We start from the raw sequence: 115,343 nt of genomic DNA on the forward strand, positions 1-115,343 counted from the left end.
CGAGGGCCTGAGCACCGGCGACACCGCCCATGGCGTCATCACCGCCGGCCTCGTCATGGGCATCATCCACGACATCCCAACTTGCGAGCAGCTCATCCTGCGGATCGTCAGCGAGGCGGAGGAGGTGATTACGCAGCGGTTGATGAAATTTGCATCGCCGGGATGAAACGCCCCATTGACCTTCTGATAAAAATGCACAATGGTGCAGAAAATATCAGGAGAGAATGCCATGAAACCGACGGGGCGACCGATGGGTTTGAAGCGCTCAGCTGCGTTGATGCTGGGCGCGGCCTGCGCGATCTCGACGCTGCAAGGGGTTGGCTGGGCTGGAAAAACCGCCCCTGCAGTTCGCACCGACTGGCACAGTTTCGGCGGCGACAGTGACGAACAGCACTACAGCCCGCTGGACCAGATCAATCAGGGCAATGTCAAGCAACTGGGCCTTGCCTGGTCTTATGACGTGGACACATTCGACAGCTATACCCAGCCGATTGAAGTGGGCGGGGTGGTCTATTTTGCGGCGGGCCTGAGCGTTATTCATGCGCTGGATGCGCGCACGGGGCGGTTGCTTTGGAAATATGATCCCGATGTGGCCGGGCAGCCCGAGGCCAAGACCCGGATGCGCGCAGGCTGGGGCACGCGCGGCATTGCGTACAAGGATGGCATGGTGTTCACCGCCACGCGTGAAGGGCGACTGGTGGCGGTCGATGCCAAGACGGGCAAGCTGCGCTGGCAGGTCAAGACGCTGGACGAGGCGGAGAACGGTTATATCACCGGGCCGCCATGGGTGGCGGGCGATGTGGTGGTCACCGGCTTTGGCGGGGCCGATTACAGCCCGACGCGCGGCTATGTCACGGCCTATGACATCAAGACCGGCAAGAAGCGCTGGCGGTTTTACACCGTGCCGGGCGACCCGGCCAAGGGTTTTGAAAACAAGGCCATGGAGATGGCCGCCAAGACCTGGACCGGCGAATGGTGGAAATTCGGCGGCGGCGGCACCGTGTGGCACGCGATGGCCTACGACGCCAAATATGATCGCATTTACCTCGGCACCGGCAATGGCTGGCCGTGGAATGAAAAGATCCGCAGCCCCGGCGGCGGCGACAATCTGTATCTCGGCTCCATCGTGGCGCTTGACGCGAAAACCGGCGAATATGTCTGGCATTACCAGACCAACCCGGAAAACAGCTATGATTTCAACAATGCGATGGACATTGAGCTCGCCGATGTGACCATCAACGGCAAATTGCGCCATGTGTTGATCCATGCGCCCAAGAATGGCTTTTTCTACGCGCTGGACCGGGAAACCGGCAAATTCATCTCGGCGGGCGAATTTGCCAAGCAGAACTGGGCCAAAAGCATCGACCCGGTGACGGGCAAGCCGGAGATCAACCCGGATTCGCTCTATCAGGATGGCAAGGCCTTCGTCATTTTCCCCTTCCCCAATGGCGCGCATGGCGTTCAGGCCATGTCTTACAGCCCCAAGACGGGCCTCAGCTATATTCCGGTGATGGATGGCGGGCGCGTGGTGGTCGATCCGCCCAATGTGAAGGACTGGACCTATCGTTCGGGTATGTTCGTCAACACTGGATTGGGCGCGCCGCCGCCCGGCGTGACGGCGCCTGCGGCAGTGTCGAAACTGGTGGCGTGGGATGTGGCGAAGAACCGCGCGGCGTGGTCGATCCCGCAGCCGGGCGTGTTCAATGGCGGCACGATGGCCACGGGCGGCAATCTGGTGTTTCAGGGGCTTAATGATGGCACGTTCAACGCCTATTCGGCGCAGGATGGGCGCAATCTGTGGTCCTATCCGATGCAGAACGGGATGCTGGCTGCGCCCATCTCCTATTCGATCGGCGGGCGGCAATATGTCACGATCATCACCGGTTTCCGCTCCAGCTATGCCAATACGCCCAACTGGGATTATCGCCAGCAACAGCGCCGGGTGCTGACCTTTGCGCTGGGGGGCACGCGCAAATTGTCCAAATTTACGCCGGTGGATGCGCCGATTATGGATGATCCGGCTTTCACGGTGGATGTGGCCAAGGCCAAGGTGGGGTCAGGCATCTACAACACGTCCTGCGTGATCTGTCACGGCGTGGGCATGGCGGCGGGCGGGGCGGCGCCCGATCTGCGCAAGGCGCCGATCCCGATGGATGCCAATGCTTTCAACGCGGTGGTGCATGACGGGGCGCTGATGGCGCGCGGCATGCCCGGTTTCGGAAACCTCAGCGCGGATGAGATCGAGGGCCTGCGTCACTATATCCGCCAGCGTGCGCGAGAGACGATGGCTGCAAAATGAACGGTTCTGTCGGCGGCCCATCCGGGGCAATGGGCCGCCGATGGTTGACCGTTTCTGATCTCATGTGCATGAAAGCCAGATGACAGGTGATCGTGACATGAACGCAACGAATGAGGGTAATGAGCGCCCCCAGACCTATGCCAGCCCCGCGATCATTGAGCGGCGGCGGCGAATTCTGGAGGAAACGCGGCAGGTGATTGCCGAGCAGGGCATCACCGCGCTCAACATGAACGACATCGGGCGGCGCGCGGGCGTGGCCAAGCGCACGCTGTACAATGCGTTTCAGACGCGCGAGCGGATGATTGCGGCCGCCATTCAGGAATATTTCGAGGAATACGTCAGCCGCATCACCTTTACCCAGCCTTCGGGCACGCTGCAGCACAATCTGGAGCGCATGATCTCGGTGGTGCAGCGCAACCGGCGCATCCCCAATTACATCCGCGCGATCATGGCGCTCTATTTCAGCCCCGAGGTGGACGAGGACATCTGGCTGGCCATGCATTCGATCGCCACGCGGCAAAACCGGGCGTGGATCGAAAATCTGGCCGCGGGCAAGCAGTTGCAGGCATGGGTCGAGGTCGATACGCTGGTCGACGATCTGGTGCGGCTGGAATATGCGATGATCAACGATTGGGCGCGCGGGCGGATTCCCGATGATGCGATCATCGTGCGGCTGATCACCTCCTATCTGACGCTGATCCTTGGCGCGGTGCGCGGGGCGGCGCGCAAGGAGGTCGAGGCGATGCTGAAGGATATTGCCGAGCGCGGATCCGAGGCATTGCCGATGCGCAAGCGGGCCAAGGCGGAGGCGGCGGAGTAATTCCGGTTAAAAATACACCATGATGCAAAATTCCTTGCCACCCCGGCACGACCTGTCATAAGGTGCCGGGAACAGGCCGCCCGGACAGAGGCGCGCAAGAGGCAAGGAGATGTGAGCCATGAGCGAGGCGCAAGCCCCTGAAATCCTGTGCGAGAAGCGTGAGGACGGGGTGGTTCTGCTCACGCTCAACCGGCCTCATGCGCGCAACACCGTGTCCTTTGCCATGTGGGAGCAATTTTCCGCCGCGCTCGACGGGCTGGAGAATGGCACGCCCGCGCGCGCCTTGGTGCTGTGCGGGGCGGGCGACTATTTTTCCAGCGGCGGTGACGTAAAGATCGGCCCCGCGCGCGGCGATGGCGCGATCCGTCTGGCCGCGCGGCTGGAGATGGGGCAGCGGATCATCAACCGCCTGCGCGCCTTGCCGATCCCCACCATCGCGGCGGTGGAGGGCGGGGCCTATGGCATTGCCTGGAGCATCGCCATGGCTTGCGACATGCTGTTTGCCGCCGACAATGCCAAATTCGGCGCACCTTTCCTTGATTACGGGCTGGTGCCCGATGGCGGCGCGGCTTGGTTTTTGACTCAGCGGCTGGGCCGGGCGCGGGCGGCCGAGATCCTATTTTCGGGCCGCACGCTGGCGGTGGAGGAGGCACGCGATCTGGGGCTGGTCAGCCGGGTTCTGCCTGCGGGCGCGGTGGTGGCGGGGGCGCTGGAGTTTGGCGCGGCGATTGGGGCGGGCAATCCCCATGCGGTCGAATTGACCAAGCGCCTGCTGCATATGGGTGAAACGGGCGATCTGGCGGCCACGCAGGCGCTTGAACTGATCTATTGCCACACCTGTCAGGCGGGCGAGGAAGTGCCCCGCGCCCGCGAAGCATTCAAGGCCCGCGCCGCCGCGCGCAAGGCCCAGAAGGAGGCCTGATCCGATGCAATTCGATATGCGCGAACTGCCGATGGTCACGCGGTACAAGATCATCAATTCGACGATCACCCCGCGCCCCATCGCGTGGATCACCACGCTTTCGCCCGATGGCGTGGTCAATGCCGCGCCCTACAGCTTCTTTAACGCGGTGGGGACGGAACCGCCGCTGGTGGTGCTGGGCCTGCTGAAGGAACCGCGCAGCCGGACCTTGAAGCACACCGCCACCAACATCATCGCCAATGGCGAATTTGTGGTGAACCTTGTGTGCGAGGCCGACGCGCAGAAGATGAACGAATGCTCGGTCGATGCCCCGGTCGAGGTGTCGGAAATTGACTACGCCGGGATCGAAACCACCCCCAGCGTGCTCGTCGCCCCGCCGCGCATCGCCACCAGCCCGGTCAGCTTTGAATGCCGCAAGGTGGCTGCTCTCGACATCGGCACGCAGCAGACCGTGGTGATCGGGGAAGTGTTGATGGCGCATATCCGCGATGAATTCATCACCGACCGCGCAAGGGTCTATTTCGACACGCCCGCGATGAAGCTGATCGGGCGCACCCATGGCAGCGGCTGGTATGTGCGCAATGGCGATGCGTTTCAGATGGACCGCCCGGCCTTTGACCCCACGCGGCTGAACCCGACAGATTAAATTGAACCCCAAGTGCAATATTGCTTGCGTTGGCGCGCGAAGTGGTGTCACTCTGCACGCCAACGGACAGAGCGGGCGGCGGCGATGATTCCCTAGCCTTGTCAGCCTGAAAACACGCCCAAAAGAATAAGCGGGGCGCAAGACCGCGAGAGGAGATTGCGATGCCAGGGCCACTGGATCATCTTGTTGTTGTCGAACTGGCGCAGTCGATGCCCGCCGCGATTGCCGCTATGCTGCTGTGCGATCATGGCGCCGATGTGGTCAAGGTCGAGCCGCGCGGCGGCAATTTCTTCGCCCATGACCTGACCCGCAAGAGCTGGGACCGGTCCAAGCGCAGCGTGGAACTGGACATCGAACTGGCGGCGGATCGCAAGACTTTGCGCGGGCTGCTGGCGAGCGCGGACATTCTGATCCATGCGATGGAGGAGGATGAGACGGTCAAGCTGGGGCTGGATGAGGCCAGCCTCAAGCGCGATTTTCCCGCGCTGGTCTCGGTGGCGATGACGGCTTACGGCGCCGAAACGCCCTTTGCCGGACGCCCCCATGGCGAGGCGCTGGCCGCCGCGCTGCTGGGCACGATGGTGGATCGCTCCAGCCCGTTTCGCCCCGGCCCGGTCTATCTCGGCCATCCCGCGCTGCATTATGGTCAGGCGTTTCTGGCCTCGATTGGCGCGCTGGCGGCGGTGCGGGCGCGGCGCGAAATCGGCCATGGGCAAAGGGTTGAGGCATCGCTGCTCGACGCGATGATCGCCCAATCGCCGATGAATGACTGGTGGCAGGAAGATGGCATCAGCTATATCAAGAAGGGCGATGCCGGAGCGATGGACCGCTTTGGCAAGACGCGCCTCATCACCGGCATGTTTGAGTGCGGCGATGGGCAATTTCTGCAATTCCACACCGGCGGGCCGGGCGGTTTCAAGGCGGCGATGGATGTGCTGGGCTTTGGCGACCGGGTGCAGACCATTGGCGGGGCGGAAATGCGCGTGCCTCTGACCGATGACGAATATCATATCGCCCGCGTCGAGGTGTTTGACGCCTTCAAGCTGAAACCGCGCGACGAATGGATCCGCCTGCTGCATGCCGCCGATGTGGCCGCCCTGCCGGTGCTGCATCCGGCCGAGGTGCTGCTGGACGATCAGGTCGAATTCGTGGGCCAACGCATCAGCCTGCCCGACCCGGATTTCGGCACGATCTATCAATCGGCCCCGGCGGTGATCTTTAAGGGCACCCCTTGCGCCGCACCGACCCCCGCGCCCGCCATCGGCGCGGATAATGGCGATCTGGCGGCATTGACTGCGCGGCCTGCGCCGAAAATCGCGGCCAGCGGGCGCGCGATCAAGCGCCCGCTCGAAGGCATCCGCGTGGTCGATTTCTCCTCCTTCTTTGCCGTTGGTTTTGGCGGGCGGCTGCTCTCGGATCTGGGCGCCGATGTCATCAAGGTGGAAACGCCGGGCGGCGATCAGATGCGTCCCTTGCCCGACTGTTTCGACGCGGCCCAGCGCGGCAAGCGGGCGATGGTGCTCGACCTGAAAACGCCCGAGGCTTTGGAGGCGGCATATAAATTGGTCGCCACCGCCGATGTCGTCACGCACAATCTGCGCCCCGGCAAGGCGGACAAGTTGGGCATTGGCTTTGAAAAACTGCTCAGTATCAATCCGCGCCTGATCTATGCCTATATGCCCGGCTATGGCTCGCGCGGGCCCAAATCGCTGCTGAAAAGCTTCGCGCCGCTGGTGTCGGGCTGGACCGGCCTGCTGCGCGAAGGTGGGGGCGAGGGCAATCCGCCGACCCGCTCGGTCTTCGGCAATGAGGATTACAACAACGGTTTCCTTGCCGCCGCCGGTATCCTGATGGCGCTGGAGCGGCGGGCGGTATCAGGCGTGGGCGATTATATGGAATGCCCGCAATTGCATTCCAGCCTGTGGACGACCTCGGAACATTTCCTCAATGCCGACAAGCAGGTGGTCTATGGCTTCCGGCTGGACAAGGATCAGGCGGGCTTCAACGCGCTCGACCGGATCTATCGCACGACGGATGGCTGGCTGTGCATTTCCTGCCGTCAGGATGAGCGCTTTGCTGCGCTGGCCTTTGCGGTGGGGATGCCGGAACTGGTGGATGATCCGCGTTTTGCGAACCCGCGCGCGCGCAGCGCTCATGATGGCGCGCTGCAGGCGCTGCTCACTCCGTTCTTTGCCGCGCGGTCCGGCGCTGATGCCTATGCCGTGCTGGATGCGGCGGGCGCGCCCTGCGAAATCGTGCGCGAAACAAGCTGGGTACGCGAGGCGCTGATGGAGGATTGGGCGCAGGCGAGCAACCGCGTGGTCGAGGATCTGGACTCGATGTATGGCCATGTCCGCACCTTCGGCAGCTTCATCCATTTGAGCGAAACGCCCGGTTTTGCCGTGGGCACCGCGCCGCGCCTTGGCCATCATACGCGCCAGATTCTGGGCGAGGTAGGCTATTCCGAGGCGGAAATCGACGCCTTGATCGCCGGCGGCAAGGCGATGCAGGCCGAGCGCATCACGGGCCGGATTGGCGGACCGCGCGTGTCCGCCGCGTAAGAACAAAATCAACAGGAGAGAAGAGCCGTGCAGCTCAACCTACGCTATGACATGAACCGGCCGGAATTCGGCGCTTCGCATCCTGCGCTCTATCGCGCCGCCATCGAACAGGCGGTCTGGGCCGATGGGCTTGGCTTCACGCAGGTGTTTCTGGCCGAACATCACGGAGCCGAAGGCGGCTATTGCCCCTCGTCCATGGTGCAGGCGGCCTCGATCCTGGGCGCGACGAAGAACATCGCCACCCATCTTTCGGCGTTGGTGGTGACGATGCATGATCCACTGCGTCTGGCCGAGGATCTGGCGGTGCTGGACAATATCGGGCCGGGGCGGGTCTGGCTGACGGCGGGCATGGGCTATCGCCCGCATGAATTCGAGATGTTCGGCAAGGATATCACCAAGCGCCTTGCCATCATGAACGAGGCGATGGCGACGCTGAAGGCGGCATGGACGGGTGAGCCTTTCACCTTTCGCGACCGCACCGTGCGCGTCACGCCCACGCCCGCCACGCCGGGCGGTCCCAAGATCTATATGGGCGGGTCGACCGACAAATCCGCCATCCGCGCGGCCAAGGCGGGCTATCAATATTTTCCCGGCCACCCGGACCTGTTCGTTCTGTACAAGGAAGAGCGCGCCAAGGCCGGTTTCCCCGCGCCCGAGGAATATCGCCAGCCCGCCGCCAGCTTCCTCTATGTGAGCGAAGACCCCGAGCGCGACTGGCCGATTGTTGCGCCCCATGTCGCCTATGCCACCAATGCCTATGCCGAATGGGCCAAGGAGCGCGGCGAAGGCCAGACCCGTTACAGTCCGGCCCAGACGGTCGAGGGCCTCAAAGCCATGCCCAACATCAAAGTGGTCACGCCCGATGAGTGCTTCGACTATCTGGTCGGGCTTGGTCGCGGCACGGCGGTGACGTTCCATGCGCTGCTGGGCGGGCTCGATCCCGAGGTTTCGTGGCGCAGCCTGCGCCTGTTTGAAAGCGCGGTGCTGCCCCGGTTGAAGGCGGTGCCCGGCTTGCTCGAAATGTGCGATTAAGGGGAGGCGGCGATGGAAGAACAGAACCGGCGGCGGATGCTCGGCACTTTGCTGGGCACGCCCTTTGCGATGGCGGCGGCGGGCAATGCCATGGCCGCGCCCGGTGCGAAACCCGCAGCCAAATTGAGCCTTGCCGAACGCCTCGACGTGCTTGAATCGAAAGAGGCGATTGCCTCGCTGCTCAACGCCTATGCCCGCGCCAATGACCGCGCGGACGAGGCGCTGCTGCGCAGCCTGTTCTGGCCCGAATCGACGCATAAGCATGGGCGTTTCGAAGGCAAATCGAGCGATTTCGTCGGCTTTGCCTTCAAGATCGTCTCGGCCCTCAAATATGCCTGCCACCACATCAGCAATATCAGCGTCGAGGTGAAGGGCGACCGGGCTTTCTCCGAATGCTACTACTTCGCCCAGCATCGCCGCGACCGCAAGGACGGCACCGGCGAGGAGGACGTGTTCTTCCAAGGCCGCTACTTGGACGATCTGGAGCGGCGCCATGGCGAGTGGAAGATCATCCGCCGCCGGGGCCTGTCGGATTACACTTCGCCCGCCTTCCCGTCCGAAACGCTGCAATCCTCTTGGCCCGCCGGACAACATAGCGAGAAGGCGCCCAGCGACGATTATTACAAGATGCTGGCCGAGTTCCGGGCGCGCTGACCATGCGTTTCTGGCCCCTGATCGCCGCGGCGCCGCTGATTTTGGGCAATGGCGATCCGGTGGTGCGGACCGACCATGGCGCGGTGCGTGGGCAGGCCATTGAACAGGGCGCGGCGTTTCGGGGCATTCCCTTTGCCGCGCCCCCGGTCGGGTCTTTGCGCTGGCGTGAGGCGCGGCCTGCGCGGCCATGGCGCGGCATCCGCGATGCGCGTTCCTTTGGCGCGGCCTGCATCCAGCCCACGCGGGGCGAGGCTTTGCCTCAAAGCGAAGATTGCCTGACGCTCAATGTCGTCACGCCGGACCGCCGTGCAAAGGGCCTGCCGGTGCTGGTGTCGATCCATGGTGGGGCCTTTGCCTTTGGTTCGGGGCGCTATATTGCCGATCATGACCTTTCGCCCATCGTGCGGCGCGGGGTGGTGCTGGTTTCGCCCAATTACCGGGTGGGCCGCATGGGCTTCTTTGCCCATGCGGCTTTGCGTGCGGAAAACGGCCGCGCCACTGGCAATTTCTGGCTTTCCGATCAGATCGCGGCGCTGCGCTGGGTGCGGGATAATATCGCCCGCTTTGGCGGCGATCCGGCGCGGGTGACGGTGCTGGGTTGCTCGGCGGGCGGGTCGTTGGTCAATGCGTTGATGGCGGCGCCTGTGGCAAGGGGCTTGTTCGCACGCGCCTCGGTCCATTCGGGCGGGGGCTTTTTCAACGCCAGTCGGCCCATGGCTCTGGCCGAGGCGCAGGGATTGGCCTTCGCGCAAAGGGCAGGGGCCAAGACGCTGGCGCAATTGCGCGCGCTTTCCCCGGCGCAGGTGTTGGCCGCCGATCCCGGCCCGCCCGATTATGGTGCGATGGAGGATGGGCGGCTGGTGCCGATGGGCGTCTCGCGGATCTTTGCGGCGGGGCGTCAGGCGCCTGTGCCGCTGATCGTGGGGTCGACCAGCAATGAGGCCAGCGTGTTCGGCCTGATGGGCTTTGACGCGAAGGTCTTGCGTGAACGTTTCGGGATTGATGTAGCCGCGCTGCGCCCGATGTACGAACGCAATGGACCTTTGAGCGATGCCGAATTGCTGCGCCGGGTCCAGACCGACTTCATTTTCACCAGCGCCTCGCAGGGCATGGCCGGACTGGCCGCGCGCACCGCCCCGACATGGTCCTATCACTTCGCCTTCGTGCCGCAGGCCGAGCGCGCCACCAGCCCCGGCGCACCGCATTGCGCGGATATGCCCTATCTTTTCGGCCTGAAAACCGCCCTTGATCCCGAGGAAGCCAGACTGGCTCAGGCGATGCAGGATTACTGGTACAATTTCATCGCCACCGGCAATCCCGGCGCTTCGTGGCCCGCGATCCGCCCCGGCCATCCCGCGCCGATGGTTTTCAACGCCGCCTCGCGGATCGAGCCTGACTTTCAGCGCGAAAGGCTGGATTACTGGTGGAGCCGCTGGATGCGTGAGAGCGGCTCCAGCACAGCGCCCTAGGCCGGAGCGAAACCGGCGATCTTGTGGTCGCCCACCTCGACCGGGCGGAATTTCAACCGCATCCCGCAGGCTGGCGCCACGCCATCATCATCGACCAGCACGCCCGCGATCCGCACGCCCGGCGCATCGTCCGGCTCGAACAGGATGACGGTATAGGGCACCTCATCATTGTGATCGCCGGGCAGCAGGCTGCGCACTACGGTGGTGAACGTGTAGGCATGGCCCAGCGGCGAAACCGCCCGCCATTCCAGCCGCGCATCGGGCCGCCCCGGCACGACCTCTGGCGGATACCATTGGAACTCGCCGGTTTCCGCGTCCACCGTCACGCGCAATTCGCCCGCGTCCAGCCCATCGTAAAAGCCCTGAAACAAGGGATCTTCCAGATGGACGGGATAGTTTGGAATACCCATGTCTTACATCCTTGCTAGAATGGTGGTGGAATGGTTGTTGCCGCCAAGGCCCGCAATCGCGCAGAGCCGCGCGTCCGGCACCTGCCGCGCGCCTTCGCCCCCGCGCAATTGCCGCACCGCCTCGATCAGCAGGTTGATGCCCGGCACATAGCCGCCCGACATATGCCCGCCGCTGGTGTTGATCGGCATCTTGCCCCCGGGCATGGCATGGCCCGCGGCATAGAAACGCGGCGCCTCGCCCACATCGCACAGGCCCAGCATCTCGGTCTGGACCAGAGCGGAGATGGTGAAGCCATCATAGACCTGCGCCAGATCGAGATCGGCAGGGCTGATCCCCGCCATCGCATAGGCCATGGCCGCCGATTCCCGCACCGGAAATTCAAACGTGCAGGGCTTCTGGCTGAAGAGCACGCCATGGGGATAATTGTTATAGCCCAGCCCCAGCCCCTGCACCGCCACAACGGGGTGGGGCAGGTGGCGGGCATAGTCCACAGAGGACACCACATAGGCCCCGCCGCCATCGGTGGTCAGGCAGCAATCGGCCACGCGCAGGGGCGTCGAGATCATCGGGCTGGCGCGATAGGCGGCAAGGTCCATCGGGTCGCGCCGCTGGGCCGAAGGGGTGATCGCCGCCCATGCGCGATAGGTCATGGGCAGGGCGGCCTGTTCTTCCTCGGTCATGCCATATTCGTGGGCATAGCGGTTGGCCATGCTGGCGAAATAGGTCGGCTGGCCAAAGAAACCGGCGGGCATTTCCAGCCCCGCCTTTTGCGGTTCGCGCGCGTGGAAAGCGTAAACGCCCCCCGGCTTGGTCGAACGGATGGCGTAGGGCACCAGCACATGCTTGCACAGGCCCGCCTCGATGGCCAATTGGGCTAGGCGCAGCGCATCGCCCGTGGTCGCCGTGCCGCCCGCGCTGTCGGCAACGGCCGAGAAGCGCTTTTGCCCTGCGCCGATGGCATGGGCGATTTCCTCGGAAGGATGGCCCGCATATTTGTTGATGATATAGCCGTCGATGTCGGTGGGCTTCAGCCCTGCGTCCGCGATGGCGGCAAGGCTGGCGCGGGTCATCATCTGCATGACATGTTCCTCGCCCTTGCGCAGGAACGGGGTTTCGCCAACGCCGGTGATGGCGATTTTGCCGGGTTTCATCATGCGTTGAACCCCTTTCCTGCGGCCACCAGCCGTTCGATCAAGGGCGAGGGGGCAAAGCCTGCCCCATGCGCGGCCTCCAGCGCGCGCAGCTTTTCCAGCACCACCGGCAGCCCTTGCAGATCGGCCCAGAACATCGGCCCGCCACGATATTTGGGCCAGCCATAGCCGGTGATCCACACGATATCGATGTCGCTGGCTCGCGCGGCGATGCCTTCGTCCAGGATCCTGGCGCCTTCATTGACCATGGCGAACAGGATACGGTCGTGGATTTCCTCTTCGGAAATCTCGCGCCTTGTGATGCCCTGCTTGGCCGCAAAGCCCTCGATCACCTTCATGGCGATGGGCGAAGGCGTGGCATTGCGCTTTTCGTCATAATCGTAATAGCCGCCGCGCGTTTTCTGCCCATGGCGGCCCATTTCGTTCAGGATCTCGCGCACATTGGCCGAGGCGGTCGTCGCCCGGTTCCAACCCACGTCGAGCCCGACCAGATCGCGCATCTGGAAATGGCCCATGGCAAAGCCGAAATCATACAGCACCTTGTCGATGGCCCAAGGCGTCGCGCCCTCCAGCGCCAGCGCATCGGCCTGCGCATTGCGCGCGGCCAGAATGCGATTGCCGACAAAGCCGAAGCCATTGCCGCAAAGCACGCCGATCTTGCCGATGGTCTTGGCCAGCTTCATGGCTGTCGCATAGACAGCGGGCAGCGTATCCTTGGTGCGCACCACCTCCAGCAATTTCATGACATTGGCGGGCGAGAAGAAATGCAGGCCCAGCACATATTCGGGCCGCTTGGTGACAGCGGCAATGTCGTCAATATCCAGATAGGACGTGTTGGTGGCCAGCATCGCGCCCGGCTTGGCAATCGCGTCCAGTCGGCGGAAAATCTCCTGCTTCACATCAAGCTGTTCAAACACCGCCTCGATCACCAGATCGACCTCCGCGAGATCCTCCAGCGCCAGAGTGCCGTGGATCAGGCCCATGCGCGTCTCGACATCCTCCGCCTTCATCTTGCCCTTGGCGGCGGTGGTCTCGTAATTCTTGCGGATGATGCCCAGGCCCCGGTCCAGCGCCTCCTGCGTGGTTTCGACCAAAGTGACGGGGATGCCGACATTAGCGAAATTCATCGCAATGCCGCCGCCCATCGTGCCCGCCCCGATCACGCCCACGCGGGCCACCGGCAGGATCGCCGTATCGGCGGGCACATCGACCTTGGCGGCCTGACGCTCGGCAAAGAAAACGTGGCGCTGGGCGGCGGACTGGCTGTCGGCCATCAACTGGTCAAACAGCGAGCGTTCGTATTTCAGCGCCTCGTCAAAGGGCAGGTCCGACAGGGTTGCCTCGATGCAGCGAATGTTATACTCGGGCGCCAGAAAACCGCGGAACTTCTTGGCATTGGCGCGGCGGAAATCGTCAAAGATCGCCGGATTGGCACGGGCCTCCTCCAGCTTGTCCGCCTTGTCGCGCACCTTCACCAAGGGGCGATTTTCATCCAGCACGCGGGTGGCAAAGGCCAGCGCATCGGCGCGCAGATTGCCTTCGCTGGCCAGCTCATCAACCAGCCCCATCGCCAACGCGGCCTTGGCCGAAACCGGCTCGCCGTTCGTCACCATCTCCAGCGCCTTGGCCACGCCCACCACGCGCGGCAGGCGCTGTGTACCGCCGGCACCCGGCAGCAGGCCCAGCTTAACCTCCGGCAGCCCGCATTTGGCCGAGGGCACCGCGATCCGGTAATGCGCCACCAGCGCCAGTTCCAGCCCGCCGCCCAGCGCCGTGCCATGGATCGCGGCGATTACCGGCTTGGGGCTGTTCTCCAGCAGCTTTTGCAGATCGCGCAGCGAGGGTTCCCACTGCGGTTTGCCGAATTCGGAAATGTCGGCCCCGGCAAAGAAGGTGCGCCCTTCGCAGATCACCAGCACCGCGCCCACGGCATCATCGGCAATCGCGGCCTCAAACGCATGGGCCACGCCCTGACGCACCGCATTGGACAGCGCATTGACCGGCGGCGAGTTGACCGTGATGACCCCAATCCGCCCTTCGACCGTCAAAGTCGTGACATCATTGACCTTCATGCAAACCTCTGTTCACTTGCTGGCCCGGCTTGGCGGAAAGTCGCTCGCGGGCGCGTTGACGGATGTAGTGGCGCAGATCCTCGATCTCGCCATCGCTCAATTCTTCAAATTGCGGCATGCCCCGTTCGCGCAGCAGCCCGTCATGCAGCACCGCGCGGAAGGATGCCAAGTCCATGGCAATCGGTGATTGGGCCAGATCGGGGGCTGTGCCGCCCGAAACCGTGGCTGCGCCGTGACAGATCGAGCAGCGCTGGGCAAAGGCACCATTGCCCGCCGCAACGCGCGCCGCCACGGGCGCAAAACCCGGATCGTCCAGCACCGGCGTTTCCACCTGCGCCGCGCGGGGCAGGCGTGCCTTGCCGCCCAGCGCAAAGGTCAGCAGCCGCCATTGCTGCGTCCGGTAATTCCATTCGCGGGGCAGGCCGGTGGCGCTGGCAAAACGCGCGCCTGCGATCACGCTGACATATTGGCGACCATGGGCGCGATAGGTGATCGGCTGGGCCATCACCGCCGTTTGCGCGTTGAAGGACCATAATTTGCGGCCCGTCGCTGCGGCATAGGCATCGAAGGTACCCCCCGCATTGCCCGCAAACAGCAATCCGCCCGCCGTGCTGGCCGTGCCGCCCCCGCCGCGAATGCCGGGCATGGGGATGCGCCAGGCCTCGCTCTGCGTTGCCGGGTTCCATGCCAGCAGGAAGCTGGTGGCCGCGCGATCAGGCGCCACGCCGGGCGGCGGCGCGCCCGTGCCGGTGGACAGGCGCTGTCCATCGAGATGCCGCCAGCCCGCCAGCCCGCTTTCAGGATCGACGTAAACCCGCCCCTGATCCATCGTCGGGATATAGAGCAGCCCGGTCGCCGGGTTATAGCTCATCGCCTCGATATTATGCGCGCCAAAGGGGGAGGGATAGACCACAGCAGGCCGTCCATCGGGATAGCGCGCCTCGGGGTTTTCGATGGGGCGGCCGGTGGCGATGTCGATGCCCTTGGCCCAATTGACGGGCACGATATTCTTGGCCGAGATCAGCTTGCCGCTTTCCCGGTCGATCACATAGACAAAGCCGTTCTTGGGCGCGTGCATCAGCACCGGGCGCTTCTGCCCGTTCACCACCATGTCGGTGAGTTCGATGTCCATCGCGGAATTGAAATCCCACGTCTCGCCCGGATTGGTCTGATAGTGCCAGACATATTCGCCCGTATCAGCGTCCAGCGCGACGATGGAGCACAGGAACAGATTGTCGCCCCCGCCGGGCGAGCGGATCTTGCGGTTCCATGGGGAACCATTGCCGATGCCGATATAGATCCGGTTGAAACGCGGATCATAGGCCATCGCGTTCCACACCGTGCCGCCGCCGCCATAGCGCCACCATTCGCCGTTCCACGTCTTGGCCGCCATTTCCATGGCCTTGTTTTCAAAGCCCTTCGCCGGATCGCCGGGGACGGTATGGAAACGCCAGAGCTGTTTGCCGGTTTTCTGATCATAGGCCGTCACATAGCCGCGGATGGGGGCGAAATCGGCCCCACCATGGCCGATGATGACCTTGCCCCGGAACACCCATGGCGGGCCGGAGATATAGCGTTCATCGTCGGGCTGGATGGTCATGCTCTGCCATGCCGGACGCCCGGTCTTGGCGTTCAGCGCGATCAGGCGGCCATCCATCGTGCCGAAGAAGATCTGGCCCTTATCATAGGCCAACCCGCGAATGCCCCATGCCCCGCGCATCTTGTGGCCGGCCACTTTCCACGTCTGCGCATCGTAATGCCACAATTCGCGCCCGGTTGCGGCATCCACCGCGCGGATATGGCTGAGGCCCGAGGCGTAATAGACCACGCCATCGACGGCGATGGGGGCCGACAGCGCGCTGCCCCCGTCATTGATGTCCTTGTACCATGCCAGGCCAAGCTGTTTGACATTGCCCGCATTGATCTGGGCCAGCGGGCTGTAGTGGTTTTCATCCGGCCCGCCATAAGATGCCCAGTTCACATCGGGCGCAGGGGGCGCGGCGGCCAGCAGGGCGAGCGGCGCAAGAGCGGCGAAACGACGCATGGGGATCAGCCTCCGATGGTGCGGTCTGTGGGCCAGAAGCGGGCGCGCAGGGCTTTCTTGTTGACCTTGCCCATGGCGGTGCGGCCGATGTCATCGACCATCTCGTATCCTCGCGGGCATTTGTATCCGGCCAAGGAGGCGCGGCAGAAGGTGTTGAGTTCCTCGGCCGTCGGCGGATCGGCGGGATCGGCGGGGATGACCAGCGCGCGCGCCTCCTCGCCCATTTCCGCATTGGGGGCCGCGACGACCGCAACATCGCCCACCTTGGGGTGGGTAAGGAGGACATGCTCGGCCTCGGCGGGGTAGATGTTGACGCCGCCCGAGACGATCATGTCGGACACCCGGTCGGTGATGAAAAGATAGCCTTCCTCATCGACATAGCCCATCTCGCCCAGTGTAAAGACGCCCGGCGCGATATGGGCGGCGGCGGTCTTTTCCGGGTCGCCGCGATAGATGATGCCATGGCCCGATGTGTCGCGGAAATAGACCTGCCCGACCTGATGCGGGGGGAGAGGCGCGCCATCATCGCCTACGATCACCGTTTCAAACGGAGCCAGCGCACGGCCCACCGATCCGGGGCGCGCCAGCCATTCGGGCGAGGTGATGAAGGTGGTCGATCCCGCCTCTGTCCCGCCATAGGCCTCGACCAGCACGGGGCCGAACCAGTCGATCATCGCCTTCTTCACATCGCGCGGACAGGCAGCACCCGTGTGGGCCAGACGCTTCATGCTCGACACATCATAGCGCGCGCGGACCTCTGCGGGCAGGGCCAGCATCCGCTGGAAATGGGTGGGCACCATCACCGATCCGGCGATGCGGTGCTGTTCGATCAGGGCCAAGGCGCGCTCGGCGTCGAAATGGCCCATGACGATCACACTGCCCCCGGCAAAGACATTGCGCGCCATGCCCAGAGGCCCGGTGTGATAAAGCGGCCCCACCACCAGTCCCGGCGAGAGCGTGACGCGCGCGCGCAAAGTTTCGGCCAGCGCTTGAATGGTGGGCATACGGGGGAAGTATTGCGGCGGTGTCTCGGTGGCCTTGGGGCGGCCCGTGGTGCCCGATGTGTAATGCAGGTGGGGCAGGGGCGCGCGGCTGGCGTCCGGCTCGGTGCCGGGGGCGGCGGCGATCCAGTCCACCCATGCGATCAAACCGGGGCGCGGGGCGCAGCGCCATCCGATCACCGTGTCGATCCCGGCCTCGGCGGCCGCCGCCATCCCCGCCTCCACCGTTTCGGGGCCGACCAGCACGGCAATCGCGCCGGAATCCTTGAAAATATAGGCCGCCTCTGATGCGGTCAGGTGAAAGCTGGTGGGGACGCTGGAAATGCCCGCCTCGATACAGGCGACATAGGCGATCACCACTTCGGCGGCGTTCTGGGCAAAGACCGCCACGCGGCGTTCGCCTGCAAACGGCAGCGCGCCCAGCGCATTGGCCGCATGGTTCAAAACCGGATCAAGCGCATTCCAGCTATAGGCTACGCGTTCATCGGCCAGCGCGAGTGCCTCGCGTTTGTCCGCCGCAATGGCGGCAAGGGTCAGCGACATGGAGCGTCCTTTCGGAAAAGATGAGTGGCGCGCGCGTCAGCCATGGGGCCCCTCACGCGCGGCAATGGCACCCGCGAGATAGCGCAGCGCCCGTCGGAAAGCGGCCCATGCCAGCACCGTGCCGCCAATCACGACCACCGCCAGCGAGGAACCAAGGGCTGCTTCGGAGTGGAACACATATTGCGTGAGCGCGGCGACAATCGCCGGACCTGCGCCCAGCCCGAGCAGGGTGAAAACAAAGAGAAAGAAAGCCAGCAGCCGTGCGCGCACCTGCGCCGGGGCGATCATCGCCATCACCGAGGAGACATAGACCATGAAAGGCACGGTGATGAATTGCGCCACGCAGTAGCAGGCGAGGAACACCCAGACATTGGCGGCAAAAAACATATAGGCGATCACCGGAAACAGACCCAGGATCAGCCAGCCATAGAAGCGCAGATGCGCATCCTTCATGCCGCGTGCGAACAATTTGTCCACGATCCAGCCGTTCAGCACGAGGCTGACCGCCGAGATGATGTTCATGATCGAGAGGGCGGGGCCATATTGCACCGGCTTCCACCCGAAATGGCGCTCGATATAGGTGGGCACCCAATTGGTCATCGAATAGCCGCAGATCGCCAGCGCCGAGGTGCCGATCAGCATCAGCCCCAGCAGACGCCAGTTGCCGCGCACGAAGTCCATGGTGACGGCGCGGGCATTGGCCTGGTCGTTTTCCCCGGCCAGACGGCGGCGCGGCGGATCGGGAAAGGTGAAGACCAGCAGGCCCAGCAAGAGTCCGGGCAGGCCCACCATCATCATCACCAATTGCCACGGCTGGCTGGCCGCGTGAAAGGGCAGGGTCATGCCCTTATGCGCGGTGGCCCATGCAATCGCGATGCCGCCAAGGCCAAAGGCCGTGGCCGAGCCGACCTTGCCCGCCATCTGAAAGGTGGAGGTGGCCCGCGTCAGCAGATGGGGCGGGAAAGCGTCCGCAATCAGCGAATAGGCGGCGGGCAGCAAAGCCGCCTCGCCCGCGCCCACCAGAATGCGCGCGGCCAGCAGGCCCTCGTAACTTTGCGCATAGCCGCAGGCGATGGTGGCGCAGGCCCAGACCATCACCCCGCCGCAAATGATCCACCGCCGCGAATAACGGTCCGAGGCCCAGCCCAAGGGCAGGCCAAACACCGCATAGAAAATCGCAAAGGAGGTCGATGTCACCATGCTGACCTGAACATCGGTGAGCAGCAGGTGCTTTTTGATCGGGCTGACCAGCATGGAGAGGATCAGCCGGTCCACCCAGCTTTGCACATAGAGCAGGAACAGCACCGCGACCATCCACCAGCTGCGGCTCAGGTTTTGAGGTTGGTTTTCCATCGCGGCGCTCTCTGGTTCAGCGGACAGGCAGGGCGGACAGTTGGGCGATCTTCAATTTGCCCAATTGGGCCAGATGCACCTCGTCCGGGCCATCGGTCAGGCGGACATAGCGCGCGTTGATAAAGGCGCTGGCCACCGGAAAGTCCTTGGACAGGCCGATGCCGCCATGGACCTGTATCGCGCGGTCGGTCACGGTTTGCGCCATGCGCGGGGCAACGATCTTGATCGCGGCGATCAGATCCTTGGCCGCCTTGTTGCCATAGCGGTCCATCGCATCGGCGGCCTTGAGCGTAAGCAGCCGCGCCTGTTCGACCTCGCAGAAGGAGAGGGCGACTTCCTGACGGATGCTGCCCTGATCGGCCAGCTTGCGGCCAAAGGCGACGCGTTCATTCACGCGGCGCGCCATATATTCCAGCGCGCGCTGGGCCTGCCCGATCACGCGCATGCAATGGTGGATGCGGCCGGGCCCGAGGCGGCCCTGCGCGATTTCAAACCCGCGCCCCTCGCCCAGCACCATATTGGCGGCCGGAACGCGCACATTGGTAAAGCTGACCTCGGCATGGCCGGTGGGCGAATGATAGGTGCCCAGCACGTCGAGCGGGCGGACAATCTCGATGCCCGGCGTATCGCGCGGCACAAGGATCATCGAATGCTGCTGATGCTTGCTGCGGCTTTCATCGGGCGTGCGGCCCAGCACGATGAACAGCTTGGTGTTGGGATCGCAGGCGCTGGAGATCCACCACTTGCGACCATTGATGACATATTCATCGCCATCGCGGACAATCGAGGTTTCGATATTGGTGGCGTCCGAGGATGCCACCGCCGGTTCGGTCATCACATAGGAAGAGCGGATCTCGCCCGCCATCAGGGGCGTCAGCCATTGTTCCTGCTGCTCCGGCGTGCCGTAACGGGCGAGCACTTCCATATTGCCCGAATCCGGCGCGGCGCAGTTGAAATATTCCGAAGCGCCGATCACGCGCCCCATGATCTCGGCCAGCGGGGCATATTCCAGATTGGTCAGGCCCGGGCTGAAGGCGCCATATTCATGGGGCAGGAACAGGTTCCACAAGCCCGCATCCCTGGCCTTGGCCTTGATGGCTTCGGTGCCGTGCCAGCGTTTCCACGCATTGGCCGGATCGGCGTGAAAGCGGTCGCGCTCCTTTTCGATGGGGTAGACATAGGCGTCCATGAAGGTGGTCAATTGCGCGGAAAGCGCCTTCACCTTGTCGGAATATTCAAAATCCATCGGGGTGAACCCTTTGCGAAGTGAGGATTTTTAGAGGGTGAGGCCGCCATCGACGATGATGGTCTGGCCGCAGATGTAGCCGGCCAGCGGCGAGGCGAGGAACAGGGCGACACCCGCCATTTCCTCGACCGTGCCAAACCGGCGCAGGGGGATCTTGGCCAGCGCGCGCTCGCGGCGCTCGTCATTGTCCATCGTCACCTTGGTCATCTTGGTGTCGACCAGACTGGGCGCGATGCCGTTGACGCGGATGCCGTCGCCCGCCCATGCCTGCGCCAGCGTGCGCACTAGATTGACCGCGCCCGCCTTGGATGCGGCATAGGCCGGATTGCCCATCGTGGCGCGAAAGGCGCCGATGGAGCTGACGACGATGACGGCGCCCTTGGCGGCGGAGAGTTCGGCGTGGAAGCGCTGCGAAATATGCATCACGCTGCCCAGATTGACCGCCATCACCTTGTCCCAGCCTTCGGGGGTGAATTCCTGACGGCGGTAAAGCACCGCGCCCTGCGAATGGATCAGGATATCGATGGTATCAAAGGGCGCGGGGGCGGCGGCAATCGCGGCCGGATCGCTGACATCGACCTGCGTATAGGACAGGCCCGAGAGGTCGGACCCTTCTTCGCCCGCATAATCGGTCGCGGCGGCGCGCGTGCCCCAGACATGGACATGGGCGCCCGCGTCAAACAGCGCGCGGGCAATGCCATTGCCGATCCCGCTGGATCCGCCAATGACCAGCGCGTTTTTGCCGGTGAAATCGAGTGGGTTCATCGGGCGGAAAACTCCCTTTAGCGGATGAGGCGCGCGGCGCGCTCGAACAGGTGGATGGCGCGGCCATGCAGGCGGTCGCCGACATCGCGCGGCGCCTTTCCGGCGCAGGCGCGGGCAAAGGTGCCTTCAAGCAGGATGCCCAGCTTGTAACAGGCCAGAACGTGATACCAGTCGACGGCCGACAGATTGCGGGCCGACCCTTCGACATAGCGCGCGATCAGTTCGGCGGGCGTGGGGAAGCCGTCCCATGGCGTGACCGACACCGTGCTGGCGCCGTCATTGTCCGGCCATGTGGCCAGAACCCAGCCCAGATCGAGCAGGGGATCGCCAATCGTGGCCAGTTCCCAATCGACAATCGCGGCCAGATCGGCGCTGTCGCGGCGATACATGACATTGGCCAGATGATAGTCGCCATGCATGATGCCGGGGATGAACGCGCCGGGGCGATGCGCATCGAGCCAGGCGCCCACCGCCCCCACATCGGGCAGCGCATCCGCGCCGGGCCATGCGGCAAGATCGGCATAGGAGGCCAGTTGATCGCGCCAGCGCGACACTTGCCGGTCAAGGAAACCTTCGGGTCGCCCGAAACCTTCAAGGCCCACGGCGCGGTAATTGACCCGTCCCAGCGCGGCAATGCCATCGACCAGCGCTAGCCCCATCGCATGGCGCATGGCGGGCGAGGAAGCATGAGGTTCCGGCAATTGTCCGATGGGGTTGAAGCCATCGACCGGCTCCATCAGATAGAAGGCGCAGCCCAGCACTTCCTCATCATCACAGGCCGCGATCAACGCCGGATGGGGCACCTCGCTGCCTGCCAATGCGCGCAGCACGCGGGCCTCGCGGCGCATCGTCTCGTTCGAATTGGCGCGCGGGTGCAAAGGGGGGCGGCGAAACACGAAGGTCCGCCCGTCCATGGCAAAGCGCAACAGGATATTCTGCGTGCCCCCCGCCAGCGTGGTGACGTCCTCGATCACGCCGCCGCCCAGTCCTTGAGCACGCATCCAAGCGCCCAGCGAATCGGTGTTTACGCCCAAATTCACAAGAGACATCCTCAACTTATGCGATGTGCAACCATCGTCTAATGCAAATGGATAATGCACTTGACGAAGGCGCTTGGCAATGAGATTTTGCACTCATGGTCAGACTTCAGAAACCACGGGCAGAGGAAAACGGGACGGGCGGCGCTGAGCAGATCAAGCGCATCGCGCTGCGTCTGTTTGCCGAACGCGGGGTCGATGGCGTGACGGTGCGCGAGATTGCGGCTGCGGCCGGACAGAAAAATCACGGCGCGGTGGGCTATCATTTCGGGTCCAAGGAAACGCTGGTGCGCGCGATCATCAAGGATGGCGCGGTGGAGCTGGACCGGCTGCGCAACAGCGCGCTTGATGCGATGGAGGCGGACGGCGGCCCGCGCCATCTGCGCGATGTGGTCGATGTGCTGATCGGTTCGGTCACGGCGCTGTCGGATGATGATTATGTGCGCTTCATCACGCTGTTCGGCATGACGCATCGCGATCTGATGATCGAGGCGATCGAGCCGGAATGGAACCATGCCTATGGCCGGTGTCTGGCGCATCTGCGCCGCCTGATGCCGGTGATGAGCGCGCAGATGCGCAACCAGCGTTTCGTTTTCATGGGCGCGCTGCTCAGTGCGGTGCTCTCGGCGCGGGCGCGGGCCTTGGCCGATCCCACGCGGACCCATGCGATGTGGACCGATGGCATGGGCCTTGAACATTTCGCGCAGGTGATGACCGCGATGCTGGCGGCCCCGGTCGATTTGCCGGATAGTGACGTTCAAATGGCTGATTCGAAAAGGCTTGCCGATCATGGGCCGCTTGGCCCGGTCGGATAGAATACGGGAGAGAGACAGTGGAAAGCGCGACCAAAACTGGCGCCTTTAATGCGGATATGCCGCTTGATGCCATGATGGCGGCGGCCTGCGCCCTGCGCGATGCGGGGCATGGGCGGGTGCAGACATGGTCGCGCAAGGTGTTCATCCCGCTCACGCAATTGTGCCGCGACCGGTGCCATTACTGCACCTTTGCCCAGCCGCCCCAGCCGGGCGAATCGCCCTATATGAGCCGCGAGGATGTGCTGGCCGTGGCGCGGGCCGGGGCGGCGGCGGGTTGCACCGAGGCCCTGTTCACCTTGGGCGACAAGCCGGAGTTGCGTTACAGCGCGGCGCGTGAGGCGCTGGCCAGGATGGGCTATGCCACCACGATTGATTACCTGATCGCGATGTGCGCGGCGGTGCGTGATGAAACGGGCCTGCTGCCCCATGTGAATGCGGGCGTGATGAGCCGCGAGGATATGGCGGCCCTGCGCGAGGTGTCCGTTTCGCAGGGGCTGATGCTCGAATCGCTCAGCCTGCGCCTGTGCGCCAAGGGCGGCCCGCATTACCGATCCCCGGACAAGGAGCCCGAGGCGCGGCTGGCCATGCTGCGTCAGGCGGGCGAATTGCGCGTGCCTTTCACCACCGGCATCCTGATCGGCATTGGCGAAACGCGCGAGGAACGGATTGAGGCGCTGGAGGCCATTGCCGCCGAGCACCGCCGTTACGGCCATGTGCAGGAAGTCATCGTCCAGAATTTCCGCGCCAAAGCCCGCACCCCCATGGCCGATGCGCCCGAGCCGGATCTCGACGATCTGCTCTGGACCATCGCGGCGGCGCGGCTGATTCTGGGGCCGGATATGAACATTCAGGCCCCGCCTAACCTCTCGGCGGATGATTTTCCGCGCCTGATCGCGGCGGGGATCAATGATTGGGGCGGGGTTTCGCCCGTCACCATCGACCATGTGAACCCCGAAGCGCCATGGCCCGAAGTCACCCGCCTGCGCGCCGGGACCGAGCATGCCGGGCGCAGCCTTGTCGCGCGCCTGCCCGCCTATCCGGCATGGCTGGGCGCCGATTGGCAGGCGCCCGCGATGCGCCGCGCGATTATGGCGGCGGGCGATGCGCAAGGATACGCGCGCGATGATATGTGGTCGCCCGGCGTGGCGCTGCCCAAGCGGGACGCGGTGGCCTCCGTCCTATCGGTTTCCTCCGAAATTGCCGATGCGGTGCAATCGGCGCTGGCGGGCGATGCGCTGGATGAGGATGCCATCGTCACGCTCTTTTCCGCGCGCGACGCTGATCTGGAGCATGTCTGCGCGGCGGCCGACAATCTGCGGCGACAGAAGAAGGGGGACGCCATCACCTATGTCGTCAACCGCAACATCAATTACACCAATATCTGCACCTTCAAATGCGGCTTCTGCGCCTTTTCCAAGGGCGATATGGCCGAGGCTTTGCGCGGTCGCCCCTATGACCTGTCGATGGACGAGGTGATCCGCCGCACCGCCGAGGCATGGGTGCGCGGGGCCACTGAAGTCTGTCTGCAAGGCGGTATCCATCCGCATTACACCGGCGAGACCTATATCAACCTGGCCAAGGCGGTGCGCGCGGCGGTGCCGGAAATGCATATCCACGCCTTCTCGCCGCTGGAGGTGTCGCAGGGGGCCAAGGCGTCGAACCTGTCGCTCGAAGGCTATCTGCGCGCGCTGAAAGAGGCGGGGCTGGATACCCTGCCGGGCACGGCGGCGGAGATCCTCGACGATGAGGTGCGCGATGTTATCTGCCCCGACAAGCTGACCACCGACGAATGGCTGGAGGTGATCGAGACGGCGCATCGCGTGGGGTTCAAGACCACCGCGACGATCATGTTCGGCCATGTCGAAACCCCGCATCACTGGGCGCGCCACCTGATCCGCATCCGCGATCTTCAGGAGCGTACCGGGGGCTTTACTGAATTCGTTCCTCTGCCCTTCATCCATATGGAGGCGCCGATGGCGATCAAGGGACAGGCCCGCCATGGCCCCACCTTCCGCGAGGTGCGGCTGATGCATGCCGTGGCGCGGTTGGTCTTCAACGGTCGCATCGATTCGATTCAGACCAGTTGGGTGAAACTAGGCGAGGAGGGGGTGAAGGCCTGCCTCAATTCGGGCGCCAATGATCTGGGCGGCACGTTGATGAATGAAAGCATCAGCCGCGCGGCGGGCGCCGCCCATGGGCAGGAAATGCCGCCCGAGGCGATGGAAGTCTTGATCCGCAGTATCGGGCGCGTGCCGGTGCAGCGCAGCACCGCCTATGGCGCGGTGGCGCAGGAAACTCACCAGCGCGGGCTGAATGCCGCCGCGCTGACCCCGATGATCCAGACCCCGCCGCGCAAGAAGCGCGAAGGGGCCAATGATAAAACAGAGAGGTTTGAACATGCAGGATAAGGCAACCATCGCCGTTCTGGGCGGCACGGGTAAGGAAGGCGGCGGGCTGGCGCTGCGCTGGGCGCACAAGGGCCACCGCGTCATCATCGGCGGGCGCAGCGCCGAGCGTGCGGGCGAGAGCGCGGCGGCGATGAATGCCACGCTGGGCGGTGAGAATGTGTCGGGCATGGCCAATGTCGATGCCGCCGCTGCGGCCGATATTGTCGTGCTGGCGGTGCCCTATGCCGCGCAGCAGGCCACGGTGCAGGAGGTTGCCGCTGGCCTTGCGGGCAAGATCCTGATCGACGTGACCGTGCCGCTGGTCCCGCCCAAGGTCAGTCGGGTGCATATTCCCGAGGGCGGATCGGCGGTTGAGGCGGTGCAGAAGATGCTGGGCGAGGGCGTCCGGGTGGTTTCGGCTTTCCAGAACATTTCGGCCCATCACCTGACCAAGCTGGACGAAGAGATCGAATGCGACGTTCTGGTCTGCGCCGATGATGGCGCGGCGGGCGATGAGGTGGTGGCGCTGGCGCAGGAAATCGGCCTGCGCGCATGGTATGCCGGCCCCCTGTGCAATTCGATTGTTGCCGAGGGGCTGACCTCTGTGCTGATCGCGCTCAACCGGCGGTATAAGGTGCCGGGCGCGGGCATCCGGATTACGGGCGTATAAGATCCCATGGGCGCACCTACTCTCTCGATCCATGCCTTGCCCGGCGTGCCGCTGATCGCGCCGGGCGATGATCTGGGGCGGGTGATCCTTGATGCGCTGGGCGCGGGCGGGCTGGCCTTGCGCGATGGCGACATCATCGTGCTGGCGCAAAAGATCGTGTCCAAGGCGGAGGGGCGCGCCGTGCCGCTTTCGGGGGTGCGCCCTTCATTTGCGGCGCAGGATCTGGCCACGCGCTGCGACAAGGATGCGCGGTTGGTCGAGCTGATCCTGTCGGAAACAGACCGGGTGATGCGGGTGCGGCGCGGGGTGCTGATCGTGCGGCATCGGCTGGGTTTTGTGCTGGCCAATGCCGGGATCGATCAATCCAATGTCGATCAGGGCGAGGAGCCTGTGGCGCTGCTGCTCCCGCTGGACCCCGACGCGAGCGCGGCGGCGATCCGTGGCGCATTGCGGCATGCGACCGGCGCCGATGTGGCGGTGGTCATCATCGACAGTTTCGGCCGGGCGTGGCGCAATGGCACATGCGGCGTGGCCATCGGCTGCGCTGGCATGGCGGGCCTGCTCGATCTGCGCGGCACGCCCGATCTCTATGGCCGCGAACTGGCGACCAGCGAGTTGGGCCTTGCCGATGAGGTGGCGGCGGCGGCTTCGCTGGCCATGGGGCAGGCGGCGGAAGGATCGCCCATCGTGCTGCTGCGCGGAGTGGCCTACGGTCGGCGTGAAGGCAAGGCGGCGGAATTGATCCGCGCGCCGGAAATGGATCTGTTCCCATGAGCATATTGGCAATTGCGGGCGGGGTCGGCGGGGCCAAACTGGCGGCGGGGCTGGCGGCGGTCTTGCCTGCGGGCGAATTGACCATCGCGGTCAACACCGGCGATGATTTTGAACATATGGGCCTGACCATCTGTCCCGACATTGATTCTGTCACCTATGCCTTGGCGGGGATGAACAACCGCGAAAAGGGCTGGGGCGTGGCGGGCGAGACATGGGCTTTTATGGACATGGTGGGCAAGCTGGGCGGAGAGACATGGTTTGCGCTGGGCGATCGCGATCTGGCCACGCATATTTTGCGCACGCAGGCTTTGCGCGGGGGGCAAAGCCTCTCGGCGGTGGTGGCGCGGATGACGGCGGCGCTGGGCATTGGCCAAAGGCTCGTGCCGATGAGCGATGATCCGGTGCGCACGATTGTCTCGACCGACGAGGGTGATCTGGCCTTTCAGGATTATTTTGTACGGCGGCAATGCGCGCCTGTGTTCCGGGCGATCCGGTTCGACGGGGCGGAGCGGGCGCATATGGCGCAGGATTTCGCGGCGGCTCTGGCCGATCCGGGGCTGGAGGCGATTGTCTTTTGCCCGTCCAATCCGATCCTTTCGATTGCGCCGATCCTGTCGGTGCCGGGGGTGCGCGATGCGTTGATGGGGCGGCGGGTGCCTGCCGTGGCGCTCTCGCCCTTTATTGCGGGGCAAGCGATCAAGGGGCCGGCGGCCAAGATCATGGGCGAACTGGGCCTTGGCACGACGCCGGGCGCGGTGGCGGACCAATATGCCGGGCTGATCGACGGGTTGATGGTGGACAGCGCGGATGCCGGGGCGCTTGATGGCGTGGTGGTCTGCGCGACCGACACGTTGATGCGCGACCCGGCGGATCAGGCAAGGCTGGCGCGTGAAGTGCTGGGCTTTGCCCGCAAGCTGGTGGATTGAGGCGATGGCGCGGCCGGTCATCCTGATCCCGGTCAAACCCTTTGCGCAGGGTAAGTCGCGGCTGGCGGGCGTGATGGATGAGGCCGCGCGCGAGGCTTTAGCGCGGCGGCTGTTTGCCCATGTTCTGGAGCAGGCGAAGCAAGTTGCCGATGTGCTGGTGGTCAGCCGCGACGAGGATGCGTTGGCGCAGGCGCGCGGCGCGGGCGCGATGGCGCTGCGCGAGACATGGGCGGGGCATAATCCCGCACTGGCGCAGGCTTTGCTGAAACTGGACCAGATGGCGCGCGCGCCGGTGCTGATCGTCAGTTCGGATCTGCCCTTGCTGGGCGTGCAGGATCTGCGGGCGATGCTGGCGCCGCCGATGGGTGTCTCGGTGATGATCGCTACGGACACGGCGGGGCAGGGGACCAATGCGCTCTATCTGGCCCATCCCGCGATCCTTGCCCTGCGCTTTGGACCGGGCAGCCGCGCCGCGCATGAGCGCGAGGCGCGGCGCGCGGGGCTGGGCTGCCGGGTGATCCGGCGCGAGGGGCTGGCGCGCGATCTGGATGTGCCGGAGGATCTGCCTATTTTGCTCTCAAGGGCATAATTGGCTTGTGTGATCCGGGCTGGAATGCCTATAATTCTGCATCACAGTATAGATTCATAAAGAGAGGATGAGGCATGGCGGAAGCCTATATCGTGGCCGTGGCGCGTTCGGCCGGGGGCAAGCGCGGCGGGCGGCTGGCCGGGGTGCATCCGGCGGATCTGGCCGGGCGGGTGCTGGCCGGTTTGATCGACCGGGCGGGGGCTGATCCCCATGCGGTTGAGGATGTCATCATGGGCTGTGCCTGCCCTGGCGGTGAGCAGGGCGCCAATATCGCCCGCAACGCGGTGCTGGCGGGCGGATTACCCGAATCGGTGCCCGGCACCCATGTCGACCGCCAATGCGGATCGAGCCAACAGGCCGTCCACTTTGCCGCCGCCACGGTCATGGCGGGGGTGATGGACGTGGTGATCGCGGCGGGCGTCGAGAGCATGACCCGCGTGCCGATGGGCCTGCCCTGGACGCTGGCGGCCAAGCATGGTTTCGGCACATACCGCAGCCCCGGCATCGAGGCGCGCTATCCCGACACGCCCTTCAGCCAGTTTGGCGGGGCCGAAATGCTGGCCAAGAAATATGGCCTGACGCGCGATGTGCTGGATGCCTATGCGCTGGAAAGTCATCGCCGCGCCGCCGCCGCGACAGCAGAGGGCAAGTTTGACGCCGAAATCATCCCGCTGGAAGTGGTCACGCCCGAAGGTGAGACGGTGATCCACAAGACCGACGAAGGCATCCGCGCCGATGCCAGCCTCGAAAAGATCAGCAGCGTCAAATTGCTGACCGAGGGCGGCGTCATCAGCGCGGCCAATGCCAGCCAGATCTGCGACGGCGCTGCGGCGGTGCTGGTGGTCAACGAGCGCGGGCTGAAGGCGTTGGGGTTGAAGCCCTTGGCCCGCATCCATCAGATGACCGTCCTTGGCCACGATCCCGTCATCATGCTCGAAGCGCCGATCCCGGCCACCCAGCGCGCTCTGGCCAAGGCGGGTATGGGGATCGGAGACATCGACCTCTATGAAGTCAACGAGGCCTTTGCCCCGGTGCCTTTGGCTTGGGCGCAGGCGCTGAATGCCGATGCGGCGCGGATGAATGTGCATGGCGGGGCGATTGCGCTGGGCCATCCCCTTGGCGGGTCGGGGGCGAAGTTGATGTCGACCCTGGTCAGTGCGCTGCATTCGACCGGTGGGCGTTATGGCTTGCAGACCATGTGTGAGGCGGGCGGGATGGCCAATGTGACGATTGTGGAGAGGTTGTAAGAAAGGGAGAGTTTGCCTCCGGCGGGCAAAGGGCGAAAGCCCTTTGCAATCCCGTTAATGGGGTGGTGGCAAGATTGCCATGTTGGGGGGGTGATTATTAAAGCCTGCGGCGCGGAAAGGTCAGTCCTATCCGCGCCGCAGGCTTTATCATTTCGACATTGCGTCCGACACCCATTGGCCGAACCCAACACGCAACGCAGACAGTAACGGGAGCGCGAGGGTCTAGACCCTCGCACCTAAAACCCTTTCTTCAATTCCCGCCATCCAGCAACCGCCGCGCAATCACCTGCGCCTGAATCTCGCCCGCGCCTTCGAAGATATTCAAAATCCGCGCATCGGCCAGCAGGCGGCTGACGACATATTCCATGGCGAAACCGTTGCCGCCGTGGATCTGCAAGGCATTATCCGCCGCCGCCCATGCCACGCGCGCACCGATCAGCTTGGCCATGCCGGCTTCAAGGTCGCATCGCTTGCTCTCGTCCTTGCGGCGGGCGGCGAAATAGGTGAGCTGGCGCGCGCCCATGATTTCCGCCGCCATCATCGCCAGCTTGTTGGCCACGCGGGGAAATTCAATGATCGGGCGTCCGAATTGCTTGCGGTCCATTGCATAGGCAAGGCCGACGTCCAGCGAAGCCTGCGCCACGCCGATGGCGCGCGCAGCGGTCTGGATGCGCGCGCTTTCAAATGTGGCCATCAATTGCTTGAAGCCCTGCCCCTCGACCCCGCCCAGCAGGTTGGCGGAGCGAACGCGAAAATCGTCAAAGCCGATTTCGTATTCCTTCATGCCGCGATAGCCGATCACGCCGATCTCGCCCCCGCTCATGCCGGGGCTGGGGAAGGGGTTGGCCTCATCGCCGCGCATTTTAGGCGCGATCAGCATCGACAGACCGCTGTGGTTGCGCGTTTCCGGATTGGTGCGCACCAGCAGCGTCATCACATCGGCGCGGGCGGCATGGGTGATCCATGTCTTGTTGCCGCTGATGCTGTATTCCTCGCCGTTCAGCGTGGCGCGGGTGCGCAAAGAGCCAAGGTCGGACCCGGTATCAGGCTCGGTAAACACGGCGGTGGGCAGGATCGCGGCGCTGGCGATCTGGGGCAACCAGTGCTGCTTTTGCTCCAGCGTGCCGCCGGTCAGGATCAGTTCGGCGGCGATTTCGGACCGCGTGGCCAGCGAGCCGACCCCGATCCACCCGCGCGACAATTCTTCGGACACCACGCACATCGCGGTCTTGCCCATGCCCAGCCCGCCGAATTCCTCAGGGATGGTCATGGCGAACACGCCCATCTCGCCCAGTTCGTCGACCAGTTCGATGGGGATCAATTCGTCCTTCAAATGCCATTCGTGAGCATGGGGCGCGACCTTGTCATTCGACAGGGCAAAGAATTGATCGCGGATCAGGGTGAGCGTTTCATCCAGCCCGCAATTTTCCAGCGTCACCCGCCCGCGCGCATCCATCAGGTGGCGCGCGATGGCGGTTTTGACCTCTTGCGTCCCGCCCTCGCGGATCAGGCGGGTCAGGGCGGGGGCGTCGAGCGCATCGGCATTATCGCAGAGGTCAGCGGGGCGGATCACCTCGCCCTGATTCATCGCGATGCCGCCGCGCATCTGCGCGCCATATTCGGCAAACAGCAATTGGGCGAGCAGGGCCTCGACCTCGGTAAATTCCCCGGCCTGCTCCAGCGCGGCGGCCCATGTGGAAACCTCGCGCAGCAATTCGGCATAGGAGGCATACCAGCCAAAGCCATGGACGATATGCTGCTGCTCGTCGGCGGCCACGCGGTCCACCTTGCCCTCGGGCGTGGCGATGCGGGCCTTCACCTGCGGCTGGGCATGGGCGACAAAAGCCGCTGCCGCATCCGCCGCCTGGGAAAGCAGGGCGGTCAGCCCCGGCAGAACCATATCCGGCCATTTGGGCGTCATTCCTTATCCCCCGCTTGGCGTTTGTTCGCCGCCGCCATTGCCTTGGAGTCCAGCCCGCCGACAAGGTGGCCGGTCATCAACTGGTTATGCGCATGGGCCAGATGGTGCATGTGGAACACGCCATCCATCGCCTGACGCTTGCCGCGCAGATCCTCTACGAAATTGAACGCCTGCTTGGTCAGCGCCATGCCGAAACGGTCGCGTTCGACCAGTTCGGCGGCGATCTTGGCGACTTCCTCGCGCAGGGTTTCGCGCGGGAAGATCTCATTGACCATACCGAACTGATGGGCGCGGGCGGCCGGCATCCGGCGGCCCAGCAGGAGCAATTCACGCGCCACGCGGGGCGGCAATTCAAACGCATGGGCGAAATATTCCACGCCCGGCTGGGCCATGCGCAACACCGGGTCCTGAAAGAACGCATCCTCGGACGCGATAATCAGGTCGCACACCCACGCCAGCATCAGCCCGCCCGCGATGCACGCGCCCTGCACCATGGCGATCATCGGTTTGGGGATCTCCTGCCAGCGGCGGCACAGGCCCAGATAGCCGTCCTGTTCCAGCACATATTGCCGCTCGGCCCCTCCCTTGTTGGTGTGGTCCCACCACATCGTCGTGCGGTGGCGCGGCATGTGGCTGTCCTTTTCGGGAGTGCCGATGTCGTGGCCTGCGGAAAAATGCTTCCCCTCGCCGCCCAGCACGATGACCTTGACCTCATCATCCTCGACCGCGCGTTTGAACGCATCGTCCAATTGGCCCAGCAGGCGATAGTTCTGCGCATTGGAATATTGCGGGCGGTTCAGCATCACCCATGCCACGCCATCGGTGACGTTATAGGTGACGAATTCGGGTTCCTCGCTCATCGGCTCTATCCCCCTCAACGCGGCGCCATGCGGATGCCGCCGTCCAGCCGGACATCCTCGCCGTTCCAATAATCGTTCTCGATCATGGCCAGCGCCATGGCGGCAAATTCGGGCGGGCGGCCAAAACGCTTGGGAAAGGGCACGCTGGCGGCCAGCGATTGCTTTACCGCATCGGCCGCGCGCGCCATCAGCGGCGTGTCGAAAATGCCGGGCAGGATGCAGTTCACCCGGATGCCATCGTTCATCAGATCGCGCGCCATGGGCAGGGTCAGGCTGACGATCCCGCCCTTGGACGCGGCATAGGCTGCCTGACCGATCTGGCCATCCTCGGCGGCCACGCTGCCGGTGTTGATGATGACGCCGCGCGCGCCATCCTCCAGCGGCGAGAGATCCAGCATCCCCCGCGCCGATTTGGCGCAGCAGCGGAACGTGCCGATCAGGTTGATCTGGATGATCCGCTCGAATTGGTCGGTGGGGAAGGCTTTGGTTTCGCCGGTCGCCTTGTCACGCGAGGCGGTTTTGATGACATTGCCGGTGCCTGCGCAGTTCACCAAAATGCGCTCCTGCCCGTGGGCCGCGCGCGCCTTGGCGAAACCTGCATCCACGCTGGCCTCGTCGGTCACATCCACCTTGCAGAACAGGCCGCCGATGTCGGCCGCGACTTTTTCGCCGGTTTCCTCGTTGAAATCGAACAGGGCGACCTTGACCCCCTTGGCCGCCAAGGCGCGCGCCGTGGCCTCGCCAAGGCCCGAGGCACCGCCGGTGACAATGGCCGAAACGCTGGTGTCGAGTTGCATCAATTCTCTCCTCAAGCCTTGCGCTGGGCAATGACGCCATCGGCGGACAGCGCATCAAGCGCTTCGTCCGTCATGGGCAGCCAGTCCCGCAGGATCTCGTTGGTGTGCTCGCCCACGCGGGGGGGCTGGCGGCGGTAATCGGCGGGCGTGGCCGACAGCTTGCCCGGATAGGCGACTGTGGGGATCTCCACCCCATCCTCGCGCGTGAAACGGTGGACGGTGCCGCGCGCCTCGACAAAGGGGTCTTCGAACACGTCCTTGATGGTGTTGACCGGGCCGGAGGGCACGCCACAGGCCTCGAAACGGTCGATCAGGCTGTTGCGCGTGTGGGGACGGACCAGATCCTGCACGATGGCCTCAATCGCATCGCGGTTGATCAGGCGCGCGCGGCTGGTGGCGAAACGCGGATCATCGGCCAGATGGGCGGCATCCATTTCGATGCATAGCGCGCGGAACTGTCGGTCATTACCCACCGCGATAATCATCACGCCATCGGCCACTTCAAAGGTCTTGTACGGCACCACCGTGGGATGGCGATTGCCCAGCCGCCCCGGAACGACCCCGCCCACCAGCCAGTTCGAACCCTGATTGGCCAGCATGGCGATTTGCGTGTCGAGCAGGGAAATGTCGATCTGCTGCCCTTCGCCGGTGCGCTCGGCATGGCGCAGCGCGGCCAGGATCGAGACCGTGGCATACATGCCGGTGGACAGGTCCGCCATGGCCACGCCCGCGCGCAGCGGTCCGCCATCCTCTTCGCCGGTGATCGACATGAAGCCGCCCATGCCCTGCGCGACGAAATCATAGCCACCGCGTTTGGTATAGGGCCCGGTCTGGCCAAAGCCGGTGATCGAGCAATAGACAGCGCGCGGGTTGATCGCCTTCAGGCTTTCATAATCCAGCCCGTATTTCTTCAGCCCGCCGACCTTGAAATTTTCCACGATAATGTCAGCCCGCGCCGCCAGATCGCGGATCAGCGCCGCGCCATCGGGATGGGCCAGATTGATTGCGGCCGACCTCTTGTTGCGATTGGCGCAGAGGTAATAGGCGCTCTCGCCCAGTTCAGGCGCGCCATCGGGGCCGATCAGATTGGGCGGGCCCCAAGCGCGCGTATCGTCGCCCGCGCCGGGCAATTCGATCTTGATCACATCGGCGCCGAAATCGGCCAGAATCTGCGTTGACCACGGCCCGGCCAGCACGCGCGACAGGTCCAGCACCCGCACGCCATCAAGCGCGCGCGCGCTCATGCCGGTTTCTCGCAAGACTTGGTTGTGGTGGGCACGCGCCTGTCTCTCCCGTCCTGATTCTGATCTGTGGACTTGTTGCTCCTGCGATAGACTCTGGCGCGGGTGAGGGCAAGATATTTTGCACTAAGGGTTACTTTTGATTTTGCGCGATGGGCGTTGGCGCAACAGGATTTGCGACGAAAATGCTGGAATTCCGGCTTACTTATGGGCAAGATTCCTGTACTCTTGTGCAAATATCATAAGGGGATGGGATCATGGAGCAGCAGCACCCGCATATGGGCGCATCGGGATTGGCGGTGGCGCTGCTGGTCAATGTCCTGTTTGCGGCCAATGTCATCGCGATGAAGGTGGTGGTCGATGCCACCTCGCCGCTGTGGTCGATTGCGGCGCGCATGGGGGTGGTGGCGCTGGTCTGTGCGCCGTGGTTTCGTCTGCCGCGCGGGCGGGTGAAGGTGATCGCGGCCTATGGCGTGCTTAACGGCGGGCTGTTCTTGCTGCTGATGAACCTTGCGCTGCATCTGGCCACCAATGTCGGGGCGCTGGCGATTGTGGGGCAGCTCAGCGTGCCTTTCTCGCTTTTGCTGGGAGCGGTGGTGTTGAAAGAGCGCCTTTCGCCCGCGCGCGGGGTTGGGGTGGCGCTGGCGATTATCGGCGTGCTGGTGCTGGGCTTTGATCCGCGCATTGCCGGGGAATTGCCCGCCGTGCTGGTGATGGCGGGGGCGGCGATGGTGTGGGGCGGGGCGGCGCTGATCCAGCGGCGGCTGGGCGGGATCGGGGTGATGACCATTCAGGCGTGGAACGGGCTGATGGGGCTGGTGATGCTGGCGCCCTTTGCCGCGATGTTCGAGGCGGATAAATTCGGCCGCCTGTTCGCCATGCCCATGCCTGCTATGGGCTGGTTCGCCTTTACCAGCCTCGGTTCGACCGTGCTGGGGCAGGGGGCGCTGGCATGGCTGCTGCAACGCCATCCGATCAATGCGGTGATGCCGTTGATGCTGGCGGCGCCGGTGCTGGCGACCTGCTTTTCCGCGCTCTATTTCCATTCGCCCATCACGGCGATGATGGCGCTGGGCGGGGGGATCACGCTGGTGGGTGTGGCGATCATCGCCAAGGTAAAGTGAAATGGGGCAAAATGAAACCGGCCATCACGGGGAGAGCGTGATGGCCGGTTCGCTAAAGCGCGTTGTTCAGGCGCGCTCGAAAATGGCGGCAAGACCCTGACCGCCGCCGATGCACATGGTTTCGATGCCATAGCGGCCATTGCGCCGGTGCAGTTCGCGCATCAGATTGGCCAAAATGCGGCCCCCCGTGGCGCCGATCGGATGGCCCAGCGAAATGCCCGAACCATTGACGTTGAGCATCTCGTTGCGGCTGTCATCCGCGCTCCAGCCCCAGCCTTTGAGGCAGGCCAGAACCTGCGGGGCAAAGGCTTCGTTCAGCTCGACCAGATCGATATCGTTCCAGCCCATGCCGTTGCGGGCAAACAGCTTTTCCACTGCCGGTACCGGCCCGATGCCCATGCGCGAAGGATCGCAGCCCGCTGCCGCCCAGCTATGGAACCAGCCGATAGGCTCCAGCCCCAGCTCGGCCAGCTTGTCCTCGGCCACGACCAGACAGGCCGCGCCCGCATCGTTCTGCTGGCTGGCATTGCCCGCCGTGACCACGCCGTCCTTTTCGATCAGCGGCAGCTTGGCGAGCGATTCCGCCGTGGCGTCCTCGCGAATGCCCTCGTCGCGGGCAAATATGACGGGATCGCCCCGGCGCTGCGGCACGGCGACGGGCACCAGCTCATCGTCGAACTTGCCCGCCGCCCATGCGGCCGTGGCGCGCTGATGGCTGAGCGCGGCATAGGCGTCGCATTCCTGACGAGTGATGCCGTAATCGCGGGCCAGATTGTTGGCCGTCTCGATCATGCCGGAAATCACGCCATAGCGGGCAATCGGCTGCGACATCACGCGCCCGCGCGTCAGACGGTCATGCATGGTGGTCGAGCCCGAACGCGCGCCCCAGCGGTGGTCCATCGAGTAATATTCGACGTTGGACATGCTTTCCACGCCGCCCGCGATCACCACATCGGCCGCGCCCGTCTGGATACGCATGGCCGCATCGATCACGGCCTGAAGCCCAGAACCACATCGGCGGTCAAGCTGAACGCCCGGAATGCTTTCCGGCAATCCGGCGGCCAGCGCCGACCAGCGCCCGATGCAGGGCGCCTCGCCATTGCCATAGCCTTGGGAAAAGACCACATCGTCGATGCGTTCAGGATCGAGTTTGGTACGCTCCATCAACGCCTTGATGACAATGGCGCCCAGATCGCCCGCTGAGATGGATTTCAACGACCCGCCATATTTGCCGACAGCGGTGCGGATGGGGGCGACAATCGCGGCTCTGCGCATGATAAACTCTCCCTACCTCAGGCTTGTTCGGCCTGACGGATCATCGCCTTGGCGATGATGGTTTGCTGGATCTGGCTGGTGCCTTCGTAAATGCGCAGCAGGCGCACATCGCGATAGAAGCGTTCGACCTTGTACTCGGCCATATAGCCCGCGCCGCCAAAGATCTGCACTGCGCGGTCGGCCACCCGGCCCACCGCTTCGCTGGCGTGATACTTGAGAGCGGAGCATTCAAGGCTGACCTTCTCGCCCGCATCGAACCGCGCCGCGACCGAATTCATCAGCGCCTCGGTGGTCAGCATATCGACCTTCATATCGGCCAGCAGCGCCTGCATGAGCTGGAAATTGGCGATGCGCTGGCCAAATTGCTTGCGCTCCATCGCATATTGCAAGGCCATACCGATCAACCGGTCGCACATGCCCAGCGCCACCGCGGCAATATGGATGCGGCCCCGGTCCAGCACCTTCATCGCGGTTTTGAACCCCATGCCGGGCACGCCGCCGATGATGGCGCTGGCGGGCACGATCACATCCTCAAGGATGACATCGGTGGTGACGGCGCCCTTCTGGCCCATCTTCTTGTCCGGCTTGCCCAGCGAAATGCCCGGCGTATTGGCGGGCAGGATGAAGGCGGAAATGCCGCCTGCGCCCTTATTGTCCGGATCGGTGCGCGCCATCAGGGTAAAGACCGAGGCGCGCGGGGCGTTGGTGATATAGCGCTTGGTGCCGTTGATGCGGTAATGGTCGCCCTCGCGGATGGCGATGGTGCGCAAGGATGCCGCATCCGATCCGGCATCCGGCTCGGTCAGGCCAAAGCTGGCGATGGCCTCGCCGGTGGCGAATTTGGGCAGCCATTCGGCTTTTTGCTCGCTCGTGCCGTCCATCACGATGCCCTGGCTGCCGATGCCCACGGTCGTGCCGATCACGCTACGGAACACGATCGAGGCGCGGGTCAGCTCGCGGATCAGGCCCGCTTCCTCGGCCATGGTGCAGCCAAGACCGCCAAATTCCTCGGGCACGGAAATGCCGAAAAGACCCATTTCGCGCATCTGGTCGATAATCTCGGCGGGAACGGCATCGGCCTCTTCCACCGCGTCTTCGGCCGGGATCAGCCGTTCGTCGACAAAGCGGCGAACGGTGTCGCGCAGCATTTCAAAGGTTTCTGCGTCCACGGGTGAAACTCCTCATGGGTTGAAAGGGAAGCTCAATATTCGACGCCGGCCAGCATCGCGTCGGCCCCGTCCGCGCGGATCGCGGCCAATTGACCCGGTGAGACCTCACGCAGGATGATGGGCGCGCCGCAGAACATCGGCGCCACCGCGCGAAATGCATAGGCGTGCGGGCGCGGGCCATGGCGACAGGCATGGGCAAACAGGCGCGTGGCGGTAAACGGCCCATGCACGACAAGGCCCGGATAACCTTCCTCGCCCTGCGCATAGGGCAGGTCGTAATGGATGCGGTGGCTGTTGAAGGTGACGGCGGAAAAGCGGAAGAGATCGACGCTGTTGGGGTTCCAGATAGCGTCCTCGGCGGCGGGGGCCACATCGACCGGGATTACCGCAGGCGTGGTCGCGCCTGCATCGCGATAGACGATGGTTTGGCGTTCGGTGACGCGGATCTCGCCCGCCTGTTCGATGATGTGCTCGACCTCCAGCAGGATCAGATCGCCGCTGCGTCCGGATTTGTATTGCAGATCGCGGATGGTCGAGCGGCGGGTGGCGGGTTGACCCAATGTCAGGGCAGCGCCAAATTCCATGCGCCCCGCCGCGAACATGCGCCGGGGCAGGGAAATCGGCGGCATAAAGCCCCCGCGTTTGGGGTGGCCATCCGGGCCGATCTGATCTGCCGGTGCGATGGGCAGGAAGAAGGCCCAATGGGCCAGCGATGGCTGATGGGCCTCGACATCAAGGCTCTCGCCAATCGCGGCGGCAAAGCGGCGCAGCGCTTGCGGGTCCAGCACTTCGTTGCGGACTTCCTCGCGCCCGATCCATGTGCGCCAATGGGCCAGATCGCTTGTCGAAATGCTCATGCCACCAGTCCTTCGTCATGCAGCCGCCCGATGGCGCCGCCATCCAGCCCCAGAACCTGCGCCAAAACCTCATCGGTATGCTGGCCAAGTCGGGGGGCAGGGGCGAGGGGGCCGCGCGCTTCATCCGCCAATGTCGCGGCGGGGCCGGAGGCGAGATAGGTCAGGCCGCTGGGGTGGGTTAGCGATTGAAACAGCGGATTGGCGGTGAACAGGCGCGGGTCATGGGTCACGGCCTGATGCAGGCTTTGATATTGCCCCCATGTCACGCCGCCTGCGTCAAAGGCGGGTTTCAAGGCTTGCGTCTCGCGCTTGGCGAACGCCGCCTCGAACAGGGGAAAGAGCGCGGCGCGATGGGTGAAACGCGCGCCCTCGTCGCGGGCAAAGCTGACGCCCAGCGCGGCCTCAATGGCGCCCACCGCCTCGGACAGGTCCAGCACTTTGATAAGGCCGGTCCATTGGCGCGGGGTAATGGCCACCACGATCAGGCGCTGTCCATCGGCGGTGACGAAATCGCGGCCAAAGGCGCCGAACAGGTCATTGCCCATCCGGGGCCGGTCGCCGCCGGTCAGCACCTCGGCCACCTGGCCCAGATGCGAGAGGCTGCTGGCGGCAAGGTCGGACAAAGGCACACGAATTTCCGCGCCCACGCCCGACATACGCCGCCGCAACAGGGCCGAGGACGCCGCAAAGGCCGCATAGGCCCCGCCCAGCAGATCCCATGCGGGCAGGACATGATTGACCGGGCGGTCATCGTCCGCTGGCCCGGTCATCTGCGGCACGCCCACGGCGGCGTTGATCGTGTAATCCACCGCAGGCGAGCCATCGGCCCAGCCCATCACGCGCACGGTGATGATATCCTCGCGCCGGGCCTTCAGCGCCTCGTGGCTCAGGAAACCCTTCACCGGATAATTGGTCAGGAACACGCCGCCCTGATCCCCCGGCGCCGTGGCCAGCGCCACAGCCAGTTCGCGCCCCTCCGGGCGGCCGAGGTCGATGGCGATGCTCTTCTTGCCCTTGTTCAGCCCTTCCCAATAGAGGCTGGAGCCATCGGGCGCGAGCGGCCAGCGGCGATAGTCCGGCCCGCCGCCAATGGCGTCGAAACGGATCACTTCCGCGCCCATCTGCGCCATATGCAGCCCGGCGGAGGGGCCGGCGATAAAGGCCGCGCCCTCTACCACGCGCAGGCCATTGAGGAGGTCATACATGGGCCGGTTCCCCCAGCTTGACCAAGGTACGACCCAGATTGTCGCCGCTGAACAATCCGTTGAAGGCGGCCAGCGCGTTTTCGATGCCTTCATGCACCGTCTCGGCCTGACGGATCAGGCCTGCCTCGTGCCAGGCGATCATGTCGGCCATGAATTGCGGCTCCAGATCCTTGTGATCCAGCACGATGAAGCCTTCCATGCGGATGCTCTTGGTCATCAGCATGGTCAGGTTTTTGGGCACCGTGGGCGCATCGGTGACGTTATATTGCGAGATCATGCCGCAGATGGCGAAGCGCGCGAATTTGTTGGCAAGAGCCAGCGCAGCCTGCAGGTGATCGCCGCCGACATTCTCGAAATTGACGTCGATGCCCTTGACCCCCAAGGCTTTCACCTCGCGGGCGAGAGCCTTGGTCAGATTGGGTTCGGCCTTGTAATCAATCGCCGCATCGACGCCCACCGTGTCGAGCAGGAAGGCTTTCTTGCGCGCCCCGCCCGCTGCGCCAATGACCTTGCAGCCCTTGATCCGCGCGATCTGGCAGGCGATCGAACCCACCGCGCCCGATGCCGCCGAAACAAACACCACATCGCCTTCGCGCAAGGCGGCAATGCGGATCAGCCCGGCATAGGCGGTCAGGCCCGTCGATCCGGCAAAGCCCAGATAGGCGGAAGGGGGCAGGGCATCACGATCACGCTGCTCCAGCGCGGCGGCGGGGGCGTTGAACACCTCGCGCCAGCCAAGGCGGGAAAAGACCAGATCGCCGGGTTTGAAATCGGGATGCTGGGACGCAATAACCTCGCCAATCGCTGGCCCCTCCATCGGCGCGTCCAGCGCGAAGGGCGGGACGTAACTGGGCGCATCGCTCATCCGCCCGCGCATGGCCGGATCGACCGCCATGAACAGGTTGCGCACCTGCACCTCGCCCGCAGCTGGGGGCGGCACGTCGCGCGCGACAAGCGCAAAATCCTGAGCCACCGGCGCTCCAACGGGTCGGCGGATGAGGTGAATCTCTCGCGATTGCATCGTTCAATATCCGTTGAGGCGCGCCCAGCGTTCGCGGTGGAAAGAGGAGGAACCATAGGCCTGTTCGGCCACGCGGGACCGTTTGAGATAGAGGCCCGCGTCATGCTCATGCGTCATGCCGATGCCGCCGTGCAACTGCACCATTTCGCATGTGATGCGATGGGCGGTTCCATTGGCCATCGCCTTGGCCAGCGAGGCGAGCGAGGGCAATTGCGGATCATCGGCATCAATGGCGGCCAGCGCGGCCTCGACCGCCGAACGGGTGAGCTGCAATTCCCCGAACATCTCCGAGGCGCGATGCTGCAGCGCCTGAAACGATCCGATCAATTGGCCGAACTGGACCCGGGTTTTGAGATAATCCAGCGTGGTTTCAAACGCCTGCGTGGCAAGGCCGAGCAATTCGGCAGCCTGTCCCACATAGGCGCGGTCGAGGATGGCGGACAGGAGGGCATCGCCATGGCCCAGAACCGCATCATCGCCCAGCAGCACCCCGTCAAAGCGCAGCAGGGCCGGGCGGCGGGCGTCGATCTGATCCAGCGGTTCGCGGGTCAAACCGGCGGTATCGGCGGGTACGAGGAACAGCATGGTGGCATCCTCCCCGCGCGCGGCCACGATGAACAGGTCCGCGCCCATGCCATCGGCCACCGGGCGTTTGATACCATCCAGCCGCCAGCCATTGGCAACCCGCGTGGCGGTCAGTGCGAGTGTATCGGGCGCATGATGCGCGCCTTCATCCACCGCCAGCGTGCCGATAATCGAACCATCGGCCAGACCCGGCAGCCATGCGCTTTGCTGCGCAGCATTTCCGCCAAGGCGCAGGGCGCTGACCGCAATCATCGCACTGCTCAGCAAGGGCAGGGGCGAGAGCGTGCGCGCCAATTCCTCCAGCACGAAGCCGAGGCTGAAAGCGCCGAAATCGCTGCCGCCATGCGCCTCGGGGACGAGGATGCCGCTCCAGCCCATCGCTGCCACTTCACCATAGGCGTCGCGGTCAAAGCCGGTGGTGGCGTCCTTGCGTCCTCCGCCGCTGTGGTCATACAATCCGCGCGCCACGCTCACCGGCATCCGGTCGCGAACCCATTGCGACACCATGTCTTTGAGCATGGTCTGTTCTTCGTTCAACACGGCCATCGCGCGCGTCCCCCTCAGCGATCCGGCAGGCCGAGCGAGCGCTTGGCCGTGATGTTGTTCTGGATTTCGTAGCTGCCGCCATAGATCGAGAAGGCCTTGGAGTGCAGCAGCGCGCGGGTGGCCTCGCGCGCATCGGCCGGATAGGCATCGCCCGACCAGCCAAGGCCATCGGCCCCCAGCACCTCGACCAGCAATTCGGCGCGGCGCTGGACAATGCCCGACCACAGGTTCTTCAGCGTGGACACGCCATTGCCGGGGCCGCCGTTGCGCGCCTCCTCGTTAAACCTGCGCACGGTTTGCAGATAGGCCGCATGGCGCATGGCATTATGCACGATGCGCGCGCGCGCATCCGCATCCGCAATCCGCCCCTCCTCATCCGTACCCAGCATCGCATGGGCGATGGGGGCCAGCGGGGTCACATCGGTCTTGACCTCGGACAGGCTGGAGCGTTCAAATTGCAGCAGGCGCTTGGCGATGTTCCAGCCCTGATTGACCGCGCCGACCAGATTGCCCTTGGGCACTTTCACATCGTTGAAGAAGACTTCGCAGAAATGGGTCGATCCGCTGATCAGGACGATCGGGCGCGCCTCGACGCCGGGCGATTTCATGTCGATCAACAGGAAGCTGATGCCGCCATGTTTGACGCTGGTGTCGGTGCGCACAAGGGCAAAGCACCAGTCGGCCTGATCGGCGCCCGAGGTCCAAATCTTCTGGCCCGATACCACCCAATGGTCGCCCGCATCGACGCATTTCATTTGCAGCGAGGCAAGGTCGGATCCCGCGCCCGGCTCGGAAAAACCCTGACACCAGCGCAGTTCATGGGTGGAAATGCGGGGCAGATGTTGCAGCCGCTGCTCTTCCGTGCCGAATTCCAGCAGCGTCGGGCCCAGCATCATCGTGCCATAGGAACGGATCGGGTTGAATGCGCCGATGGCGGACAGTTCCTGCGCGATGATCTTGGCCTGTGCGGGCGAAAGTCCGGCCCCGCCATAGGCCTTGTCCCATGTCGGCGTGCCCCAGCCTTTGTCGGCCATCGCTTTGCGCCAGGCCTGAAAATCCTTGCTGGCGGCGGCGGCATGGGCATCCCCCTGAAAGATCAGCCCGTTCACGCCTGTCAGCGCCGGCGGGAAGTTGGCGGATAGCCAATCGCGGACCTCCTGTCTGAATTGCTGGTCTTCCATCATCCCGCCCGGTTTTTGTTGTGAATCTGTTTCGGGGCCGGTCGCGGCCGGCTCTGCTTCGATGTTGATCTGTAAGCGATGCGGAGACGCTAGGCTAGTGATATTTTGCATTGCAGGGCAGAATTGAGATAAAATTTTCATTCATCGCCGGGGCGAAATCTGCGCCTATGGTAAGGTTTTAGGGCGGTAGTTTTTGGATTCTAGTTCCATAAAATAATGAAATATAGTCATATAATTGATATGCGAATGCCGCCGATTGACAGCTTCATGGAATAACGTAACTGTACCGTAGTGCAATTTTGATGGGGCGCACACAAAGTGGCGCGCCCGATTCCAAAGAGGCTGCCTTTCATGAGCGATTCCCAAACCTGCGTCCTCTTTGCCCTGGAGGATGGCATCGCACGCATCGTCCTCAACCGCCCGGATCAGTTGAATGCGATTACGGTGGGGATGCATCAGAGGCTGGCCGAAATTCTCGACGAGATCGAGGCCTGCGCGGATCTCCGGGTGGTTCTGCTGACCGGGGCAGGGCGTGGCTTTTGCGCGGGGCAGGATCTGGGCGAAAGGCCGGTCGAACAGGAAGGGCCGCTCGATCTGGGGGAGAGTATTGAGCTGCGCTATAATCCGCTGATCCGGCGTCTGGCGCGTTTGCCGGTGCCGCTCGTCTGTGCGGTCAATGGTGTGGCGGCGGGGGCGGGGGCGGCGCTGGCGTTGATGGGCGATATGGTGATTGCGGCGCAATCGGCCAGCTTTATCCTTTCCTTCGCCAGGATTGGCCTGATGCCTGATTGCGGAATGAGCTGGCTGCTGCCCCGCCTGATCGGCCAGCCTCGCGCGCTGGGCATGGCGATGACGGGTGAACGCATCAGCGCCGCCCGCGCGCAGGAATGGGGCATGATCTGGCAATGCGCGCCCGACGAGGATTTTATCGAGCATGTCGACGCGCTGGTCTCCTCGCTGGCCGCCGCGCCGACGCGGGGGATCATGGCCGCGCGTGATGCGATTCGGCAAAGCTGGGCCCGTGATTTCGACGCCCAGCTCGACATTGAGCGCGATGGCCAGCGCCGCCTTGGCCATACCCAGGACTACCGCGAGGGCGTCAGCGCCTTTCGCCAAAAACGCCGCCCACAGTTTCGCGGCTGTTGATCTGCGTTAAACGTTGACCTGATTTAAAAATTGCACGAAGGTGCATTTATTGTGCCGTCCATAAGGCCTCATGGGAGAGTTTTCGTGTCTGACGCAAATGTGGCCGAAGGCCCGATCTATCCGCGCGCGCCCATGGCATGGCTGACGGTGGCGATCCTTTTTGTGCTGTATATCCGCTCGCTGGCGGACCGTTATCTGATGGCGCTGATGGTCGAACCGATCAAGCAGGGTCTCCACCTTTCCGACACGCAATTCAGCCTGCTGCAGGGTCCGGCCTTTGCAGTTTTCTACTGCCTCTGCGCCATTCCGGTGGGGCTGATGCTGGATCGTTACAGCCGCCGCTGGGTGCTGTTCTTCTGCATCCTGCTGTGGAGCGCGGGGGCGGGGGCCTGCGGTTTTGCCGGGGGCTTTGCCATGTTGATGGCCGCGCGCGCGCTCGTCGGCGCCGGCGAGGCGGGCTATACGACCGGTGCCTATTCGATCATCGGCGACAGTTTTCCGCCCTCACGGCTTTCGCTGGCCATGGCGGTGTTTGTCATGGGCGGGGTGATGGGGGCGGGCATCGTCTTCTTGCTGGGCGGGCCGCTGGTCGGCTTTGTGCTGGAAGGCGGCATCTCGCACTGGCCGATGATGGGCCATTTCGCTCCTTGGCAGCAAGCCTTTGTCATCACCGGCATTCCGGGCATGGCCTTTGCTTTCCTCGTCTTCCTTTTCCCCGAACCGCGCCGCCGCCAGCAGGCCGCCGTCTCCGCGCTCGAAGGCTATCGTGAGGCGTGGCGCTTCATCATGACCTATCCGCGCTGTTTCAGCGGGATCATCTTCGGCATCGGCTTCGTCTATACCGTCACCATCGCGCTGCAGATCTGGAGCCCGACCTTCCTCACCCGCGTCCATGGCTGGAAACCGGGGCAGATCGGTCTGGCGATGGGCGTGGCGCAATTGCTCGCCGCGCTCAGCCTGCCGGTGCATGGTTGGGTGGTGGATCGGTTGTATAATGCCGGCTATCGCGATGCGCATCTGCGCTGGTGCCTGATCACGCTGGTGCTGGCTGGGCCGCTGGCAGTGGCGGCCTATCTGGTCAGCAACCCCTATGCCACGGTTGTGCTGTTCGGCCTTTATATGACCTGCATCCATTCGACCTCTTCGATGGGCCCCGCCTCGGTGCAACTTGTCACGCCTACTGCCTTGCGCGGCCGGGTGACGGCGATTTTCGTGCTGATGACCGGGTTGATCGGCATGGCGCTGGGCACATTCCTTGTCGGCTTTGTTACCGACAAAGTGTTGGGCGACCCGGCCAAAGTCGGGCTTTCGATGGTGGCTCTGGTGGTGTCCGGCCTGATTCTCGCGGCGGGATTTTTTGCCCATGGCTGTGCAGGCGTGCGCCGTTTGCTGGCCGCGCGGGCGGAGTAAACCGGGGGACTGTGTAAATATCTCCCGATTTCATGGGGCTGGCGCGCATTGTGATATTTATCCGTCAGCCCTGATGATTGTGCATAGGGATGCAAATTTGCATTGACTGGCAAAATTCTCCGGCCTACAAATTCTGCAACATAGGGCAAAAAGCGAGGCGTTGGACTTCGCGGGCTTTTATGGGAGGTTGGGATGCGAATTCATACCATGTCCGTATTGTTGGCCGGGACGGCGCTGGCCGCCGCGTTTCCGGGGGCCGCCAGCGCCGCCGATGAACCCAAAGCCGCCGACATCATCGTCACCGCCACGCGCATCGTGCGCGACGGCTATACCGCGCCCACGCCGGTGACGGTCGCCTCGGCCGAAGAACTGGCCAAGGCCACGCCGACCAATATTCCCGATGCGCTCAACAAACTGCCCAATTTCCAGAACTCGCTGGGGCCGGGCAAGTCGGCGAACAATTTCTCGGCCATTCCGATCCATGGCAATATCCTCAACCTGCGCGGTCTGGGCACGCCCACGGCCAACCCCAAGGGGCCGCTGCGTACCCTTATCATGGTCGATGGCGTGCGCGTGGCGCCCACCGAATATATCGGCACCATCGACACCAACGTCATCCCCAACCTGCTGGTTCAGCGCGTGGACGTGGTGACGGGCGGCGCTTCGGCGGCGTGGGGTTCGGACGCGGTGGCGGGCGTCGTCAACTTCGTGCTCGACAAGAAGTTCGTGGGCCTGAAGGGAAATCTTCAGGCGGGCACATCGCAGCGCGGCGACAATAACAACCAGCGCATCGGTCTGGCCTTTGGCACCAAATTCGCGGGCGACCGCGGCCATCTGCTGCTCTCGGCTGAATATTACAACAATGACGGCATGCTGCGCGATGCGCGCAAGGCGGGCCAGAACGGCTATGCCTGGGTCGGATCGACGCCGGGCTGCGTCAACACCACGTCTGATGCCACCGCCTGTTCGCCGGGCGGCTCGCTCAACCCGTATAAGCAGGCCGGCAATGTGCTGATTTCCTCGGCCTCGACCTATGGCAAGCTCTATAATGGCGCTACGCCGCTGGGCACCAAGCTGAATGCCGACGGCACGGTCTCACCCTTCAACACCGGCACGGCCACGGGCAGCGCGGGCATCCAGATCGGCGGGGATGGCTATACGATCCCGGCGCATACCACCGCGATCGCGCCCTCCAAGACCTATCAGAACTTTGGCCGCCTCAGCTTCGATTTCAGCGACAATTTCAGCGCCTTCACGCAGATGATCTATTCGCGCACCGAAATTGCCTATGACGCAATGGCCAACACGCTGGTTCAGGGCAGCCCGACCGCGACGATCTATGCGGGCAATCCCTATATTCCTGCCTCGCTGGCCTCGACGGTGGCGACCAACGGTTCGGTGGGCATTGCGGCCTATTATTCGGACAATCAGACCAGGGTGCGCGAAACCACCGATTTCATCCAGTCGACCTCGGGTATCGAGGGCAAGTTTGGCGGGTGGAAGGTCAGGGCCGATTACACCCATTCGGAATCGACCCATAACATGACCCAGTCGGGCCTGTGGGACTGGAAGAAGTTCTTTGCTGGAGTCGATGTCGTCTCGGTGGGCGGTACGCCCACTTGCCGCGTGCTGACCGATCCGACGGTCGCCGCGCAATATGCCGGGTGTCAACCGATCAACCTGTTTGCAGGCAATCCGGCCGTGTCCAGCCCGGCGGGCTATGCCTATGCCACGGGCACCTCGCAATATCGCGCGCGCTTCAAGCATGACTCGATCACCGCCAGCATCAGCGGCAGCCCCTTCAGCCTGCCCGCAGGCCCGGTCGACATCGTGGTGGGCGGCGAATATCGCAAACAGAGCATGACGCTGACCAGCAATGCCGACCCGGCCAATCTGGACACGGCGGCCAAGAAGGCGGCCTATTTCGCGGGGCTGCGCGGGGTGCAATCGGCCTCGCTCTATTACTGGCTGACCAATGTGGGCACGGCCAATGGCTCGATGGATGTCAAGGAAGCCTTTGGCGAAATCGCGGTGCCGCTGCTGAAAGACGCCCCGCTGGCCCAGCAGCTCAGCCTGAACGGCGCGGTGCGTGTGACCGATTATTCGACCTCGGGCACGGTGACGACATGGAAGGCGGGCGGCACCTGGAAGCCGGTCAGCGACTTCCTGCTGCGCGCCACCTATTCGCGCGATATCCGCGCGCCCAACCTTTATGAACTCTATCGCGGCGACACCAGCGGCATCGGCATCGTGCTCGACCCGGTCACGGGGCTGAACCAGAACGCATCGACCGTATCGGGCGGCAACCCCAAGCTGAAGCCCGAAGTGGCCAAGACGCTGACCATCGGCGGCGTGTTCACCCCCAGCTTCCTGCCGGGCTTCAGCATGTCGGTCGACTTTTACAAGATCGACATGACCGGCGCCATCGACGCGCTGACCGCGCAGCAGATCCTCAATATCTGCGGCACGGCGGGCACGGCGCCGGAATGTTCGCTGATCTCGCGGCCCAATTCGACCTCGTTCCCCTCGATGGTGCGGATCACGGAATCGAACATCTCGTTCCTGAAGACGCAGGGCGTGGATATTGACGCCAGCTATCGCCGTCAGGTCGGAAAGGGCGCGCTGGGTATCCGCCTCTATGCCAACTATCTGGGCCAGTTCGACACCCAGCTCTATGCCGGACAGCCGGTGGTGCATTATGCCGGGGCCAATGTGGTGGGTTCTAACCCCGTGTCCTATCCGCGCTGGCGCGGGTCGCTCTCGGTCGATTACACGGTCGGGCCGATCGGCATCAACATTGCCGAACAGTATATCGGTTCGATGAACCGCTTCCTCAATGCGTCAGCGCCCAATCTGTCGAACTTTGTCGGTGGTTCGGTGCCCGCCTATATGTACACCGACCTTTCGGTGCGGGCGCGCATTCCCCATGGTGCGGGCGGCTATTTCGAAGTGTTCGGTACGGTCAACAACCTGTTCGACACGGATCCGCCGATCATTCCGGGCATCACGCCGGGCGTCAATCTGGCCACCAATATCTCGACCTATGACATGATCGGCCGCGCCTTTACGGCGGGGGTCCGCTTCAAGTTCTAAGGTCTGCCTGAAGGAAACTGTCCGGCCGCGTTCATCATCGGATGGCGCGGCCGGATCTGTATGAGGGACATGTCCATGCTGCGCTGGCGTTCGATGCTGTTTGCCCCTGCCGACCATGCGGAACGCTGCGCCAAGGCGGCGCGGGCGGGGGCCGATGCGGTGATCCTCGATCTGGAGGATGCGGTGGCGCCCGGCGCCAAGCCCGCGGCGCGCGCGGCATTGGCCGGGGCGGTGGCGGATGTGCGGGCGCAGGGCGTGGCGGCCACGGTGCGGATCAACGCGCCATGGATGATGGCGGTGGAGGACATTCGCGCGGCGGCGGCCGCCGGGGGTGATGCGATCGTGGTGCCCAAGGCGGAATGTCCGCATGACCTTGGTGTGATCGCCGCGATGGTGGCCGAATTGCGGGGTGAGGCTCTGCCCATCATCGCGCTGATTGAAAGCCCGCTGGGCGTGGCGCGGGCGCAGGCGATGGCCGATGTGCCCTGCGTGGCCGGTCTGGCGCTGGGGACCGAGGATTTCTCTCTGGCGATGGGGGTGGAGCCGACTACCGCCGTGCTCGACCTGCCCGCGCGGCAATTGGCTATGGCGGCGGCGGGGCGGGAGCTGATGGCGCTGGCGGTGCCTTTCTCCATCGCGCGTTTCCGCGAGGAGGAAGCCTATCGCGCCATCGCGGGCGAGGCGGCGGCTTACGGCGTCAATGGCGCGATCTGTATCCATCCCAAGCAGGTGGCGGTGGCCAATGCGGTCTTTGGCCTTTCCCCCGCCGCACGCGAGGAGGCAGAGCGCATCTGGGCGGCTTGGGACGAGGCGCGGGCGCAGGGCCTCTCGGTGGTCACGCTCGACGGGCGGATGATCGACCTGCCCGTGGCGGAACGGGCCAGAAAGGCTCTGGCCCGCCCTTGATGGATCAGTTCGTTTTGATCCACACGCCCTTGGTCTGCAGATAGGCGTCAATATGCTCATGGCCGCCCTCGCGGCCAAATCCGCTCATCTTGTATCCGCCGAAGGGCACCGCCGGGTCCATCGCGAAATAGTGGTTGACCCAGACCGACCCGGCCCGGATGCGCCTGACCGCCGACATGGCCTTGTCGATGTCCTTGGTCCACACCCCGCCCGCCAGGCCGAAACGCGTGGCATTGGCCCGCGCGATCACCTCGTCAAACGTGTCGAAAGGCATGATCGAGGCGACGGGGCCGAAGATTTCCTCACACGCAATGCGCATATCGTCGCGCACATCGGCAAAGACCGTGGGGGCCACCCAATAGCCCTTGTCCAGCCCACCCGCCGTCACGCGCCCGCCGCCGGTAATCAGCCTTGCGCCCTGCTGCGCGCCCAACGCAAGGTAATCGGAAACGCGGTCGAATTGCTTCCCCGACACGATGGGGCCGATCTGCGTGGCCGGATCGAGGCTGAGGCCGACCTTCAGCCCATCGGCGAAAGCGGCAAAGCGCCCGACGAATTCCTCATAGGCCGGGCGCTCGACATAGATGCGCGTGCCCGCCGCGCAGACCTGCCCGCTATTGTTGAACACGCCCATGGCCGAGGCGGGGATCGCCGCATCGAGATTGGCGTCGGCAAAGATGATATTGGGCGATTTGCCGCCCAGTTCCATCGTCACCTTTTTGAACGTCCGCGCCGAAGCCTCGACAATCCGCGCGCCCGTAGGGCCTGATCCGGTAAAGGCCACCTTGTCCACATCGGGATGGGCCGAGAGCGCGGCGCCGGTTGCCCCCGCGCCCGTCACCACATTGACGACGCCCGGCGGCACGCCCGCCTCATGGCAAAGTTCGGCAAAGCGCAGGGCGGACAGGCCCGCATCCTCGGCGGGTTTCAGCACGATGGTGCAGCCCGTGGCCAGCACCGGCCCGATCTTCCACGCCGCGCTGAACAAAGGCCCGTTCCACGGGATGATCGCGCCGACCACGCCGATGGGTTCGCGCAGAGTATAGGACAGCAGGTCGACCGGGAAGGAATTGCCCAGTGTCTGGCCATAAATTGCCGTGGCCGCCCCTGCGAAATGGTGGAGAGAACGCTTCAACATGCCGCGAAGCCCGCGCGAGGCGGTGATCGGGCGGCCCATTTCCAGCGTGTCGAGCATGGCCAGATCATCGCATTCGGCATCGACCAGTTCGGCCAGCTTGAGGATCACCGCCTGCCGCTCGGCCGGTTTAAAGCGGCTCCACGGGCCTTCAAAGGCGGCGCGGGCGGCGCGCACCGCGCGGTCCACATCGTCCTCTCCGGCCAGCGCCAGTTGCGCCACCAGCTCGCCGGTCGAGGCGCTGATGCTGTTGAACGTCTCGCCCGAAAGCGCGTCCACCGCTTCGCCATTGATCAGCAGTTTTTTGCGCCCATCGCCCAGCCACGCGGGGCGGAAAGCGCTGATGCTGCTATAATCGGTCATGTCTGGCATCCTCTTGGATCTTTGGCGGATCATAGGCACATTTCTGCACATGAGGTCAATAATAAAACGTGGCAGGCGGTTTGCGCCCCGCCGCGCCCTATGGCATGGCGGGATCGGAAAAGAGAGGAACCATGGCCGACCCAGCGCCCCTGTTCAATGCGGCCAAACGCCACCTGCTGTTGACAGCCGAGCGGCTGTTTGCCCAGCGCGGATGCGAGGGCGTGTCGCTGCGCGAGATTGCGCAGGCGGCAGGATCGCGCAACAACAATGCCGTGCAATATCACTTCGGATCGCGTGAGGGGCTGATGGCCGCGATCCATGTCTGCCGCGTGGGCGATATGGAGGCAATGCGCGAGGCGATGCTGGCGCGGGCCGGGGCGGAAGGGCTGCTGGGCGACTCGCTGACCTTGCTGCAAATCCTGTGCCTGCCGCATCTGGCGCTTAAAGATGAGGATGGCAGCCATCCCTATGCCGGGTTTCTGGTGCATTATGTGATGCGCCACTGGCGCGCGCCCGATGCCGATGCTGCGGTGGGGGCGGGCGGGGTCGCCCCGGCGCAAAGGCGGGTGGTCGAGCTGATCGCGGCGACTTTGGGCGATCTGTCCCCCGCCTTCATCCGTTCGCGCAGTATGTTGGCGCTGATGCTTTTCCTTAACGCGCTGCTGCGCCACGATCATGTCGATCGGCAATTGGGCGTCCCGGCCCTGCTGGAGGACGCGCTGCGCAGCGCCCATGCGGCCCTGCGCCAGAGCGATGCAGGGCGCGCGCCTTTGCTCTTTGCCGATATGTTGGCGCTCTAACCCCCGATCTTCACCGTCACCGCGCGCAGGGTTCCGGTAAAGCGGCTGCTGGCCACACTATAGGACGGATCGACCGGCGAGATCGTGTCCTGCCCAATGTCGAAACCCTCGGTGTGCGAGATGACCTGCGCAAAGGTGCGGGGGATGCGCCCGCCACCCACCGGCGCGCCATCGAGGAGCAGCGTGACATTGCCGCCACTGGTCGCCGCCTCCTTGTCGAGGGCAAAACGCATCTCCAGCCGGTGCGCGCCTGCGCCAATGGCCTTGGTTGCGGCGATGCGGGTCATATTGGCCGGGGTGAGGTTATAGGTGAAAACCGGGCAGCCATGGTCGAGATAGAGGCTGTATCCGCCAAAGCGCCCGCCTTGGGCCGCGATCACGCCCCCAAGGACGCCATCGCCGGTGGTCAGGTCTGCGCTGATGGTGAAGGAGTGGCCGACCGTGGGCGGCGCGGCGCTTTCGGCAATATCGGTGATCGGCATCGTATAGGTGAAACTGGTGCGGCCAGTACTGGGGTCGGGGCGGCCCTTTTGTCCGCCATCGGGGCTGTGGATGGGCAGGATCTTGGCCTTTGCCGCCTCGGCCCAGAATGTCGCCTTCATCCGCTCCAGCCGCGCCGGTTCGGCCGCGGCAAGATCATGGGCCTCGCTGAAATCCTTGTCGATATTGTAGAGTTCCCATTGCCGGTTTTCGACCGCGACGCGGGGCGGGGGCGTGCGCTCCCAAGGCGTCACCATGGGCTTGGTCGCAGCGACCCAGCCGTCCTTATAGAGGCTGAGGTTTTCCGCCATGGCAAAGACCTGCATGGTGCGGCGTGATGGGGCGGCGGGCTGGTCCAGCGTATAGCGCGCGCTGATGCCGGTGATCGGTTGCTGGGGCACGCCGTTGAACACATCGGGGGGGGCGATCCCGGCCACGTCCAGCAAGGTCGGCATGATGTCGCTGACATGCAGAAACTGGGACCGGATCGCGCCCGCATCGGCAATATGATGCGGCCATGAAACGACCATCCCGTTGCGCAGACCGCCGAAATGCGAGCCATAGCGCTTTGACCACTGAAACGGCGCATTGAGCGCCCAGCCCCAGCCGCCGGGATAGAGATTATAGGCATTGCGCCCGCCGATATCGCCCATATGCGCGATGGAGCGGGCCAGATCCTCCTTCACGCCCGAGAGCGGCGATTGTTCGTAAAGCTTGCCGTCGAAACTGCCCTCGGCGCTGGCGCCATTGTCGCCCTGGATATAGATGATCAGCGTGTTGTCATAGGTGCCGCTGTCCTTCAGGCTCTGGATCACGCGGCCCACCTGATCGTCGGCATAGGCGAGCGATGCGGCATAGGCCTCCATATAGCGGGCGTAGAGGCGCTGCTGGTCGGGCTTCAGGCTGTCCCAAGCGGGCAAGGTGGCTGGGCGAGGCGGGGCCTGCGTATCGGCGGGGATCGTGCCCAGCGCCTTTTCGCGGGCGAAGATTTCATCGCGCAGCGCGTCCCAGCCCTTGTCGAACCGGCCCTTGAATTTGGCCAGCCATGCCGTAGGTGCATGGTTGGGCGCATGGGCCGCGCCGGTGGCGTAATAGGCGAAGAAGGGGCGGTCGGGCGTGTTGGCCTTTTGCTCGGCAATCCAACGGATCGCGTGATCGGCCAGATCGCTTTCCAGATGGTATCCGGGGCGATTGACATCGGGATGGGCGGGGCGGGTGTTTTCCACCAGCGAGGGTTCGAACCCCGAGGAATCCGCGCCGAGGAAGCCGTAGAAATAGTCAAACCCCAGCCCGGTCGGCCAGCGGTCGAAGGGGCCCGAGGCGCTCATTTCCCATTCGGGCGTGATATGCGATTTGCCGAACATCGCCGTCGAATAGCCCCCTGCGCGCAGCAGGGCGGGCAGGGCGGCGGCGCTTTTGGGAATGACGCTGTTATAGCCTTCATAGCCGGTCGCCCAATTGGCGACATAGCCCATGCCGACCGCCTGCGGATTGCGCCCGGTCAGCAGCGCGGCGCGGGTGGGCGAGCAGATGGCGGTGGTGTGAAAGCGGTTATAGCGCAGCCCTTCGCGCGCCAGAGCGTCGAAAGTGGCGGTCGGGATCGGGCCGCCAAAGGCGCTGGAGGCGCCAAAGCCGACGTCATCGGTCATGATGAGCAGGATGTTGGGCGCCGTTTTCGCCGCGCGCACCGGCTGCGGCCAGACGGGGGCCGAGGATTCCGCCGCCGAGATGCCATAGGTGGGCGCTTGCGCGAGAGCGTAGGCGGGCGTCAGAAGCGATGCGGTCAGCAGGGCGGATTGGAGGCGGAGGCCGCGCATGATCTTCTCCCGAACCGGGGTCCGATGCGCCGGTTTCGGGGGGAGATTATGCCTGTCAATTTTGCACGTCAATATAAATTAAGTCGTATGACTTAATTCTCGCGCCGCCGCTCGCGCCGTTGCTTCAGATCAGTTGGGTCTTGGGCAGTTGCACGACCATCCCATCCATCGCGTCGGTCACGGGGATCTGGCACGAGAGGCGGCTGCCGGATTGCGGTTCGGCGGCAAATTCCATCATCGCCTCTTCTTCCTCGCTGGCCGGGGACAGGCGGGCGAGCCAATCATCGGGGATCACCACCTGACAGGTGGCGCAACTGCAAGCCCCGCCGCAATCGGCCAGAATGCCGCGTAGGCCATTCTTGACCGCGCCCTCCATCAGGCTCCAGCCCTGTGGCACATCGACCACCTGATCGGTGCCATCGGCAAGGCGATAGTTGATCTTCGCCATCAATCCTCTCCGATGCTCAGCGCTCGTTCGGGGCAGGCGCGGGTGGCGCGGCCTGCCAGCGCTTCCTGCCCTGGCGGCACAAGGATGTCGCCGGGCAGGACATAGCCTTCGTCATCCAGTTCGAACAAGTCCGGCGCTAGCGCCCAGCAGCGCGCATGGCCGGCGCATTTCTCGCGGTCTACCTTGATAATCATCGCCATCAACTCCAGTCGAGCACCAGATTTTCCACGCCAAAGACAAAGCCGCCGAAGGTGACGGGGGCGGTGCCTTCCTTGATGCGGAAGGGCGGGATGCGGGCGAACCATTCATTGAGCGCGATGATGATCTCGCGCCGCGCCAGATGCGAGCCGAGGCAGCGGTGGGGGCCATAGGAGAAGGCGGTGTGACGATTGTCCTCGCGATTGAAATCGATCGTGTTGGGATCGGGAAATTCGGCCGGATCGCGGCTGGAGGCCATCGAGGGGCAGGAGACCAGATCGCCCTTTTTGATCGGGCATCCGCCCAGATCCATGTCGCGCGTGGCGGTGCGGATCGGGGTGACGCTGGGGAAGGCGCGCAGCATTTCCTCGACGGCGCTGGGCATGATCGCGGGATCGTCGCGCAATTCCTGTTGCCGGTCGGGGTTGCGGGCGAGGAAATAGAGGTCGAGGCCAATGGCGGTGGCCACCGTATCCAGACCGCCGATGAAGAGCAGCACGGCAATCGAGCGGATTTCCTGATCGGTCAGGGGGCGGCCTTCGACCTGCGCCTGCACCAGAAAGGTCATGAAATCATCGGCCGGTTCTTCCTTGCGCTGGGCGATCATGCCTTCAAGGAAATTCAGTATCTTATGTGCGGCGGCTGTGCGTTCGGCGGGTCCCATATGCAGCAATTCATTGGCCCAGCCGACAAATTCCATCAGCCGGTCATCGGGAATGCCAAGGAAGGCGAGGAACACGCTGACCGCCAGCGGGAAGGCGAATTCGGTCATCACCTCGGCCGATGTGCCGCGCGCCTTGAGGCCCTCGATCAGTTCAACCGCCTTGGCCGTGACGAAGGGTTCGAGCGCCGCCACCCGCTTTGGCGAGAGCAGCGGGTTGAGCATCGAGCGATATTTGCCATGTTCGGGCGGGTCGAGTTCGAGCGGGATCACCGGCCAGTCCTCGCCGATGGCCGAGGAGAAGATGCGGCGATAGGAGGAATAGCTTGCGCCGTCCTGAAGCACATTGCGCTGTTCCTCCGCCGTGGTGACGATCCATGCGCCCTGCCCGTCGCGGGTGGTTTCGGGGGCATAGAACACCGATGGCCCATCGAGCAATTTGGCCACCGCGGCAAAGGGGTCGCCAAAGGGAGTGGGGCGCATTTCGGGCGATTTGTACAGGTTGAAGGCCCCCACGCAGTGTGCGGGGACGTGATCGGGCACCTTAGGCTGACTCGCCATGGCAATCCTCCAATGTTCTGTTCTTTGGACAGGCTATAGAATCCTGCACCTGAGTGCTAGATACAACAGATGTTTTATCTGTACAACGCCTGTTTTATCGCGCAGTCCTGTCGCACCATGAACGACCTTGCTCCACCTCCCACCGCCGCCGATCTGCGCCGCGCCGAAGTGATTGCCTGTGCGGCCCAATTGCTGGTCGAAGGGGGGCTGGGGGAAATCACCTTTCGCAATCTGGCGCGGCGGATGAATTGTTCGACCACCGTCATCAGCCATCATTTCCGCAACAAGGAAGAGGTGGTGCTGGAAACCTATCGCCATGTGAACGCGCGGGCGGCGGCGATGCGTGATGCGGCCCTGTCGGATCGGGCGCATGGGGCGGTGCGCGCCATCGAGGAACTCTTGCCCATCAGCCCGGCCCAGCGCGAAAATTGGGCGGCATGGCTGCATTTCTGGAGCGCGGCTTTGCATGACCCGGTGCTGGCCGCCGAACACGCGGTGGGCCTGTATCAGACGGTGGAGCGGGTGACGGCCTATCTGCGTTCAACCGGCATGGCGGATGATGCGGCGCAGGGCGCGGCGCAGGCGATCAGCAATGCGCTCTATGGCATCGCGATACAGGCGCTGTTCGACCGCGAGCATTGGGACGAGGCAAGGCTGCGACAGGAATTTCGCCGCACCACCGCCTATGCGCTGGGGCCGGACATGGCCGCCAGACAGGTTTAACTTTCCGCCAGAAAGGCCCGAATATCCTCCAGCACCGTGGGAAAGCGGTCATGGTGGAGCCAGTGGCTGGCATTCTCATATTCGATCAGGCGCGCATTGCGAAAATGGTTGATCCGCCCGTCCCGCCCCGGATTGGGCATAAAGGTGTTGCTGCCATGCAGGAACAGCATCGGGCAGGTCACGGCCTGCCACATGGCGATCACCTCCTCCTCCGGGAAATCCAGCACCGGCCAGATGTTGAGCCGGGGATCGAATTTCCAGCTGTAGGTGCCGTCATCATTGCTGCGCAGTGCGTGATGGGTCAGATGGCGGACCTGATCGTCGGAGAGATAGGGGTTCTTTTCCCGCATCCGGGCAAAGGCGTCCTCCTCGGATGCATAGCGCTTGTGATGGCGTTTGGCGGCTTCCTGATGCAGGCGGATCCAATTGGCGACGCGCGCGGCAAAGGGCTGGATCATCCGCTGTGAATTGCGCCCGCTCGACAGGGCCAGTCCCTCGATATTGACGAAGCGCGCGACCCGATCCGGGAAGATCCCGGCATAGCGCGTCGTCACCATCGCGCCCAGCGAATGGGCGCAGATGGTCAGCTTTTCCTGCCCAAGCGCATCGGCCAGATTGGCGAAATCCATCAGGAACGCGGCCATCGTGTAATCGGCGTCCGGCGACCATGCGCTGTTGCCATGTCCGCGCAGGTCGGGCGCGATCACCCGCCATTCCCCGGCCAATTCGCGCGCCAGCCAATCCATCGAACGCGCATGGTCAAATCCGCCATGTTGCAGCACCAGCACCGGGGCATTGGGATCGCCCCATTCCAGATAATGCAGGCGCAGGGTCTGGCTGATGAAATAGTTCGACCGGGGCCGGATGGAATCGGAGGACGACAGCTTGACCATGCATGCAGGTTTGGATCGCCCCGCACACATGGTCAATGGGCTTATGCTGTCGTCAGGCCAGGGCGCCGGCGGGCAGGACGATCGTGTTGAGCGAGTCCGCGGCCAGTTCCAGCGTCAGCGCCTTGCCGCCCAGCGCATAACGCACCTTCTGCTTTTGCCCCAGCGCGTTATTGGCGATCAGCACCACGCTGCCGTCGGGATTGCGGAAGGCGATATTGTCGTCAAAGCCAAGGAAGCTGTCGACCGAAAGCGCCCGCGCGCCCGGCTTCACATAGGAGGAGAGGTGGCGCATCAGCCAGTAATCGGGCGTCAGACGCCATGATTTCGCAACCGGATCGACCACGATCAGGCTGTTCTGAGGCCAGCCCCAAGGTGAGAGCCCGCCCGTGGGCAGCGCGGCGTTCCAGTAATCCCACGCGCTCGCGCCAAATTCGATATAGCGGCGCAGATTGGCCCAGCCATAGCGCGCATAGTGCCAGTCATTGGCCGAGGTGCCGCATTCCCATTCGGTGGCCCAGATTTCCATCTGCGGATATTGCCGCGCGATCTGGGGCAGGGCGCGCTTGCCGTCCCATTGCACGCCCACGCCCTTGATGACCGAGGCCGCCTTGGGGTCGGCCAGCACCGCGTCGAGCATCTCGACCTTGCCGCGCTCCAGCGTGCCGAAGAACACGCGCGCGCCCACCTTGTCCATCTCGCGGCCAAGGAAGGGCAGGAAACGCGCCAGCCCCTGCGGCGTCCACGTGCAGGAGGCATAGGGCTGGGCCGAGTTGAATTCATTCTGCGGCATCACCGTGCCGATGGTGATGCCCGCCTTGGCGTAATCCTCGACATAGCGGCGGAAATAGCGCGCATAGGCGTCGAAATAGCGGTCTTCCTGGATGAAGGAATCCTCGCCTTCCTTGCCGGTCTGATCGTCGCGGATGCCGGTTTCGGGCGTGCCGGGCCATGGTTTGGCCATGGCGTAAAACCCGTTCTTCTTCATCCAGCTTGGCGGGCTCCACGGGCTGGCCCAGATTTTGAGGTCGGGGTTAAAGCCCTGCGCCGCCTTGATATAGGGGATCAGCGTCTGCTGGTCATTGGCGGTGGAGAAGCTCTTGAGATCGAAATCCCCCGGCGTTTCGTCATAGGAATACCATTTGCGCGCAAAGTCATTGGCCCCCACCGGCGTGCGGCACAGGGTAAAGGCGGCCTGATCGGGCGCGAACAGCGTGGCCATCGCGGCATGGCGGTCGGCGGGCGAGAGATGCGAAAGCGCGACCCAGCCAAGCTCGTTAAAGCAGGCGCCAAAGCCCGCCATCGTCTGGCGCGGATTGGCCAGATTGATCGTCGCATCGGTGCCGAACAGGCTGGCCCGGCTGACTTCGGCCAGCGCGGGCACGCTCTGCTTTTGCCATGGCGCATCGGCCTGCGTGGAAAACCAGAGCGCGCCGGGCAGGGCGGGCGTTTCCACCGCGCGGGCGGCGACAGGGGCAACAGCCGTGGCCCCGATCAGGCCAAGCGCTGCGCGGCGGGAAACGGAAAGATCAGTCATGGTCGGGCACCTCGATCAGAATGCGGCGATAGCGGGTAAGGGCGGGCGTACCATTGTCGGTGACGGCAAGGATGACATGGGCCGTACGCACCGGCGGACATTTCATTTGCGGGAAATCCAGCCAACTCTTGGCGCAGCGCGCGGCGACCTTCACCGTGGCGCGTGCGGTGTTGCCATTGGCGATCTCCAGTGCGGGATTGGGCGATGCGCCGTCAAATCCGGCCTCGTCATAGGTGAACCAGCGATAGGTCAGCTTGTTGCCATCAGGATCGCGGCTGGCGGCGGCGTCCAGCGTGATGGACTGGCCGACTTTGGCCTTCAGCGCGATGGGCGCAAGGCCCGCGCTGCCGTTGACCACCGGCTGGGGCGCGTGGTTGGCCTTGGCGGGGGATTGGATGGTCCAGTCCATCCGCGCGGCGAAATCATTCTGAAACGCCTCGCGCCAGCGCCAGATCGTGGCCTGATCGCTGGTATGGTCGCCCACCGTGTCGGCGCTGGTCACGCGCATGAAGGCGTCGCCCCCCTGCGTCCAGATCTTGTGGCTCTCGCCCGCAGGCTGGCGCAGCACATAGCGTCCGCCCCAGCCGCCCCAATTGGGCTTGTCCTGCGCGTTCAGCCCATTGGTGATGAGGCCGAGGAAGGAGGACGTGTCGCCTTCCATGATGAACATATGGCGCGGATAGGCGGCGCCCAGCGGGCCTTTGGACCGGATGTTCTGATCCAGCCATTCGTTGGAGACGGGCGTGAAATCGGCCCCCGCGCCATTGCGGTAATATTTGTCGCCCGAAATGCCGGTCCATGTCGCGGCGGCATAATCGCCGCTGTCGGGGGAGGAGGGTGTGCCGATCCAGAACAGGCCGGGATAGGTGCGACGAAGCTGCGCGCCCGCATCGTCCTGATCGCTGATGGCGTAAACGCGCAGGCGGGCGACCAGCGCGTCGAATTCCCCTGCGGGCAGGGTCTTTTGCGCATGGCCCAGCGCTTCCGCCAGCGTATTGCCGCCGCCCCACAGGCCCACCCAGAGCGGGCGCGGATCGGGCCGCCGTGCCGCCTCGATCAGCGCCAGTGCGGCCGCCGAGGGATGGTCCATATCCACCGCCGCCATGCCATAGCCCTCGCGGCCCGCGTAAACGCGCTGGGCCATCGCCTCGCCGGTGGGATAGGCCGGATCGTGCAGGCGCAGATTGCCCGTCACCTTGCCATAGGCGTCGATCACCTTGTGCATGATCTCGGGGCTGACCTTTTCGCGCTGCCACACCGAAGTGGTGGCGCCAAGGCCCTCGATGTCGATCTCGTTTGAATAGAGCAGCAGGCGCACCAGCGACATCTGGTCGTCCGGCTCATTGCCGATGTCGGACAGGACGAAGAGGCGAGGATGAGGTTCTGCCGGGGCGGCGGCCTGAACCGCAGGCGCGGCGACCAGCAAAAGGGCAGCCGAGAGCATGGGCAAACGGGGCATCGCTTTCTCCTGTTTATGGCTGGCCCCGCCGGGATGAAGGGCGGGGCCAAGGCTCTTTCGGCCTTTGGGCTTATTACGGTTTCTTACGATTAGCCTTCGATTTTTACGACGACAACCGATTTTGCCGGAATATCGAGCAGCAATTTGCCGCCCGCGATCCGCCCGCCATTAAAAGGCGCGGGCGCGATCTCTTCCTTCTGCCCCGGCGTATTATGCGCGTCCAGCTTGGCCGCCGTCAGCACCTGCCCGGAAACCTTGGTTCCCTTCAGCCCGCCAAGGTCGAGCGAGAGCTTATAGCCCTTGTCCTTGTCGGCATTGGCCACCGCCACATAGGTCTTGCCGTCCTTGGCCTTGGCCGCGCTGACGGTAAAGGCGGGGAAAGATCCGCTCTCGGCCTTAAGCATGGGCGCGGGCGCATTCACCGGAATGAAGGTGGCATCCTGAAACGGCGTGTACATGGCAAAGGTGTAATAGGTTGGCGTCTTGGCCAATTTATCACCATCTGTCAGCAGCATGGCCTGAAGCACGTTCACCGCCTGGGCAATATTCGCCATCCGCACTCGGTCGGCATGGGCATGGAAGATATTCAGCGTGATCCCCGCCACCAGCGCGTCGCGCAACGTGTTCTGCTGATAGAGATGGCCCGGTTCCGTGCCGGGTTCGGTGCGATACCATGTGCCCCATTCATCGACGAACAGGCCGATCCGCTTTTTCGGGTCCACCTTGTCCATCACCGCCTCATGCCCGCGCAGGATCTCTTCCATGCGCGAGGCCTGATAGAGGATCTCGTTCCAGTGCGAGGCGGGAAAACCGGTGGCCATGGCGCTGTCGCGTTGCGCCCAGTCGCCATGCCACACGGTGTAGTAGTGCAGCGAGATGGCATCCATTTGCTCGCCTGCATTTTTCAGGACGACTTCCATCCATTTGGTGTCGTCATTGTTCGGACCCGATGCGACCCGGAGAGCCGAATTGTCATTATGCATATGGAAGGTTGCGCCGTTCTTGTGAAAGAAGGTTGCAAATTTCCGATATTCATTTGCGAAGTATTCCGGAGTCTGCGCGCCGCCGCATCCCCATGCCTCGTTGCCGATGCCCACGAAATCGACCTTGAAGGGCGCGGCATGGCCATTGGCGCGGCGCTCCTGCGCCAGCGTGTCCTCGCCCCTGGACGTCAGATAATCCATCCATTCGCGCATGACGGCGGGCGTGGCCGTGGCCATGTTGATGGCGACATAGGTGTCGGTGTTGATCTGCTCGGCAAAGTCGAAGAACTCGTGGGTGCCAAAGGCGTTGGTTTCCAATCCGCCCCACCAGTCATTCTTGCGCACCGGACGCTTGGCCGAAGGGCCGATGCCGTCGCGCCAGTTATAGATGTCGGCAAAGCACCCGCCCGGCCAGCGCACCACCGGCACCTTGATGGCTTTGAGCGCCTCGACCACGTCGCTGCGCATGCCGCGCGTGTTCGGGATCGCGCTGTCCGGCCCGACCCAGATGCCATCATAAATATCGCGGCCCAGATGTTCGGCAAATTGCCCCTGAATATGGCGCGCAATGACCGGGCCGGGCTGGTCGGCCCGGATCGCCCCGTTGATGACGTCCTGCGCGGCGGCAGGGGTTGCAAAGGCCACCGCGGCGGTGGCCATCAGCGAGGCGATCCGGCGCATCGGCCTTATTCCTTCCAGCTCTTGGCGGGCAGGGTGATGCTCACCTTCTCGCCCAGATGTTCCGCATCCCGGCCCAGCGCAAAGCCATAGGCGCCCTTGGGCGTGACCCACTGCCCATCCTTCCAGTCGGCCAGCAGGCGCGGGTCGATGGTCAGCGTGACGGGCTTGCTCTCGCCTGCCTTGAGCGAGACGCGGGCAAAGCCGACAAGGCGCTGCTTCACTTCGCCATTGCGGATGGCCAGATAAAGCTGCGCCACTTCATCGCCATCGCGGGCGCCGGTGTTCTTGACCGCGAACGTGGCGGTCAGGCCCTTGAGGGCAAGGCCGCCGGTCTGGAACGTGGTGTAGCTCAGGCCGTAGCCGAAGGGGAACAGCGCCTTCTGACCCTTGCGCGCGAACCAGCGATAGCCGACGTCCGAGCCTTCGATGTCATAATCGGCATGAAGCTGATCGCTGCCCGAGGTGGGGTCGCCGGCAAAGTTGGGTTCAACCCAGTCGCTGCCGTCCAGCTTGGGACGGGGCAACTGGTCGGTGCTGGCCGGGAAGGTGATGGGCAGGCGGCCGCCGGGGTTGGTGTCGCCAAACAGCACGCTGGCGATAGCCTCGCCGCCGCGCGCGCCCGGATACCATGCCTCGACCACGGCCTTGACCTTGCCCAGCCACGGCATCGCCACCGGCCCGCCATTTTCCAGCACGACCACGGTGTTCGGATTGGCCGCCGCCACCGCCGCGATCAATTCATCCTGACCGTTCGGCAGATGCAGGTCGGGCACGTCCAGACCTTCGGTGGTATATTGCGTGGCAAAGATCACTGCGATTTCGGACTGCCTGGCCTTTTCCACCGCATCGGTGATGTAGCGGCCATCGCGGAAGGTCACCTTAGCCTGAGGGGCCTGCTCCTTGATCGCCTTCAACGGGCTGGAGCGGTGATAGTTCTGGCCGATGAGGCCCGCCCAGACGCCATCGCCCATGATGGGGATCGTCACGGCCGGGCCGCCTTCGCCCTGAACCTGCGACGAACCGCCGCCCGACAGCACGCCGCCATCGGCAAAGCCGCCAATCACGGCAATCGACTTGGCGGTCTTCATCAAAGGCAGCAGCCCGCCTTCATTCTTGAGCAGGACGATGCCCTGCTTGGCGGTGTCCTCGGCCACTTTGGCATTGGCGGCGAAATCGATCTTGCCGCCCTTTTGCGCGGGGAACTTGTCGATGCCCGCCGCATAAATCGCGGTCAGCACGCGGCGGTTCATGTCATTGAGGCGCGCCGCCCATTTCGGGTCGGCCTTGGCCTTGGCGGCCAGTTGGTCGGTGAAGAACACGCCCTTGTCGAGCTGTTCGCCCGATTGCTGGTCAAGCCCGTTGATCGCGGCCTCAACGCCCGGCACCGCGCCCCAGTCGGACATGACAAAGCCCTTCCAGCCCCAGTCCTTCTTGAGCACCTTGTTGAGCAGGAAATCATTCGAACAGGCATTGGCGCCGTTCACGCGGTTATAGGCGCACATCACCGAGAGGGGCTGGCCCTGTTCGATGCCGATCTTGAAGGCCAGCAGGTCGGATTCCTTGGCCGCCGCCTCACCGATCTTGATATCGACATATTTGCGGCCGGTTTCCTGACCGTTCAGCGCGAAATGCTTGATCGTGGAGATGATGTGGTTCGACTGGATGCCGCGGATCGCCGCGCCCACCAACATGCCCGACAGCAGCGGGTCTTCGGACAGATATTCAAACGTGCGGCCATTGCGCGGATCGCGCATCAGATTGACGCCGCCCGCCAGCAGGACGTTGAAGCCCTTGGCGCGGGCCTCGCCGCCGATCATCGCGCCGCCGCGATAGAGCACATCCGGGTTCCACGTGGCCGCCTGAAGCACGCCGGAGGGAAGGGCGGTGGCCCCATCCTTGCGCAGACCCATCACATAGGACACGCCCAGCGAAGCATCCGATTCTTTGAGAGCAGGCACGCCAAGGCGATCAATCCCGGCCACATAGCCAGCCCCCGGCACCGCATCGGCGGGGATCTTCGTCGTGCCGATGCCCAGATCCATCGGCATGATGCCATGGGTCAGGATGGTCTTTTCTTGCGGAAGCATCGCCTTGACGGCGGCGGCGGCGCGGGCGTCGGCCTTGGCCACATCCTGCGCATTGGGGGCCTGCGCGGCGGCGGGCTGGGCAGCAAGAGCCAGCGCCACCGCGCTGATCGAAGTCCAGACCTTGGGGGTGCTCATCACTGTCATCCTCGTATGTTCAGATAGGCAATAGTGCGAAGGGGCACACATAAAAAAAGCGGGTGCGGCCAAAGACCGCACCCGCCCTCCCTCATGGCTCGTTTGTGTTCACTTAGAACTTCACACCGGCGCGGACGCCATAGGTGCGCGGTTCTTCCATGGTCACGGCGGGCGTATTGCCGGCCACGGCGTTGGCCACGGTGATCACGTTTTCCAGATTCTTGGCATAGCCCTGAATGTACCAGCGGTCGTGGGGCGCCTTGTAGGTCAGCGTCACGTCGGTCTTGGTATAGCTGGGCATACGGAACTGATAGAGCATGTTCAGGTCAGAGATGTAATATTCGGACGAGAGCTGGGTGCGTGCTCCGGCTTCAACATGGCCGCCATTGGCCAGGTCAAAGTTGCGGGTATAGCCAAAGGTCGCGGTCCACTTGGGCGCGTGATCCAGTTGCTTGCCGCTGAAATTCACCGTCTGGCCCGAGGAGTTGGTGGGCGAGAAGCTCGAGAAGCGAGCGTTGGTGTAGTTCAGCGCAATGTTGAACGTGTCATCCGAAGTCGGCTTCAGGATGGTTTCGGTTTCCACGCCGTCGATCTTGGCCGTGCCCGCGTTCTGGATCAGCGTCTGCAACACCTTGGCGCCGGTGGTGGCGTCGGTCAGCGTGGCAGCCTGCGAAAGCTGGAGGTTGCTGTAATCATAGTGGAAGGCCGAAGCGTTGAAACGCACCTTGCCGTCAGCGAACTTGAACTTCACGCCGCCTTCATAGGCGGTGAGCTGTTCGGGGTGATAGTAGAGCTGACCGGCGCTGAGCGCGCAGCCCAGACCCGAACCGCTGACGCAGCCGTCGTTGAAGCCGCCCGCCTTATAGCCGGTCGAGACGTTGAAATAGGCAAGGCCCAGGCCCGGCACGTCATAGTCGACGCCGACCTTCCACGTCACCTTTTCGAACGTGGCCGAGGCGATGTTCAGGTTGAGCGTGCAGGTGGTGCCCACGCACTGCGAACCGAATGCCGAGGGGACCGAGGCCTGATTGGGGAAATACAGCACCGTGGCGCCGTTGCGCGACTTGAAGTCGTTGGTGTAGCGCACGCCGCCCGTGATGTGCAGGCCGGGCTGAACGTCATAGGTGATTTGGGCAAAGCCAGCCTTCGAGCGCGACACGGTCGGGCCCTGCGGGAAGGCGTAACCCGAAGCGCCGCTGTAGACCATCGAGGAGAGCGGGTTGCCCAGCGTATAGTTCAGATACGACTTTTCCTCGAAGAAATAGCCGCCTGCCTGACCATGCAGCTTGTTGCCCTTGCCGAAGGCCAGACGCAGTTCCTGCGAATTCTGGTGATAGCGGCCCCAGAAAGTCGCCGGGTTTTCCAGCACGCCAAGGAACAGCAGGTCCTGTGTGAAGTCCTGCTTAGATTCGCGATACGAACCCAGATAGGTCAGATCGATCGTGTCGGTCAGGTTGTAGGTGAACTCACCCATCACACCCTTGGTCGTGTTCCACTTATAGCTGGAATACTGCTGACCATAGCCCAGACCGCGATAGGCGTTCGCGCTCTTGCCCGAGATGAAGGTCGGGTTCACGCCCACGGTGCCGGTGTTGGTGTAGAAGTTGCTGAGCGGCACAACGTTGGTCATCGAACCGCGCTGGCTCGAATAATCGCCGCGCACGACGAACTTCAGGCGGCCGATGTCGCCGCCGAACGACAGGCGGGTCGAGAAGATCTTGCGATAGGGGTTGAGCGGATAGGCCGGGTTGGTGGCCGTTTCCAGAACGTTGCCGTCCTGACGGTCAAAGTTGGCGGCCAGACGGATGCCCAGCGAATTGCCGATCGGCGCGTTGATCATGCCGGTGTAGTTCTGGCTGTTCAGATTGCCGACCTTGGCGTCGAACGAACCTTCCCACTTGGCCTTGGGGCGGGCCGACTGAACGTTGACGACGCCTGCGGTGGTGTTGCGGCCATAGAGCGTGCCCTGGGGGCCGCGCAGCACTTCAACCTGCGCCACGTCGAAGAAGGCGCCCTTCTGGTCCTGCGGGCGGGCGATATAGATGCCGTCGAGCAGGAAGGCGGCCGAGGGGTCGCCCTTTTCGGTGCCGTCGGTGCTGGTCACGCCGCGGATGGCGATGCGTACGCCGTCGCCGCTTTCGGTGATGGCAAGGTTGGGGGCAACCTGGGCCAGCGAGCGCGGATCGGTGATGCCGGCGCTGCGCAGGCTGTCGCCGGTCACGGCGGTCATGGCGACCGGGGTCTTGGACAGCAGGGTGCTCTGGCGGGTCGCGGTCACCACGATGTCGCCCGAATTGGCGGCGGGTGCCGGAGCGTCGGCGCTCTGGGCAAAGGCGGGGGTCGCGACGGACAGGGCAAGGGCAACGGCAGCGCCGCCCAGCAGATGCGTCTTCATGAAATTCCTCTCTATCAAACCGGCTAAAGATTTGGGGGCAGCGCGCTTTGGGCTGCTCGGTCTTCGGCTGGCGCGGAGTTGGCGGGGCCTGTCAGCGCTGTCAAGGCGGCTTGGTAAAAGTCCTACCAATTGATGGGTGATTCTTGCGTATTTACTTCTCGTTGTTGCGAAAATGGCACAGGCAATCCTGTCATTCCGTTCGGAAATGGCAGATTTTGGCCATTCTTTGATCTGGCGCAAACATCCCATATCGGCGCTGGTCAAGGCGGCGATGGGGCGCTAGGCTTGTATTAGTTTATCAAAATATCTGGGGAAGCTGAGATGGCGCCGCTCAAGAAATCCGCTCTGGCATCACTGTGTTTCGGTGCGATTTCAATGATATTGCCGGGAAATGCATGGGCCCAGGCGGCGGCCAAACCCAAGGACCGCGCGACCTTGCCGCAAAGCGTGCTGTTCGGCGCGGCCTATTACGACGAATATGCTCCGACCGACCGGCTGGACGAGGATGTCGCGCTGATGAAGGCGGCGCATATCAGCGTGGTGCGCATCGCCGAATCGACATGGGGCACGATGGAAACCGCGCCCGGCGTGTTTGATTTCCACCATATCGACCGCACTCTGGCCGCGATGCAGAAGGCCGGGATCAAGGTTATCATCGGCACGCCGACCTATGCCGTGCCGACATGGCTGGCGCGCCAGCATCCCGATGTGCTGGCCATCACGCCGCAGGGGCCCTACACCTATGGCCGCCGTCAGAATATGGACATCACCAGCCCGGAGTTCCGAAAGGCGGCCGAGCGCGCGATTGTCGCCCTGATCGACCATGTGAAGGACAATCCGGCGGTCATCGGCTATCAGCTCGACAATGAAACCAAGGCCTATGGCACCAGCGGCCCCAATGTTCAGGCCGCTTTCGTCGAGCATATGAAGCAGAAGTTTGGCGGCGATCTGGATGCACTGAACAAGGCTTACGGCCTTAACTACTGGTCCAACCGCATCAACCGCTGGGAGGATTTCCCTTCCGTCAACGGCTCGATCAACGCCAGCCTGAGTGCCGCCTTTGCCGAGTTTCAACGCGGGCTGGTCACCGAATATCTGGGCTGGCAGGCGGGGCTTGTCCGCGCCCATGCCCGCAAGGACCAGTTCCTGACCCAGAATTTCGACTTTGAATGGCGCGGCTATTCCTATGGCGTCCAGCCCGATGTGAACCACTGGCAGGCCGCGCGCAGCCTCGATGTGGCGGGCGTGGACATCTATCACCCCGGACAGGACAAGCTGACCGGCACGGAAATCGCGCTGGGCGGCGATCTGGCGCGCTCGATCAAGAATGGGCAGAATTACCTCGTGCTGGAAACCACCGCGCAAGGCTTCCCCGAATGGACGCCCTATCCGGGGCAATTGCGTTTGCAGGCTTTCAGCCACCTGGCCTCGGGCGCCAATATGCTGGAATATTGGCATTGGGGCACCACGGCCAATGCGATCGAAACCTATTGGCGTGGGCTGTTGTCTCAGGATTTCAAGCCCAACGCCACCTATCGCGAGGCCGCCACGATCGGCGCGGATCTGGCGCGGCTCGGGCCGAAACTGGTCAACATGACCAAGACGAACAAGGTGGCGATCTATGTCAGCAACCGTGCCCTGACCGGCTTTGACAGTTTCAAGCCGCAGGGCGAGGGCCGCGCCATCGGCTATAATGACGTGCTGCGCGGCTATTACGATGCGCTCTATCGCATGAATGTCGAGGTGGACTTCATCACGCCTGATTCCACCACGCCGCTGTCTAATTACAAATTCGTCGTGGTTCCCGCGCTTTATGCCGCCAGCGATGCCGAGATCGATAGGCTCAACGATTACGCCAAGGCGGGCGGGCATCTGCTCTATACGTTCAAGAGCGGTTTTTCCGACGAGAACGTCAAGGTCCGCTATGCCGATCAGCCGGGCCGCATCGCGCAGGCCGCCGGCATCCGCTATCAGCAATTTGCTGCACCCGTCGGCGTTTCCCTCGATGGCGACCCGTTCCATGTGGGCGATGCGGCCAACAAGGTGCGTTGGTGGATGGAATTTGTCGAACCAACCACAGCCAAGGTTGTGGCCCGTTACAAACATCCTTCATGGCCCTCCTATGCCGCGATCACGCGCAATGCATGGGGCAAAGGGCAGGTGACCTATGTCGGCTTTATGCCGGGCGATGAAACCATTGCCGCGCTGCTCAAGGATGAGGTGGCGCAGGCTGGGGTCGGGGCCGAGCAGGTGCAGTTCCCGCTGATCCTGCGTCAGGGCGTGCTGAGCAATGGCCACAAGGTGCGTTATGTGTTGAACTATTCGCCCACCCCGACAACCTATGCTATCCCGGCCGCATCCGCCGAGTTGCTGAGCCAGCGCAAATATGGCGCGGGGCAAAAGCTGGAACTTGGCGCATGGGGCGTGGGGATTCTGGAAGAGGATCGCTGAAACAGTGAACGGGGCGAAGGTTATGAATCTGGGGGCAGTAATTTGACCGAGCCGGAAGAAGGCGCCGAGAAAAAGGCCAAGCGCGGCACGGGGCGCCGGTTGCAGGGAGCCATCGCGCATCGGCTGGGCACGGATATCGTTTCGGGCGTCTATGCCCCCGGCACGGTGCTCTCCAGCGAGGTCGAATTTGCCGAGGCGCTGGACGTCTCGCGCGGGGCGCTGCGCGAGGCGATGCAGGTGCTGACGGCCAAGGGGCTGGTGGAAAGCCGCCCCAAGGCGGGGACGCGGGTGCTGCCCCGCACGCGCTGGAATTTGCTCGATCCCGATGTGCTGGGCTGGGCCTTTTCGGGCGAGCCGGACCCGGCGCTGGTGCGCGGCATCTTTGAACTGCGCGCGGTGGTCGAACCGGCGGCGGCGCGTTTCGCCGCGCAAAGGCGCGACCGTGAGGATCTGCGCGCGATGAAGGATGCGCTGGCCGCGATGCGCCGCCACACGCTGGCCACCGATGCGGGCAAGGCGGGCGACCGCGATTTTCACGATGCGATCCTGCGCGCCACGCGCAATCCCGCGCTGGTTGTTCTGTCGGCCAGCATCGGTGCGGCGGTGCATTGGACGACGCAGTACAAGCAGCGCTCGCGCGCCCTGCCGCGCAACCCGATCCCCGATCACGCCAAGGTCTATGAGGCGATTGCCGCAGGCGATGGCGATGCCGCCGCCGAGGCGATGCGCGTGCTGGTCGACCTGGCGATGAAGGACACCGCCGAGGAAATGGGGCTCAGCGCGCTGCCCCAGCCGGGGATGGACCCGGCATAAGGAAAGGCCGGGTTGCGATGCCGCCCGGCCTTTCCTGCCATTACCGCACCGCCGAGCGTTGAGGCCGAGCAGTGCGGTTCTTGATCAGTGATTGTCGCGTTAGTGATTATCTCTGGGCAGGCCCATGGTCTGGGCGATGCGCTGATACTTTTCCGCGCCTTCCAGAATGGCGCCGCTGTTCATCTGGCCCACCAGCGCGCGCTGGATTTCCTGCCAGGGCGTCTGGCTGGCCGGATAGGCATAGCCGCCCGCCTCGATCAGGGCCTTGCGGCGCGCATCGAGCTCCTCATCGGAAATCAGCACATTGACCGTGCCTTTGCGCAGGTCGATCCTCACCCGGTCGCCGGTTTTCAGCAGGGCAAGGCCGCCATTGGCCGCCGCTTCGGGCGAAGCGTTGAGGATGGAAGGGCTGCCGCTGGTGCCCGACTGACGTCCATCGCCAATGCAGGGCAGGGCCGAGACGCCCTCGGTGATGAGATAGGCGGGCGGGCGCATGTTGACGACTTCGGCCGCGCCGGGATAGCCGATGGGCCCGGCCCCGCGCATGAACATCAGCGTTTCGGGCGTGATGCCGACGGCGGGATCGTCGATGCGGTGGTGGTAATCCTCCGGCCCGTCAAACACGACCGCCGGGCCTTCAAAGGCCTCCGGGTCATTGGGGTTGGACAGATAGCGGGCGCGGAATTCCTCCGAAATCACGCTGGTCTTCATGATCGCCGCATCGAACAGATTGCCCGACAGCACGAGGAAACCGGCCTCTTCCTTGATCGGCTGGTTGAACGGGCGGATGACCTTTTCATCCTCGATCGTGGCGGCCCGGCAATTCTCGCCCATGGTCTTGCCATTGACGGTCATGGCGCCTTCGCGGATCAGGCCCTGACCCATCAATTGCGCGACCACGGCGGGCACGCCGCCCGCGCGATAGTAATCCTCGCCCAGATATTCGCCCGCCGGTTGCAGGTTCACCAGCAGCGGGATCTTGTGGCCAATATCCTGCCAGTCGGACAGCGGCAGTTCGACGCCGACATGGCGGGCAATCGCGGCCAGATGGATCGGCGCATTGGTCGATCCGCCGATGGCCGAATTGACCGCAATGGCATTGTGGAACGCATCCAGCGTGAGGATGTCGGAGGGTTTCAGATCCTCATGCACCATCTGCACAATGCGCTTGCCGGTGTGATAGGCGCATTCCTGACGGTCGCGATAGGGGGCCGGGATCGCCGCGCTGCCGGGCAGCATCATGCCCAAAGCCTCGGCAAGGCTGTTCATCGTTGTGGCCGTGCCCATCGTGTTGCAATAGCCGGTGCTGGGCGCGCTGGAGGCGACGAGCTTGATAAAGCCTTCGTCGTCAATCTCGCCCGCAGCCAGCATCTGGCGGCCCTTCCACACGATGGTGCCGCTGCCGGTGCGCTCGCCCTTGTGCCAGCCATTGAGCATCGGCCCGACCGAGAGTGCAATCGCGGGCAGGTTGACCGTGGCCGCCGCCATCAACAGCGCGGGCGTGGTCTTGTCGCAGCCCGTGGTCAACACCACGCCATCGAGCGGATAGCCATAGATCGCCTCGACCAGACCCAGATAGGCCAGATTGCGGTCGAGCCCGGCGGTGGGGCGCTTGCCGGTTTCCTGAATCGGGTGGACCGGGAATTCCAGCGCGATGCCGCCCATTTCGCGGATGCCCTCGCGGATGCGCTCGGCCAGCACGAGATGGTGGCGGTTGCAGGGCGAAAGGTCGCTGCCGGTCTGGGCGATGCCGATGATCGGCTTGCCGCTGCGCAATTCCTCAAGGCTGATCCCGAAGTTCAGATAGCGCTCAAGATAGAGCGAGGTCATGTCGATATTGTCGGGATTGTCGAACCATGCGCGGCTGCGCAGCTTTGTCTTCTCGGTCATCGAAACTTCCAATCAATGCGAAACGGAGAGGCGGTAGATCATGGCATGGCGATAAGGCTTGCCCGGATCGACGCGCGCGGAAATGAAATTCTGGTGATTGGGCGCATCGGGAAACTTCTGCGGCTCCAGCGCGATGCCGTCGCCCATGCGATAGAGATGGCCATGCTTGCCGATCAGCGTGCCATCCAGGAAATTGCCCGAATAGAATTGCAGGCCCGGCTCGGTGGTCAGCACCTCCAGCATACGGCCCGAGGCCGGATCAACCAGCCGCGCGGCCAGTTGCGGGGTGGCGGTCAGACCCTTGTCCAGCGCGAAATTATGGTCATAGCCGCGCCCGGCAACGATCTGGTCGTCATGGCCGTCGCGCAGGGCATCGTTCAACCGGCGCGCTTTGCGGAAATCGAACGCGCCGCCCGCCACCTTGCGCAATTCGCCGGTGGGGATCAGCGTGGGCGAAACCGGCGTATAGGCGCCGGCCGGAATGGTCAGGCGATTGTCCATCGCGCCGCCGGGGCTGCCTTCGCCCGCCATGTTGAACAGCGCGTGATTGGTCATGTTGACGATGGTGGGCTTGTCCGTCTCAGCTTCGAACAGGATGCCCAGATTGCCCTTTTCATCAAGGCTGTAGGTGACGCGGGCCTTGAGCGTGCCGGGATAGCCGGAATCGCCATCGGGGCTGGTGTGGGTCAGAACCAGCCGCGCCACCGGGCCGGAGGAGATCGATTCCACCTTCCACAGCACCTTGTCAAAGCCGCGCCCGCCGCCATGCAGCGTCTGCCCATGATCGTTTTGCGGCAATTGATAGGTCTTGCCGTCCAGCGCAAAGCGCCCATCGGCGATGCGATTGGCAAAGCGGCCGATGGTGGCCCCGAAATAGTTGGGGTGATTCACATAGGAATCGAGATCGTCATAGCCCAGTGCAACATCGGCCTTGCGCCCTTTGGCATCGGGCGCGATGAGCGATTGCAGCGTGGCGCCATAGGCCAATATCCGCGCCGAAACCCCATTGCCCGCGCTCAGCGTCACCGCCTCGACCACCGCCCCATCGGGCAGTTTTCCTGCATTTTCGCGCTGTGCCGTGACGGCCATGGCATCATTCGCCATCGTTGCCGCACAAAGGGCGGCGATCGATGCGAGGGCGTAAAATTTCATGCCTCGTCTCTCCCGGCAATCGTGAGCCATTGACGCGGCCCTGCGCTCTCTATAGTCCGACAAATATGATGAGCGCAAGTCGCTATGCCAGAGCAATGGCAAGCGCCCGGCTTTTGAGAGGATCGAGATGGCCCCCCCTGTAGGTACGAGTGCGAATGTCGCCGCGATGGATGCGTCCCACACCGATGGCCATGGCCATTATGGTCGCGCGCTGTCGCTGCTGGCCACGCTGTTTTTCATGTGGGGCTTTATCACGGTCATCAACGGCACGCTGCTGCCCCATCTGCGCTCCGTCTTCGAACTGAGCTATTTTCAGGCGGCGCTGATCGAATCGGTGTGGTTCATCGCCTATTTCTTCGCCTCGATTCCTGCCGCCATGCTGATCGAGCGGATCGGTTATCAGAAATCGCTGGTCACGGGTCTGCTGATCATGGCGGGCGGGGCGGTCGGCATGATGGTGGCGGCCTCGATCCCCTCCTATGGCATCACGTTGGTCATGCTCTTTGTGATCGCCAGCGGGATCACCCTGCTGCAGGTCGCGGCCAATCCCTATGTGGCGGTGATCGGCCCGGCTGAAACCGCCTCCTCGCGCCTCAATCTGGTGCAGGCGATGAATTCGGCAGGCACGATGCTGGCGCCGATGTTTGGCGCATGGCTGATCCTTGGCCGGTCCAAGGGCGGTACGGCGGCGGCGGGCACGGTGCTGACCCCTGCAGAACGTTTGGCCGATGCGCATTCGGTGATCCTGCCCTATGGCATTGTCGCAGTGGTGCTGACGGTGCTGGCCATCGTGATCGCGCGTTTCCCCTTGCCCGCCATTGGCGCCGCCAATCGCCGGGTCCGCGAAGCCACGGCCGAAGGTTCGCTCTGGAGCCGTTTCTGGAACCATCCCCTGTGGCAGCATCGCAATCTGGTGCTGGGGGTTCCCGCGATCTTCATCTATCTGATCGCGGAAATCGGGGTCGGCAATCTCTTCATCAACTTCATCAGCCGCCCCGACATCGGCGGCATGACCGCCGAACAGGCCGGGCGCTATCTCACGCTGCTGTGGGGCGGGATGATGGTGGGCCGGTTCATCGGTTCGGCCATTATGCAGAAGGTCGATGCCGGGATCGTGCTGGCGGTGTTTTCGATCGGCGCCTTTGTGGTGATGAGCATCACGGTGGTATCCTCCGGCCCGGTGGCGATGTGGGCGCTGATCCTGGTCGGCCTGTTCCATTCGATCATGTTCCCCACGATCTTTACCCTTGGCATCCGCGGCCTTGGCCCGCTGACCGAGGAAGGCTCGGGCCTGCTGATCATGGCGATTGCGGGCGGCGCGCTGGTGGCGGTGCAGGGCTGGCTGGCCGACCGTTACGGGTTGCAGACCTCCTTTATCCTGACCGCCGTGTGTGAGCTTTACACCCTGTTCTATGCGCTGTGGGGTTCGCGCCCCACCCATGCCCTGCCTGATCTTGAGGTGGAATGATTTTACTCTGACTAAACGCATCCGCGATGGTCGGTAGTGTTCAATGGAGTTTTCGATGACCGAATTTCGTTCAATTGATGCCGCCACCGGCGAAGCATCGGGCCGCGCCTATGCGGTCGATGGTCTGGCGCAGGTCGAGGCCGCCTGCGCCGCCGCTGATGCCGCGTTTGATGCTTATCGCGCCACCGACCGCGAGACCCGCGCCGCCTTCCTCGAAACCATCGCCGATGAAATCCTTGCCCTTGGCGACGATCTGATCGTGGCGGCGATGCGCGAGAGCGGCCTGCCCCGCGCCCGCCTTGAAGGCGAACGCGGTCGCACCATGGGCCAGCTTCGCCTGTTCGCTCAGGTGGTGCGCGCCGGTGCATGGCAGCAATTGCGCATCGACCCGGCTCTGCCCGACCGCGCGCCCCTGCCGCGCCCCGATCTGCGCCTGCGCATGATCCCGGTGGGGCCGGTGGCGGTATTTGGCGCCTCCAACTTCCCGCTGGCTTTCTCGACCGCTGGTGGCGACACCGCCTCGGCGCTGGCCGCCGGTTGCCCGGTGGTGGTCAAGGGCCATCCGGCGCATCCCGAAACGGGCGCGCTGGTGGCCTCGGCCATTGCCAAGGCGGTGGCGGCCTGCGGTTTGCCGGGCGGCGTGTTCGGCCATCTGGTCGGCCCATCGAACGAGTTGGGCGCGGCGCTGGTGAAGGACCCGCGCATTGCGGCGGTGGGCTTTACCGGTTCGCGTGCGGGCGGTCTGGCGCTGGTCAATCTGGCCGCCGCGCGCCCGGTGCCGATCCCGGTCTATGCCGAAATGAGCAGCATCAACCCCGTCCTGCTGATGCCCGAAGCGCTCAAGGCGCGCGGCGCGGCGCTGGGCACCGCTTTCGTCGGTTCGCTGACCATGGGCGCGGGGCAGTTCTGCACCAACCCCGGCCTGCTGCTGGCCATTGAGGGCGAGGGGCTGGAAGCCTTCATCGCCACCGCTACCGGCGCTGTGGCGCAGGCCCCCGCGCAGACCATGCTGACCAAGGGCATCGGCCAGGCCTATCGCAGCGGCACCGCTGCTCTGGCGGGCGCGGATGGCGTCGAGCAACTGGCGGCGGGCGAACCGGGCGAGGGCACCGCTTGCGGCGCGATCCTGTTCCAGACCACGGCTTCGGCCTTTCTCGCCAATCCGGCGCTGGCGCATGAAGTGTTTGGCGCCAGCTCGATCCTCGTGCGCTGCGCCGATGCGGCGGAACTGACGGCTGTGCTCAAGGGGCTGGAAGGGCAACTGACCGCCACGCTGCATATGGACGATGCCGACGCCGATCTGGCCGCCGCCATCCTGCCGGTGCTGGAGCGCAAGGTGGGCCGTATCCTCGCCAATGGTTGGCCCACGGGCGTCGAGGTGTGCCATGCGATGGTTCATGGCGGGCCTTTCCCGGCCACCAGCGATCCGCGCACGACCTCGGTGGGCACTCTTGCCATCGACCGTTTCCTGCGCCCGGTCAGCTATCAGAACATCGTGCCTGCGCTGCTGCCCGCCGAATTGCGCGATGATGCGCGCGGCGATGGCGCGCCGCGTCTGATCGATGGTGTGCTGACGCTCTGATTTTTGCATTCACCCCGCCGGGGCGTTCCGGCGGGGCAAGGAGTTTTGACGATGGCCCAGCGCCTTTTGCAACATCGCGCCGAAGATGGCGCGCGTTCCGTTATTCTGGCCGATGGGGATCAGGCCTGGTTCCTCAATGGGGTTTCCTCGACCCGCGAACTGGCTTTGCGCGCGATTGCCGCTGGGCGTTCGCTCTCGGCGGAAGCCGAAGCTGCCGGTAAGGGCGCGGCGGTGGATATTGCCGCCGAACTGGCCGCCGGTCGCTTGCTGGCCCCGATCGACCATGAAGACCCGGCCCATCTGTGGATGACCGGAACCGGCCTCACGCATCTGGGTTCGGCGGAAGGCCGCAACAAGATGCATGCAGCCGCCGCTGCTGGCGAAAAGCTGACCGATTCGATGCGCATGTTCCTTGAAGGCGTCGAGGGCGGCAAGCCTGAAGCGGGCCAGACCGGCCAGCAGCCCGAATGGTTCTACAAGGGCGATGGTTCGCAGCTTGTCGGCCCCGGCGACGATCTGCTCAGCCCGGCCTTTGCGCAGGATGGCGGCGAGGAGCCCGAACTGGCGGGTGTCTATATCGTCGGCCCGGACGGCACGCCCTTCCGCCTTGGCCTCGCGCTGGCCAATGAATTTTCCGACCATGTGACCGAGCGGCACAATTACCTGTGGCTGGCCCATTCCAAGCTGCGCGTGGCCGCGCTGGGCGCTGAACTGCTGATCGGCGAAGTACCCGAGGACATTCGCGGGACCAGCCGCATTCTGCGTGATGGTGCAACGCTGTGGGAAAAGCCCTTCCTGTCGGGCGAGGCGAATATGTCGCACAGCATCGGCAATCTGGAACAGCACCATTTCAAATATGGTCTGTTCCGCCGCGCGGGCGATGTGCATGTGCATTTCTTCGGCACGGCCACGCTGTCCTTCTCTGACGAAGTGCGTACCGCGCCCGGCGATGAGTTTGAAATCAGCGCGGCGCCTTTCGCGCTGCCTCTGCGCAACCGTCTGACCATCGCACAGGCGGAAACTGTCTCGGTAAAGGTGCTCTGAGCCATGGCCATCCGCATCGCAATTGTCGGCGTGGGCAAGATCGCACGCGACCAGCATTTGCCCGCCATCGCCGCCAATCCGGCCTATGAATTGGTGGCCACGGTCAGCCGTCATGATCCGCAGCTGTCCGTGCCGTGGTTTGCCGATCTGGATGGTCTGCTGGCTTCAGGGCTGGCGGTTGATGCGGTGGCCCTCTGCACCCCGCCGCAGGTGCGCTACGCTCTGGCGGTCAAGGCGTTGCAGCACAAGCTGCATGTCTTCCTGGAAAAGCCGCCCGGTGCGACTTTGGCCGAGGTGGAATCGCTGCGCGCGATGGCTGATGAGGCAGGCGTTACGTTGTTTGCCTCGTGGCATTCGCGCTATGCGGCGGGGGTGGAGCCGGCGAAGGCATGGCTGGCCAACCGCGAGATCCGCGATGTGCGGATCATCTGGCGCGAGGACGTGCGTGTCTGGCATCCGGGGCAGGCGTGGATCTGGCAGGCGGGCGGATTGGGCGTGTTCGATCCGGGCATCAATGCGCTCTCCATCGCCACGCATATCCTGCCGCGTCCGTTCTTCCTGACCGATGCCACACTGGAGGTACCCTCGAACTGTCAGGCGCCGATCGCGGCGGACCTGCGCTTTACCGACAGCGCGGGGACGCCGATCCACATGGATCTGGATTTCCGCCAGACCGGCCCGCAAAGCTGGGACATCATTGTGGAAACCGACGGCGGTACGCTCAAGCTGGCCAAGGGCGGCTCGGTGCTGACCCTGCCCGAGGGCGTGCGCGAGGATGAGGATCGGGAATATCCCGAACTCTATGCCCGTTTCGCAGCCCTGGTGGCCGGGAGGCAGAGCGATGTCGATATCGCCCCGCTGCGCCACGTGGCGGATGCTTTCCTGCGCGGCCATATGCGCGCGGTGGAGCCGTTTATCGAATAAGCTGTTTGGTCCTCGCCGTCACACTGGGGTGGGGCGGGGGCCATTCACCCAAAGGGGCGCTTTTCCGAGCCGGGAAGGCGCCTTTTTCCATGCCCGCAAGGCGGGAGGGAGTTCTTGAAGATATGGGGAAAAGTGGTGGGCGATGACGGGCTCGAACCGCCGACCCTCTCGGTGTAAACGAGATGCTCTACCAACTGAGCTAATCGCCCCGATCACGGGAAGGGCGCGATTAGGCGGTTTTTTTCGGGGCGTCAACAGGGCTTTGGCGGCGCAGTTCGGGAAAATCGGCGGCGGGCAGCGCGCGGGAGAAGAGATAGCCCTGCGCCTGATCGCAGCCTTCGGCCAGCAGCACGCGCATCTGATGCTCGTTTTCCACCCCTTCGGCGGTGGTGGTCATGCCCATCGCATGGGCCAGCGCGATCACGGCGCGCACGATGGGCAAGGTCTCGTCGCTTTCGCCCAGACCCTTGAGAAAGCAGCGGTCGATCTTGATCTTGTCAAAGGGAAAGGCGCGCAGATAGTTGAGCGAGGAATAGCCGGTGCCGAAATCATCCAGCGCCACCCGCACCCCCAGCCCGCGCAATTTATGCAGCAGCGCGCCATGGACGGCATTGTCCTTGAGCAGCACGTTTTCGGTGATTTCCAGTTCGAGCCGGTCGGGCGCGATGCCGTTTTCGGCAACCGCCTGCATCACGGTGGAGATCAGCCCGGCGCTGCGCAATTGCGCGGGGCTCAGGTTGACCGCCACGCGCAGATGGGCGGGCCACTGCGCCAGCTCCTGACACGCCCGGCGGATCACCCAATCGCCCAGCGGCACCACCAGCCCGGTCTCTTCGGCCAGCGGGATGAACAGATCGGGCATGACCATGCCGCGCGCGGGGTGCCGCCAGCGCACCAGCGCCTCATAGCCCACGGTCCGGCGCGTGATGACATCGATCAGCGGTTGGTAATGCAGCTCGAACTGGCCCTCGCTCAGGCCGGTGCGCATGTCCATTTCCAGCTCGCGCCGGGCCGCGGCGGCCTCGTCCATGCCGGGTTCGAAATGCGAAAACACGCCGCGCCCGCGCCCCTTGGCGACATAAAGCGCAAGGTCGGCCTGTTTCATCAGCGTGGCGGCGTCGGTCTGGCTGTCATGGCTGACCGCGATGCCGATGCTGGTCGAGGTGAGGACCTGGCCGTCCTCGATCAGGCAGGGCTGGCGGACTGCCTCGATGATGCGGTTGGCGGTCTTTTCGGCGATATGGTCGATGCGGCGGCCATGCATCAGAATGGCAAATTCATCGCCCCCCCAGCCGAGCCACCAGGTCGCTCTTGCGCACCGCATCCTCGATTCGCCGCGCCACTTCGCACAGCAGCTTGTCGCCCACCGGATGGCCCAGCGTGTCATTGACCGATTTGAACCGGTCGAGATCGAGGTAAAGCACCGCGACCCCGTCATCCTGCGCCCGCCGCCGCAGCAGCGCCCCCGCCAGCGTTTCGTTGAACAGAAAGCGATTGGCCAGATTGGTGAGGCCATCATAATGGGCCATGTGGCTGACGCGGGCCTCGGCGCGCTTTTGCGCGGTGACATCGCGGGCCACGCCGCGCATCCCGTCCTGCCACGGCTGGGCCGAAAGGGTCCACCAATGGGGCGATCCGTCCAGTGTGAGCGGCAGGGTGATATCGCGAAAGGGCGTGCGCCGGGCCAGATGCGCGGCCAGCCGCTCGGTTTCGGGGCAGGGGGCGAAGAGATCCGGCAAAGGCATCCCGTCCAGCAATTGCCATGCCCGCCGCGCGGCATCGCCAAAGCGTGGGCTGGGCTCCTGAATGCGGCCCAGACTGTCGACTTTCCAGAGCCAGTCGGCCGATTGCGCCTCGAAATCGTTGAGCAGCAATTGCACCGTGGCCCCGGTCTCGCGCAATTGTTCGCGCGCGTGAAAGGCTTTGGTGAATTCGCGCTGGTTCTGAAACGCCCCGCGCGACAGGATCAGCAGATAGGAGGCGCAGAACAAGGTCCCGACCCATACCTGCGCGCCCGGAAACAGCGCCCACGCGATGATCGTGCCGACACAGATCGGCACCATGAACAGGACCGCTGCCAGCGCCATGGTCGAATAGGTCAGCACCGAAGCGCCCAGCATCCCGCCCGACAGGATGGCGATAACGATGAACTGGCGGGTGTTGGCTATGCTAGCCCCGGCGGCGATGCCCGCGCCCCACAGCAGCCCGTTGGCCAGCGCCGTGGCGTGGATATGCCAAAGGTCGCGCCGCCCGTCGATGGTGGCCCATCCCGCCCGCCTGCGCCGCAGCGCCAGTTCCAGCCGGGCGCCGGACACCGCAAAGATGCCCGCCAGCCAGACCAGCACCATGCCGGGATAGGGCGAGGAAAGCATGGTCAAGGCCACAGCCACGGCATTGGCCGTCCCGCCGATGGCCCCCGTCACGGCGCGGCGCAGATTGTCCGCTATACGCTCGGTCAGCAATTGGCGGGCGGAATCCCCCGTTTGTGGAGACAAAGGATGGATCATTTGCGCCGTGCCGGGAACGTCCTGAAGTTGCATGGGAGTATAGACCCGAGAGCCAATCTTGGCCAGCAAGTCGAAAACCCAATATCTGCGGGTGTTTATCGCCGTTTGATAAATTTTGGACCCGCCGCCATATCGGAATTATCCCTAGGGGCGCGTCCCGAGGTGTTCAGGCCGCGCGGTCGGTTGGGGCCATGCGGTCGCCGCGCCTGCCATCGGCAGAAGTCCCATCGCGCAAAGTGTGGCGGCGTTCGAAGCTGAACTGGCCCACGATACCGGCCATGCTGGCAGCCTGATCGGACAGGCCGCGCGCGGCCGCATTCGATTCCTCGACCATGGCCGCGTTCTGTTGGGTGTTGAGGTCGATCTGCTGCAATTGCGCGTTGAGCGCGACCATGCTTTCGGACTGCTGTTCGGAAAAGCTGGCGATGTCGCCCGCCTTGCTGCTGGTATCGTCCAGCCGCCCGATGATCTGGTTGAGCGCATCGCGCATCTGTTCGACCAGATCGGCGCCATGCTGCACATCCTCATTCGAGGTGACGATCAGGCTCTTGATGTTCTTGGCCGATTCGGTGGTGCGATGGGCCAGCGCGCGCACCTCGCTGGCCACTACGGCAAAGCCCTTGCCCGCCTCACCCGCCCGCGCGGCCTCGACCCCGGCGTTGAGCGCCAGCAGGTTGGTCTGAAACGCGATGCCGTCGATCACATCGACGATCTGGGCGATCTGGGTGGCCGAATCCTTGATCTTTTCCATCGCGACAACGGTGGAATCCATGATCCGCCCGCCCTTGCTGGCATGGCCCGAAACCTCGGCCACCGATCCGTCGACATCGCGCGCATTGCCCGCCGTGGTGGCGATGGCCGTGGTCACATCGCGCATCACTTCGGAAATATGCGCGACCGATGCGGCCTGCTGCTCTGTGCGGTTGGCCAGATCATTGGCCGCGCAACTGATCTCATGCGCGCCCGATTTCACCCCATGGGCGGCATCGGTCATCTGGATCACCAGATTGCTGATCTGGTGGCGCATATTGTGGAAATCGGCGGCCAGTTGTTTGTACGCCGGCGGCACGTCGCCCAGTTGCGCGCGCAGATTGCCGCCTGCCACTTCGCCCATCGCCTTGCTCATGGCCGCGATGATATCGTTGCGCTGGGTCGCCTCGGCCTCGAAATAGGCGCCCAATGCGGCCTCCATGTCGAACAGCGCGGTCTTGACCAGCGTGGCCACGGCCCTGGCCTGACCGCGCCTTTGCCATGGCAGGGCAAAGCCCTTGAGCGTGTCCTCGATGATGCTTTCCAGCACCAGCGCATAGCCGCTGATATAAAGGTCCGCCTCCAGCCCGACGCGGGCGTGGATATGGCCGATCTTGGTGGCGCGGGCCACGGCGGCATCGTCAAAGGAGGATTCAAAAAGCGAGAGCCAGTGCTGCAATTGCGCGCTGGAGGCTCTCTCGCGCTGTTCCTGGGTGGGAATGATTTTGGAGGCGGCCGGATGGGCCGCGATGGCGGCATAGAGCCTTTCGAGCGCGCGCGGGGCGTATCGCGCCACCATCGCCCGGATCGCGGGAAACACGCGCAGGTTGGAGGAATCGATCGAGGTTACCGTTTCGCGGCGCGCGCGCTTTGTCGTTGGAATGCCCTGCATCGATCCGATTTCCTCTGCCCTGAGGTCATATGTGTAAAATCGGATCCTGTTCTAGTCGGGCTTGGTTAAATCGGGGGCAAGCAGCAGGGAGGGGAAATACCGGATGCCCCCCTTGTGCCTATTGCTCGGCCAGCAGGGCGGCCGCCTCGGCCCCGGCCCAGTCCTTGCCGCCATTGATGCGCCAGACCTCGCGCCCCTGCGCATCATAATAGATCGAGGCGGGCAGGGTGCCGACCTGCCACTGGGTCGCCGCCGTGCCTTCGGGGTCCAGCCATGGTTCCAGCGCATCGCCCCCCCGCGCCTTGAGGAAGGCGGCGACCTTGGCCTTGGCGCTTTCGCTGTCCTGCGACACGGTCAGCACGCGGATCCTGCCGCCTGCGGCCAGCTTGTTCAGCGCGGGCAGTTCGGCGATGCACGGCCCGCACCATGTCGCCCACAGGTTGATGAGCAGAGGTTTGCCCTTGAGGCTTGCGGTGTTGATCTCCTTGCCCTGCGCATCCCTGAAGGTCAGCGCGGGCAGTCGCGAACCCTTGTGGCTGCGGTCGAGCGCGGCGCCTTCGGCATTGGGCGCCGAGGATGGGGCTGATGCGCCTGCTTCTGGCGGTTGCTTATCGCCGCCGCTTTGCCTATCGCAACCCGCGATTCCGGCCGCGATGGTGGCCACCATCAGGCCCCTACCGGCAAGTTTGAGGATTTTGCGCGTGAGCGAAGGTGACAACAAGGCAGGCTCCAATCAGATGTGGGGCGGGCGCTTTGCCGAAGGGCCCAGCGCCATCATGCGTGAGATTAACGCCTCGATCCCCTTCGACAAGGCCCTTTGGCGCCAGGATATCCGCGCCTCCAAGGCCCATGTCGCGATGCTGGGCGCGCAGGGAATCGTGAGCGCCGATGACGCCGCCACGATCAGCGCCGGTCTGGACACGGTCGCGGGCGAATATGAAGTGAGCGGCGTCCCTGAGAACTGGGATCTCGAAGACATCCACATGACCACCGAGAGCCGCCTTGCCGAACTGGTCGGTCCGGCGGCGGGGCGTCTGCACACCGCGCGCAGCCGCAACGATCAGGTCGCCACCGATTTCCGCCTCTGGGTCCGCGATGCGGTGGACGAGGCGCTGGCCGGTCTCAATGCGCTGCAAAAGGCGCTGGTGGCCCGCGCGGGCGAGCATGTGAACTCGATCATGCCCGGCTTTACCCATCTTCAGACCGCGCAGCCGGTGACGCTTGGCCATCACCTGATGGCCTATTACGAAATGGCCGCGCGCGATGTCTCGCGCTTTGCCGATGCCCGTGCGCGCATGAACCAGTCGCCGCTGGGCGCCGCCGCGCTGGCCGGGACCGGGTTCCCCATCGACCGTTTCGCCACGGCGCGGGCGTTGGATTTCGACCGTCCCACCGACAACAGCCTCGATTCGGTTTCGGACCGCGACTTCGCGCTCGATTACCTGATGGCGGCGGCGCAATGCTCGCTCCATCTTTCGCGTCTTGCCGAAGAGTTCATCATCTGGGCGTCGCAGCCCTTCGGCTTCGTCCGCCTGCCCGACAGTCTGTCGACCGGCAGCAGCATCATGCCGCAAAAGAAGAACCCCGATGCCGCCGAACTGGTGCGTGGCCATGCCGGGCGCATCATCGGCTCGCTCACCAGCCTGATGATCACGATGAAGGGCCTGCCGCTGGCCTATTCCAAGGATATGCAGGACGACAAGCCGCCGGTGTTTGAAGCGGCCGGTCTGCTGACCCTGTGCCTTGCCGCGATGACGGGCATGGTGGAAAGCACCACCTTCCGCACCGACCGCATGCGTCAGGCCGCCGAACTGGGCTATGCCACGGCGACCGATCTGGCCGACTGGCTGGTTCGTCAGGCCAATATCCCCTTCCGCGAGGCGCATCACATCACCGGCGCGGCGGTCAAGCTGGCCGAAAGCAAGGGGATCGCGCTGGATCAGCTCAGCCTCGATGAACTGCAGGCGATCGACCCGCGCATTACCGATGCGGTCTATCCCGCGCTTTCGGTCGAGGCATCGGTGGCATCGCGCGCCAGCCATGGCGGCACCGCCCCATCTCAGGTAGAACAACGTGTGGCGCAGGCTCGCGCCGCGCTTGGTATGGAGTAACGCCCTTATGCGTGCCGTATTTTTCCCGATGGTTGCGCTCCTGGCGCTGGCGGGCTGCGGCACGCAGGGCGAACTTAAACCCGCGCCGGGGCATCAGTTGCCCCCTTCGCCCATTGGCCGCAAGGACCGGCCGAGTGCGACGGAATTGCTCAGCCAATCGTCTCAGGCCCGTCCCAGCCGCAATGTCGAGCTGCACACGCGCTCTGAACCGCGCACGGACGATGCCTTCGATCTGCCTCCTTCAGAATGAGCCGGGGGGCCTTATGCCCCCACGCAGGATTTAAAGACACATGGATCATTTTCATTACGTTGACGGCGTTCTTCATGCCGAAGACACCGCCATTCCCGCCATTGCCCGCGCCGTGGGCACGCCGGTTTACATCTATTCGGCCGCCACGCTGACCCGCCACGCGCGCGTGTTCCGCGAGGCTCTGTCGATCCTGCCCTCGACGCATATCGCCTTTGCGGTCAAGTCGAACCCCAATCTGGCGGTCTTGAAGCTGCTGGCGCGCGAAGGTTACGGCGCGGACGTGGTCTCTGCGGGCGAGATGGACCGCGCGCTGGCCGCCGGTATCCCGGCGCAGGGCGTGGTCTTTTCCGGCGTCGGCAAGACGGCGGACGAGCTGACCCGCGCGCTTAAGGCGGGCATCGGCCAGTTCAACATCGAGAGCGAAGAGGAAGGCGTCGAGCTGGCCGCGATTGCCGCTTCGCTCGGACTGGTGGCCCATGCCGCGCTCCGCGTGAACCCGGATGTGGACGCGGGCACCCATGCCAAGATTTCCACCGGCATGGCGGAAAACAAGTTCGGCGTGGCCTATGACCGCGCCGCCGGGATCTATGCGCGCCTGTCCGCGCTGCCGGGTATCGAGATGCGCGGGCTTGCCGTCCATATCGGCAGCCAGTTGTCCAGGCTCGACCCGCTGGAGGCCGCGTTTAGCAAGATGGGCGAGCTGATGCGCTCGATCCGCGGGCAGGGCCTGAGCATCACCCATATGGATCTGGGCGGCGGCATCGGCGTGCCTTACAAGGCGGATGAGGTGTTTCCCTCTCCGGCCGAATATGCCGCCATGGTGGCGCGCGTCACGGCCGATTGGGGCGTCACACTGATGTTCGAACCGGGCCGCGTGATCGCGGGCAATTCGGGCGTGCTGGTCACCGAGGTTGTGCGCGTCAAGGAAGGCGTGACCACGCCCTTCGTCATCGTCGATGCGGCCATGAACGACCTTGCCCGCCCGGCGCTCTATGGCTCGTGGCACGATTTTCTGGCCGTCGAGCCCAATGGCGAAAAGTTCACCGCCAATATCGTCGGCCCGATCTGCGAATCCTCCGACACCTTTGCCATGGGCCGCGAGATCGACGTGGTGAAGGCGGGCGATCTTGCCGTGTTCCGCACCGCCGGGGCCTATGGCGCCACCATGGCCAACACCTATAACAGCCGCGCGCTGGTGCCCGAGGTGATGGTCAATGGCGATCAGTGGGCGGTTGTCGCCAATCGGATTGATCCTGCGGCCATTTTGGCGGCGGAGCAGGTGCCGAATTGGTTGATGGATTAAAGGGGGTTTTGCCTCCGGCGGGCAAAGGGCGGGGGCCCTTTGCAATCCCGTTAATGGGGATAGTTTGGGGGATTGGAATTTTAAAAGCCTGCGGCGCTTACGAAAGAGCGCCGCAGGCTCTATAATTTCTGACATTGCGTCCGACACAAAACGCCGAACTCTTCGCGCAACGAGGACAGTAAAGGGAGCGCGAGGGTCTAGACCCTCGCATCTTGCCCTATTCCCTCTATAACCCCCACCATGATCGACACACTCCCCCTCTTTCACCGCATCAAGGGCCAACCCGTCATCGTTCTGGGCACAGGCGATGCGGCGGACGCTAAACGCCGCCTTGTCGAACGCGCGGGCGGACAGGTGTTCGACGATATGCAGGAAGGGATCGACCGCTGTGCGCGTCTCGCCTTCGTCGCCTATGAGGACCGTGAAGCTGCCGCCGCCGATGCCCTGCGGCTGCGCGGGGCGGGCCTGCTGGTCAATGTCGTCGACCAGCCCGACCTTTGCGATTTCACCACGCCCTCGATCCTGGACCGTTCGCCCGTGCTGATCGCGGTGGGGACGGGGGGCGTCTCGGCGGGGCTGGCCAAGCAATTGCGGCTGCGGCTGGAGGCGCTTTTGCCCGAGAGGCTGGGCGCGCTGGCGCAGGCGCTGGGTGCGGCGCGGACCGTGCTGCGGCGGCGGTTTCCCGATGCGGCCGACCGCCGTCGCGCGCTCGATGTGGCGCTGGGGCAGGGGGGGATGCTCGACCCGCTCGACGATGGCAGCGCGGGGCGGGTGGATGCCTTCCTTGCGGGCGCCAGGCTGCCTGACGAGACGCTGGCCGAAATCGTACTGACCTCGCCCGATCCCGATGATCTCACGCTGCGTCAGGCCCGCTGGCTGGGCGGGGCCGATGGGATCGCGGTTGAGGAAGGTGTGCCCGACGTCGTGCTGGCGCGGGCGCGGGCCGATGCGATCCGGTTGAAAATCGCGCGAGGGCAGGGGTTTGAGGCACCCGGTGGGGTTTGGGTTATTGTGAGAAATGGGGGGTAGGAAGCAGGTTTGCCTCCGGCGGGCAAAGGGCGGGGGCCCTTTGCAATCCCGTTAATGGGGATGGTTTGCGGCGGGGTGTTTTGGGCGATATTTATAAAGCTTGCGGCGCTACTTAAAACGCGCCGCAGGCTTTATAATTTCTAACGGCGCGTCCGGCACTCGACGGCGAATCCATAGCGCAACGCAGACAGTAAAGGGAGCGCGAGGGTCTAGACCCTCGCATATTCATCTTCACCTTAATGCCAGAATCCAAACAAGCAACCCGGTGATCATTAAGCCAATAACGAACCAGCAACCAATGCGCAGGGGCCGTGGCAGCTTATTAAATAGCCAACTTATTACTTCTGAAATGCAATCGCCGATTATGTCGCCGATGAAGTCTACCACCGCATCCCGCCCGCCATCGCATCGCACGCCGCCTGCAGGATCACCGCCGCGGCTGCGCTGTCGATGCGGGTCTTGCGCTTGGCGCGGCTCATGTCCTGCTCGATCAGCCCGCGCTCAGCGCTGGTGGTGGACCATCGCTCGTCCCACAGCAGGATGGGCAGGCCCAGCACGGCAAGGTTTTTGGCATAGGCGCGGGCCGATTGGGCGCGTGGACCCGATGTGCCGTCCATGTTCAGCGGCAGACCGATGACGATGCCCTTGATGCCGCGTTCCTCGATCAGCGCGGCGATGGCCAATTTGTCCACGCTGAATTTGCCGCGCGCGATGGTCTTGCCGGGCGAGGCAATGCGCCATTCGGGGTCGGCAAAGGCGGTGCCTATGGTCTGCGTGCCAAGGTCGAGGCCGATCAGGCCCCCGCCATCGGGCAACGCATCGCGCATATCCAGCGCGGAAAGGGTAATCAGCTCAGCCATTGGCGCCACCAGCCTGCGGTTTTTTCGGTTTGCATATCGGGCGCCTTGCGGGCGCTCCTTGCGGGAGGCGCGCCATGCCATGCTTTGACCCGCCGCGCCACATCCGCGCGCAGGGCGCTCCAGAACAGGGGGATGTCATAGACGTGGAAATTGTTGCCCGGCGCGACGAAGGGGCCAAGCTGGGGCGCGGGGCCGATCATCAAAAACCCGTCCGGCGCGCAGCGCGCAGGCACGAGGCCGGGGACAAGGCTGGCCCCGGTCAGCGCCGTATCAGGCACCAGCGTGCCGGGATTGGCCTGCGCCGGGACGGCGTCACCGGGGCGGCCGGTGAGTGGGTTGACGCAGAGGAACGGGCTGTTGCCGCGGGCCGCGCCATCAAGGCCGGGAAAGCGGGCATAGGCCTCGCGCACCATGTCGGTTTCGGCAGGTTCCGCAAAGCTCTGCCATGAGATGACACAGCCCGCCTGATCGGGGCCTTCGCAGGCGGGCAGGCCCATCGCGGGCAGGTCATGGTCCAGGCTGACCGGCCAGCCCACCGCATAGGCCGCCGCCACCCGCGCGGCCAGCGGCTTGCCCGCCACTCGGTCCTGCATCAGATGCATCAGGTGAAACGCGCCCTGGCTGTGCCCGGCGATCACGATGGGCAGGCGCGGGTCGACCGTTGCGATAAATTCATCAAACGCGGCCAGCACATCGCCATAGGCCACATCGAGCGCCTTTCTCCCTGATGGCCGGTCGGTCAGGAAAGCGCCCAAGGTGGCCTGTCGATAGCGCGGCGCCCAGACTTCGGCCGCCGCGCTGAAGGGTGTGGCCAGACCGCGCAGCAGGATTTCCGTCCGCCCCGAAATCAGCGTTTCGTCAACGGCCGAATTCCAGTGCAGCCGGTCGAAATGGCTGGTGGGATGGATGAAAAACACCGCAACGGGCAGGGTCGCCTCGCCCACCGGCGCGCCGGTGGGGCGCCAGCGCGAAGGATCATTCGGCCCGCCCGCCCCGCGCGAATACCACATGGCCGGATCGGCATAGGCATTGGCGGCCAGAGGCGGCGCGGCGGAAAACGGCACGACCGGCACAAAGGTGAATTGTGTCAATTCCTTGGCCCAATAGCGCAAAGCACCCAGCGCACCGATCACAAGCACCACCAGAATTGCAACGCCATAGAGAAACTTTCGCGCCAAGGGGGATTTACACCTGCTCTGTCACTTCGGCGCCATCATGCGCCATCGCGCCGCGCGCCGCCAGCCTTTCCAGCAAGACCTTGAGCATGGCCAGCATCGGATCCGCCAGCGCCAGCCCCAGAATGCCGAACAGCGCCCCCATCATCAGCTGCATCGCCAGGACCAGCGCGGGGGCCAGATCGGCGGTCTTCTTGGCCACCATGGGCACGACAATATTGCCGTCGATCCCCTGAACCACGATATAGACGCCGATACAGTAAAGCCCCATGGATGTGCCGCCCGAAAAGCCGACCATGACCATCAGCAGGCCCGAGACCGGCGCGCCAATATTGGGCAGAAACGCCAAAACGCCGGTGATCAGCCCCAGCAGCGTTGCCATGGGCACGCCATAGGCCGAGAGCGCAAGGCCGATCGTCAACCCTTCGATCACCATGCCCACCAGTCGCCCGAACAGCAGGCGGCGCATCGTATGGCCCATCTGGGTAAACATCTGTTCGAAAAACGGGCGGCTTTCGCGCGGCAGCATCCATGCCAGACCGCGCTGATAGGGCTGGGGATCGATGGCGAAATAGACGCCCAGCACGAGGATCAGAAACAGCGTGGCCATGCCGCCGAACAGCCCTCCCAGCACGCTGGGCAATTGCGCCGCGCCCGCGATGGCCTGTTCGGTAAAGGTCTGGATCGTGCTGCGGTTCAGTGTAATCAGCCGGTGGCGTTCGGCCCAGTGCAGGCCCTTTTGCGCCTGCGCCATCAGGATTTCGGGCAAGGCGGCGGCCTGAAGCGCGAGTTGCGACCCGGCATAGGTGGCAAACCAGATGGCAAAGCCGGCCGCCGCCGCCAGCACGATGGCCACCCGCCACAGGCGCGGGATCGGCAGCACCCGCCCCAGCAGCCGCGCCCCGCCATCCAGCAGCGCGCCAAACACCATCCCGCCGAACACCACCATCAATGGTTGCGCCAGCACCACCAGCAGCACCATCAATCCGGCAATGCCCAGCCAGATCAGCGCCTTCTTCGCCTCATTGCGCACCATCGGGTCGCGAATGTCGGTTGGGCCGGCGCGGCGCTGGCGAGGCGTGGAGGGCTTGCGGGGTGTTTGGGCCATATTATTTGGGTTTGCTCACCAAGGGCGGGCGCAGCGAGGTGCCCGCGCGGCCCGAACGCAGGCCGGTGAACCAGCTCAGCGGGTTCCAGCCCGCCGTGCCGTTGAAGGAATGGGTGATGAATTCGGCGCGTCCGCCCACATCCGACAAAGGCACCGGCCCGCCAAGCCCGCGTTCCTCCAGCGGCACGCGGCTGTCGGCGGAGTGGTCGCGGTTGTCGCCCATCACAAAGACATGGCCTTCGGGCACACGGATTTCGGCCATGTCGTCAAAGGGCTGTTCCATATGATCGAGGATCGTATAGGTCGCGCCATTGGGCAAGGTTTCACGCCATGCCGGGATCGAGCAGACCTCCTGACCCGAGGGCTTGCGTTCCTTGAGGCCGATAAAACCGGCGCCTTCGCAGGGGTAGGGGTCTTCATCGCCCCGGATCGCGTCGAGCGGGATTTCGGCGGGCGATTCGACCGCCTGCGGCACGGGGCGGCCATTGAGGATGATCTGGCCATGGCGCAGGGCGATACGGTCGCCGGGGCGGGCCACCACGCGCTTGATATAATCATCGCCCGGCCGGTCACGCGGGACCACGATCACCACATCGCCATAATCGGGCGTGCCGGGCCAGATGCGCCAGGAGCCGCGCGGCAGGACGTGAAAGCTGGGCGAGGCCCAATTCCAGCCATAGGGATATTTCGAGACCACCAGATGATCGCCCACCCACAATCCCGGCAGCATCGAGGCCGAGGGAATGTAAAACGGCTTGGCGATAAATGAATGAAACGCCAGCACCGCCAGCAGCATGCCGCCCAGCCCGCGCACCTCGGCCCACCAGTTGATGGGCTGCTTGGCGGTGTCGGTGGTCTTGGTATCGCTGGAGGCGGACATTGGGGAATCGTCTTTCAAAGAGGCAGGGTTTCGATGATGACCGTGGCGGAGGCCCATGGCAAATCGTCGGTGAGCGAAAGGTGGAGTTGGGCTGTCTGGCCCGGTGGGGTGATCGCGGCCAGACGATCGGCGGCCCCGGCGTGCAGCAGGAGCGAGGGCGCGCCCAGATCATTGCGCACCACCTCGATATCGGTCAGGCCAAAGCCGCGCCCGATGCCGGTGCCCAATGCCTTGGCGCATGCTTCCTTGGCGGCCCAGCGCTTGGCCAGCGTGGCCGCGCGCATCGCCGGGCGCGAATCGGCCAGAGCGATCTCTGCGGGCGTAAAGCTGCGCGCCAGAAACCGCGCTTCATGCCGTTCCAGCGCCGCCTCGATACGGTCGATATTCACCAGATCTGTGCCGAGGCCCAGGATCATCGTGTTGTCACCCCCAAGATCAACCGCGCGCCGCGTCCATCAGTTCGCGCATCCGGCGCACCGCGTTTTCAAGGCCGACGAACACCGCCTCGCCGATCAGATAATGGCCGATGTTGAGTTCGGCGATCTGGGGAATGGCGGCGACCGGCTGAACATTGTCATAGGTCAGGCCGTGGCCCGCATGAGGCTCGATCCCGTTGCGCGCGGCAAGCGCGACCATATCGGCAAGGCGCTTCAATTCGACCGCACAGGCCTCGCCCTCGGCATGGGCATATTCGCCGGTGTGAAATTCCACCACCGGCGCGCCAAGGCGGATCGCGGCGTCAAGCTGGCGCATTTCGGGCGCGATGAAGAGCGAGACGCGGATGCCCGCATCACTCAGACGCTGAACGATGGGGGCAAGGCGGTTGTGCTGCCCGGCCGCATCGAGCCCGCCCTCGGTCGTGCGCTCCTCGCGCCGCTCGGGCACGATGCAGGCGGCGTGCGGTTTGTGGCGCAGCGCGATGTCCAGCATCTCGTCCGTGGCGGCCATTTCCAGATTGAGCGGCAGCGAGGTCGAGGCCTGAATGCGCGCCAGATCCTCGTCGCGGATATGGCGGCGATCCTCGCGCAGATGCGCGGTGATGCCGTCGCCGCCCACCGCCGCAACGATCTGGGCCGCGCGCACGGGATCGGGATGAGCGCCGCCCCGCGCGTTGCGGATCGTGGCCACATGGTCGATGTTGACGCCAAGGCGCAGGCGAGCGGGGCTGAGCGCGTTCATTACGGCTTGGCCCGGCTGCCGGGCTTGACCGCAGGCGTGGCGGCCAGAGCAGCGGGCACTTCATCGGGCGCATAGGTGGGGAAGTTGAGCGCGATCAGCGGATAGAAGGGCACGCCCAGATCCACCTTGCCTGCGCTGCGGTCGATCAGGGCCGCCGCCGCGATCACCTTGCCGCCCGCATCCTCGATGGCCTTGATCGCCTCGCGGCTCGACAGGCCGGTCGTCACCACATCCTCGACCATTAGCACCTTGTCGCCCGGTTCGATGGAAAAGCCGCGGCGCAGTTCGAACGTGCCGGTGGGCCGTTCGACAAACATCGCGTCCACGCCCAGCGCGCGGCCCACTTCATGGCCGATGATCAATCCGCCCATCGCCGGGCTGATGACCTTTTGGATTTCCTTGCGCAGGTCGCGCGGCAATTTCTGGGCAATGCCAATCGCCAGACGGCTGGCCCGTTCCGGGTTCATCAGCACGCGGGCGCATTGCAGATAATGCGCGCTGTGGCGCCCAGAGGAGAGCAGGAAATGCCCTTCGAGCAGGGCATGGCTGGCGCGGAATTCGGCCAGCACCTCTTCTTCGGTCATGCTTTGTCTTGCCTTCGTCCAAAAAACTTGTGCGATTCCCGCAGGAGCGGCGCGCGCCCTGCTTCAAATTTACCCCTAGAGGCGCTTGTGGGCTGGGGCAAGCGCTGGTACACCCTGTTCCTAAGGGACAAAAGTCCCGGAGCCTGTGGGACGCCGGACGAGGAGGGGGCTTTTCTTCCGAGCGGCGAAGAAGAAAGAACGTAGGCCATGATTTTGGGAGAAGTATCCGGGGCCTTCGGGCGCCGAATGTTGCGTATTGCCTTGATGGCGCGAAATGTCCTGAAAGTGGCGCCGGGTCTGGCGCTGATCGCTGCGGGCGCGGCCCATGCGGCTGCCGATCGTCTTGCTGTTGCGCCGGGCGGCTATACCCCGATGAAGCCCACGCCCGGCAAGGGCATGCCGGTTGACGGCGGGCTGACCTTTCAGACCCAATATTCCCCCACCGGGCTTGAGGCCCTGTGGATGCACGATCACATCGTGATGACCGTCCTGATCGCGACCACGCTTTTCGTGCTGGCGCTGCTGGTCTGGGTGATGGTGCGTTATAATTCGCGCGCCAATCCGGTGCCCAGCAAGACCAGCCACAACACGCTGCTCGAAGTGATCTGGACCGGCATTCCCGTGCTGATCCTGCTGGTGGTCTTCGTCCCCTCGATGAAGCTGCTGGCCCATCAGTTCAAGACCCCGCCCAAGGAAGCGCTGACCATCAAGGCGATCGGCAACCAGTGGTACTGGACCTATGCCTATCCCGACAATGGCGAGTTCGAAGTGACCAGCAACATGCTGAGCCACGAGGAGGCGGTGAAGCGCGGCGAGCCGCCGCAGCTGGCCGCCGACAACCGCATGGTGGTGCCGGTGGGCGAACCGATTCGCCTGCAGACCACGGGCGCGGATGTGATCCACTCGTTTGCGGTCCCCTCGCTGTGGTTCAAGCTGGACGCGGTGCCGGGGCGGATCAACGAGAAGGTGTTGTTCGTCAAGGAGCCGGGCGTCTATTATGGCCAGTGCAGCGAGCTTTGCGGCGCGCGCCATGGCTATATGCCGATCGTGGTCGAGGCGCTGCCCCGTCCCCAGTATAACGCCTGGGTGATGACGCATGCCGGCGCCAAGATCGACGGCGCGCCCGAGGCGCCCGCTGCGGCCCCTGCCGCTGCCGCCGCCTCGCCTGCCGCCGAAGCCGCTTCGGGGACCGAGGTGGCCGCCGCCGCCTCGTCCGGCGAATAACTTTTACGCGAGGGTTTGAAGAACAATGGCTACCATCGCAGACGAATTTCACGCCCATTCCGACGGGCATGTGCATGACCATCACGACCATGACCACAAGCCGGGCTTTTTCGCCCGCTGGTTCATGTCCACCAACCACAAGGATATCGGCACGCTCTATCTGATCTTTGCCATCACGGCGGGGATCATCGGGGGCGCGATTTCCGGCATCATGCGTGCCGAACTGGCGCAGCCGGGCATCCAGTATCTGGGTTATTTTGCGCAGTTGCTGGGCACGAAAGATCCCAGCTTTGACCAGCAGCTCCACCTGTGGAACGTGCTGATTACCGCGCATGGCCTGATCATGGTGTTCTTCATGGTCATGCCTGCCATCATCGGCGGGTTTGGCAACTGGTTTGTGCCGATCATGATCGGTGCGCCCGACATGGCCTTCCCGCGCATGAACAACATCTCGTTCTGGTTGACGGTGGCGGGTTTCTGCTCGCTGATGTGTTCGGCCTTTGTGCCGGGCGGCACCGGTCAGGGCGCGGGCATCGGCTGGACAGCCTATGCGCCGCTCTCGACCTCGGGTTCGCAGGGGCCTGCGGTCGATTTCGCGATCTTCTCGCTGCACCTTGCCGGTGCAGGCTCGATCATGGGCGCGATCAATTTCATCACCACCATCTTCAACATGCGCGCGCCGGGCATGACCCTGCATAAGATGCCGCTGTTTGTCTGGTCGGTGCTGGTGACGGCGTTCCTGCTGCTGCTGGCGCTGCCGGTGTTGGCGGCCGCCATCACGATGCTGCTGACCGACCGCAATTTCCACACCACCTTCTTTGATGCGGCGGGCGGCGGTGATCCGGTCCTGTATCAGCATCTGTTCTGGTTCTTCGGCCACCCCGAAGTCTACATCATGATCCTGCCCGGTTTCGGCATCATCAGCCAGATCGTCTCGACCTTCAGCCGCAAGCCCGTGTTCGGTTATCTGGGCATGGCCTATGCGATGGTGGCGATCGGCGTGGTGGGCTTTGTCGTGTGGGCGCACCACATGTACACCACCGGCCTGTCCGAAGATGTGAAGATGTATTTCACCACTGCCACGATGGTGATCGCGGTGCCCACCGGCATCAAGATCTTCTCGTGGATCGCGACGATGTGGGGCGGTTCGATCCGCTTCGCCTCGCCCATGGTCTGGGCCATCGGCTTCATCTTCCTGTTCACCGTGGGCGGCGTCACGGGCGTTGAGCTGGCCAATGGCGGTTTGGACGACAACCTTCAGGACACCTATTATGTGGTGGGTCACTTCCACTATGTGCTCTCGCTGGGCGCGGTGACCTCGCTGTTTGCCGGTTTCTACTACTGGTTCCCCAAGATGAGTGGACGCTGGCACTCCGAACTGCTGTCCTATCTGCATTTCGCGGTGTTCTTTGTCGGCGTGAACATGATCTTCTTCCCCATGCACTTCCTGGGGATGCAGGGCATGCCGCGCCGTTACCCTGACTTCACGCCTGCCTATGCCTATTGGAACCATATCGCCACGATCGGCTATATGGTGATGGCGGTCTCGATCGGCATCTGGATCATCAACATCATCTATGCCTTCACCATGGGCAAAAAGGCCGAAGGCAATTACTGGGGCGAGGGCGCGACGACGCTGGAATGGACGCTGTCCAGCCCGCCGCCGTTCCACCAGTTCGAAACCCTGCCGGTGATCAAGGACGATGGTCACCATTAAGGATGGTTGCGGCGCCCGGACCCGCTCCGGGCGCCCGTAATCCGGCCGCATCTGTTACTCGAAGGGACAGCTATGTCTCGCGTGCTCCCTTTACATCGCGGCGCAATGGCGCAAGGGGGAATGCCCATGAGCATCCCCCCTGTCAAAACCGGCGCCAAACCCGCCGCTCGTCAGCCTGCCGACTGGCGCGATTTCTTCGCCCTGACCAAGCCGCGCGTGATGACGCTGGTGATCTTCACCGGCCTTTGCGGATTGCTGGCGGCGCCGGGCCATATCCACCCGGTGATCGGATTCGCCACGATTCTATGCATTGCGGTGGGTGCCGGCGGGGCCGCCGCGCTCAACCAGTGGTGGGAAGCCGACATTGACGCGGGCATGAAGCGCACCGCCAAGCGGCCTTTGCCTGCCGGGCGGATGGACCGCGAATCAGCCCGCGATTTCGGCATGGCGCTCTCAGGGCTGTCGGTGTTGACCATGGGGTTGGCGGCAGGGTGGATCTGCGCGGTCATTCTGGCGGTGTCGATTGTTTATTACGCGCTGGTCTATACGGTCTGGCTGAAACCGCGCACGCCGCAGAATATCGTGATCGGCGGCGGGGCCGGGGCTTTTCCGCCGATGATCGGCTGGGTGGCGGTGACGGGCCATATCACATGGATGCCGGTGCTGCTGTTCCTCATCATCTTTATGTGGACGCCGCCGCATTTCTGGGCGCTGGCGCTGTTTGTGAAGACCGATTACGCCAAGGTGGGCATTCCGATGATGCCGGTGGTGGCGGGGGAAAAATCCACCCGGCGCCAGATCTTCGCCTATTCGGTGCTGCTGCTGCCGCTCACGCTGCTGCCGGTGTTTCTGCCCAAGGATGATGGCGGGCCGGGATGGATTTACGGCGTGTCGGCGGGCGTGCTGTCGACGCTGTTCCTGTTGCTGGCGATCCGGGTGGGTTTCCGCAACCGGCGCGATGAGGACGATTCCATGAAGCCGGAAAAGCAGCTTTTCGCTTTTTCGGTGCTTTATCTGTTCGCCCTGTTCGCCGCGCTGGTGGCGGATCGCTGGGTGCCGATCATCGGAGGATATTTGTGAGCGAACCGATCGACATGGACGCAAGCAAGATGGAGGAGCGCAAGCGCATCATCGCCGGGCGCAACAAGGCGCTGGGGCTGGTGCTGCTGGGTCTGGTGGTGCTGTTCTTTGCCATCACCATTGCCAAGATGGGGCATTGATCCATGGCCGGCCTGAACCCGCCCGTGCCGCAAAACCGCAACCGCCGCGTGGCGATGATTGCGGCGGGCGTGGCGCTGGGGATGGCGGGTCTGGGCTATGCCTCGGTGCCGCTTTATCGGATTTTCTGTCAGGCCACCGGCTATGGCGGCACGCCCCGCCGCGCCAGCGAGGCCCAGGCCGAAGGCGTCAAGGTGGCCGCCGGGCGCACGATGTCGGTGCGTTTCGACGCCAATGTCGATCCGGGCATGCCATGGCAATTCCGCCCGCGCCAGACCACGCAGACCGTGGCCATCGGCGCGCGCACGCTGGCCATTTTCGAGGCGCATAACACGTCGGACAAGCCGATCACCGGGGCGGCCAGTTTCAACGTCTCGCCCGACGAGGCGGCGCGTTATTTCACCAAGGTGGCCTGTTTCTGTTTCACGCAACAGACGCTGCAACCGGGGCAGAGCGTGGCCATGCCGGTCAGTTATTACGTCGATCCCAAGATCCTTGAGGACAAGGACCTCAAAGGTCTGGAACAGATCACCTTGAGTTATACGTTCCACCCCGTGCCGGGAGCCTGAGGCAGGCGGGCGGAACGAGCAGGAAATCCACGCTTTTCGGTCTGCAAATCGTGCTGGACCGGGGGCTTCAGGAAAGATAGGTTTGAACACAACAAATGCCGGGGGAAAGAGGCCGCAACAGGCCCGCACCCATGGCAAAAAGGGGATGAATGCGATGGCCTCTGGCAAGACACATGACTACCATATCCTGCCGCCCGATCTGGTGCCTTTGGCCACCACGCTCGGGGCTTTCACCTTTACCACCGGCATGGTGTTCATGATGCACCCCGAGACGTTCGGGGCGCTGGGTCATATTGTGCCATGGGCGGGGCTGGCGCTGTTGCTGGCGGCCATGTTCACCTGGTTCAACAAGATCGTGAACGAGGCCCATGCGGGCGATCATACGCCGGTGGTGCAACTGCATCAGCGCTATGGCATGATCCTGTTCATCGCCTCGGAAGTCATGTTCTTTGTCGGCTGGTTCTGGGCCTTCTTTGATTTCTCGCTGTTTCCCTCGACCATTTCGAAGGCGATCGGCGGGCAATGGCCGCCCAAGGAATTGGAAGCTGTCCTTGACGCTTTCGACCTGCCGCTGCTCAACACGATGATCCTGCTGCTTTCGGGCACGACCGTGACCTGGGCGCATCACAGCCTGATCCATGGCGACCGTTCGGGGCTGAAAAAGGGGCTCTGGCTGACCATCATTCTGGGCATTCTGTTCAGCAGCCTTCAGGCGTTTGAATATGCCCATGCGCCCTTCGCCTTTGGCAAGAACACCTATGGCTCGGCCTTTTACATGGCGACCGGTTTCCATGGTTTCCATGTGATCGTGGGCACGATCTTCCTCGCGGTCTGTCTGGCCCGCTCCTATCGCGGCGATTTTACCCCGCGCCAGCATTTCGGTTTTGAGGCCGCCGCATGGTATTGGCACTTCGTCGACGTGGTGTGGCTGTTCCTCTTCGTGTGCATCTATATCTGGGGCAACTGGGGCTTTGCGGTTGACTGATCCGGCAAAGCCATCCTCATCCGCAGGGCAGCCGGGAATCGTCTCGGCTGCCCTGTTCGGTTTGTGCCCGCGCTGCGGGGCCAAGGGCCTGTTTGCGGGCATTGCCCATTTTGCGCCGCGCTGCGAAAAATGCGGGCTGGATTTCGGTGCGTTCAATGTCGGCGATGGACCGGCGGCCTTTCTGACCTTTGGGGTTGGCGCTTTGGCGGCGGTGGTGGCGGCATGGCTGGCGCTGGATGTCGATCCGCCGGTGTGGGTCTATGTCGCGGTGCTGGTGCCGCTGGTGGTTTTGCCCACGCTTTATGGGCTGCGCGTGTCGAAGGCCGCGCTGCTGACGGCGGAATATCAGCGGCGGGCGAGTGAAGCAGGCGCAAAGGATGTCGATTCGCGATGAACTGGCGCAAATTGCCCGTGATCCCCACGCTGCTGGTGCTGGCGGCGGCGGGTTATATGGTCCACCTCGGCTTCTGGCAGCTCGACCGACTGGCCCAGAAAGAGTCCAAGATCGCGCGTTTCACCGCCGCGCAGGGCGACCGCAGCCCGGTTTCGATTGGCGAGGTATGGCGCTATCGCCAATCGGATGCGCGCGATTTCCACCGCACGCAGTTCTGGTGCCAGCAGGTGCTGCAGATCTCGGCCCAGTCCGGGCGCAATGCGGCGGGGCAGGCGGGCTGGGCGCATATCGCGCGATGCCTGACCGCGCCTGTCGATACGCAGGGGTTCCATCCCACCGAGGCGCCCAAGGGTGTGCTGGCCGATGTGGTGCTGGGGTGGAGCAACAAGCCCGCGCCCGTGGCATGGAGCGGCGGGCAGGTGGAGGGGCTGGTCGTGCCGGGGGGCGAATTTGCCCATCATGTCGTGGCCGATCCGGCGCTGGCGGGGCTGGCGAGCAATGCGACGCCCGATCCGCGCGATTTGCCCAATAATCACCTGTCCTATGCGGTGCAGTGGTTCCTTTTCGCGCTGACCGCTTTGGTGATTTATGCGGTGGCGGTGAGGAAGAGGGTGTCGGGGGAAGAAGAAGGGGAGTGATGCGAGGGTCTGGACCCTCGCGCTCCCATTATCGTCTGCGTTGCGCTTTGGGTTCGGCGTTGTGTTTCGGACGCGCGGTTGGAATTTGAAAGCCTGCGGCGCGTTTCAGCGCGAGTTCGCCGCGCCGCAGGCCTTGCCAACCATCCCAATCGCACCCCGTCACCGACCAAACGCATCCCCCATAATGGGATTGCAAAGGGTCGAGACCCTTTGCCCGCCGGAGGCATAAAAACCCCTGAATCCCGCAAAACCCTTGCCCCTGCGCCCCTCTGCGGCTAACGGGGCGGGCCAAACGGACAGGGAATCCCATGGAATATATCTCCACGCGCGGCAACGCACCGGTTCTTGATTTTGAAGGCGCGACTCTGGCTGGTCTGGCCAGCGACGGCGGGCTTTATGTGCCCCGCGAATGGCCGCGTTTTTCCAAGGACGAGATCGCCGCGCTGGCGGGCCTGCCCTATGCGGAGCTGGCGGCCAAGGTGATGGCGCCTTTCGTGGGCGAGAGCCTGAGCTATGAGCGCCTGCTGGAGCTGACCACGGCGGCCTATGGCCGGTTTTCGCACGCTGCCGTGACGCCCTTGAAGCAGTTGGACGAGCAGCAGTGGCTGCTGGAGCTGTTCCACGGCCCGACGCTGGCGTTCAAGGACGTGGCGCTGCAATTGCTGGGCCTCTTGTTCGAAGAATTCCTGGGCCGCAGCCCGCAGAACCTGACCATCGTGGGCGCCACCAGCGGCGACACCGGCAGCGCGGCAATTGACGCCGTGGCAGGCCGCGCCAAGGTCGACATTTTCATGCTGCATCCCAAGGGCCGCGTCAGCGACGTTCAGCGCCGCCAGATGACGACCGTGCTGGCCCCCAATGTCTATAACATCGCCATCGAGGGCAGCTTCGACGATGCGCAGGCGATGGTGAAGCGCATTTTCAACGACAAGGCCGTGACCGATCAGTTCAACATCGGCGCGGTGAATTCGATCAACTGGGCGCGTCTGATGGCGCAGGTGGTCTATTATTTCGCCGCCGCGCTGCAACTGGGCGCGCCGGAACGCGAAGTGGCCTTCTCGGTGCCCACCGGCAATTTCGGTGACGTGTTCGCCGGCTATGTCGCCGCGCAGATGGGCCTGCCGATTGCCAAGCTGATCGTCGCCACCAATGTGAATGACATCCTGCACCGCGCGCTGTCGAGCGGCGATTATTCGGCCGGGACGGTGACGCCGACGGCTGCGCCCAGCATGGACATTCAGGTCTCGTCGAATTTTGAACGCCTGCTGTTCGATGTGGGCGGCCGTGATGGCGCGGCTCTGGCCGAGCAGATGGCCGGGTTCGAGGCCACCAAGGCGATGACGCTGACCAATGCGCAGCGCGAAGGCGCCGCAGCGCTCTTCGTCTCGGCCCGCGCCGATGCTGATGAAATGGCGCAGGCCATCCGCTGGGGCTGGGAAGCGGCGGGCGAATTGCTCGACCCGCACACCGCCATCGGCATCCATGCCGCACGCAATGCGGGAATCGCCAAGGGCACCCCGGTGGTCACGCTGGCCACGGCCCATCCGGCCAAGTTCCCCGATGCGGTCGAGCGCAGCACCGGTCACCGCCCCGGCCTGCCCGAGCGCGTGGGCGATCTGTTCGAGCGCGAAGAGCGCTATGCCGAACTGCCCGGTGATTATGACGCGGTCTGCGCCTATGTCGCCGAGCGGGCGACCGCGAAGGCATAATGGCAGAGCTGATCCACCAGCCCGTCCTGCTGACCGGCGATGGCTGGGCCGATTACGGGCTGGTCGATTCGGGCGCGGGGCGCAAGCTGGAGCGCTATGGCGACTATCGCTTCATTCGCCCCGAACCGCAGGCTTTGTGGCAGCCGCGCATGGCCGATTGGGATGCGCCCCATATTGCCTCTCATGGCGAATTCGTGCCGGGCGCGGATGAGGATGGCGGCGGGCGCTGGAATTATACCAAGCCGGTGCCGCGTGATGGCTGGCCGCTGAGCTGGGGTGATGTGAAATTCACCGCGCAATGCACGCCCTTCCGCCATTTGGGCTTCTTTCCCGATATGGCGCCGGTCTGGGGCTGGATGGGGCAGCAATTGGGCGAGCGCAGCGATGCCTCCACGCTCAATCTGTTCGGCTATACCGGCGTCGGCACGCTGGCGCTGAGCCAGTACGGTCCTGTCACCCATGTGGATGCCAGCAAGAAATCGGTGGCGCAGGCGCGGGTCAACGCGGCCCTGTCGGGCATGGAAAGCCGCCCGGTGCGCTGGATCGTTGATGATGCGGCCAAGTTCACCGCGCGCGAGGTACGCCGGGGCAAGCGCTATGACGGCATCATCATGGACCCGCCCAAATTCGGACGCGGGCCGGATGGCGAGGTCTGGCGTCTGGAAGAACACCTGCCCGGCCTGATCCATGATGCCCGGCAATTGCTGGATGAAAACAGCCGGTTCCTGTTCCTGACGGTCTATGCGGTGCGCATGTCCTCGCTGGCCATTGCCGGGCTGCTGGACGAGGCTTTCGCCGGGCTGCCGGGCTATGTCGAGCATGGGGATCTGGCGGTGCGCGAGGATGGCGCGGGGCGGATGTTGCCCACGGCGATCTTTGCGCGGTGGCGTCGGGATTAAAGGAGTTTGCCTCCGGCGGGCAAAGGGACTTGGTCCCTTTGCAATCCCGGTACTGTCTTTATTGTGTTCTACATCAACCAGGGTTGATCGACGCAGCGCTTGGATTTTGAAAGCCTGCGGCACCGATCAGCACTACCTCGCCGCGCCGCAGGCTTTATTCAACCATGCCGTATAAGCCCACGAGCGGGCAAAGCGCGACCCCATAATGGGATTGCAAAGGGCCCCCGCCCTTTGCCCGCCGGAGGCTCTCCCTTGCCCGCCGGGGGCATTGCCCCTTAAAACCCCTAGACTCCCCCCGCGCAACCTGCCATCGGCCCGCGCGCAAACACCCCCTATCATCGTGAAAGCATCCAACGTGGCGGACAGCCTGATTCTTGAAGTGGCCGATTTTGAAGTGGACGTTCTGACGGGCGTTTATTCGGAAGAGACGGGCCAGAAGCAGCCCTTGCGCATCAGCGTGAGTGTGAAGCTCAAGCCCTATGACCGCTATTTGCCCGACACGCCGCTGGGGGCGAGCAAGAATTACATGGACCTGAAGTTTGCCGCCAGCGATGCGCTGCCCGAGGGCGTGCATTTCACGCTGATCGAGGCGGTGGCCGATCATATTGCCGACACCCTGTTCCTTCAGGACGAGCGGGTGGAGGGTGTGACGGTCAAGATCGTCAAGCTGGCCATCAGCGAGGCGGGGGAAAAGATCGGCATGACCCTGACGCGCGAGCGGCGGTAAATGCCCACGTCCGATCAACAGGTTCTGGCGATAGAGGATTTGCCGGGCGGGCCTTTGGCCGCTGCCGTGGCGTTTCATGCGCAATGGCTGGCGCAGGCCGAGGCAATGCTGGCCGATGGCGATCTGGTGCTGGTGATGCCTCTGGCGGGGCATGAGCATCGCGCCTGGCGTCTGGCGGCGGTGCAGGGGCTGGCGCGGGCCTATGCTCCGGCGCGGGCCAATCTGGTGGAATGCGACGAACCGGCGGGCATTGCGGCGGCCTGTGCCTTTCTGGCCGCTTCACCCGGGATTACCGGGCAAATCCTGCGACTGGATAGCCAAGCGCCCGGAGCGGTGATAGATTGACTCCATGAGCCAGCCGTCGCGTCAACCTTTGGTCGATCAGTTCCAACGCCGGATTTCCTATCTGCGGCTTTCGGTGATCGACCGATGCGACCTGCGCTGTACCTATTGCATGCCCGAGCGGCAGACCTTTCTGCCCAAATCCGAAGTGCTCAGCCTTGAGGAATTGCACAGGCTGGCGCTGGGTTTCATCGGGCGCGGCGTGCGCAAGATCCGCCTGACCGGCGGCGAGCCTTTGGTGCGGCGCGATATGATCGAGCTGGTGCGGGCGATCGGGCGCAAGATCGGTGATGGGCTGGACGAGCTGACCATCACGACCAATGGCACGCGATTGGCCGAATTTGCCGATGATCTGCGCGAGGCGGGCATCCGCCGCGTCAATGTCAGCCTCGACACGCTGGACCGGGCCAAATTCGCCCGCATCGCCCGGCGCGATCAGTTGCCGCAGGTGCTGGAGGGCATTGCCGCCGCGCGCGCGGCCGGGTTGGCGGTCAAGATCAACACTGTCGCGCTCAAAGGCGAGAATGAGGGCGAGATCGGCGATCTTGTCGCATGGGCGCATGGCGCGGGCCACGAGATCACACTGATCGAGGTCATGCCGCTGGGCGAGGTGGAGGGGGATCGTTACGATCACTATCTGCCGCTGACGCAGGTGCGCACAGGGCTGGAGCAGCGCTTTACCCTGACCGAGGATGCGCATCGCAGCGGCGGCCCGGCGCGTTACTGGCATGTGGAGGAAACCGGCGGTCGGCTGGGGCTGATCACGCCGCTGACCAGCAATTTCTGCGATGGGTGCAACCGGGTGCGCGTGACGGCTACCGGGCAATTGTTCGCCTGCCTTGGCGGGCGTGAACAGGTGGACCTGCGGGCCGCCTTGCGCAGCGAGGAGCCGGAAAGCGCGCTCGAAGCCGCGTTGGACGAGGCGATGCGGATCAAGCCCGCGCGCCACCATTTCGAGATCAACCGCCCCGGCGCCGAGCCTGCCTTGCCGCGCCATATGTCGATGACGGGGGGGTGATGATGGCGCGGCTGGTGTTTCTGGGGCGTCTGGCGGATCTCGCCGGAGGGGCCGAGCGCGAGGTGGCGCCGGGACCTTTGGCGGGGGTTATTGCCGACATGGAGCCGGAACTGGCACAGGCTTTGGCCGGGCCGCGGGTCAGGCTGGCGCTGAATGGCGCGCTGGTGGCGGGCGATGGGCTGGTGGTGAAGGCTGGCGATGAATTGGCGTTCCTGCCCCCGGTGAGCGGCGGATGATCGAGGTCCGGCTGATCGAGCAGGCGTTTGACGCGGGCGATGCGATTCGCGACTTTGCCGCCGCCCATCCGCAATCGGGCGGCGTGGTCAGCTTTCTGGGGCAGGTGCGAGCCGACAGTTCCCAGCAGGGCGACGATGTTGAAGCGCTTGAGCTTCAGCATTACGCCCCGCTGACCCTGCCGGGGATGGAGGCGCTGGCGCGCGATGTGCTGGGCCGCTGGGCGCTCGATGGCCTGCTGATCTGGCACCGCGTGGGTGAGATGGCGCCTGGCGATCCGATCGTGCTGGTGGCGGCGGCCTCGCGGCATCGGCGTGATGCTTTTGCCGCCGCTGATTTCGCGATGGATCACCTGAAGAGCGAAAGCTGGTTCTGGAAGCGCGAAAAGCGCGCCGGGCAATGGGCCTGGGTCGAACCGCGCGAACAGGATTACGCCGATCTGGCCCGCTGGGGCCAGATCGGCAATTAACGCGGCAATTTTCGGCGCGCCGCGTCAAGCGCGCGATCCTGCGCCGCGCCAAGGGCGAAGATTTCCGACCTTGCGGTCTCGATCATCCGGGCGGCGGCGCGCGGCATATCTGGATTTTCGGGCGCATGGGCCATGCGGTCCTGCGTATAGAGTTCCTCGATATCGCCCTCGACCACGCCGAGCACGCCGCGCTGGCGCTCCAGATCGCTCAGCGCCAGATTGGCCTGTTGCCATGTCTCATCGCCGGGCTTGGCATGGTCGGCCGCATTGAGCGCCCGGTCGGCGGCGGGGCGGGCCGCGGCAAACGCCTTGTCGGCATCATGCGCGGCACGCAGCAGCGAATCGATTTTGGCGCTGAGACCGGCAGGGACCTGATCCTGCGCGGCACCGGCGGCAGCAGCGGCGGGCGTGACCATCGGCTTTTCCTCGGCCCGGCGCGCCAGCGAGGGATAGGAAGCGGTGCTGCATCCCCCCAGCAGCGCGGGAATCAGCAGGGCCAGCGGAGCGAATCGGGCCGCATGCGCGAATCGGTGGCGCTGCGCCCTGCTCGATTGGGCTGTCGATGAGGCGGATTTTGCGATAAGGCCAAGCATGGATGCGCCATAGCACGCCTGCGCCTATTCGCCAGAGGGCAGAAATTGGCCAGAGTTTCCGGGAGGGAATGGGCCTTTCTGTCATGCGGTGCATTGACACGCGGGGGCGGTTGCACTAACGGCGCAGCTTCTTTCCGAACCCTGCCGTGTGTGGCGGGGGTCGGCGCGTCGCTCGCGGCTCCTCGAATAACCGCCTTGCTCGGCCTTTGGCTTGGCGGCAGGTTTCGGGAAACGCGGCCGGGGCGGCCACGTAATTTTTTGAATGGATTTGCATCATGTTCGCTATCGTGCGCACGGGCGGTAAGCAGTATCGGGTCGCCGCCGGAGACAAAATCGCGGTCGAAAAGCTGGCTGGTGAAGCCGGCGAGACGATCACGCTGGGTGATGTTCTGCTGGCCGGCGAAGAAGGCGTTGTCGCCGACGCTTCGAAGGTGGTGGTCTCGGCCGAGATCATCGCTCAGGCGAAGTCGGAAAAGGTGATCGTTTTCAAGAAGCGCCGCCGTCACAACTATCGTCGCAAGAACGGCCATCGCCAGCTGCTCACGCTGCTGCGCATCGTGTCGGTCGCGGCCGCCTAAGCTCAGGAGTTTTCGACAATGGCACATAAGAAAGCAGGCGGTTCGTCGCGTAACGGTCGCGACTCGCAGTCCAAGCGCCTTGGCGTGAAGAAGTTCGGCAGCCAGCTGGTGATCGGTGGCAACATCATCATCCGTCAGCGCGGCACGAAGGTCTATCCGGGCGTGAACGTGGGCATCGGCAAGGACCACACCCTGTTCGCTCTGACCGAAGGCCGCGTGCGCTTTCATGAAGGCAAGCTGGGCCGCAAATACGTGTCGGTTGACGCGTTGGCCGAAGCCGCCGAGTAAGCGGATGGTCTATTTGGGCCATCCTGATGGGATGGCCCCGCCAAGGTTCTGACACCTTGGCTGAACGAGGGAGAGGGGCCCGGCCCATCTCCCTCTTTTCGTATCTCTCCTTCACCCGCCGATCGGTGGGACGCGACAAATTGGTCGGGCTGCGAGCATGGCTTTGCGTTCGATCAAGGCGGATTTGCGTCCAATGCGGTTCAGCATGCGCTGGGCTGAGGCCGGTCGTCACCGCAATGTCACCGCGCGCCCTTAGGAATCCTGCGCGGGACTGAGGATCATGGCGTCCCGAACGGGACCGGGGATTTGGAGCGATACACATGTTTTACCGCAGCGAACGGCTGTTTCTGCGGCCCGCGTGGCCAGAAGACTGGAACGCGATTCACGCCGCGATCGACGACGAGGGCATCGTGCGCAATCTGGCGCGCGCGCCCTGGCCCTATACCGAAAATGACGCGCGCTGGTTCGCCAGCCAGCCTCAGGACGAGCGTCTGCCGCATTTCCTCATCACGCGCCCCGGCGCCGAGGGCAGCGCGCTGATCGGCTCGATCGGGCTGAGCGAGATCGAGGGCGAGGCCAACATCGGCTATTGGATTGCGCGCGCGCATTGGGGGCAGGGCTATGCCACCGAGGCGGGGCGGGCGATGCTGGCGCTGGCGCGTGGGCTGGGCCACAAGCGTCTGGTTGGGCGGCATTTTCTCGACAATCCGGCCTCGGGGTTGGTGCTGCGGCGGCTGGGTTTCCGGCCCGTGGACGAACGCGGCGCGATTTTCAGCGCGGGGCGCGGGCAGGCTTGCCCGTCGGCCCGGTTCGAAATCGAGCTGCGCGCCGAGCATGACGATCAGGATGATTCGCCCGATGGCGGTATGGAAGGGAGGCGCGCGGCCTGAAGCGTCTCTGCGCATAACAGGTCTATATGTCTGACATTACGCAAATTCGCTGATGCGTGAATGAAAATTACAGCTTTAGCGGGTAAAATCTTTCGCTTCTTGCTTGACCACCTGCAAACCTTTATGGGTCTGCAATGTGGTTTTGCGAGCCTGCGGGCTTGTACTGTTTGGACATAAGACATGGGCCCGAAGAAGCGTCTCTCCCCCGAAGCCAGCCGCAATGCCGCGATGGAGGCAGCGCGCGATCTGCTTGTCGAGCAGGGGCCGCAGGGGGTGACGCTCAAAGCCGTGGCGGCGCGGGTGGGGCGCACCCATGCCAATCTGCTGCACCATTTCGGTTCGGCGGCCGAGCTGCAAAAGGCGCTGGCCGAGCATATGGCGGTGTCGATCTGCGCCTCGGTCGCGCGCGCCGTGCTGGCCCAGCGCGATGGCAGCGGCAGCGCGCGCGATGTGGTCGATCTGGCCTTTGACGCCTTTGAAAAGCAAGGCGGCGGGCAATTGGTCAGCTGGATGCGGCTGATCGGCAATGTCGATGCGCTCGACACCATCGTCCGCGCGATCCACGCCATCGTGGACGAGGTGCATGATGCGGGCGAGGTCTGCATGCGTCATGTGACGCAGACGCTGGTGCTGCTGGCGCTGGGCGATTCGCTGATCGGCGCGCCCTTGGCCGATTCGCTGGAAATCTCGCGCGATTCGAGCCGCGAGATGGCCGCCCGCCTGATCGAAACCGAGGCGGTGCGGCTGGGGCTGGTCCCGGCGGAGCGGGCGCTTACGCCTCTGGGCTAAGGTCTTCCTGCGCGAACCACGCGGGCGGGTTGGTAATGTCATCCACCCGCCAATGTTCGACCGACAGGCCCAGCGCGGGATAATCCACCCTCTGTCGATCCGGGCGTGATTGCGCGGCGGGCACCACGACCACCCGACGATTGACCTTTTGCCGCCAGTTCATGCGCGCGGTGTTCTCCTGCCCGACATAGCAGCCCTTGGTGAAGGATACGCCGTTTAGCTCCACCGCGTTGCATTCCAGCCAGAGCAGGTCGGCAATCTCGGCCCCTTCGACCACGCCCAAAGACAGGCGATGGGCCAGATAGGCCTCATCAACCGCCGCATCATCATCCGGCGCCAGCCAGCGATAGCCCAGTTCCGCAAGGCGCGGGTCGGGGGTGGCGCCATCTTGGGGCGTGGCGCTCCAATGCACGGCCAAAGCATCATCCCGCGCGATGGCGATGGCGCGGCGCAGGCGATACATCGACAGGCGTTTGACCACCCCATCGGCCTGATCCGCCGCCACATCCAGCAGCAGGTCCGCCCCATCGGCCCATACGATGAAATCGGCGATCACCTTGCCCTGCGGCGTCAACAGCGCGGCATAGGTCGGCAGCGCGCCCAGCACGACATCCTGCGTCACCAACCCTTGCAGGAATTTGCGGACGTCCTCCTGCGGGTCGGTTGGCGAGAGGCGGATCACGGCGCGGGAGGCAAGCTTCGTCATGGGGGATAGGTGGGGATGATAAAGGGAAAAGGGAAGGGGGTTTGTGCCGTTAATGGGTGCCTCCGGCGGGCAGAGGGCGGGGCCCTTTGCAACCCCGTTAATGGGATGGCGCCAAGGTTCGTAGCGGAGTGGGGGCGCCGCAGGCTTTAAAATTTAAAGGCCGCGTCCGACACCCCAAGCCGAACCCGAGGCGCAACGCATACATTCACGGGAGCGCGAGCGACGAGTCCCTCGCATCTAAACCTTCATCTTCCCGGCAACCTGTGGCAAAGCGCAACGCATGACCCAAGCGATAGACCTTGTCCTCACCGGTGGCACTGTCCACACTCCCTCTGGCCCCGCACAGGTTGATGTGGCCGTCCGCGATGGCAAAATCATCGGTATAGGCAGTTTTCCCGATGCGGCGCGGCGAATTGATTGCACCGGATTGGATGTTTTGCCCGGCGTGATCGATTCCCAGGTCCATTTCCGCGAGCCGGGGCTGGAGTATAAGGAAGATCTGGAAAGCGGCAGCCGCTGTGCGGTGATGGGCGGGATCACCGCCGTGTTTGAAATGCCCAACACCAATCCGAACACCGATTCGGTGATGCGCGTCCATGACAAGCTGGAGCGCGCCCACCATCGCATGTGGTGCGATCATGCGTTCTATGTCGGCGCAACGGCCGCCAACGCGCCGGATCTGGCCGAGCTCGAGCGCATTCCCGGCACGGCGGGCGTCAAGATCTTCATGGGCGCTTCCACCGGCAGCCTGCTGGTCGCGCATGACGAGGAATTGGCCCGCGTGCTGGCCCATGGCACGCGCCGTGTGGCGATCCATGCCGAGGACGAGGATCGCATGAACGCGCGCAAGGATCTGCGCGTTGAGGGTGATCCGTCGAGCCATCCGGTATGGCGCGATGATGAAAGCGCGCTGCTGGCGACCAAGCGTATCCTCAAGCTGGCCCGCGCGGCGCGGCGGCCGATCCACATTCTGCATGTGACCACGCCTGCCGAACTCGAACTCATCAGCCAGCACCGTGATATCGCCTCCTGCGAGGTCACGCCTCAGCACCTGACCCTGCGCGGCGAGGAAGCCTATCCGCGCCTTGGCACCTATGCCCAGATGAACCCGCCGATCCGCAGCGGCGAGCATGTTGATGGCCTGTGGCACTGGCTGCAACAGGGCGTGCCCGATGTGATCGGCTCCGACCACGCGCCCCACACGATCGAGGAAAAGGCCAAGCCCTATCCGGCCTCGCCCAGCGGCATGCCCGGCGTGCAGACGCTGCTGCCGCTGATGCTCGACCATGTGTTGAACGGGCGGATGACGCTGGCGCGTCTGATCGACATGACCAGCGCGGGCGTGCAGCGCATCTTTGGCCTGCAATCCAAGGGCCGCATCGCGGTGGGCTATGACGCCGACTTTACGGTGGTGGACCTCAAGGGGCAGTTCACCGTCACCGAGGACTGGCTGCAGAGCCGCTGCGGCTGGTCGCCCTATACCGGCATGGAGCTGAAGGGGCGCGTCCTTGGCACGATTATCCGCGGGCATCAGGTGATGTGGGAGGCCCAACTGGCCAACAGCGCGGTGGGTGAGCCGTTGAAATTTGCGGGGGCGTTGTAAGCGGGGGTTTGGTTGGGGGCTTTGAATGCCTCCGGCGGGCAAAGGGCGGGGGCCCTTTGCAATCCCGTTACTGTTTATGTTGCGTATCGGGCTCGGCGTTTGGCGCCGGGGCTTGATGGTTGAATTTTAAAGCCTGCGGCGCCGGTCAGCGTAGGATCGCCGCGCCGCAGGCTTTAATCATATGTGGCGCGGCCAGCCAAGCGCCGCCGCCCTAATGGGATTGCAAAGGGACCGAGTCCCTTTGCCCGCCGGAGGCATAAACCTCCTCGCTTAAACCACCTCATCCGAATGCAGCGCACACCCATGCCCGCCATCGGTTTCGATCTGAATCGTGGCATGGCCGATGCCGAAATCATGCTCCAGATCATGGGCCAGACCATGCAGGAAGGCATCCCCCGGATGGCCGCCGGGCATAATGATATGGGCGGTCATGGCGGTGTCGGTGGTGCTGATCGGCCAGACGTGGAGATCGTGGAGCGCGGCAATGCCGGGGCGCGCCAGCAGGAAGGCGCGCAGCTTTTCTTCATTCACCGAAGCGGGGACGGCGAGCAGGCCCATCTGCACGGACTCCTTCAGCATCGACCAACTGCCCAGCGCGATCATCAGCGTGATGACGAGGCTGGTGACGGGGTCGATCCAGTTCCATGCGGTGAAATGGATGGCCAGACCCGCCAGCACCACGCCCGCTGAGACTGCCGCATCGGCCATCAGGTGCTGAAAGGCGGCGCGCAGGTTGAGGTCATCCTTGCTGCCGCGTGCAAAGAGCAGGGCCGAGAGGCCATTGACCGCGATCCCCGCCGCCGCCACCGCCATCATCAGCCCCGCCGCCGCCGGTTCGGGCGAGGCGAATTTCTGCAACGTCTCGATCAGGATCGCCCCCAGCGCGACCCAGAGCAGCGCCGCATTGGCCAGAGCCGCCAGGATCGAGGCGCTTTTCATGCCATAGGTAAAGCGGCGCGAGGGCGCCCGCGCGGCCAGACGGCTTGCCCCCCAAGCCAGCAGAAGCGAGAGCACATCGGACAGATTATGCCCGGCATCGGCCAGCAGGGCGGTCGAATGGCCGATGAAACCGGCGGCGGTTTCTATCAGGACAAACAGGACGTTGAGTGAGGTGGCCACGGCAAAGGCGCGGCCATGGGTGGCCCCGGCCCCGTGATGATGGTGATGGCCATGATGATGCCCATGGTGATCGTTGCCGCCATGCGATTCGCCATGATCATGGTTATGATGATGGTGATTGTGGCCGATACCCATGGTTTTTCCCGATCTGCTGCGTTGCACAAATGTCGCACTGCGGCCCAATTCGCAACAGCGGAATTTTGGGCCAACATTTAAATTCCATATGAATTTCGTCAAGGTCGTAACAAAGTTACATCAATGTCAATTAGGCGAGAAACAATCTTGCCTTTTGCGGCATCAGCCTGTCGCGCGCGCCGTCCCGTGTCAAAATTGCGTCACAAACCGCTGTTTAGAAGCCTCTCAAACATCGTTAGGTGTTTTGCATCCGAATGATTTTCGTCGCTCGGACGGGGGCATTTCGGCGATTTTGACACAAAATTGTCATGCAGGGGCATTCAGCATGCGCATTATTAAAAATTCGGCTCTGGCCGTCAGTTCATTCGCGATTGCAGCAGCGGTTGCATCGCCCGCTTTCGCTCAGTCGACCGGCGCGGTCGATTTCGAAAACACCATCGTTGTGACCGGCACCAAGGCCAAGGCGATCAATGGCGTTGATATTCCCGCCACGCCCAAGGCCAAGCAGGTTCTGGACCAGACCTTCATCTCCAAGAGCACGCCGGGCCAGTCGATCAATGAAGTGATCAACATGGTGCCGGGCGTGTCGTTCTACAATGCCGACCCGTTCGGTTCGTCGGGCGGCGCGATGTTCATCCGCGGCTTCGACAATACCCGTATTTCGCAGACCTTCGATGGTATGCCGCTCAACGATACCGGCAACTATGCGCTCTATTCGAACCAGCAGCTTGACGCCGAACTGATCGAGCAGGTCAATGTGAACCTGGGTTCGACCGACGTGGACAGCCCGACGGCCGCAGCTTCGGGTTCGACGGTCAATTATCGTTCGCGCGATCCGCTGGAAAAGGCGCAGGTGATGGCCGTGGGTTCGGCTGGTGACCTTAGCTTTAAGCGCGGTTTCATCTCGGTTGATACCGGCAACATCACCAATTCGGGCCTGAAGGCCTGGTTTGCCGCTTCGGTGGCCTCGAACCGCTTCCTGCCCAACACCGGCGGCCAGGTGGCCAAGCAGCAGCTCAACTTCAAGGTGAAGCAGCCGCTGGGCGACAATGGCGACTTCATCTCGGTTGCCGGTCACTTCAACTTCAACCGCAACAATTTTGCGCCTTCGATGTCGCTCTACACCCAAAATTCGGCGAGCCGTCCGGTCAACTCGTCGAGCAGCGGCCGCACGCCCTACAACTGGGACGAAGCGCAATACACGATCAACTGCGCCGACACGACCAGCTCGTCGGCTTCGAACACCGGCTATGGCGCGTTCGAATGCCGCTTCAATCCCTCGCGCACGGCCAACCTGCGCATGAACGGCCGCTTCACGCTGGCTGACAACCTGACGCTGACCGTTGACCCCAGCTTCCAATACACCAAGGCCAATGGCGGCGGCGTGGGCAAGCTGAACGAAGCCTCAGGCCCCAACGGCATGGTCGGCCTCGTGGGCGGCAACTATTATTCGGGCCGCGATGTGAACGGCGACGGCGTGATCAGCAGCAGCATCCTGATGGGCAATGCCAGCGAAACCGAAACCAATCGCATCGGCTTGCTGACCTCGCTGCGTTGGAAGATCAACCCGACCAACACGCTGCGCATCGGCTATTCCTATGACCGCGGTCGCCACAAGCAGACCGGCGAAATCACCTTCCTGAATTCGCAGACCGGCTATTATGCCACCTACTTCCCGATCGATCTGGCGATCACGGACAAGTATGGCAATGCGATCGAAAAGCGCAACCGGATGTCCTATGCGATCCTGCATCAGGTTTCGGGCGAATATAACGGCAAGTTCTTCGACGGTAAGCTCGATGTTCTGGCCGGTGTCCGTGCGCCTTTCTTCAAACGTAACCTGACCACGTTCTGCTTCGCCACCAACGGCACGGGCGGCTATGATTGCCCCAGCCCGCAGGATCGGGCCGCCTATGCCGTCGCGAACCCGACCTATGGCGCGCCCCAGCAGCGCAACTACAACTATAACAAGGTTCTGCCCAACGTCGGCTTCACCGTCGCGCTGGCGCAGGGCGCTTCGCTCTATGCCAACTATTCGAAGGGCCTTCAGGTTCCCGGCACGGACACGCTGTATAATGCGTTCTTCTATCCGGTGACCTCGTCCTACGGCAGCCCCAAGGCGGAAACCTCGGACAATTTCGACGTGGGTCTGCGTATGCGCGCGGGTCGTCTGAGCGCTTCGTTGGGCGCGTGGTACACGATGTTCTACGACAAGATCTCGCAGATCTATAACCAGGACACCCAGACCTCGCTCTACACCAACCTGGGCAAGGTGGAGAAGTATGGCTTCGACGCCACGATGACCTGGAAGGTTGACGAACACTTCTCGATCTATGCTTTCGGCTCGTACAACAAGTCGCGCATTCTGGCCGACATTCTGGCGGGCAAGGGCGCGACGAACACGGTTGTCAACGGCAACACCATCCTGCGCAGCGATGGCACGAACACCTATTACACCACCGCAGGCAAGCGCGAATCGGGCGTGCCGATCTATACGGCCGGTGCGCGCGTCGAAGCCAATTTCGACCCGTTCGATCTGGCCGTTTCGGTCAAGAACAACGGCAAGCGCTATATCAACTCTGAAAACCTGCCGGTTTACAACAGCTCGAATGTTCAGGTGAACCCGGCCTCGCTGCCCGCCTACACCACTGTCGATCTGTCGGCCCGCATGAAGCTGGCGATCGCCGGCCTGAAGTCGGACAAGAGCTTCATCCAGCTCAACGTCACCAACCTGTTCAACCAATTCTACATCGGCGGCTTCACCAGCTCGTCGACGCCGATTGGTGCGACCACCATCCCGACCGTCTATCTGGCGACCCCGCGCACCGTCGTGGGTACGCTCAGCGTGGCGTTCTAAGCCTTAACCGGCCTTGGAAAACGGAGAGGGCGCTCCCGCGTGGGGCGCCCTTTTTGTTTGGGGTATGGGTTTTATGCCTCCGGCGGGCAAAGGGACTTGTCCCTTTGCAATCCCATGAACGGGGTGGCGCGCTGTTCATGGCTAAGTGTGTAGGGGAGGGGAAGTTTGAAAGCCTGCGGCGCGGCAAACGAGAGCTGGCCAGCGCCGCAGGCTTTAATATACCAATGCTGCGCTCATCAACTTTGGCCGAACCGGACCCGCAACGCCGACAGTAATGGGATTGCAAAGGGCCCGGCCTTTGCCCGCCGGAGGCATCTCAACCTAAACGCCACCCCAAAAACCTCACTGATAAATGCAATCATCCTGATCATTGCGCCGCACCACGCCGGACCGCTTGGCGATGGTGTTGCCATGACGGCGGGTAAATCCGGTGGCGCCCACCACAGCGCGCTTTTTCGGGCTGGGCAGGGCAGCCGCGATGCGGGCGGCCTCGATCTGGGTCAGGTTGGCGGCGGAGTGGTGGAAATAGCGCTGGGCGCCTGCCTCGACGCCGTAGGTGCCGATGC

Annotated in this window: 101 protein-coding genes and 1 tRNA gene (1 of these 102 running past the window's edge); 53 read left to right on the forward strand and 49 right to left on the reverse strand. The window is 63.9% G+C overall.

Features of this window, described 5'->3' with window-relative positions:
- Positions 1-229 precede the first annotated feature (229 nt).
- The 8 genes from BGP00_RS17375 (at position 230) to BGP00_RS17410 (ending at position 10,403) form a co-directional block, all read left to right on the forward strand.
- Entirely contained in the window at positions 230-2,299 is a 2,070-nt protein-coding gene (locus BGP00_RS17375) for a PQQ-dependent dehydrogenase, methanol/ethanol family (RefSeq protein ID WP_292691633.1), read from the forward strand.
- A gap of 97 nt (positions 2,300-2,396) precedes the next feature.
- Positions 2,397-3,119 carry a TetR/AcrR family transcriptional regulator gene (locus tag BGP00_RS17380; RefSeq protein ID WP_246870386.1) on the forward strand — a complete coding sequence of 241 codons (723 nt, stop codon included), beginning with the start codon at positions 2,397-2,399 and terminating at the stop codon, positions 3,117-3,119.
- Positions 3,120-3,237: 118 nt separating this feature from the next.
- Positions 3,238-4,041, forward strand: coding sequence for an enoyl-CoA hydratase/isomerase family protein (locus BGP00_RS17385; protein ID WP_292691630.1), 804 nt, complete (start codon positions 3,238-3,240; stop codon positions 4,039-4,041).
- Between the two features lie 4 nt (positions 4,042-4,045).
- Positions 4,046-4,687: a flavin reductase family protein gene (locus BGP00_RS17390; RefSeq protein WP_292691628.1), complete on the forward strand. Its 642-nt coding sequence runs from the start codon at positions 4,046-4,048 to the stop codon at positions 4,685-4,687.
- A gap of 161 nt (positions 4,688-4,848) precedes the next feature.
- Positions 4,849-7,248: a CoA transferase gene (locus tag BGP00_RS17395; RefSeq protein WP_292691626.1), complete on the forward strand. Its 2,400-nt coding sequence runs from the start codon at positions 4,849-4,851 to the stop codon at positions 7,246-7,248.
- 27 nt (positions 7,249-7,275) lie between these two features.
- Positions 7,276-8,280 (forward strand): LLM class flavin-dependent oxidoreductase, encoded by a 1,005-nt coding sequence (locus BGP00_RS17400; protein WP_292691624.1) that lies wholly within the window; start codon positions 7,276-7,278, stop codon positions 8,278-8,280.
- 12 nt (positions 8,281-8,292) lie between these two features.
- A complete protein-coding gene (locus BGP00_RS17405; protein WP_292691622.1) occupies positions 8,293-8,934 on the forward strand; it encodes a nuclear transport factor 2 family protein in 642 nt (213 codons plus the stop codon).
- Positions 8,935-8,936: 2 nt separating this feature from the next.
- Positions 8,937-10,403 carry a carboxylesterase family protein gene (locus BGP00_RS17410; protein ID WP_292691620.1) on the forward strand — a complete coding sequence of 489 codons (1,467 nt, stop codon included), beginning with the start codon at positions 8,937-8,939 and terminating at the stop codon, positions 10,401-10,403.
- On the opposite strand, the gene BGP00_RS17415 is transcribed toward BGP00_RS17410, so the two are convergent.
- From BGP00_RS17415 to BGP00_RS17455, 9 genes are read right to left on the reverse strand one after another with little or no spacing between them, the layout of a single operon-like run.
- Entirely contained in the window at positions 10,400-10,813 is a 414-nt protein-coding gene (locus tag BGP00_RS17415) for an OB-fold domain-containing protein (RefSeq protein WP_292691619.1), read from the reverse strand. The genes BGP00_RS17410 and BGP00_RS17415 overlap by 4 nt on opposite strands.
- 3 nt (positions 10,814-10,816) lie before the next feature.
- Entirely contained in the window at positions 10,817-11,968 is a 1,152-nt protein-coding gene (locus tag BGP00_RS17420) for a thiolase family protein (RefSeq protein ID WP_292691617.1), read from the reverse strand.
- Positions 11,965-14,037, reverse strand: a complete 2,073-nt coding sequence (locus BGP00_RS17425; RefSeq protein ID WP_292691615.1) for a 3-hydroxyacyl-CoA dehydrogenase NAD-binding domain-containing protein — start codon at positions 14,035-14,037, stop codon at positions 11,965-11,967. The genes BGP00_RS17420 and BGP00_RS17425 overlap by 4 nt, the downstream gene beginning before the upstream one ends.
- Positions 14,024-16,081: a PQQ-dependent dehydrogenase, methanol/ethanol family gene (locus BGP00_RS17430; protein ID WP_292691614.1), complete on the reverse strand. Its 2,058-nt coding sequence runs from the start codon at positions 16,079-16,081 to the stop codon at positions 14,024-14,026. The genes BGP00_RS17425 and BGP00_RS17430 overlap by 14 nt, the downstream gene beginning before the upstream one ends.
- A 5-nt stretch (positions 16,082-16,086) precedes the next feature.
- Positions 16,087-17,625 (reverse strand): AMP-binding protein, encoded by a 1,539-nt coding sequence (locus tag BGP00_RS17435; RefSeq protein ID WP_292691612.1) that lies wholly within the window; start codon positions 17,623-17,625, stop codon positions 16,087-16,089.
- A gap of 36 nt (positions 17,626-17,661) precedes the next feature.
- Complete coding sequence (locus tag BGP00_RS17440) at positions 17,662-18,978, reverse strand: MFS transporter (protein WP_292691611.1); 1,317 nt, start codon at positions 18,976-18,978, stop codon at positions 17,662-17,664.
- Positions 18,979-18,994: 16 nt separating this feature from the next.
- Positions 18,995-20,224 carry an acyl-CoA dehydrogenase family protein gene (locus BGP00_RS17445; protein WP_292691609.1) on the reverse strand — a complete coding sequence of 410 codons (1,230 nt, stop codon included), beginning with the start codon at positions 20,222-20,224 and terminating at the stop codon, positions 18,995-18,997.
- Between the two features lie 30 nt (positions 20,225-20,254).
- Positions 20,255-20,989 (reverse strand): SDR family oxidoreductase, encoded by a 735-nt coding sequence (locus tag BGP00_RS17450; protein WP_292691606.1) that lies wholly within the window; start codon positions 20,987-20,989, stop codon positions 20,255-20,257.
- A 17-nt stretch (positions 20,990-21,006) separates the two neighbouring features.
- Complete coding sequence (locus tag BGP00_RS17455; RefSeq protein WP_292925795.1) at positions 21,007-22,029, reverse strand: phosphotransferase family protein; 1,023 nt, start codon at positions 22,027-22,029, stop codon at positions 21,007-21,009.
- A gap of 95 nt (positions 22,030-22,124) precedes the next feature.
- On the opposite strand from BGP00_RS17455, the gene BGP00_RS17460 reads away from it, so the two are divergent.
- From BGP00_RS17460 to BGP00_RS17490, 7 genes are all read left to right on the forward strand, one after another.
- Positions 22,125-22,841 carry a TetR/AcrR family transcriptional regulator gene (locus BGP00_RS17460; RefSeq protein ID WP_292691602.1) on the forward strand — a complete coding sequence of 239 codons (717 nt, stop codon included), beginning with the start codon at positions 22,125-22,127 and terminating at the stop codon, positions 22,839-22,841.
- Positions 22,842-22,897: 56 nt separating this feature from the next.
- Positions 22,898-25,249, forward strand: coding sequence for a 5-amino-6-(D-ribitylamino)uracil--L-tyrosine 4-hydroxyphenyl transferase CofH (gene cofH, locus BGP00_RS17465; RefSeq protein WP_292691651.1), 2,352 nt, complete (start codon positions 22,898-22,900; stop codon positions 25,247-25,249).
- Positions 25,239-25,898: an NADPH-dependent F420 reductase gene (npdG, locus tag BGP00_RS17470; protein ID WP_168605690.1), complete on the forward strand. Its 660-nt coding sequence runs from the start codon at positions 25,239-25,241 to the stop codon at positions 25,896-25,898. The genes cofH and npdG overlap by 11 nt, the downstream gene beginning before the upstream one ends.
- 6 nt (positions 25,899-25,904) lie before the next feature.
- Positions 25,905-26,672, forward strand: coding sequence for a coenzyme F420-0:L-glutamate ligase (gene cofE / locus BGP00_RS17475; protein ID WP_292691599.1), 768 nt, complete (start codon positions 25,905-25,907; stop codon positions 26,670-26,672).
- Positions 26,669-27,598, forward strand: a complete 930-nt coding sequence (gene cofD / locus BGP00_RS17480; RefSeq protein WP_292691597.1) for a 2-phospho-L-lactate transferase — start codon at positions 26,669-26,671, stop codon at positions 27,596-27,598. Before cofE ends, cofD begins: the two co-directional genes overlap by 4 nt.
- Positions 27,561-28,187: a 2-phospho-L-lactate guanylyltransferase gene (gene cofC / locus BGP00_RS17485; RefSeq protein ID WP_292691595.1), complete on the forward strand. Its 627-nt coding sequence runs from the start codon at positions 27,561-27,563 to the stop codon at positions 28,185-28,187. Before cofD ends, cofC begins: the two co-directional genes overlap by 38 nt.
- A 74-nt stretch (positions 28,188-28,261) precedes the next feature.
- A complete protein-coding gene (locus BGP00_RS17490; protein WP_292691593.1) occupies positions 28,262-29,434 on the forward strand; it encodes an acetyl-CoA C-acetyltransferase in 1,173 nt (390 codons plus the stop codon).
- Between the two features lie 250 nt (positions 29,435-29,684).
- Here BGP00_RS17490 and BGP00_RS17495 read toward each other — a convergent pair whose 3' ends face one another.
- The 4 genes from BGP00_RS17495 to BGP00_RS17510 are packed head-to-tail and all read right to left on the reverse strand — an operon-like array spanning position 29,685 to position 34,256.
- A complete protein-coding gene (locus BGP00_RS17495; protein ID WP_292691591.1) occupies positions 29,685-31,355 on the reverse strand; it encodes an acyl-CoA dehydrogenase family protein in 1,671 nt (556 codons plus the stop codon).
- Complete coding sequence (locus BGP00_RS17500; protein ID WP_292691589.1) at positions 31,352-32,215, reverse strand: enoyl-CoA hydratase; 864 nt, start codon at positions 32,213-32,215, stop codon at positions 31,352-31,354. Before BGP00_RS17500 ends, BGP00_RS17495 begins: the two co-directional genes overlap by 4 nt.
- Before the next feature lie 14 nt (positions 32,216-32,229).
- Positions 32,230-33,012: an SDR family NAD(P)-dependent oxidoreductase gene (locus BGP00_RS17505; RefSeq protein WP_292691587.1), complete on the reverse strand. Its 783-nt coding sequence runs from the start codon at positions 33,010-33,012 to the stop codon at positions 32,230-32,232.
- A gap of 11 nt (positions 33,013-33,023) precedes the next feature.
- Positions 33,024-34,256 (reverse strand): CaiB/BaiF CoA-transferase family protein, encoded by a 1,233-nt coding sequence (locus BGP00_RS17510; RefSeq protein ID WP_292691585.1) that lies wholly within the window; start codon positions 34,254-34,256, stop codon positions 33,024-33,026.
- Positions 34,257-34,510: 254 nt separating this feature from the next.
- On the opposite strand from BGP00_RS17510, the gene BGP00_RS17515 reads away from it, so the two are divergent.
- Positions 34,511-35,377 carry a DMT family transporter gene (locus BGP00_RS17515; RefSeq protein ID WP_292691583.1) on the forward strand — a complete coding sequence of 289 codons (867 nt, stop codon included), beginning with the start codon at positions 34,511-34,513 and terminating at the stop codon, positions 35,375-35,377.
- A gap of 66 nt (positions 35,378-35,443) precedes the next feature.
- On the opposite strand, the gene BGP00_RS17520 is transcribed toward BGP00_RS17515, so the two are convergent.
- The 7 genes from BGP00_RS17520 to BGP00_RS17550 are packed head-to-tail and all read right to left on the reverse strand — an operon-like array spanning position 35,444 to position 43,219.
- Positions 35,444-36,652, reverse strand: coding sequence for an acetyl-CoA C-acetyltransferase (locus BGP00_RS17520; RefSeq protein ID WP_292691581.1), 1,209 nt, complete (start codon positions 36,650-36,652; stop codon positions 35,444-35,446).
- 17 nt (positions 36,653-36,669) lie between these two features.
- Complete coding sequence (locus BGP00_RS17525) at positions 36,670-37,821, reverse strand: acyl-CoA dehydrogenase family protein (protein WP_292691579.1); 1,152 nt, start codon at positions 37,819-37,821, stop codon at positions 36,670-36,672.
- A gap of 32 nt (positions 37,822-37,853) precedes the next feature.
- Entirely contained in the window at positions 37,854-38,678 is an 825-nt protein-coding gene (locus tag BGP00_RS17530) for a MaoC family dehydratase N-terminal domain-containing protein (RefSeq protein WP_292691578.1), read from the reverse strand.
- A complete protein-coding gene (locus BGP00_RS17535; RefSeq protein ID WP_292691576.1) occupies positions 38,675-39,883 on the reverse strand; it encodes a CoA transferase in 1,209 nt (402 codons plus the stop codon). Before BGP00_RS17535 ends, BGP00_RS17530 begins: the two co-directional genes overlap by 4 nt.
- Positions 39,876-40,904: an NADP-dependent oxidoreductase gene (locus tag BGP00_RS17540; RefSeq protein WP_292691574.1), complete on the reverse strand. Its 1,029-nt coding sequence runs from the start codon at positions 40,902-40,904 to the stop codon at positions 39,876-39,878. The genes BGP00_RS17535 and BGP00_RS17540 overlap by 8 nt, the downstream gene beginning before the upstream one ends.
- A gap of 3 nt (positions 40,905-40,907) precedes the next feature.
- Positions 40,908-42,035: an acyl-CoA dehydrogenase family protein gene (locus BGP00_RS17545; protein ID WP_292691572.1), complete on the reverse strand. Its 1,128-nt coding sequence runs from the start codon at positions 42,033-42,035 to the stop codon at positions 40,908-40,910.
- Positions 42,036-42,049: 14 nt separating this feature from the next.
- Positions 42,050-43,219, reverse strand: a complete 1,170-nt coding sequence (locus tag BGP00_RS17550; protein ID WP_292691570.1) for an acyl-CoA dehydrogenase family protein — start codon at positions 43,217-43,219, stop codon at positions 42,050-42,052.
- A gap of 348 nt (positions 43,220-43,567) precedes the next feature.
- Between BGP00_RS17550 and paaG the strand changes: the two genes are divergently transcribed.
- The 4 genes from paaG (at position 43,568) to BGP00_RS17570 (ending at position 49,771) form a co-directional block, all read left to right on the forward strand.
- Positions 43,568-44,362 (forward strand): 2-(1,2-epoxy-1,2-dihydrophenyl)acetyl-CoA isomerase PaaG, encoded by a 795-nt coding sequence (paaG, locus tag BGP00_RS17555; protein ID WP_292691569.1) that lies wholly within the window; start codon positions 43,568-43,570, stop codon positions 44,360-44,362.
- Positions 44,363-44,446: 84 nt separating this feature from the next.
- Positions 44,447-45,772: an MFS transporter gene (locus BGP00_RS17560; RefSeq protein WP_292691568.1), complete on the forward strand. Its 1,326-nt coding sequence runs from the start codon at positions 44,447-44,449 to the stop codon at positions 45,770-45,772.
- Positions 45,773-45,979: 207 nt separating this feature from the next.
- A complete protein-coding gene (locus BGP00_RS17565) occupies positions 45,980-48,865 on the forward strand; it encodes a TonB-dependent receptor (RefSeq protein ID WP_292691567.1) in 2,886 nt (961 codons plus the stop codon).
- A gap of 75 nt (positions 48,866-48,940) precedes the next feature.
- Positions 48,941-49,771: an aldolase/citrate lyase family protein gene (locus tag BGP00_RS17570; protein WP_292691565.1), complete on the forward strand. Its 831-nt coding sequence runs from the start codon at positions 48,941-48,943 to the stop codon at positions 49,769-49,771.
- Between the two features lie 4 nt (positions 49,772-49,775).
- On the opposite strand, the gene BGP00_RS17575 is transcribed toward BGP00_RS17570, so the two are convergent.
- Complete coding sequence (locus BGP00_RS17575) at positions 49,776-51,269, reverse strand: aldehyde dehydrogenase family protein (RefSeq protein WP_292691563.1); 1,494 nt, start codon at positions 51,267-51,269, stop codon at positions 49,776-49,778.
- Between the two features lie 131 nt (positions 51,270-51,400).
- Between BGP00_RS17575 and BGP00_RS17580 the strand changes: the two genes are divergently transcribed.
- On the forward strand, positions 51,401-52,069 hold the full coding sequence (locus BGP00_RS17580) for a helix-turn-helix domain-containing protein (RefSeq protein ID WP_292691561.1): 669 nt from the start codon (positions 51,401-51,403) through the stop codon (positions 52,067-52,069).
- Here BGP00_RS17580 and BGP00_RS17585 read toward each other — a convergent pair.
- The 4 genes from BGP00_RS17585 to BGP00_RS17600 form a co-directional block, all read right to left on the reverse strand.
- The gene (locus BGP00_RS17585) at positions 52,066-54,366 is read right to left on the reverse strand and encodes an arylsulfatase (RefSeq protein WP_292691559.1); all 2,301 of its coding nucleotides are present in this window, start codon (positions 54,364-54,366) and stop codon (positions 52,066-52,068) included. The two genes, BGP00_RS17580 and BGP00_RS17585, sit on opposite strands and share 4 nt — an antisense overlap.
- 124 nt (positions 54,367-54,490) lie before the next feature.
- A complete protein-coding gene (locus BGP00_RS17590) occupies positions 54,491-54,814 on the reverse strand; it encodes a 2Fe-2S iron-sulfur cluster-binding protein (protein WP_292691557.1) in 324 nt (107 codons plus the stop codon).
- A complete protein-coding gene (locus BGP00_RS17595) occupies positions 54,814-55,008 on the reverse strand; it encodes a ferredoxin (protein WP_292691555.1) in 195 nt (64 codons plus the stop codon). Before BGP00_RS17595 ends, BGP00_RS17590 begins: the two co-directional genes overlap by 1 nt.
- A gap of 5 nt (positions 55,009-55,013) precedes the next feature.
- The gene (locus BGP00_RS17600) at positions 55,014-56,234 is read right to left on the reverse strand and encodes a cytochrome P450 (RefSeq protein WP_292691553.1); all 1,221 of its coding nucleotides are present in this window, start codon (positions 56,232-56,234) and stop codon (positions 55,014-55,016) included.
- A gap of 117 nt (positions 56,235-56,351) precedes the next feature.
- On the opposite strand from BGP00_RS17600, the gene BGP00_RS17605 reads away from it, so the two are divergent.
- A complete protein-coding gene (locus BGP00_RS17605; RefSeq protein WP_292691551.1) occupies positions 56,352-56,957 on the forward strand; it encodes a TetR/AcrR family transcriptional regulator in 606 nt (201 codons plus the stop codon).
- Here the strand turns inward: BGP00_RS17605 and BGP00_RS17610 are convergent.
- The 6 genes from BGP00_RS17610 to BGP00_RS17635 all read right to left on the reverse strand — a co-directional run bounded on the left by BGP00_RS17610 (position 56,954) and on the right by BGP00_RS17635 (position 67,124).
- The gene (locus tag BGP00_RS17610; RefSeq protein WP_292691549.1) at positions 56,954-57,850 is read right to left on the reverse strand and encodes an alpha/beta hydrolase; all 897 of its coding nucleotides are present in this window, start codon (positions 57,848-57,850) and stop codon (positions 56,954-56,956) included. The two genes, BGP00_RS17605 and BGP00_RS17610, sit on opposite strands and share 4 nt — an antisense overlap.
- Positions 57,851-57,902: 52 nt before the next feature.
- Entirely contained in the window at positions 57,903-59,384 is a 1,482-nt protein-coding gene (locus BGP00_RS17615) for a glycoside hydrolase family 30 beta sandwich domain-containing protein (RefSeq protein ID WP_292691547.1), read from the reverse strand.
- Entirely contained in the window at positions 59,377-60,843 is a 1,467-nt protein-coding gene (locus BGP00_RS17620; protein WP_292691545.1) for a nucleoside hydrolase-like domain-containing protein, read from the reverse strand. The genes BGP00_RS17615 and BGP00_RS17620 overlap by 8 nt, the downstream gene beginning before the upstream one ends.
- An 89-nt stretch (positions 60,844-60,932) precedes the next feature.
- The gene (locus tag BGP00_RS17625; protein ID WP_292691543.1) at positions 60,933-62,507 is read right to left on the reverse strand and encodes an alpha-L-arabinofuranosidase C-terminal domain-containing protein; all 1,575 of its coding nucleotides are present in this window, start codon (positions 62,505-62,507) and stop codon (positions 60,933-60,935) included.
- Positions 62,508-62,512: 5 nt separating this feature from the next.
- Positions 62,513-64,729 carry a glycoside hydrolase family 3 C-terminal domain-containing protein gene (locus BGP00_RS17630; RefSeq protein ID WP_292691541.1) on the reverse strand — a complete coding sequence of 739 codons (2,217 nt, stop codon included), beginning with the start codon at positions 64,727-64,729 and terminating at the stop codon, positions 62,513-62,515.
- Between the two features lie 112 nt (positions 64,730-64,841).
- The gene (locus BGP00_RS17635; protein ID WP_292691539.1) at positions 64,842-67,124 is read right to left on the reverse strand and encodes a TonB-dependent receptor; all 2,283 of its coding nucleotides are present in this window, start codon (positions 67,122-67,124) and stop codon (positions 64,842-64,844) included.
- A gap of 321 nt (positions 67,125-67,445) precedes the next feature.
- Between BGP00_RS17635 and BGP00_RS17640 the strand changes: the two genes are divergently transcribed.
- Positions 67,446-69,575, forward strand: coding sequence for a beta-galactosidase (locus BGP00_RS17640; protein ID WP_292925796.1), 2,130 nt, complete (start codon positions 67,446-67,448; stop codon positions 69,573-69,575).
- A 42-nt stretch (positions 69,576-69,617) separates the two neighbouring features.
- Positions 69,618-70,388 (forward strand): FadR/GntR family transcriptional regulator, encoded by a 771-nt coding sequence (locus BGP00_RS17645; protein ID WP_292691535.1) that lies wholly within the window; start codon positions 69,618-69,620, stop codon positions 70,386-70,388.
- Positions 70,389-70,487: 99 nt separating this feature from the next.
- Here the strand turns inward: BGP00_RS17645 and BGP00_RS17650 are convergent, their stop codons facing one another.
- A complete protein-coding gene (locus BGP00_RS17650) occupies positions 70,488-72,278 on the reverse strand; it encodes an IlvD/Edd family dehydratase (protein WP_292691533.1) in 1,791 nt (596 codons plus the stop codon).
- 12 nt (positions 72,279-72,290) lie between these two features.
- Positions 72,291-73,430: an aldose epimerase family protein gene (locus BGP00_RS17655; RefSeq protein WP_292691531.1), complete on the reverse strand. Its 1,140-nt coding sequence runs from the start codon at positions 73,428-73,430 to the stop codon at positions 72,291-72,293.
- A 127-nt stretch (positions 73,431-73,557) separates the two neighbouring features.
- On the opposite strand from BGP00_RS17655, the gene BGP00_RS17660 reads away from it, so the two are divergent.
- Genes BGP00_RS17660 through BGP00_RS17675 form a run of 4 tightly spaced genes read left to right on the forward strand, consistent with a single transcriptional unit; the run spans position 73,558 to position 78,448 of the window.
- Positions 73,558-74,898 (forward strand): sugar MFS transporter, encoded by a 1,341-nt coding sequence (locus BGP00_RS17660; protein ID WP_292691529.1) that lies wholly within the window; start codon positions 73,558-73,560, stop codon positions 74,896-74,898.
- A gap of 55 nt (positions 74,899-74,953) precedes the next feature.
- Entirely contained in the window at positions 74,954-76,480 is a 1,527-nt protein-coding gene (locus tag BGP00_RS17665) for an aldehyde dehydrogenase (NADP(+)) (protein WP_292691527.1), read from the forward strand.
- A gap of 51 nt (positions 76,481-76,531) precedes the next feature.
- Entirely contained in the window at positions 76,532-77,524 is a 993-nt protein-coding gene (gene araD1, locus BGP00_RS17670) for an AraD1 family protein (protein WP_292691525.1), read from the forward strand.
- 3 nt (positions 77,525-77,527) lie between these two features.
- Positions 77,528-78,448, forward strand: a complete 921-nt coding sequence (locus BGP00_RS17675; protein WP_292691523.1) for a Gfo/Idh/MocA family oxidoreductase — start codon at positions 77,528-77,530, stop codon at positions 78,446-78,448.
- Between the two features lie 133 nt (positions 78,449-78,581).
- Here the strand turns inward: BGP00_RS17675 and BGP00_RS17680 are convergent.
- From BGP00_RS17680 to BGP00_RS17700, 5 genes are all read right to left on the reverse strand, one after another.
- Positions 78,582-78,657: transfer RNA gene (locus BGP00_RS17680), tRNA-Val, on the reverse strand.
- 20 nt (positions 78,658-78,677) lie between these two features.
- A complete protein-coding gene (locus BGP00_RS17685; RefSeq protein WP_292925797.1) occupies positions 78,678-79,772 on the reverse strand; it encodes a bifunctional diguanylate cyclase/phosphodiesterase in 1,095 nt (364 codons plus the stop codon).
- Positions 79,726-80,988 (reverse strand): sensor domain-containing diguanylate cyclase, encoded by a 1,263-nt coding sequence (locus tag BGP00_RS17690; protein WP_292691520.1) that lies wholly within the window; start codon positions 80,986-80,988, stop codon positions 79,726-79,728. Before BGP00_RS17690 ends, BGP00_RS17685 begins: the two co-directional genes overlap by 47 nt.
- Before the next feature lie 133 nt (positions 80,989-81,121).
- Complete coding sequence (locus BGP00_RS17695; protein ID WP_292691519.1) at positions 81,122-82,597, reverse strand: methyl-accepting chemotaxis protein; 1,476 nt, start codon at positions 82,595-82,597, stop codon at positions 81,122-81,124.
- A 118-nt stretch (positions 82,598-82,715) separates the two neighbouring features.
- Positions 82,716-83,264 carry a TlpA disulfide reductase family protein gene (locus BGP00_RS17700; protein WP_292691517.1) on the reverse strand — a complete coding sequence of 183 codons (549 nt, stop codon included), beginning with the start codon at positions 83,262-83,264 and terminating at the stop codon, positions 82,716-82,718.
- 70 nt (positions 83,265-83,334) lie between these two features.
- On the opposite strand from BGP00_RS17700, the gene argH reads away from it, so the two are divergent.
- From argH to BGP00_RS17720, 4 genes are all read left to right on the forward strand, one after another.
- The gene (argH, locus tag BGP00_RS17705) at positions 83,335-84,708 is read left to right on the forward strand and encodes an argininosuccinate lyase (RefSeq protein WP_292691649.1); all 1,374 of its coding nucleotides are present in this window, start codon (positions 83,335-83,337) and stop codon (positions 84,706-84,708) included.
- Positions 84,709-84,736: 28 nt separating this feature from the next.
- Entirely contained in the window at positions 84,737-84,958 is a 222-nt protein-coding gene (locus BGP00_RS17710; RefSeq protein ID WP_246870302.1) for a hypothetical protein, read from the forward strand.
- 40 nt (positions 84,959-84,998) lie between these two features.
- A complete protein-coding gene (lysA, locus tag BGP00_RS17715; protein ID WP_292691514.1) occupies positions 84,999-86,261 on the forward strand; it encodes a diaminopimelate decarboxylase in 1,263 nt (420 codons plus the stop codon).
- Between the two features lie 240 nt (positions 86,262-86,501).
- Positions 86,502-87,290: an NAD(P)-dependent oxidoreductase gene (locus BGP00_RS17720; RefSeq protein ID WP_292691512.1), complete on the forward strand. Its 789-nt coding sequence runs from the start codon at positions 86,502-86,504 to the stop codon at positions 87,288-87,290.
- A gap of 380 nt (positions 87,291-87,670) precedes the next feature.
- Here BGP00_RS17720 and ruvX read toward each other — a convergent pair whose 3' ends face one another.
- The 7 genes from ruvX to pyrE are packed head-to-tail and all read right to left on the reverse strand — an operon-like array spanning position 87,671 to position 93,076.
- Positions 87,671-88,150 carry a Holliday junction resolvase RuvX gene (ruvX, locus tag BGP00_RS17725; protein ID WP_292691510.1) on the reverse strand — a complete coding sequence of 160 codons (480 nt, stop codon included), beginning with the start codon at positions 88,148-88,150 and terminating at the stop codon, positions 87,671-87,673.
- Positions 88,138-89,328, reverse strand: coding sequence for a DUF3089 domain-containing protein (locus BGP00_RS17730; RefSeq protein ID WP_292691508.1), 1,191 nt, complete (start codon positions 89,326-89,328; stop codon positions 88,138-88,140). Before BGP00_RS17730 ends, ruvX begins: the two co-directional genes overlap by 13 nt.
- Before the next feature lie 7 nt (positions 89,329-89,335).
- Positions 89,336-90,433, reverse strand: coding sequence for an AI-2E family transporter (locus BGP00_RS17735; RefSeq protein WP_292691506.1), 1,098 nt, complete (start codon positions 90,431-90,433; stop codon positions 89,336-89,338).
- 1 nt (position 90,434) lies between these two features.
- On the reverse strand, positions 90,435-91,313 hold the full coding sequence (gene lepB, locus BGP00_RS17740; protein WP_292691504.1) for a signal peptidase I: 879 nt from the start codon (positions 91,311-91,313) through the stop codon (positions 90,435-90,437).
- Positions 91,314-91,327: 14 nt separating this feature from the next.
- The gene (gene acpS, locus BGP00_RS17745; protein ID WP_292691501.1) at positions 91,328-91,729 is read right to left on the reverse strand and encodes a holo-ACP synthase; all 402 of its coding nucleotides are present in this window, start codon (positions 91,727-91,729) and stop codon (positions 91,328-91,330) included.
- Between the two features lie 19 nt (positions 91,730-91,748).
- Entirely contained in the window at positions 91,749-92,492 is a 744-nt protein-coding gene (locus BGP00_RS17750) for a pyridoxine 5'-phosphate synthase (protein WP_292691499.1), read from the reverse strand.
- Positions 92,492-93,076 carry an orotate phosphoribosyltransferase gene (gene pyrE / locus BGP00_RS17755; protein WP_168604962.1) on the reverse strand — a complete coding sequence of 195 codons (585 nt, stop codon included), beginning with the start codon at positions 93,074-93,076 and terminating at the stop codon, positions 92,492-92,494. Before pyrE ends, BGP00_RS17750 begins: the two co-directional genes overlap by 1 nt.
- Positions 93,077-93,322: 246 nt before the next feature.
- Here pyrE and coxB point away from each other — a divergent pair, with 246 nt between their 5' ends.
- The 15 genes from coxB (at position 93,323) to BGP00_RS17830 (ending at position 105,219) form a co-directional block, all read left to right on the forward strand.
- A complete protein-coding gene (coxB, locus tag BGP00_RS17760) occupies positions 93,323-94,300 on the forward strand; it encodes a cytochrome c oxidase subunit II (RefSeq protein WP_292925798.1) in 978 nt (325 codons plus the stop codon).
- Positions 94,301-94,325: 25 nt separating this feature from the next.
- Positions 94,326-96,017, forward strand: coding sequence for a cytochrome c oxidase subunit I (gene ctaD, locus BGP00_RS17765; protein ID WP_292691495.1), 1,692 nt, complete (start codon positions 94,326-94,328; stop codon positions 96,015-96,017).
- 126 nt (positions 96,018-96,143) lie between these two features.
- Positions 96,144-97,097: a heme o synthase gene (locus BGP00_RS17770; protein WP_292691493.1), complete on the forward strand. Its 954-nt coding sequence runs from the start codon at positions 96,144-96,146 to the stop codon at positions 97,095-97,097.
- The gene (locus BGP00_RS17775; protein ID WP_168604944.1) at positions 97,094-97,237 is read left to right on the forward strand and encodes a hypothetical protein; all 144 of its coding nucleotides are present in this window, start codon (positions 97,094-97,096) and stop codon (positions 97,235-97,237) included. Before BGP00_RS17770 ends, BGP00_RS17775 begins: the two co-directional genes overlap by 4 nt.
- Before the next feature lie 3 nt (positions 97,238-97,240).
- Positions 97,241-97,804: a cytochrome c oxidase assembly protein gene (locus BGP00_RS17780; RefSeq protein ID WP_292691491.1), complete on the forward strand. Its 564-nt coding sequence runs from the start codon at positions 97,241-97,243 to the stop codon at positions 97,802-97,804.
- 154 nt (positions 97,805-97,958) lie between these two features.
- Positions 97,959-98,789, forward strand: coding sequence for a cytochrome c oxidase subunit 3 (locus BGP00_RS17785; RefSeq protein ID WP_292691489.1), 831 nt, complete (start codon positions 97,959-97,961; stop codon positions 98,787-98,789).
- Complete coding sequence (locus BGP00_RS17790; protein WP_292691487.1) at positions 98,782-99,183, forward strand: DUF983 domain-containing protein; 402 nt, start codon at positions 98,782-98,784, stop codon at positions 99,181-99,183. Before BGP00_RS17785 ends, BGP00_RS17790 begins: the two co-directional genes overlap by 8 nt.
- Positions 99,180-99,821, forward strand: coding sequence for an SURF1 family cytochrome oxidase biogenesis protein (locus BGP00_RS17795; protein WP_292691485.1), 642 nt, complete (start codon positions 99,180-99,182; stop codon positions 99,819-99,821). Before BGP00_RS17790 ends, BGP00_RS17795 begins: the two co-directional genes overlap by 4 nt.
- Before the next feature lie 308 nt (positions 99,822-100,129).
- On the forward strand, positions 100,130-101,530 hold the full coding sequence (gene thrC / locus BGP00_RS17800) for a threonine synthase (protein WP_292691483.1): 1,401 nt from the start codon (positions 100,130-100,132) through the stop codon (positions 101,528-101,530).
- Positions 101,530-102,429, forward strand: coding sequence for a class I SAM-dependent methyltransferase (locus tag BGP00_RS17805; protein ID WP_292691481.1), 900 nt, complete (start codon positions 101,530-101,532; stop codon positions 102,427-102,429). The genes thrC and BGP00_RS17805 overlap by 1 nt, the downstream gene beginning before the upstream one ends.
- A gap of 355 nt (positions 102,430-102,784) precedes the next feature.
- Positions 102,785-103,156: a dihydroneopterin aldolase gene (locus BGP00_RS17810; protein ID WP_292691647.1), complete on the forward strand. Its 372-nt coding sequence runs from the start codon at positions 102,785-102,787 to the stop codon at positions 103,154-103,156.
- Positions 103,157-103,501 carry a Rossmann fold domain-containing protein gene (locus BGP00_RS17815; protein WP_168604972.1) on the forward strand — a complete coding sequence of 115 codons (345 nt, stop codon included), beginning with the start codon at positions 103,157-103,159 and terminating at the stop codon, positions 103,499-103,501.
- Positions 103,502-103,505: 4 nt separating this feature from the next.
- Positions 103,506-104,516, forward strand: coding sequence for a GTP 3',8-cyclase MoaA (moaA, locus tag BGP00_RS17820; protein ID WP_292691478.1), 1,011 nt, complete (start codon positions 103,506-103,508; stop codon positions 104,514-104,516).
- Positions 104,516-104,752 (forward strand): MoaD/ThiS family protein, encoded by a 237-nt coding sequence (locus tag BGP00_RS17825; protein WP_292691476.1) that lies wholly within the window; start codon positions 104,516-104,518, stop codon positions 104,750-104,752. Before moaA ends, BGP00_RS17825 begins: the two co-directional genes overlap by 1 nt.
- A complete protein-coding gene (locus BGP00_RS17830; protein WP_292691474.1) occupies positions 104,749-105,219 on the forward strand; it encodes a molybdenum cofactor biosynthesis protein MoaE in 471 nt (156 codons plus the stop codon). Before BGP00_RS17825 ends, BGP00_RS17830 begins: the two co-directional genes overlap by 4 nt.
- On the opposite strand, the gene BGP00_RS17835 is transcribed toward BGP00_RS17830, so the two are convergent.
- Complete coding sequence (locus BGP00_RS17835; RefSeq protein ID WP_292691472.1) at positions 105,216-105,812, reverse strand: hypothetical protein; 597 nt, start codon at positions 105,810-105,812, stop codon at positions 105,216-105,218. The genes BGP00_RS17830 and BGP00_RS17835 overlap by 4 nt on opposite strands.
- Positions 105,813-106,087: 275 nt before the next feature.
- On the opposite strand from BGP00_RS17835, the gene rplU reads away from it, so the two are divergent.
- The 4 genes from rplU to BGP00_RS17855 all read left to right on the forward strand — a co-directional run bounded on the left by rplU (position 106,088) and on the right by BGP00_RS17855 (position 108,357).
- Positions 106,088-106,390, forward strand: a complete 303-nt coding sequence (gene rplU / locus BGP00_RS17840) for a 50S ribosomal protein L21 (RefSeq protein ID WP_168604976.1) — start codon at positions 106,088-106,090, stop codon at positions 106,388-106,390.
- A gap of 18 nt (positions 106,391-106,408) precedes the next feature.
- Positions 106,409-106,678, forward strand: a complete 270-nt coding sequence (rpmA, locus tag BGP00_RS17845) for a 50S ribosomal protein L27 (protein ID WP_168604977.1) — start codon at positions 106,409-106,411, stop codon at positions 106,676-106,678.
- A gap of 320 nt (positions 106,679-106,998) precedes the next feature.
- The gene (locus BGP00_RS17850) at positions 106,999-107,568 is read left to right on the forward strand and encodes a GNAT family N-acetyltransferase (protein ID WP_168604978.1); all 570 of its coding nucleotides are present in this window, start codon (positions 106,999-107,001) and stop codon (positions 107,566-107,568) included.
- Positions 107,569-107,748: 180 nt separating this feature from the next.
- Positions 107,749-108,357, forward strand: a complete 609-nt coding sequence (locus BGP00_RS17855) for a TetR/AcrR family transcriptional regulator (RefSeq protein ID WP_292691469.1) — start codon at positions 107,749-107,751, stop codon at positions 108,355-108,357.
- On the opposite strand, the gene BGP00_RS17860 is transcribed toward BGP00_RS17855, so the two are convergent.
- A complete protein-coding gene (locus BGP00_RS17860; RefSeq protein ID WP_292691467.1) occupies positions 108,341-109,063 on the reverse strand; it encodes a folate-binding protein in 723 nt (240 codons plus the stop codon). The genes BGP00_RS17855 and BGP00_RS17860 overlap by 17 nt on opposite strands.
- Positions 109,064-109,343: 280 nt before the next feature.
- Between BGP00_RS17860 and BGP00_RS17865 the strand changes: the two genes are divergently transcribed.
- Complete coding sequence (locus BGP00_RS17865) at positions 109,344-110,666, forward strand: dihydroorotase (RefSeq protein WP_292691465.1); 1,323 nt, start codon at positions 109,344-109,346, stop codon at positions 110,664-110,666.
- Positions 110,667-110,936: 270 nt separating this feature from the next.
- Here the strand turns inward: BGP00_RS17865 and BGP00_RS17870 are convergent, their stop codons facing one another.
- The gene (locus tag BGP00_RS17870; RefSeq protein ID WP_292691463.1) at positions 110,937-111,920 is read right to left on the reverse strand and encodes a cation diffusion facilitator family transporter; all 984 of its coding nucleotides are present in this window, start codon (positions 111,918-111,920) and stop codon (positions 110,937-110,939) included.
- Between the two features lie 325 nt (positions 111,921-112,245).
- Here BGP00_RS17870 and BGP00_RS17875 point away from each other — a divergent pair, with 325 nt between their 5' ends.
- Positions 112,246-114,777, forward strand: coding sequence for a TonB-dependent receptor (locus tag BGP00_RS17875; RefSeq protein ID WP_292691461.1), 2,532 nt, complete (start codon positions 112,246-112,248; stop codon positions 114,775-114,777).
- A 342-nt stretch (positions 114,778-115,119) separates the two neighbouring features.
- Here BGP00_RS17875 and mtgA read toward each other — a convergent pair whose 3' ends face one another.
- Positions 115,120-115,343, reverse strand: partial view of a monofunctional biosynthetic peptidoglycan transglycosylase gene (gene mtgA / locus BGP00_RS17880; RefSeq protein WP_246870313.1) — the 3' end only. Its footprint extends 433 nt past the window's final position; only the last 224 of its 657 coding nucleotides appear in the window; its start codon lies beyond the right edge, outside the window — the gene reads right to left on this strand; the stop codon is at positions 115,120-115,122.

Origin of the sequence: Novosphingobium sp. 63-713 (genome assembly GCF_001898925.1) — a bacterium.
Taxonomy (GTDB): domain Bacteria; phylum Pseudomonadota; class Alphaproteobacteria; order Sphingomonadales; family Sphingomonadaceae; genus Novosphingobium.

Coding starts and splice junctions, on each gene's coding strand:
- lysA (WP_292691514.1), top strand. CDS start 84,999: ATGGATCATTTTCATTACGTTGACGGCGTTCTTCATGCCGAAGACACC.
- BGP00_RS17825 (WP_292691476.1), top strand. CDS start 104,516: ATGATGGCGCGGCTGGTGTTTCTGGGGCGTCTGGCGGATCTCGCCGGA.
- paaG (WP_292691569.1), top strand. CDS start 43,568: ATGAGCGATTCCCAAACCTGCGTCCTCTTTGCCCTGGAGGATGGCATC.
- thrC (WP_292691483.1), top strand. CDS start 100,130: ATGGAATATATCTCCACGCGCGGCAACGCACCGGTTCTTGATTTTGAA.
- BGP00_RS17870 (WP_292691463.1), bottom strand. CDS start 111,920: ATGGGTATCGGCCACAATCACCATCATCATAACCATGATCATGGCGAA.
- BGP00_RS17610 (WP_292691549.1), bottom strand. CDS start 57,850: ATGGTCAAGCTGTCGTCCTCCGATTCCATCCGGCCCCGGTCGAACTAT.
- BGP00_RS17490 (WP_292691593.1), top strand. CDS start 28,262: ATGGCGGAAGCCTATATCGTGGCCGTGGCGCGTTCGGCCGGGGGCAAG.
- BGP00_RS17410 (WP_292691620.1), top strand. CDS start 8,937: ATGCGTTTCTGGCCCCTGATCGCCGCGGCGCCGCTGATTTTGGGCAAT.
- BGP00_RS17600 (WP_292691553.1), bottom strand. CDS start 56,234: ATGGCGAGTCAGCCTAAGGTGCCCGATCACGTCCCCGCACACTGCGTG.
- BGP00_RS17575 (WP_292691563.1), bottom strand. CDS start 51,269: ATGACCGATTATAGCAGCATCAGCGCTTTCCGCCCCGCGTGGCTGGGC.
- BGP00_RS17655 (WP_292691531.1), bottom strand. CDS start 73,430: ATGAAATTTTACGCCCTCGCATCGATCGCCGCCCTTTGTGCGGCAACG.
- BGP00_RS17510 (WP_292691585.1), bottom strand. CDS start 34,256: ATGAGCGCGCGCGCGCTTGATGGCGTGCGGGTGCTGGACCTGTCGCGC.
- BGP00_RS17405 (WP_292691622.1), top strand. CDS start 8,293: ATGGAAGAACAGAACCGGCGGCGGATGCTCGGCACTTTGCTGGGCACG.
- BGP00_RS17435 (WP_292691612.1), bottom strand. CDS start 17,625: ATGTCGCTGACCCTTGCCGCCATTGCGGCGGACAAACGCGAGGCACTC.
- BGP00_RS17450 (WP_292691606.1), bottom strand. CDS start 20,989: ATGAACCCACTCGATTTCACCGGCAAAAACGCGCTGGTCATTGGCGGA.
- BGP00_RS17795 (WP_292691485.1), top strand. CDS start 99,180: ATGAACTGGCGCAAATTGCCCGTGATCCCCACGCTGCTGGTGCTGGCG.
- argH (WP_292691649.1), top strand. CDS start 83,335: ATGTGGGGCGGGCGCTTTGCCGAAGGGCCCAGCGCCATCATGCGTGAG.
- BGP00_RS17750 (WP_292691499.1), bottom strand. CDS start 92,492: ATGAACGCGCTCAGCCCCGCTCGCCTGCGCCTTGGCGTCAACATCGAC.
- BGP00_RS17565 (WP_292691567.1), top strand. CDS start 45,980: ATGTCCGTATTGTTGGCCGGGACGGCGCTGGCCGCCGCGTTTCCGGGG.
- BGP00_RS17415 (WP_292691619.1), bottom strand. CDS start 10,813: ATGGGTATTCCAAACTATCCCGTCCATCTGGAAGATCCCTTGTTTCAG.
- BGP00_RS17640 (WP_292925796.1), top strand. CDS start 67,446: ATGGCGCCGCTCAAGAAATCCGCTCTGGCATCACTGTGTTTCGGTGCG.
- ruvX (WP_292691510.1), bottom strand. CDS start 88,150: ATGGCTGAGCTGATTACCCTTTCCGCGCTGGATATGCGCGATGCGTTG.
- BGP00_RS17385 (WP_292691630.1), top strand. CDS start 3,238: ATGAGCGAGGCGCAAGCCCCTGAAATCCTGTGCGAGAAGCGTGAGGAC.
- BGP00_RS17440 (WP_292691611.1), bottom strand. CDS start 18,978: ATGGAAAACCAACCTCAAAACCTGAGCCGCAGCTGGTGGATGGTCGCG.
- cofE (WP_292691599.1), top strand. CDS start 25,905: ATGGGCGCACCTACTCTCTCGATCCATGCCTTGCCCGGCGTGCCGCTG.
- BGP00_RS17620 (WP_292691545.1), bottom strand. CDS start 60,843: ATGCCCCGTTTGCCCATGCTCTCGGCTGCCCTTTTGCTGGTCGCCGCG.
- BGP00_RS17520 (WP_292691581.1), bottom strand. CDS start 36,652: ATGCGCAGAGCCGCGATTGTCGCCCCCATCCGCACCGCTGTCGGCAAA.
- BGP00_RS17395 (WP_292691626.1), top strand. CDS start 4,849: ATGCCAGGGCCACTGGATCATCTTGTTGTTGTCGAACTGGCGCAGTCG.
- BGP00_RS17605 (WP_292691551.1), top strand. CDS start 56,352: ATGAACGACCTTGCTCCACCTCCCACCGCCGCCGATCTGCGCCGCGCC.
- cofD (WP_292691597.1), top strand. CDS start 26,669: ATGAGCATATTGGCAATTGCGGGCGGGGTCGGCGGGGCCAAACTGGCG.
- BGP00_RS17540 (WP_292691574.1), bottom strand. CDS start 40,904: ATGCAATCGCGAGAGATTCACCTCATCCGCCGACCCGTTGGAGCGCCG.
- BGP00_RS17865 (WP_292691465.1), top strand. CDS start 109,344: ATGACCCAAGCGATAGACCTTGTCCTCACCGGTGGCACTGTCCACACT.
- BGP00_RS17850 (WP_168604978.1), top strand. CDS start 106,999: ATGTTTTACCGCAGCGAACGGCTGTTTCTGCGGCCCGCGTGGCCAGAA.
- BGP00_RS17835 (WP_292691472.1), bottom strand. CDS start 105,812: ATGCTTGGCCTTATCGCAAAATCCGCCTCATCGACAGCCCAATCGAGC.
- BGP00_RS17550 (WP_292691570.1), bottom strand. CDS start 43,219: ATGATGGAAGACCAGCAATTCAGACAGGAGGTCCGCGATTGGCTATCC.
- BGP00_RS17460 (WP_292691602.1), top strand. CDS start 22,125: ATGGTCAGACTTCAGAAACCACGGGCAGAGGAAAACGGGACGGGCGGC.
- acpS (WP_292691501.1), bottom strand. CDS start 91,729: ATGATCCTGGGCCTCGGCACAGATCTGGTGAATATCGACCGTATCGAG.
- BGP00_RS17690 (WP_292691520.1), bottom strand. CDS start 80,988: ATGCAACTTCAGGACGTTCCCGGCACGGCGCAAATGATCCATCCTTTG.
- BGP00_RS17585 (WP_292691559.1), bottom strand. CDS start 54,366: ATGCGCGGCCTCCGCCTCCAATCCGCCCTGCTGACCGCATCGCTTCTG.
- BGP00_RS17770 (WP_292691493.1), top strand. CDS start 96,144: ATGAGCATCCCCCCTGTCAAAACCGGCGCCAAACCCGCCGCTCGTCAG.
- cofH (WP_292691651.1), top strand. CDS start 22,898: ATGCCGCTTGATGCCATGATGGCGGCGGCCTGCGCCCTGCGCGATGCG.
- BGP00_RS17495 (WP_292691591.1), bottom strand. CDS start 31,355: ATGACGCCCAAATGGCCGGATATGGTTCTGCCGGGGCTGACCGCCCTG.
- BGP00_RS17695 (WP_292691519.1), bottom strand. CDS start 82,597: ATGCAGGGCATTCCAACGACAAAGCGCGCGCGCCGCGAAACGGTAACC.
- BGP00_RS17425 (WP_292691615.1), bottom strand. CDS start 14,037: ATGAAGGTCAATGATGTCACGACTTTGACGGTCGAAGGGCGGATTGGG.
- BGP00_RS17595 (WP_292691555.1), bottom strand. CDS start 55,008: ATGATTATCAAGGTAGACCGCGAGAAATGCGCCGGCCATGCGCGCTGC.
- BGP00_RS17420 (WP_292691617.1), bottom strand. CDS start 11,968: ATGATGAAACCCGGCAAAATCGCCATCACCGGCGTTGGCGAAACCCCG.
- BGP00_RS17735 (WP_292691506.1), bottom strand. CDS start 90,433: ATGGCCCAAACACCCCGCAAGCCCTCCACGCCTCGCCAGCGCCGCGCC.
- BGP00_RS17545 (WP_292691572.1), bottom strand. CDS start 42,035: ATGGCCGTGTTGAACGAAGAACAGACCATGCTCAAAGACATGGTGTCG.
- BGP00_RS17650 (WP_292691533.1), bottom strand. CDS start 72,278: ATGACCGAGAAGACAAAGCTGCGCAGCCGCGCATGGTTCGACAATCCC.
- araD1 (WP_292691525.1), top strand. CDS start 76,532: ATGGCCCAGCGCCTTTTGCAACATCGCGCCGAAGATGGCGCGCGTTCC.
- BGP00_RS17530 (WP_292691578.1), bottom strand. CDS start 38,678: ATGAGCATTTCGACAAGCGATCTGGCCCATTGGCGCACATGGATCGGG.
- BGP00_RS17665 (WP_292691527.1), top strand. CDS start 74,954: ATGACCGAATTTCGTTCAATTGATGCCGCCACCGGCGAAGCATCGGGC.
- coxB (WP_292925798.1), top strand. CDS start 93,323: ATGTTGCGTATTGCCTTGATGGCGCGAAATGTCCTGAAAGTGGCGCCG.
- pyrE (WP_168604962.1), bottom strand. CDS start 93,076: ATGACCGAAGAAGAGGTGCTGGCCGAATTCCGCGCCAGCCATGCCCTG.
- BGP00_RS17535 (WP_292691576.1), bottom strand. CDS start 39,883: ATGTATGACCTCCTCAATGGCCTGCGCGTGGTAGAGGGCGCGGCCTTT.
- BGP00_RS17515 (WP_292691583.1), top strand. CDS start 34,511: ATGGAGCAGCAGCACCCGCATATGGGCGCATCGGGATTGGCGGTGGCG.
- lepB (WP_292691504.1), bottom strand. CDS start 91,313: ATGTCCGCCTCCAGCGATACCAAGACCACCGACACCGCCAAGCAGCCC.
- BGP00_RS17860 (WP_292691467.1), bottom strand. CDS start 109,063: ATGACGAAGCTTGCCTCCCGCGCCGTGATCCGCCTCTCGCCAACCGAC.
- BGP00_RS17625 (WP_292691543.1), bottom strand. CDS start 62,507: ATGCGCCGGATCGCCTCGCTGATGGCCACCGCCGCGGTGGCCTTTGCA.
- BGP00_RS17430 (WP_292691614.1), bottom strand. CDS start 16,081: ATGCGTCGTTTCGCCGCTCTTGCGCCGCTCGCCCTGCTGGCCGCCGCG.
- ctaD (WP_292691495.1), top strand. CDS start 94,326: ATGGCTACCATCGCAGACGAATTTCACGCCCATTCCGACGGGCATGTG.
- BGP00_RS17780 (WP_292691491.1), top strand. CDS start 97,241: ATGGCCGGCCTGAACCCGCCCGTGCCGCAAAACCGCAACCGCCGCGTG.
- BGP00_RS17615 (WP_292691547.1), bottom strand. CDS start 59,384: ATGACTGATCTTTCCGTTTCCCGCCGCGCAGCGCTTGGCCTGATCGGG.
- npdG (WP_168605690.1), top strand. CDS start 25,239: ATGCAGGATAAGGCAACCATCGCCGTTCTGGGCGGCACGGGTAAGGAA.
- BGP00_RS17630 (WP_292691541.1), bottom strand. CDS start 64,729: ATGAGCACCCCCAAGGTCTGGACTTCGATCAGCGCGGTGGCGCTGGCT.
- BGP00_RS17590 (WP_292691557.1), bottom strand. CDS start 54,814: ATGGCGAAGATCAACTATCGCCTTGCCGATGGCACCGATCAGGTGGTC.
- BGP00_RS17710 (WP_246870302.1), top strand. CDS start 84,737: ATGGTTGCGCTCCTGGCGCTGGCGGGCTGCGGCACGCAGGGCGAACTT.
- BGP00_RS17660 (WP_292691529.1), top strand. CDS start 73,558: ATGGCCCCCCCTGTAGGTACGAGTGCGAATGTCGCCGCGATGGATGCG.
- BGP00_RS17635 (WP_292691539.1), bottom strand. CDS start 67,124: ATGAAGACGCATCTGCTGGGCGGCGCTGCCGTTGCCCTTGCCCTGTCC.
- BGP00_RS17675 (WP_292691523.1), top strand. CDS start 77,528: ATGGCCATCCGCATCGCAATTGTCGGCGTGGGCAAGATCGCACGCGAC.
- BGP00_RS17685 (WP_292925797.1), bottom strand. CDS start 79,772: ATGCGGTGCGCAAGAGCGACCTGGTGGCTCGGCTGGGGGGGCGATGAA.
- BGP00_RS17815 (WP_168604972.1), top strand. CDS start 103,157: ATGCCCACGTCCGATCAACAGGTTCTGGCGATAGAGGATTTGCCGGGC.
- moaA (WP_292691478.1), top strand. CDS start 103,506: ATGAGCCAGCCGTCGCGTCAACCTTTGGTCGATCAGTTCCAACGCCGG.
- BGP00_RS17580 (WP_292691561.1), top strand. CDS start 51,401: ATGGCCGACCCAGCGCCCCTGTTCAATGCGGCCAAACGCCACCTGCTG.
- BGP00_RS17570 (WP_292691565.1), top strand. CDS start 48,941: ATGCTGCGCTGGCGTTCGATGCTGTTTGCCCCTGCCGACCATGCGGAA.
- BGP00_RS17720 (WP_292691512.1), top strand. CDS start 86,502: ATGATCGACACACTCCCCCTCTTTCACCGCATCAAGGGCCAACCCGTC.
- BGP00_RS17830 (WP_292691474.1), top strand. CDS start 104,749: ATGATCGAGGTCCGGCTGATCGAGCAGGCGTTTGACGCGGGCGATGCG.
- BGP00_RS17700 (WP_292691517.1), bottom strand. CDS start 83,264: ATGGTGGCCACCATCGCGGCCGGAATCGCGGGTTGCGATAGGCAAAGC.
- BGP00_RS17805 (WP_292691481.1), top strand. CDS start 101,530: ATGGCAGAGCTGATCCACCAGCCCGTCCTGCTGACCGGCGATGGCTGG.
- BGP00_RS17875 (WP_292691461.1), top strand. CDS start 112,246: ATGCGCATTATTAAAAATTCGGCTCTGGCCGTCAGTTCATTCGCGATT.
- BGP00_RS17445 (WP_292691609.1), bottom strand. CDS start 20,224: ATGGATTTTGAATATTCCGACAAGGTGAAGGCGCTTTCCGCGCAATTG.
- BGP00_RS17500 (WP_292691589.1), bottom strand. CDS start 32,215: ATGAGCGAGGAACCCGAATTCGTCACCTATAACGTCACCGATGGCGTG.
- BGP00_RS17380 (WP_246870386.1), top strand. CDS start 2,397: ATGAACGCAACGAATGAGGGTAATGAGCGCCCCCAGACCTATGCCAGC.
- rplU (WP_168604976.1), top strand. CDS start 106,088: ATGTTCGCTATCGTGCGCACGGGCGGTAAGCAGTATCGGGTCGCCGCC.
- rpmA (WP_168604977.1), top strand. CDS start 106,409: ATGGCACATAAGAAAGCAGGCGGTTCGTCGCGTAACGGTCGCGACTCG.
- BGP00_RS17390 (WP_292691628.1), top strand. CDS start 4,046: ATGCAATTCGATATGCGCGAACTGCCGATGGTCACGCGGTACAAGATC.
- BGP00_RS17505 (WP_292691587.1), bottom strand. CDS start 33,012: ATGCAACTCGACACCAGCGTTTCGGCCATTGTCACCGGCGGTGCCTCG.
- BGP00_RS17855 (WP_292691469.1), top strand. CDS start 107,749: ATGGGCCCGAAGAAGCGTCTCTCCCCCGAAGCCAGCCGCAATGCCGCG.
- BGP00_RS17785 (WP_292691489.1), top strand. CDS start 97,959: ATGGCCTCTGGCAAGACACATGACTACCATATCCTGCCGCCCGATCTG.
- BGP00_RS17375 (WP_292691633.1), top strand. CDS start 230: ATGAAACCGACGGGGCGACCGATGGGTTTGAAGCGCTCAGCTGCGTTG.